Source organism: Bradyrhizobium sp. 160, assembly GCF_023073735.1.
Classification (GTDB): Bacteria; Pseudomonadota; Alphaproteobacteria; order Rhizobiales; family Xanthobacteraceae; genus Bradyrhizobium.
In genome coordinates, this window is record NZ_JADPKD010000057.1 from 110245 (window position 1) to 224287 (window position 114043).

99 protein-coding genes, 1 other RNA gene and 2 pseudogenes (2 of these 102 running past the window's edge) are annotated in these 114043 nt (G+C 64.8%); 38 read left to right on the forward strand and 64 right to left on the reverse strand.

Annotated features, from left to right (window positions below; translation table 11 throughout):
• The 4 genes from IVA98_RS23355 to IVA98_RS23370 form a co-directional block, all read right to left on the reverse strand.
• Positions 1 to 41, reverse strand: partial view of an ABC transporter ATP-binding protein gene (locus IVA98_RS23355; protein WP_247306471.1) — the beginning only. The gene continues 730 nt to the left of window position 1, outside the view; the window shows 41 of its 771 coding nt (coding positions 1–41); it begins with the start codon at positions 39 to 41; the stop codon falls past the left edge of the window.
• A gap of 15 nt (positions 42 to 56) precedes the next feature.
• Complete coding sequence (locus IVA98_RS23360; protein WP_247355618.1) at positions 57 to 1379, reverse strand: ABC transporter substrate-binding protein; 1323 nt, start codon at positions 1377 to 1379, stop codon at positions 57 to 59.
• Positions 1380 to 1474: 95 nt separating this feature from the next.
• Positions 1475 to 2179, reverse strand: coding sequence for an NUDIX hydrolase (locus IVA98_RS23365; protein ID WP_247306477.1), 705 nt, complete (start codon positions 2177 to 2179; stop codon positions 1475 to 1477).
• A 29-nt stretch (positions 2180 to 2208) separates the two neighbouring features.
• Complete coding sequence (locus IVA98_RS23370) at positions 2209 to 3234, reverse strand: ABC transporter substrate-binding protein (RefSeq protein ID WP_247355619.1); 1026 nt, start codon at positions 3232 to 3234, stop codon at positions 2209 to 2211.
• A gap of 138 nt (positions 3235 to 3372) precedes the next feature.
• Between IVA98_RS23370 and IVA98_RS23375 the strand changes: the two genes are divergently transcribed.
• Entirely contained in the window at positions 3373 to 3822 is a 450-nt protein-coding gene (locus IVA98_RS23375; protein WP_247306482.1) for a cupin domain-containing protein, read from the forward strand.
• A gap of 44 nt (positions 3823 to 3866) precedes the next feature.
• Here IVA98_RS23375 and IVA98_RS23380 read toward each other — a convergent pair whose 3' ends face one another.
• Positions 3867 to 4655: an ABC transporter permease gene (locus IVA98_RS23380; RefSeq protein ID WP_247306485.1), complete on the reverse strand. Its 789-nt coding sequence runs from the start codon at positions 4653 to 4655 to the stop codon at positions 3867 to 3869.
• Positions 4655 to 5473, reverse strand: a complete 819-nt coding sequence (locus tag IVA98_RS23385) for an ABC transporter ATP-binding protein (RefSeq protein ID WP_247306488.1) — start codon at positions 5471 to 5473, stop codon at positions 4655 to 4657. Before IVA98_RS23385 ends, IVA98_RS23380 begins: the two co-directional genes overlap by 1 nt.
• 137 nt (positions 5474 to 5610) lie before the next feature.
• Here IVA98_RS23385 and IVA98_RS23390 point away from each other — a divergent pair, with 137 nt between their 5' ends.
• Positions 5611 to 6393, forward strand: coding sequence for an ATP-binding cassette domain-containing protein (locus IVA98_RS23390; RefSeq protein ID WP_247306491.1), 783 nt, complete (start codon positions 5611 to 5613; stop codon positions 6391 to 6393).
• Entirely contained in the window at positions 6390 to 7949 is a 1560-nt protein-coding gene (locus tag IVA98_RS23395; protein WP_247306494.1) for a glycine betaine ABC transporter substrate-binding protein, read from the forward strand. Before IVA98_RS23390 ends, IVA98_RS23395 begins: the two co-directional genes overlap by 4 nt.
• Before the next feature lie 116 nt (positions 7950 to 8065).
• Here the strand turns inward: IVA98_RS23395 and IVA98_RS23400 are convergent, their stop codons facing one another.
• The gene (locus IVA98_RS23400) at positions 8066 to 9778 is read right to left on the reverse strand and encodes an LTA synthase family protein (RefSeq protein ID WP_247355620.1); all 1713 of its coding nucleotides are present in this window, start codon (positions 9776 to 9778) and stop codon (positions 8066 to 8068) included.
• Between the two features lie 210 nt (positions 9779 to 9988).
• Positions 9989 to 10750, reverse strand: coding sequence for a TetR/AcrR family transcriptional regulator (locus IVA98_RS23405; RefSeq protein WP_524536405.1), 762 nt, complete (start codon positions 10748 to 10750; stop codon positions 9989 to 9991).
• Here IVA98_RS23405 and IVA98_RS23410 point away from each other — a divergent pair.
• Complete coding sequence (locus IVA98_RS23410) at positions 10744 to 11364, forward strand: hypothetical protein (protein WP_247306498.1); 621 nt, start codon at positions 10744 to 10746, stop codon at positions 11362 to 11364. The two genes, IVA98_RS23405 and IVA98_RS23410, sit on opposite strands and share 7 nt — an antisense overlap.
• An 11-nt stretch (positions 11365 to 11375) precedes the next feature.
• Here the strand turns inward: IVA98_RS23410 and IVA98_RS23415 are convergent, their stop codons facing one another.
• The 8 genes from IVA98_RS23415 to miaA form a co-directional block, all read right to left on the reverse strand.
• Positions 11376 to 12224: an SDR family oxidoreductase gene (locus IVA98_RS23415; RefSeq protein WP_247306500.1), complete on the reverse strand. Its 849-nt coding sequence runs from the start codon at positions 12222 to 12224 to the stop codon at positions 11376 to 11378.
• 538 nt (positions 12225 to 12762) lie between these two features.
• On the reverse strand, positions 12763 to 13782 hold the full coding sequence (ilvC, locus tag IVA98_RS23420) for a ketol-acid reductoisomerase (RefSeq protein ID WP_035700280.1): 1020 nt from the start codon (positions 13780 to 13782) through the stop codon (positions 12763 to 12765).
• Between the two features lie 134 nt (positions 13783 to 13916).
• Entirely contained in the window at positions 13917 to 14519 is a 603-nt protein-coding gene (locus tag IVA98_RS23425; RefSeq protein ID WP_247306503.1) for a LysE family translocator, read from the reverse strand.
• A gap of 7 nt (positions 14520 to 14526) precedes the next feature.
• Positions 14527 to 15417, reverse strand: coding sequence for an EamA family transporter (locus IVA98_RS23430; protein ID WP_247306505.1), 891 nt, complete (start codon positions 15415 to 15417; stop codon positions 14527 to 14529).
• A 48-nt stretch (positions 15418 to 15465) separates the two neighbouring features.
• Complete coding sequence (locus IVA98_RS23435; RefSeq protein ID WP_247355621.1) at positions 15466 to 16161, reverse strand: class I SAM-dependent methyltransferase; 696 nt, start codon at positions 16159 to 16161, stop codon at positions 15466 to 15468.
• Between the two features lie 3 nt (positions 16162 to 16164).
• On the reverse strand, positions 16165 to 16707 hold the full coding sequence (gene ilvN / locus IVA98_RS23440) for an acetolactate synthase small subunit (RefSeq protein ID WP_247278538.1): 543 nt from the start codon (positions 16705 to 16707) through the stop codon (positions 16165 to 16167).
• Between the two features lie 145 nt (positions 16708 to 16852).
• Complete coding sequence (locus IVA98_RS23445; RefSeq protein WP_247306509.1) at positions 16853 to 18628, reverse strand: acetolactate synthase 3 large subunit; 1776 nt, start codon at positions 18626 to 18628, stop codon at positions 16853 to 16855.
• Between the two features lie 328 nt (positions 18629 to 18956).
• Positions 18957 to 19913 carry a tRNA (adenosine(37)-N6)-dimethylallyltransferase MiaA gene (miaA, locus tag IVA98_RS23450; protein ID WP_247306512.1) on the reverse strand — a complete coding sequence of 319 codons (957 nt, stop codon included), beginning with the start codon at positions 19911 to 19913 and terminating at the stop codon, positions 18957 to 18959.
• 11 nt (positions 19914 to 19924) lie between these two features.
• Here miaA and serB point away from each other — a divergent pair, with 11 nt between their 5' ends.
• Positions 19925 to 20830, forward strand: coding sequence for a phosphoserine phosphatase SerB (gene serB, locus IVA98_RS23455; RefSeq protein ID WP_247355622.1), 906 nt, complete (start codon positions 19925 to 19927; stop codon positions 20828 to 20830).
• Between the two features lie 75 nt (positions 20831 to 20905).
• Here serB and IVA98_RS23460 read toward each other — a convergent pair whose 3' ends face one another.
• From IVA98_RS23460 to IVA98_RS23505, 10 genes are all read right to left on the reverse strand, one after another.
• On the reverse strand, positions 20906 to 22411 hold the full coding sequence (locus IVA98_RS23460; protein ID WP_247306553.1) for a Do family serine endopeptidase: 1506 nt from the start codon (positions 22409 to 22411) through the stop codon (positions 20906 to 20908).
• 143 nt (positions 22412 to 22554) lie between these two features.
• Entirely contained in the window at positions 22555 to 22761 is a 207-nt protein-coding gene (locus IVA98_RS23465; protein ID WP_027560516.1) for a DUF2065 domain-containing protein, read from the reverse strand.
• 70 nt (positions 22762 to 22831) lie between these two features.
• Positions 22832 to 23728, reverse strand: a complete 897-nt coding sequence (gene hflC, locus IVA98_RS23470; RefSeq protein ID WP_247278533.1) for a protease modulator HflC — start codon at positions 23726 to 23728, stop codon at positions 22832 to 22834.
• Positions 23725 to 24867, reverse strand: coding sequence for an FtsH protease activity modulator HflK (hflK, locus tag IVA98_RS23475; RefSeq protein ID WP_247306557.1), 1143 nt, complete (start codon positions 24865 to 24867; stop codon positions 23725 to 23727). Before hflK ends, hflC begins: the two co-directional genes overlap by 4 nt.
• Before the next feature lie 154 nt (positions 24868 to 25021).
• Positions 25022 to 25531 carry a dihydrofolate reductase gene (locus IVA98_RS23480; RefSeq protein WP_247306560.1) on the reverse strand — a complete coding sequence of 170 codons (510 nt, stop codon included), beginning with the start codon at positions 25529 to 25531 and terminating at the stop codon, positions 25022 to 25024.
• The gene (locus tag IVA98_RS23485) at positions 25531 to 26016 is read right to left on the reverse strand and encodes a GNAT family N-acetyltransferase (protein ID WP_247306562.1); all 486 of its coding nucleotides are present in this window, start codon (positions 26014 to 26016) and stop codon (positions 25531 to 25533) included. The genes IVA98_RS23480 and IVA98_RS23485 overlap by 1 nt, the downstream gene beginning before the upstream one ends.
• A 5-nt stretch (positions 26017 to 26021) precedes the next feature.
• Positions 26022 to 26816 (reverse strand): thymidylate synthase, encoded by a 795-nt coding sequence (locus IVA98_RS23490; RefSeq protein WP_247278529.1) that lies wholly within the window; start codon positions 26814 to 26816, stop codon positions 26022 to 26024.
• Positions 26817 to 26987: 171 nt separating this feature from the next.
• On the reverse strand, positions 26988 to 27968 hold the full coding sequence (locus IVA98_RS23495; protein WP_247306565.1) for a tripartite tricarboxylate transporter substrate binding protein BugD: 981 nt from the start codon (positions 27966 to 27968) through the stop codon (positions 26988 to 26990).
• Positions 27969 to 28108: 140 nt separating this feature from the next.
• Positions 28109 to 29626, reverse strand: a complete 1518-nt coding sequence (locus IVA98_RS23500) for a tripartite tricarboxylate transporter permease (RefSeq protein WP_247278527.1) — start codon at positions 29624 to 29626, stop codon at positions 28109 to 28111.
• 4 nt (positions 29627 to 29630) lie between these two features.
• Positions 29631 to 30392 carry a tripartite tricarboxylate transporter TctB family protein gene (locus tag IVA98_RS23505; protein ID WP_247306568.1) on the reverse strand — a complete coding sequence of 254 codons (762 nt, stop codon included), beginning with the start codon at positions 30390 to 30392 and terminating at the stop codon, positions 29631 to 29633.
• A 293-nt stretch (positions 30393 to 30685) separates the two neighbouring features.
• Here IVA98_RS23505 and ssrA point away from each other — a divergent pair.
• From ssrA to IVA98_RS23555, 10 genes are all read left to right on the forward strand, one after another.
• Positions 30686 to 31053: a transfer-messenger RNA gene (gene ssrA, locus IVA98_RS23510) on the forward strand.
• Positions 31054 to 31169: 116 nt separating this feature from the next.
• The gene (locus tag IVA98_RS23515) at positions 31170 to 31688 is read left to right on the forward strand and encodes an SspB family protein (RefSeq protein WP_247306571.1); all 519 of its coding nucleotides are present in this window, start codon (positions 31170 to 31172) and stop codon (positions 31686 to 31688) included.
• 102 nt (positions 31689 to 31790) lie between these two features.
• Positions 31791 to 33254 carry a class II fumarate hydratase gene (gene fumC, locus IVA98_RS23520; protein WP_247306574.1) on the forward strand — a complete coding sequence of 488 codons (1464 nt, stop codon included), beginning with the start codon at positions 31791 to 31793 and terminating at the stop codon, positions 33252 to 33254.
• Between the two features lie 275 nt (positions 33255 to 33529).
• Entirely contained in the window at positions 33530 to 33718 is a 189-nt protein-coding gene (locus IVA98_RS23525; protein WP_247306577.1) for a DUF4169 family protein, read from the forward strand.
• Entirely contained in the window at positions 33715 to 33966 is a 252-nt protein-coding gene (locus tag IVA98_RS23530) for a ribbon-helix-helix domain-containing protein (RefSeq protein ID WP_247306579.1), read from the forward strand. The genes IVA98_RS23525 and IVA98_RS23530 overlap by 4 nt, the downstream gene beginning before the upstream one ends.
• A gap of 113 nt (positions 33967 to 34079) precedes the next feature.
• Positions 34080 to 34355, forward strand: a complete 276-nt coding sequence (locus IVA98_RS23535) for a FeoA family protein (RefSeq protein WP_247278520.1) — start codon at positions 34080 to 34082, stop codon at positions 34353 to 34355.
• Positions 34356 to 34378: 23 nt separating this feature from the next.
• Positions 34379 to 36250, forward strand: a complete 1872-nt coding sequence (gene feoB / locus IVA98_RS23540; protein ID WP_247355623.1) for a ferrous iron transporter B — start codon at positions 34379 to 34381, stop codon at positions 36248 to 36250.
• 222 nt (positions 36251 to 36472) lie between these two features.
• Positions 36473 to 36970, forward strand: a complete 498-nt coding sequence (locus tag IVA98_RS23545) for a GNAT family N-acetyltransferase (protein WP_247306828.1) — start codon at positions 36473 to 36475, stop codon at positions 36968 to 36970.
• A 137-nt stretch (positions 36971 to 37107) separates the two neighbouring features.
• Positions 37108 to 38622, forward strand: a complete 1515-nt coding sequence (locus tag IVA98_RS23550; RefSeq protein WP_247355624.1) for an ATPase domain-containing protein — start codon at positions 37108 to 37110, stop codon at positions 38620 to 38622.
• Positions 38619 to 40325, forward strand: a complete 1707-nt coding sequence (locus IVA98_RS23555) for a response regulator (protein WP_247306600.1) — start codon at positions 38619 to 38621, stop codon at positions 40323 to 40325. Before IVA98_RS23550 ends, IVA98_RS23555 begins: the two co-directional genes overlap by 4 nt.
• A 27-nt stretch (positions 40326 to 40352) precedes the next feature.
• Here IVA98_RS23555 and IVA98_RS23560 read toward each other — a convergent pair whose 3' ends face one another.
• The 6 genes from IVA98_RS23560 to IVA98_RS23585 all read right to left on the reverse strand — a co-directional run bounded on the left by IVA98_RS23560 (position 40353) and on the right by IVA98_RS23585 (position 48491).
• The gene (locus IVA98_RS23560; protein ID WP_247306603.1) at positions 40353 to 41081 is read right to left on the reverse strand and encodes a Crp/Fnr family transcriptional regulator; all 729 of its coding nucleotides are present in this window, start codon (positions 41079 to 41081) and stop codon (positions 40353 to 40355) included.
• Positions 41082 to 41237: 156 nt separating this feature from the next.
• On the reverse strand, positions 41238 to 41486 hold the full coding sequence (locus IVA98_RS23565) for a DUF6894 family protein (protein WP_247306606.1): 249 nt from the start codon (positions 41484 to 41486) through the stop codon (positions 41238 to 41240).
• Positions 41487 to 41541: 55 nt separating this feature from the next.
• Positions 41542 to 41781, reverse strand: a complete 240-nt coding sequence (locus tag IVA98_RS23570) for a hypothetical protein (RefSeq protein WP_247306609.1) — start codon at positions 41779 to 41781, stop codon at positions 41542 to 41544.
• Between the two features lie 31 nt (positions 41782 to 41812).
• On the reverse strand, positions 41813 to 42931 hold the full coding sequence (locus IVA98_RS23575) for a DUF2336 domain-containing protein (protein WP_247355625.1): 1119 nt from the start codon (positions 42929 to 42931) through the stop codon (positions 41813 to 41815).
• 400 nt (positions 42932 to 43331) lie between these two features.
• A complete protein-coding gene (locus tag IVA98_RS23580) occupies positions 43332 to 46967 on the reverse strand; it encodes an AsmA family protein (protein ID WP_247306614.1) in 3636 nt (1211 codons plus the stop codon).
• 279 nt (positions 46968 to 47246) lie between these two features.
• On the reverse strand, positions 47247 to 48491 hold the full coding sequence (locus IVA98_RS23585) for a cytochrome P450 (RefSeq protein ID WP_247306617.1): 1245 nt from the start codon (positions 48489 to 48491) through the stop codon (positions 47247 to 47249).
• 131 nt (positions 48492 to 48622) lie between these two features.
• Here IVA98_RS23585 and IVA98_RS23590 point away from each other — a divergent pair, with 131 nt between their 5' ends.
• Entirely contained in the window at positions 48623 to 49234 is a 612-nt protein-coding gene (locus IVA98_RS23590) for a TetR/AcrR family transcriptional regulator (protein ID WP_247306619.1), read from the forward strand.
• A gap of 98 nt (positions 49235 to 49332) precedes the next feature.
• Here IVA98_RS23590 and IVA98_RS23595 read toward each other — a convergent pair whose 3' ends face one another.
• The 4 genes from IVA98_RS23595 to IVA98_RS23610 all read right to left on the reverse strand — a co-directional run bounded on the left by IVA98_RS23595 (position 49333) and on the right by IVA98_RS23610 (position 54685).
• The gene (locus tag IVA98_RS23595) at positions 49333 to 50631 is read right to left on the reverse strand and encodes an MFS transporter (RefSeq protein WP_247306621.1); all 1299 of its coding nucleotides are present in this window, start codon (positions 50629 to 50631) and stop codon (positions 49333 to 49335) included.
• Between the two features lie 156 nt (positions 50632 to 50787).
• On the reverse strand, positions 50788 to 51765 hold the full coding sequence (locus tag IVA98_RS23600; RefSeq protein ID WP_247306623.1) for an NAD(P)-dependent oxidoreductase: 978 nt from the start codon (positions 51763 to 51765) through the stop codon (positions 50788 to 50790).
• A gap of 12 nt (positions 51766 to 51777) precedes the next feature.
• Positions 51778 to 53631, reverse strand: coding sequence for a TRAP transporter large permease (locus IVA98_RS23605; protein ID WP_247306830.1), 1854 nt, complete (start codon positions 53629 to 53631; stop codon positions 51778 to 51780).
• A 22-nt stretch (positions 53632 to 53653) separates the two neighbouring features.
• Entirely contained in the window at positions 53654 to 54685 is a 1032-nt protein-coding gene (locus tag IVA98_RS23610; protein ID WP_247306625.1) for a TRAP transporter substrate-binding protein, read from the reverse strand.
• A 418-nt stretch (positions 54686 to 55103) separates the two neighbouring features.
• Here IVA98_RS23610 and IVA98_RS23615 point away from each other — a divergent pair, with 418 nt between their 5' ends.
• Positions 55104 to 56573 carry a caspase family protein gene (locus tag IVA98_RS23615; protein ID WP_247355626.1) on the forward strand — a complete coding sequence of 490 codons (1470 nt, stop codon included), beginning with the start codon at positions 55104 to 55106 and terminating at the stop codon, positions 56571 to 56573.
• Positions 56574 to 56672: 99 nt separating this feature from the next.
• On the opposite strand, the gene IVA98_RS23620 is transcribed toward IVA98_RS23615, so the two are convergent.
• Both IVA98_RS23620 and IVA98_RS23625 read right to left on the reverse strand, forming a co-directional pair.
• On the reverse strand, positions 56673 to 57980 hold the full coding sequence (locus IVA98_RS23620; protein ID WP_247306629.1) for a Spy/CpxP family protein refolding chaperone: 1308 nt from the start codon (positions 57978 to 57980) through the stop codon (positions 56673 to 56675).
• A 98-nt stretch (positions 57981 to 58078) separates the two neighbouring features.
• Positions 58079 to 59503, reverse strand: coding sequence for an FAD-binding oxidoreductase (locus tag IVA98_RS23625; RefSeq protein WP_247306631.1), 1425 nt, complete (start codon positions 59501 to 59503; stop codon positions 58079 to 58081).
• 85 nt (positions 59504 to 59588) lie between these two features.
• Between IVA98_RS23625 and IVA98_RS23630 the strand changes: the two genes are divergently transcribed.
• Positions 59589 to 60095: a thioesterase family protein gene (locus tag IVA98_RS23630; RefSeq protein ID WP_247306633.1), complete on the forward strand. Its 507-nt coding sequence runs from the start codon at positions 59589 to 59591 to the stop codon at positions 60093 to 60095.
• A 3-nt stretch (positions 60096 to 60098) separates the two neighbouring features.
• Here IVA98_RS23630 and IVA98_RS23635 read toward each other — a convergent pair whose 3' ends face one another.
• Entirely contained in the window at positions 60099 to 60272 is a 174-nt protein-coding gene (locus tag IVA98_RS23635; protein WP_008556598.1) for a DUF1328 domain-containing protein, read from the reverse strand.
• A 238-nt stretch (positions 60273 to 60510) separates the two neighbouring features.
• Between IVA98_RS23635 and IVA98_RS23640 the strand changes: the two genes are divergently transcribed.
• The 8 genes from IVA98_RS23640 to IVA98_RS23675 all read left to right on the forward strand — a co-directional run bounded on the left by IVA98_RS23640 (position 60511) and on the right by IVA98_RS23675 (position 68487).
• Positions 60511 to 63078 carry an ATP-dependent helicase gene (locus tag IVA98_RS23640; protein WP_247306636.1) on the forward strand — a complete coding sequence of 856 codons (2568 nt, stop codon included), beginning with the start codon at positions 60511 to 60513 and terminating at the stop codon, positions 63076 to 63078.
• A 92-nt stretch (positions 63079 to 63170) separates the two neighbouring features.
• Positions 63171 to 63587, forward strand: coding sequence for a hypothetical protein (locus IVA98_RS23645; protein WP_247306656.1), 417 nt, complete (start codon positions 63171 to 63173; stop codon positions 63585 to 63587).
• Entirely contained in the window at positions 63587 to 64255 is a 669-nt protein-coding gene (locus tag IVA98_RS23650) for an OmpA family protein (protein ID WP_247306658.1), read from the forward strand. Before IVA98_RS23645 ends, IVA98_RS23650 begins: the two co-directional genes overlap by 1 nt.
• Before the next feature lie 173 nt (positions 64256 to 64428).
• The gene (locus tag IVA98_RS23655) at positions 64429 to 64947 is read left to right on the forward strand and encodes an Mpo1 family 2-hydroxy fatty acid dioxygenase (protein WP_247306659.1); all 519 of its coding nucleotides are present in this window, start codon (positions 64429 to 64431) and stop codon (positions 64945 to 64947) included.
• 30 nt (positions 64948 to 64977) lie between these two features.
• Entirely contained in the window at positions 64978 to 66009 is a 1032-nt protein-coding gene (locus tag IVA98_RS23660) for an NAD-dependent epimerase/dehydratase family protein (RefSeq protein ID WP_247306662.1), read from the forward strand.
• A 27-nt stretch (positions 66010 to 66036) separates the two neighbouring features.
• The gene (locus IVA98_RS23665; protein WP_247306663.1) at positions 66037 to 66663 is read left to right on the forward strand and encodes a methyltransferase family protein; all 627 of its coding nucleotides are present in this window, start codon (positions 66037 to 66039) and stop codon (positions 66661 to 66663) included.
• Between the two features lie 170 nt (positions 66664 to 66833).
• Positions 66834 to 67043, forward strand: a complete 210-nt coding sequence (locus IVA98_RS23670) for a hypothetical protein (protein ID WP_247306666.1) — start codon at positions 66834 to 66836, stop codon at positions 67041 to 67043.
• 142 nt (positions 67044 to 67185) lie between these two features.
• Complete coding sequence (locus IVA98_RS23675; RefSeq protein ID WP_247355627.1) at positions 67186 to 68487, forward strand: PQQ-dependent sugar dehydrogenase; 1302 nt, start codon at positions 67186 to 67188, stop codon at positions 68485 to 68487.
• Positions 68488 to 68491: 4 nt separating this feature from the next.
• Here IVA98_RS23675 and IVA98_RS23680 read toward each other — a convergent pair whose 3' ends face one another.
• On the reverse strand, positions 68492 to 69316 hold the full coding sequence (locus tag IVA98_RS23680) for an aspartate dehydrogenase (protein WP_247306687.1): 825 nt from the start codon (positions 69314 to 69316) through the stop codon (positions 68492 to 68494).
• A gap of 136 nt (positions 69317 to 69452) precedes the next feature.
• Here IVA98_RS23680 and IVA98_RS23685 point away from each other — a divergent pair, with 136 nt between their 5' ends.
• Positions 69453 to 70526, forward strand: a complete 1074-nt coding sequence (locus IVA98_RS23685) for a tartrate dehydrogenase (RefSeq protein WP_247306689.1) — start codon at positions 69453 to 69455, stop codon at positions 70524 to 70526.
• 154 nt (positions 70527 to 70680) lie between these two features.
• Here the strand turns inward: IVA98_RS23685 and IVA98_RS23690 are convergent, their stop codons facing one another.
• Entirely contained in the window at positions 70681 to 71622 is a 942-nt protein-coding gene (locus tag IVA98_RS23690; protein WP_247306693.1) for a LysM peptidoglycan-binding domain-containing protein, read from the reverse strand.
• 246 nt (positions 71623 to 71868) lie between these two features.
• On the opposite strand from IVA98_RS23690, the gene IVA98_RS37000 reads away from it, so the two are divergent.
• Positions 71869 to 72165 carry a cytochrome P450 gene (locus IVA98_RS37000; RefSeq protein WP_247306696.1) on the forward strand — a complete coding sequence of 99 codons (297 nt, stop codon included), beginning with the start codon at positions 71869 to 71871 and terminating at the stop codon, positions 72163 to 72165.
• Here IVA98_RS37000 and IVA98_RS23700 read toward each other — a convergent pair.
• Positions 72162 to 72881 carry a hypothetical protein gene (locus IVA98_RS23700; RefSeq protein ID WP_247306699.1) on the reverse strand — a complete coding sequence of 240 codons (720 nt, stop codon included), beginning with the start codon at positions 72879 to 72881 and terminating at the stop codon, positions 72162 to 72164. The two genes, IVA98_RS37000 and IVA98_RS23700, sit on opposite strands and share 4 nt — an antisense overlap.
• Before the next feature lie 288 nt (positions 72882 to 73169).
• Here IVA98_RS23700 and IVA98_RS23705 point away from each other — a divergent pair, with 288 nt between their 5' ends.
• The 4 genes and pseudogenes from IVA98_RS23705 to IVA98_RS23720 all read left to right on the forward strand — a co-directional run bounded on the left by IVA98_RS23705 (position 73170) and on the right by IVA98_RS23720 (position 76988).
• Positions 73170 to 74093 (forward strand): ABC transporter ATP-binding protein, encoded by a 924-nt coding sequence (locus IVA98_RS23705; RefSeq protein ID WP_247306702.1) that lies wholly within the window; start codon positions 73170 to 73172, stop codon positions 74091 to 74093.
• The gene (locus tag IVA98_RS23710; RefSeq protein WP_247278486.1) at positions 74090 to 74851 is read left to right on the forward strand and encodes an ABC transporter permease; all 762 of its coding nucleotides are present in this window, start codon (positions 74090 to 74092) and stop codon (positions 74849 to 74851) included. Before IVA98_RS23705 ends, IVA98_RS23710 begins: the two co-directional genes overlap by 4 nt.
• Before the next feature lie 338 nt (positions 74852 to 75189).
• Complete coding sequence (locus IVA98_RS23715; protein ID WP_247306704.1) at positions 75190 to 75972, forward strand: L,D-transpeptidase; 783 nt, start codon at positions 75190 to 75192, stop codon at positions 75970 to 75972.
• Positions 75973 to 76004: 32 nt separating this feature from the next.
• A pseudogene (locus tag IVA98_RS23720) lies at positions 76005 to 76988 on the forward strand (glycerophosphodiester phosphodiesterase).
• 134 nt (positions 76989 to 77122) lie between these two features.
• Here the strand turns inward: IVA98_RS23720 and IVA98_RS23725 are convergent.
• On the reverse strand, positions 77123 to 79402 hold the full coding sequence (locus IVA98_RS23725) for a fused MFS/spermidine synthase (RefSeq protein ID WP_247355628.1): 2280 nt from the start codon (positions 79400 to 79402) through the stop codon (positions 77123 to 77125).
• Positions 79403 to 79669: 267 nt separating this feature from the next.
• On the opposite strand from IVA98_RS23725, the gene IVA98_RS23730 reads away from it, so the two are divergent.
• On the forward strand, positions 79670 to 81280 hold the full coding sequence (locus IVA98_RS23730) for a phytoene desaturase family protein (RefSeq protein ID WP_247306708.1): 1611 nt from the start codon (positions 79670 to 79672) through the stop codon (positions 81278 to 81280).
• Between the two features lie 291 nt (positions 81281 to 81571).
• On the opposite strand, the gene IVA98_RS23735 is transcribed toward IVA98_RS23730, so the two are convergent.
• Entirely contained in the window at positions 81572 to 81727 is a 156-nt protein-coding gene (locus IVA98_RS23735) for a Flp family type IVb pilin (RefSeq protein WP_524536407.1), read from the reverse strand.
• Between the two features lie 164 nt (positions 81728 to 81891).
• Between IVA98_RS23735 and IVA98_RS23740 the strand changes: the two genes are divergently transcribed.
• Positions 81892 to 82779: a 50S ribosomal protein L11 methyltransferase gene (locus IVA98_RS23740; RefSeq protein WP_247355629.1), complete on the forward strand. Its 888-nt coding sequence runs from the start codon at positions 81892 to 81894 to the stop codon at positions 82777 to 82779.
• A 66-nt stretch (positions 82780 to 82845) separates the two neighbouring features.
• Here IVA98_RS23740 and IVA98_RS23745 read toward each other — a convergent pair whose 3' ends face one another.
• Positions 82846 to 83025, reverse strand: coding sequence for a hypothetical protein (locus IVA98_RS23745; RefSeq protein ID WP_247306711.1), 180 nt, complete (start codon positions 83023 to 83025; stop codon positions 82846 to 82848).
• A 187-nt stretch (positions 83026 to 83212) separates the two neighbouring features.
• On the opposite strand from IVA98_RS23745, the gene IVA98_RS23750 reads away from it, so the two are divergent.
• Together IVA98_RS23750 and IVA98_RS23755 are read left to right on the forward strand one after the other, a co-directional pair.
• On the forward strand, positions 83213 to 85042 hold the full coding sequence (locus IVA98_RS23750) for an aminopeptidase P family protein (protein ID WP_247306713.1): 1830 nt from the start codon (positions 83213 to 83215) through the stop codon (positions 85040 to 85042).
• Between the two features lie 302 nt (positions 85043 to 85344).
• The gene (locus tag IVA98_RS23755) at positions 85345 to 86619 is read left to right on the forward strand and encodes a multidrug effflux MFS transporter (RefSeq protein ID WP_247306714.1); all 1275 of its coding nucleotides are present in this window, start codon (positions 85345 to 85347) and stop codon (positions 86617 to 86619) included.
• A 36-nt stretch (positions 86620 to 86655) separates the two neighbouring features.
• On the opposite strand, the gene ligA is transcribed toward IVA98_RS23755, so the two are convergent.
• Positions 86656 to 88806: an NAD-dependent DNA ligase LigA gene (gene ligA, locus IVA98_RS23760; RefSeq protein ID WP_247306716.1), complete on the reverse strand. Its 2151-nt coding sequence runs from the start codon at positions 88804 to 88806 to the stop codon at positions 86656 to 86658.
• 111 nt (positions 88807 to 88917) lie between these two features.
• Here ligA and IVA98_RS23765 point away from each other — a divergent pair.
• Positions 88918 to 89203: pseudogene (locus IVA98_RS23765) on the forward strand (GIY-YIG nuclease family protein).
• Between the two features lie 89 nt (positions 89204 to 89292).
• Here IVA98_RS23765 and recN read toward each other — a convergent pair.
• From recN to rsmH, 18 genes are all read right to left on the reverse strand, one after another.
• Positions 89293 to 90966, reverse strand: a complete 1674-nt coding sequence (gene recN, locus IVA98_RS23770) for a DNA repair protein RecN (RefSeq protein ID WP_247355631.1) — start codon at positions 90964 to 90966, stop codon at positions 89293 to 89295.
• Between the two features lie 13 nt (positions 90967 to 90979).
• Positions 90980 to 91870 carry an outer membrane protein assembly factor BamD gene (bamD, locus tag IVA98_RS23775; protein ID WP_247306721.1) on the reverse strand — a complete coding sequence of 297 codons (891 nt, stop codon included), beginning with the start codon at positions 91868 to 91870 and terminating at the stop codon, positions 90980 to 90982.
• 241 nt (positions 91871 to 92111) lie between these two features.
• A complete protein-coding gene (gene lpxC, locus IVA98_RS23780; RefSeq protein WP_247306725.1) occupies positions 92112 to 93074 on the reverse strand; it encodes a UDP-3-O-acyl-N-acetylglucosamine deacetylase in 963 nt (320 codons plus the stop codon).
• A gap of 364 nt (positions 93075 to 93438) precedes the next feature.
• The gene (ftsZ, locus tag IVA98_RS23785; protein ID WP_247306727.1) at positions 93439 to 95229 is read right to left on the reverse strand and encodes a cell division protein FtsZ; all 1791 of its coding nucleotides are present in this window, start codon (positions 95227 to 95229) and stop codon (positions 93439 to 93441) included.
• Between the two features lie 90 nt (positions 95230 to 95319).
• Positions 95320 to 96639, reverse strand: a complete 1320-nt coding sequence (ftsA, locus tag IVA98_RS23790; protein WP_247355632.1) for a cell division protein FtsA — start codon at positions 96637 to 96639, stop codon at positions 95320 to 95322.
• A complete protein-coding gene (locus IVA98_RS23795) occupies positions 96636 to 97664 on the reverse strand; it encodes a cell division protein FtsQ/DivIB (protein WP_247306732.1) in 1029 nt (342 codons plus the stop codon). Before IVA98_RS23795 ends, ftsA begins: the two co-directional genes overlap by 4 nt.
• Positions 97665 to 98009: 345 nt before the next feature.
• Positions 98010 to 98996: a D-alanine--D-alanine ligase family protein gene (locus tag IVA98_RS23800; RefSeq protein ID WP_247306734.1), complete on the reverse strand. Its 987-nt coding sequence runs from the start codon at positions 98994 to 98996 to the stop codon at positions 98010 to 98012.
• Positions 98997 to 99100: 104 nt separating this feature from the next.
• Positions 99101 to 100021: a UDP-N-acetylmuramate dehydrogenase gene (gene murB / locus IVA98_RS23805; RefSeq protein WP_247355633.1), complete on the reverse strand. Its 921-nt coding sequence runs from the start codon at positions 100019 to 100021 to the stop codon at positions 99101 to 99103.
• A gap of 4 nt (positions 100022 to 100025) precedes the next feature.
• Positions 100026 to 101429 (reverse strand): UDP-N-acetylmuramate--L-alanine ligase, encoded by a 1404-nt coding sequence (gene murC / locus IVA98_RS23810; RefSeq protein ID WP_247306738.1) that lies wholly within the window; start codon positions 101427 to 101429, stop codon positions 100026 to 100028.
• A gap of 123 nt (positions 101430 to 101552) precedes the next feature.
• Complete coding sequence (murG, locus tag IVA98_RS23815) at positions 101553 to 102653, reverse strand: undecaprenyldiphospho-muramoylpentapeptide beta-N-acetylglucosaminyltransferase (RefSeq protein WP_247306740.1); 1101 nt, start codon at positions 102651 to 102653, stop codon at positions 101553 to 101555.
• Positions 102654 to 102816: 163 nt separating this feature from the next.
• Positions 102817 to 103968 carry a putative lipid II flippase FtsW gene (ftsW, locus tag IVA98_RS23820; protein WP_247355634.1) on the reverse strand — a complete coding sequence of 384 codons (1152 nt, stop codon included), beginning with the start codon at positions 103966 to 103968 and terminating at the stop codon, positions 102817 to 102819.
• Between the two features lie 196 nt (positions 103969 to 104164).
• Positions 104165 to 105565, reverse strand: a complete 1401-nt coding sequence (gene murD / locus IVA98_RS23825) for a UDP-N-acetylmuramoyl-L-alanine--D-glutamate ligase (RefSeq protein WP_247306742.1) — start codon at positions 105563 to 105565, stop codon at positions 104165 to 104167.
• 7 nt (positions 105566 to 105572) lie between these two features.
• A complete protein-coding gene (gene mraY / locus IVA98_RS23830; RefSeq protein ID WP_247306744.1) occupies positions 105573 to 106676 on the reverse strand; it encodes a phospho-N-acetylmuramoyl-pentapeptide-transferase in 1104 nt (367 codons plus the stop codon).
• A 170-nt stretch (positions 106677 to 106846) separates the two neighbouring features.
• Positions 106847 to 108226, reverse strand: coding sequence for a UDP-N-acetylmuramoyl-tripeptide--D-alanyl-D-alanine ligase (locus IVA98_RS23835; RefSeq protein ID WP_247355635.1), 1380 nt, complete (start codon positions 108224 to 108226; stop codon positions 106847 to 106849).
• Positions 108223 to 109680 (reverse strand): UDP-N-acetylmuramoyl-L-alanyl-D-glutamate--2,6-diaminopimelate ligase, encoded by a 1458-nt coding sequence (locus IVA98_RS23840; protein WP_247306747.1) that lies wholly within the window; start codon positions 109678 to 109680, stop codon positions 108223 to 108225. Before IVA98_RS23840 ends, IVA98_RS23835 begins: the two co-directional genes overlap by 4 nt.
• Before the next feature lie 82 nt (positions 109681 to 109762).
• Entirely contained in the window at positions 109763 to 111517 is a 1755-nt protein-coding gene (locus tag IVA98_RS23845; RefSeq protein ID WP_247306749.1) for a peptidoglycan D,D-transpeptidase FtsI family protein, read from the reverse strand.
• Positions 111514 to 111906 carry a cell division protein FtsL gene (gene ftsL, locus IVA98_RS23850; RefSeq protein ID WP_247278459.1) on the reverse strand — a complete coding sequence of 131 codons (393 nt, stop codon included), beginning with the start codon at positions 111904 to 111906 and terminating at the stop codon, positions 111514 to 111516. Before ftsL ends, IVA98_RS23845 begins: the two co-directional genes overlap by 4 nt.
• 3 nt (positions 111907 to 111909) lie before the next feature.
• Positions 111910 to 112899 carry a 16S rRNA (cytosine(1402)-N(4))-methyltransferase RsmH gene (rsmH, locus tag IVA98_RS23855; protein ID WP_247306753.1) on the reverse strand — a complete coding sequence of 330 codons (990 nt, stop codon included), beginning with the start codon at positions 112897 to 112899 and terminating at the stop codon, positions 111910 to 111912.
• A 444-nt stretch (positions 112900 to 113343) separates the two neighbouring features.
• Here rsmH and IVA98_RS23860 point away from each other — a divergent pair, with 444 nt between their 5' ends.
• Positions 113344 to 114043, forward strand: partial view of an N-acetylmuramoyl-L-alanine amidase gene (locus IVA98_RS23860; RefSeq protein ID WP_247355671.1) — the 5' portion only. Its footprint extends 164 nt past the window's final position; 700 of the gene's 864 nt are visible here — the first part of the coding sequence; it begins with the start codon at positions 113344 to 113346; its stop codon lies beyond the right edge, outside the window.

Here is a 114043-nt window from a genome sequence, read left to right on the forward strand (position 1 = left end):
AAGCCCCCAAACCGCTTCACCAGCCCGCTGACTTCCAACACCGAAGCACTCCGCCGCTACTGGTTGCTGTAGGTGGTGCCTTTCGGCAGCGGCAGCACCGCCTCGCGCTGCGCCTGGCTCTTGGGCCACACCACGGAGGACTTGTCGTCGATGTACTGGATCACCACGGGAAACGAGCGTTCGTTCTGCCCGGCCATCGGCGTGCCCTCACCGTAAAACTTCACGCCGAAGCCGAGCATGGTGCCGCCCTCGGGAATGTCGGTGTCGAGCGCCGCCTTGCGCAGCGCGTCGGGATCGACACCGCCATACTTCTTGATCGCTCGCGGCAGCACGTCGCTCATGAATACATACGTGTTGGACGCGCCGATGCCGACATGGGCCGAGCGGATGGCGACGCCCGGCCTGATCTTGTCGAATTCGTCGCCGACCATCTTGATCACGGGCGGGAGCTTCGGATCCAAGGTCTTCTGGTTGGCGAGCCAGATCGATATCGGGTCGGTGTTGAAGATGTACGCGGCGTCCGCGCCCATGCCTTCCTTCAGCTTCTCGTAGACGCCATAACCGGCGCCATGCCCCATCAACGCGCCGAACTTCAGGCCCGGCTCGCGGGCCTGGCGCAGCAGCAGCGTAATGTCGGGGTTGTAGCCCGTGTGGAAGATCACGTCGGGCTTGGCGCGCTTGAGCTTGGTCACCAGCGCGGAGAGGTCCGGCGCGGTCGCCGAATAGCCCTCCTTCAGCACGACGTTGAAGCCGGCCTTCTTCGCACCGGCCTCGTTGCCCTTGGAGACATCGACCCCATAGGCCCCGTCCTCGTGAATGATGGCGACGCGCAGGTCCTTCGGCTCCTTGCCGAACTTCTCCTTGGCGTTCTGCGCGATGAAATCCATCGTCATCATGCCGAACTGGTCGCCGCTCGCCTGCGGGCGGAACACGTATTTGTAGCCCTTGTCGTTGAACACGGCCGACGAGATGCAGGTCGTGATCCACATAAACTTCTTGAGCTGCTCGACGCGGGCGGCGACCGGTACGCATTGCGCCGAGGAGAAGAAGCCGAGCACCATGTCGACCTTCTCCTGCTCGAGCAGGCGGACGGATTCGTTGATGGCGATGTCAGGCTTGCTTTGCGCGTCGGCGTAGACCGCCTCGACCTTGTAACCTTCGACGCCGGTCTTGGCGAAATGGTCGAGGATGATCTTTGCGCCGATATAGCCGAGCTCGGAGCCGCCGCCGGCGAGAGGTCCGGTCAAATCGAAGACGACGCCGATCTTGATCTTCTTCTCTTTGCCTTGGTCTTGGGCCTGGGCGGACACCGCCAAGGCCGCCGCGGCAATCGCGACCAACAGCCCACGTACCAAACGGGTAGCCATGCGCAGGCGCATCAGAACCTCCCTGGACGATTGTGCATCGCATTCTTATTGCTTTTGCTTTTTCGCCCATCACATGGGCTGAGAGAAGCGATGTCAAGCCTCGCGCGTCAGCGAGAGGCGAGCCGCTGTGCAATAAAGGCCGTGACAAATCGCGGCATGGACGGCGTGAGATCGCTCATCCCGCGCACGAGATGAATGGCCGACAGTTCGGGCTCGGCCTCGCGCGCGAGATTGGCTTCGATCCGGGCGCGGGCCACCTCGCCCGGCATGTCCAGGTTGAGGACTTGAATCATCGCAATCACACGGCCGGAGACCACGCAGTGCCAGTCCGCCTCCGCCGCGTAGTCATCGGCGGTCAGCCCCGTCTCCTCCGCGACCTCGCGGACGACGCTGCCGGGAATGTCGAGAGCCCCGTCCTTGATGTCGTCGAGGTCGGGCGTGCCCGAAGGGAAATAGATGCGGCCCGAATTGGCCGTGTGCTGCGCCATCTCGCCCAGTACGAAGGCGCCGTCGGAGGTGCGCAGCGCGCCCATGCCAAAACCGTTGAACACGGCCGGATCAGGAAAGCCCCAGTCGCGCCAGGCGAGGAAGCTGGCGAAATCGGTCTCGAAATAGGTCGCGGCGAAATGGCCGTCCGTGAACACGGCGTCGCGTCCGAGCAGCACGCGACCGTTCCAGATCTTCGGCCGCTCGCGCTGCTTCTCGGCAAAATGCGCCGCGATCTCGGCGCGACGCTCCTCGGCGAACGGCCACACGACCGGCCGCACCGCAAGATCAAGCGCCGAGACGCAATGAATGACCGGTGACGTCATGACGCCTGACCACTACGCCTTCGCGTCACTTATTTGGCATTCCCCGTCGTCTTCTTGGCCTGATCGACAAATTTGTTGGTGAAGGTCTTGCTGACGTCGATCTTGGCGTTCGCCACCTCGGGCGAACCGACGCTGAACACCGCAAGCACGGCCTCCGCGCCTTTCGGGTCCATCTTGCCGGTTTCGGAAAACATCGGAATCGTGTTCTTCAGCGCAGCGAGATAGAGATCCTTGTTCTTGCCGACCGTCTCCTCCGGCATCTTCGCCATGATCTCCTCGGGCGAATGCGAATGGATCCAGGCTAGCGTTGCCAGGATCGCATTGGTAAGCGCCTGTGTCTCCTTCTCATGACCGTTGACCCAGGCTGCCGTCGAGTACAACGCGCCGCCCGGATATTCGCCGCCGAACGTCTCGAGCGTGTCCTTCTGGGTGCGGGTGTCGGAAAGAACGCGTAAATCCTTGTGGTTGCCCTGAAGCACGGTGACGGAAGGATCGAGCATCACGGCCGCGTCGATCTGGCCTTGCTCCATGGCTGCGACTGCGGTGGCGCCAAGGCCGACGCCGATCACGGCGGTGCCGGCGGGATCGAGGCCGTTCTTCTTGAGCATGAATTTCAGGAAGAAGTCGGTGGAGGAGCCAGGGGCGCTCACGCCGACCTTTTTGCTGGCGAGATCCTTGACCGACTTGATGTCGTTGGTCCGAGAGGGTGCGACCACCAGCACGAGGCCGGGATAGCGATCATAGACCACGAAGGCCTGAAGCTCCTGCTTCTTGGCGGCGAGATTGACGCAATGGTCGAAATAGCCGGAGACGACGTCGGCGCTGCCGCCGAGCACGGCTTTGAGTGCGTCCGACCCGCCCTTCAGGTCGACCAGTTCGACACTGACGCCGGCCTTCTCGTATTCGCCGAGCTGCTTGGCCAGCACGGTGGGCAGGTAGCACAGGCAAGAGCCGCCGCCGACCGCGATGGTCACCTTGCTTTGCGCCGCGGCAAGACCGATGGTGAGCGTCAGCGCGAGCAGCGCGCCGGCGAGCCTGGCAATCGTGTTCTTCATTGGCTTCCTCCGTTCGGCCGGCGGCACCATAGAGCAGCGGGGCGGGCTTGAGAAGCACCGCCTAAGTGGGCTGGCCATCGGCCTTTCGGCGCAATAGCATGTCCAAACAAGAACAAATCTTGATGGGGAGGATCATCCATGAATCGCCTTGCTGCCGGGCTGTCGATCGCCGCCGCCTTTGCCGCCGGATGCGGCGCCACCCACCTGCTCCGGCCGGCGCTCGCCGCCGAAAACATCACCGCGCAGATCGTCCATACCGGCGAGATGGAAGGCGATGCGCTGGGGCCCGCAAACGCTGTCGGCTACCGCTCCAAGATGTTCGCGAGCGCGGACGGTGCCACCGTCTCGATCCAGGTCGGCAACGTGCCCAAGCACATGCATCCCAACACCAACGAGATCCAGTACATCCTGGACGGCACCGGGACGATCTGGCTCGGCGACAAGGAGGTGACGGTGAAGCCCGGCGATCTCGTGATCATCCCGAAGGGCACGCCGCATGGCGGCACCAAGCCGATCAGCGGCCAGGTCAAGGCGATCGCGATCAAGACGCCGCCGCAGGCACCCGACGACACCAAGCTGCTGGATTGAACGTTCGCGATCGGGGCTCGCGCCGACGCGCGGCCCCTTGCGCCCTAGCCGCGACCGTCCGACGCCGTCGGCCGCCAAACCAGTAGCCGCCGCTCCACCAGCGTGACGCCAAAGTCGATCAGGATCACGAAGGCCGACAGCACGAACATGCCGGCGAACACGCCGGCGACGTCGAAGATGCCTTCGGCCTGCTGAATGAGATAGCCGAGCCCGGCCGCCGATCCGAGATATTCGCCGACGACCGCGCCGACCACGGCGAAGCCGACCGACGTATGCAGCGAGGAGAACATCCAGGACAGCGCCGACGGCCAATAGACGTGCTGCATTAATTGGCGCTCGCTCATGCCGAGCATGCGGCCATTGTCCAGCACGGTGCGGCTGACTTCCTTCACGCCCTGATAGACGTTGAAGAAGACGATGAAGAAGACCAGCGTCACACCGAGCGCGACCTTGGACCAGATGCCGAGGCCGAGCCACAGCGCGAAGATCGGCGCCAGCACGACGCGCGGCAGCGCGTTGACCATCTTGACGTAAGGGTCGAACACGGCTGCGACCAGTGGCTGGCGCGCAAACCAGAAGCCGACCAGCACGCCGCCGACCGAGCCGATCACGAAAGCCAGGATCGATTCCGCAAGCGTGATTCCGAGATGTTTCCAGATCACGCCGGACGCGAACCACTTCACGATCTGGCTGAATACGTCGAACGGATTGGAGAAGAAGAACGGCGGCAGCAGGATCTTGCCGAAGACGGGGACGGTCGAGAGCACTTGCCACGTCACGATGCAGACGACCGCGACCAGGACTTGCAGCGCAAGCAGCATCGGGCGCGACATCAGACCGCCTCCGCCGCCTGCGTGGACTGAACGTAACCCTTCATCACCTCGTCCTTGAGCACGCCCCAGATCTCGCGATGCAGTGAATGAAACTCCTTATCGAGCCGGACCTCAAAAATGTCGCGCGGGCGCGGCAAGCGCACGCGCCAGTCACCGATGATGCGCGAGGACGGCCCCGCCGACATGATCAGGACGCGATCGGCGAGTGCGATCGCCTCTTCGAGATCGTGGGTGACGAACAGCACGGCCTTGCGGTCGGCGTTCCAGAGATCGAGCAGCAGATTGCCCATGACTTGGCGCGTCTGTGCATCGAGCGGCCCGAACGGCTCGTCCATCAGCAGGATTTTTGGATCGCGGATCAGCACCTGCGCCAGCGCCACGCGCTTGCGCTGGCCGCCCGAGAGCATGTGTGGATAGCGGCCTGCGAACGCACCGAGGCCGACGGAGGTCAGCCATTGCTGCGCCCGCGGCAGCGCTTCGGAGCGCGGCGTGCCCTTGATCTCGAGCCCGATCGCGACATTGTCGAGCGCGGTCTTCCACGGGAACAGTGCATCGGATTGGAACAGGTAGCCGGCATCCCGGTTCAGCCCCGCGAGCGGCTGGTCGAATATCCTGACGCTGCCCGCTGCCGGCTTGAGCAGCCCGGCGGCGACGTTGAGCAGCGTGGATTTCCCGCAGCCGGTCGGGCCGACAATGGCGACGAACTCGCCCTGCGCCACCGTGAGATGGGCTTTCTCCACCGCCGTATAGACCCGCCCGTCCCGCAGGTGGAACGCGACCTTGGCATCTTCCAGCGCCACTGCCGTGGGCGTCGTCATGTGCTTCCTCCAAACCTGGACCGATGCCTTAGCCGCTCGCGCGACCAAGTTCAATCAAGGCGCCAAGCGTGCTACGCATGCAGCTCTTACCCCTTCACCCTCCCCTGCAGGGGAAGGTAAGAGCGAGCTTACCCGCGATGCCCTCCAAGCTGGCGATCAGCTATGCACGTGTCACCAAGAGCTTCGGGCCGCTCAAAGCCGTCGACGACGTGTCGCTCGATATCGCCGAGGGCGAGTTTCTGGCCATCGTGGGTGGCTCGGGCTCCGGCAAGACCACCCTGCTGCGGCTCGCCAACCGATTGATCGAGGCGGACAGCGGCACGATCACGGTGGAGAGCGAGGACGTGCAGAATGTCGATCCGGTCGCGCTGCGGCGGCGGATCGGCTACGTGTTCCAGGCCGGTGGGCTGTTTCCGCATTTGAGCGTTGCCGACAATATCGGTGTCACGCCAAAGCTGCTGGGCGTCTCGGCTGCCGATATTGCCGCGCGCGTCGACGAGCTGCTGGAACTCGTGCAGCTCGACCGTGCCGCGCATCGCGACCGGCTGCCGGAGGCGCTCTCCGGCGGCCAGCGCCAGCGCGTCGGCGTGGCGCGGGCGCTCGCGGCAAAACCTCGGATCGTGCTGATGGACGAGCCGTTCGGCGCGCTCGATCCCCTCACCCGCGATGCGCTGGGCGAGGATTTTCGCGACCTGCACCGCAAGCTCGGTCTGACCTCTGTCATGATTACGCATGACATGACGGAGGCCATCCTGCTCGCCGACCGCATTGCGGTGATGCGCGCTGGAAAGCTGCTCGCGCAGGGTACGCCGGCAGAGCTGTCGAAAAGCGGCGACGCCTACGTGCTGGAATTGTTGCGCACGCCGCGGCGCCAGGTCGAGCGATTGAATGCGCGGCTGCCAACGAGCGGTGCGGCATGAGCCTCTTCACCGATCCGCGCTGGGGCGAGGCGCTGTCGCACTTGCCCGACTATCTCGGCAACCATGTGCGGGTGAGTCTCGCCGCGCTTGCGCTAGGCCTGATTGCGAGCCTGCCGTTGGCACTCCTCACACGCAACCACCCGGCGCCCCGCGGCATCCTGCTTGCGCTTGCCAGCATCGTGCAGACAGTCCCTGGACTTGCGCTTCTTGCGCTGTTCTATCCGCTCCTGCTGCTGCTGGCCTCCGTCACGCTTGCCTGGTTCGGCTTTTCCTTTTCCGCTTTCGGCTTCCTGCCGGCCGTGCTGGCGCTCGCGCTCTATTCGATGCTGCCGGTGCTGCGCAACGGCATCACCGGCCTCAACGGCATCGATCCCGCGTTGATCGAAGCCGCCAAAGGTGTCGGCATGACCGCGCGACAATCGCTCGTGATGGTCGAGCTGCCGCTGGCGCTGCCGGTGATGATGGCGGGGATCCGCACCGCCGCGGTGTGGGTGATCGGCACCGCGACGCTGTCGACACCGATCGGCCAGACCAGCCTCGGCAATTACATCTTCGCGGGGCTTCAAACCCAGAACTGGGTGTTCGTGCTGTTCGGCTGCCTGGCCTCGGCCCTGCTCGCGCTTGCCGTCGACCAACTGCTCGGCCTGCTCGAGAGCGGCCTGCGCCAGCGCAGCCGCATGCGCACCGGGCTCGGCGCGATCGGGATCGCGGCACTGGTCGCCGCAACGCTGGTGCCGACGATGGGGCGCTCGTCCCAGAGCTACGTCGTCGGCGCCAAGACTTTCGCCGAGCAATATGTGTTGTCTGCCCTGCTCAAGGACCGCCTCCAGGCGGCTGACCTCTCAGCGACGGCGCGATCGGGCCTCGGCTCCAGCGTGATCTTCGAGGCACTGAAGACCGGCGACATTGATCTCTATGTCGATTATTCCGGTACACTCTGGGCCAATCAGTTGCATCGCACCGACGTTAAGCCGCGCGCGGAACTGCTCGCAGAGCTGAAGACAACCCTCGCGAAAGAGAACATCACCTTGCTCGGCGAGCTCGGCTTCGAGAATGCGTATGCACTGGTGATGCCGCGGAAGCGCGCCGAGGCGCTGGGCATCCGCAGCATCGCCGATCTCGCCGCGCACACATCGACCATGTCGATCGCCGGCGACTACGAGTTCTTCTCGCGCCCCGAATGGGCCGCGCTGCAAAAGGCCTATGGGCTTTCGTTCCGCACCCAACGCCAGATGCAGCCGGACTTCATGTACGCGGCGGTCGCGAGCGGCGAGGTCGACGTGATCGCCGGCTACACCAGCGACGGCCTGATCGCGAAATACGATCTCGTCGCGCTCGATGATCCCCGGCACGCCATCCCGCCTTACGATGCTATCCTGCTGCTCGCGCCCATGCGAGCCGGTGACGAGCGGTTGCAGGCTGCGCTGAGGCCGCTGCTCGGCAGGATCGACATCGCGACGGTGCGCGAAGCCAATCTGCGCGCGAGCGGCAACGATGCGAATTCATCGCCCGATGCAGTGGCGAAGTGGCTGTGGGAGAAGGTGAGCAACAGGTAGGCTGGCGCGACTGGTTCAGCGTCGTCATGGCTTTCGCCTATGGGCCTTCGCCAGGACGACGTTGGAGGGGCCTGGGTGCTCCAACGGCGCTCTCATCGCAAAGAGCGTGAGAGACATCACAGCCCCCGGATCATCCCCGCGTTGATCAGCAGCCGGTTCAGCCGCCGCGCCTCGGCGCCATCCTTGCAGCCATAGAAGATGCCCTTGCAGCGGAGCATGATCTCCTTCTGCTCGGCGAAGGACGGATCGAGCGGGATGCCGGCAGCTTCCTGGATCACTAGCGGCAGATAGGGACCGTCGATCGTGTCCATCACGGCATCGCTCTTCACCGGCTCGAAATTGATGGCGTCGATCACATAATACGTTGCGTACAGCCGCGGATCGTAAGCGTCGAGCTTCTTGCCGAGGGCGCCCTCGTCGAGGCCGGGCTCAAGCAGGTTCGGCGCGAATTCCGGTTGGTGATCGCCGTAGCGCACGATCAGGAAAGGCTCGCCGGGAAAGTTCTTCTTCAGACCGGCGACGAAAGCTTTGTACTGCTCGGCGCTCATCACCTGGCGGCGCAGATATTCGTCGATGGACGGCAAGTTGCCCGGCGCGCGCCACTTCGGCAGCAGATCAGGGCGGAAGCGCGTTTCCCAGGGGAAATGATTGGCGCCGAGATAGATGAAGGTGAACAGCGGCTTGTTCGGCGGCTGTTGCCCTATCAGCTGAAGCGCCTTGTCGTAGAAGAAGGAGTCCGGCTCGACGTCCTTGGCGCCCAGATCCTCCGAATCGAGGAAACGTTCGATGCCGGTCGTCATCTGGAAGCTGCGCGCGCCCATGAAGCCGCCATGGGCGGGGTAAAGCGACAGGGTGTCGTAGCCGCAACGGCGCAGTGCCAATGGCAGGCCGCGTTCGACGCGGTTCGAGGCGATGCGCGTCACGAAATAGGCGAAGCGGCCGAACGAGCGCGACGAGAGCCCCGCAAGCACGTTGTACTCGGTGAACCAGCTCGGCCCGCCATTGCTCTCGGCCAGGAACGTGCGCTGCTTGCCGTCCCAGGACCTGAAATGGTCGCCGTAACGCGGCGGCACCTTGATGCCCTGGGCGGCGCGGATGTCGAAGCTCGATTCATCATGGATCATGATGATATTGGGGCGGCGGCCCGCAGGATGGCAGGCGTCCACCAGCGGCACGTTGAGCCGCTCGTTGGTGGAGGCTGCGGATTCCATGAAACCGTACTGCACGAAGTCGGCGACCGCTGTGACGCCGGAGCGGAAGAATTTCGAGAGATAGCCGTCGTCGTAATAGCCGCGCCAGGCCTGGTCAGGATGATAAAGCGAATAGCCGACCAGTGCGGCAACACAGGCGAGCTTGCAGGCGAGCGCCGGCAGCCGGCGGATGCGGAACGGATCAAGCCACCACAGCGCATACATCAGCGGCAGCGTGACGAGGCCGGCCAGGATCACCGACCAGCGCAGATTCGGGAAGATCGTGAACAGGAACGCGACGCTGTCGCGGTCGATCATCATCAAATCGATGAAGTTGACCGTCATCTGCACGACTTCGTGCTTCAGCCGCGACAGCAGCACCAGCACGACGACCATGGTCAGCGACAGTGCGCCCGACAGCGCCGGGCGCCGCAGCAGCGTGATCCAGAAGAAGTTGAGGATGCCCCAGGCCAGGGCGAAGGAGAGGCGCGAGCCGAAATCGGTCTCGGTCTCGTACATCAGCGCCAGCGCTGCGAAATGTGGCGCCGTGACCGCGAGCAGCCGCCAGATGCCGAGCGCGGCGACGCTCGCAAGCACGGCGGTGGTGGCAGAAGGACCTGGATTGGGCGCGGACGCCATCGACGACACGCAACTTCTGGTCCGGCGCGGTGATGCCAAGCCGCTTGGCCGGCATCGAGACGGCTGGCGGCGCCCGGCGCAGCCGGAAGCCTGCGCCGTGTCATAAAACTGTAACGGAACGGTCAAGGTCAGGCAACGCGTTCGGCGATCCGACATCGCTTATTGTTAGCGAAAGACGGTGGGCCGCAGCGGGCAGGCAGCTGCTCAATGTCAGGGCTGGGCGATCCCAGCGATGAACAGGTCGATCACCCCCTCCGCCATCCGCTCGATCTCGTCGTCCTCGATTCCCCAGCGCGGAAAGTGGCCATCGAGATTCATCCGGGCAAAACCGTAGACCAACGCGCGAGCGGCGATCTGGATGCGCTTCAGATCCGCCGACCTCAGCAGGCCCTGCTCGGCCGCATCAGTCAGCATCCGTTCCGACAGCGCGATCAGCTCGGCATTGTCGCGGGTCAGCTCCGCCGAGCTGCCATGGGCGAAGTAGCGTCCGGTGGAGATGATCTCGAAATGGGCCGGATTGCGCATGGCCCAGCGCAGGTAAGCGAGGCCAAAGGCGCGAAAACGCTCCAGTGGACCCTTGAGCGGCTCCTCGCCCAGCGCCGCCTCGATCTCGGCGCGGAAGCGCCGCTGCGCCTCCTCGGCCACCGCCGCCATCAAGGCATCGCGGTTCGGAAAGTGCCGGAACGGCGCGCCCGGCGACACCGCGGCCCGGCGCGCCGCCTCGCGGACGGAGACCTCGGCACCTTCCGCCGCCAATTGCAGCGCAGCGTCAATCAGCACACGGCGAAGGTCGCCGTGGTGATACGGCCGGGCTTCGGGTGTTCGACGGGCACGCGGCTTGGACGTCTGACGGGCGGGCATGGCGTCTTCTAGCATCACCCGAACGTGAATGTAAGCAGCGATTACACCATTGACGATCTTGCTGCTGTATATGTAATCACTGATTACATCCAAGGAGATTCGCCATGTCACAACGTCAAAGCTGGCTCGAAGGCTGGCGGCTGCTTGCCGTCCTAACGCTCAGCCTGATCGCCCTGAGCCTGTGGATCGCCTCGATGCGGCTGTTCGAGGTTGAGGGCGTTCGCATGGTGATCCGCTTCACGGCGCGAAGTTCGCTGCTGCTGTTCTGCCTCGCCTTCAGTGCCGCGGCGCTGGCGCGGCTCTCGCCCAATGCCTGGACGCGCTGGCAGCACCGTAACCGCCGCTATCTAGGCTTGAGCTTCGCGGCCTCCCACGCCATCCACGCGGCGGCGATCGTCGCGTTCGCCAGGATGGATCCGGCCGGCTTTGCCCAGGCGACCTCCGCGGCCTCCTACATCTTCGGCGGCATCGGCTATGGCTTCATCATCGCGATGAGTGCGACCTCGTTCGACCGCACCGCCGCGCTGCTCGGACCGCGCACCTGGCGCATACTGCACGTCGCGGGCGGCTACTATCTCTGTTTCCAGTTCATGGTGTCGTTCGGCAAGCGCGTGCCGGCCATGCCGCTCTACGCCGCATTCCTCATTCCGCTGCTGATCGTGCTGACGTTGCGCATGATAGCGATGGCCCGCCACCCGCGCGGGCAAACCGTCGCCGCGGGCTGAAACGCCCAAGCTCACTGCGGCAGCAATCCGAGCCGCTTGGCGATGATGCGGTCGAGCGTCCGTCTCGGTAGCACGGCCGCAATCAGGTGGCGGAGCGGGTCCGGCGTGATCTGGTAGCGCACCTTCGGGCTTGGCGCCGTCAGCGCCTCGAACACGATCTCGGCGATGCGCTCGGCGGGCAGGCCCTTGGCGCCGATGTCCATCATGAACGCCATCACCTTGTTCAGCGCCGGCAGATAGGGCGAGTTCTGGTAGACGGAAAGGTCGATCTCTTCGGCCTTGCTCCAGATCGGCGTCTTCACCGCGCCGGGGGCGACGATGATGACGTCGATGCCGAACAGCATCAGCTCGCGGCGCAGGCTCTCCGACAGGCCCTCGATGGCGTGCTTGGAGGTGCTGTAAGGCGCCGACAGCGGATTGCCGCTCTTGCCAGCGACCGAGCTGATCATCACGATCCGGCCCTTCGGCCCCTTCAGCAAGGGGTCTGCGCCGAGCAGCGGCCCGAACGCCTGCGTCGCGATGACAGGGCCAATGACGTTGACGTCCATCTGGCGGCGGAAATCATCGGCCGACAATTCGAGCACGGGACCGGCAACCGCGATGCCGGCATTGTTGACGAGACCGGCCAGCGTCTCGCCGCCCAACGCCGCGCGAACTTTTCGCCCGGCAGCGAGGACTGCTGCCTCGTCGGTGACGTCGAACAGCAGCGGAGTGAAGTTCGCACCGAACTCGCCTTGCAGCCGGTCGGCGTCGGCCTGCTTGCGGACACTGCCGAACACGCGATAGCCGCGCCCGATCAGGAATTTTGCAACGGCCCAGCCGATGCCCGTAGACGCCCCGGTAACGACGACAGATCGCATGGTCTTTCCACCTCGGGTTGCCGTGATCATGCAGGAGGAAGGTGCCTGTGTGCAAATGGCGCCCAGCGCGCAAGTCCGCGCGGCAGGTGTCGGTTCTCAAGATGAAGCGGCGCGCGAACGTTGCGACATGAGGTCGAAGGCACCTTGAACAGGCGGATGAAGAGTCGAATCTTTCACTCTGACGACGCAGCCCTTTTCACGATCAGGGAGTTCTAGAAATTTTTGAAAAGGGACGCGAGATCAAGAATGTGGTTTAAGCGTCAGTTCTTGGCGTTCAAGCAGCGCGTCAACTCGCGAAGAATTTGAATGAAGCAACAATGCTTCGCGCGAGAAGGAGGAGAAAGATCGCGTTTGCGATCTCGCTCGAACATAGTCGCGAAGGCTTAAGATTTGTTTGGCGAGCGAAGCTTTCGCTCGCGTGTCCCGGACAAGGCGCAGCGCATAAGCGATGCGTCGTGGGGCCGGGATCCAGAGGCCGCTTGGCCCCGGATCAGCAGGGCATCACCAAAATGCTGCGCTGCGTCCGGGGCACAACGGCTTAGTTTTTGCTTTTGTCGACCAGCGCGCCCTTCTTGATCCAGGGCATCATGTCGCGCAGTTTCGCGCCGACTTCTTCGATCGGGTGGGCAGCGAGCTTGGCGCGGGTCGCCTTGAAGGAGGTCTGGTTGACCTTGTTCTCGAGCATCCAGTCGCGCGCGAACTTGCCGCCCTGGATGTCGGCGAGAACCTTCCGCATCTCCTTCTTGGTCTCGTCGGTAATGATGCGCGGACCGGTGACATACTCCCCGTACTCGGCGGTGTTGGAGATCGAGTAGTTCATGTTGGCGATGCCGCCTTCATAGATCAGGTCGACGATCAGCTTCACTTCGTGCAGGCACTCGAAATAGGCCATCTCCGGGGCGTAGCCGGCTTCGACCAGAGTCTCGTAGCCGCCCTTGATCAACTCGACCAGGCCGCCGCAAAGCACCACCTGCTCGCCGAACAGGTCGGTCTCGCACTCTTCCTTGAAGGTGGTCTCGATGATGCCGGCGCGGCCGCCGCCGATCGCGGAGGCATAGGACAGGCCGAGGTCATGGGCGTTGCCCGAGACGTCCTTGGCGATCGCAATCAGGCAGGGCACGCCGCCGCCGCGCTGGTACTCCGAGCGCACGGTGTGGCCGGGGCCCTTCGGCGCGATCATCAGCACGTCCAGGTCGGCGCGCGGATCGAGCAAATTGAAGTGGACGTTGAGGCCGTGCGCGAACACAAGGGCGGCGCCCTTCTTCATGTTGTCGTGCAGGTGCTCGCGATAGATGTCGCCCTGGAGTTCGTCCGGGGTCAGCATCATGACGAGGTCGGCCCATTTGGCGGCTTCGGCGACTTCCATCACCTTGAAGCCGGCGTTCTCCGCCTTCTTGGCCGAGGCCGACCCCTTGCGCAGCGCAATCGCCACCTCCTTGACGCCGGAGTCCTTCAGGTTCAGCGCATGGGCGTGGCCCTGGCTGCCATAGCCGACGATGGCGACCTTCTTGCCCTTGATCAGGTTCAGGTCGGCGTCGCGATCGTAATAAACACGCATAGTTCGTTTTCCTCGTTCGGGGCCGGAATCGGCCGATGGTCAGATCTTTCGAAGGTGAATTGACGGATTTCGGGGGCTGTCTAGAGCATTTTAGGGCCGCTGGGAAACCCGTTTCTGCATGGAAATCTGCGGCATCATGCATCCATGAAGACGGGGTAGAGGGAAGCGAGCAGCAGGACTGCCATCAGCACATTGAAGGCACGGACCAGCCGCTCTGAGGTCAGGACCGGCCGCAATGCGGAGCCGAACAGAGCCCAGACCACGGTCGAGACCGTGCCTACGAGCAGGCTGATCAGGGTCTGGATTGCGATGTTGAGCGGGAATTGGGCGATCGCCGCGTAGGCGGTAATGGTGCCGATCACGATCACCCAGCCTTTGGCGTTGATCCATTGAAATATCGCCGCGCCCCAGAAGGTCATCGGGCCGCGGGCGGCGCCGTCGCCCGGCTTGGTCGGCCCGGACATGGCGATCGCGGCGGCGAGATAGATCAGGTAGACCGCACCGGCATATTTCAAGATGGTCTGGAGGACAGGATAGGCCAGAAACACGGAGCCGAGCCCGAGGCCGACCGCGGCGACCATGAAGGCGAAGCCGATGACGATACCGACGATGTGGGGAATGGTGCGCCGGAAGCCGTAGGTCAGGCCCGAGGACAGCAGCATGATGTTGTTCGGCCCAGGCGTGAAGTACATCACGACCATGAAGGTGAGGAAGGCATAGAACAGCGACTGGGACATGTTCGCCTCACGCGACTTTCGGCAGCGGCTCTTTGGGCAACGCCTTGGGCCGCTGCGCCAGCACCATCACCGCGATACCGCCGATCACGGTCAGCATGCCGGCGAGGCGCAGGGGTCCGAACCGCTCGCCGAACACGATGCTGGAGGCGGCCGATCCCACGAACGGCACCAGCAGCGCGAACGGCACCACCTGCGCCGCCGGATAATCGCGCAGCAATCGGCCCCATAGCCAGTAGGCGATGCTGGTGGAGATGGCGCCGATCACCAGCAGGCAGATCAGGCCTGTCAGAGACATGTGCATCAGCGACTGCCAGGTCGGCGTTGGCCCGTTGACGACCAGCGCGAGCGCGAACAACGGCACCGCGGCAGTAAGGCACAGCCAGGCGAACAGGTCGAACATCGGCGCACCACGGGCGCCCCGCAGCAGGAGATTGCCGACGGCAAAGCAGACCGGCGCGATCATCAGCACCGCGAAGGCGCCGACGCTGAAATCATAGCCGACGGTCCCGCAGATCATCAAAAGGCCGGCTGCTGCGATGACGATGCCGAGCGTCTGCATCGGCGTCGGACGTTCGCCGAATGCGACAGCGGCGAAGCCGATCGTGAACAGCGCCTGGCTCTGCACGACCACGCTGGCCAGGCCGACCGGCACGCCGTGGGCAATGCCATAGGCCTGGCTCAGGAACTGGCCGAGGAACAGCGTGACGCTGATCGCGATCAGGAGGGGCCAGGCGACCTTCGGCTTGGGAATGAAAAGGCACGGTACTGCGGCAATGGTGAAGCGCATCGCCGTCATCAGCTCCGGCGAGAACTCGTCGAGCGCGATCCGGCTCGCCACGAAGGCAAGCCCCCAGATGATCGCCACCAGGATGGCGATGAGGATGTCGGCCGGCTTCATTGTTGTTCTCGGTCCTGCCCTGTCGTGCAGTCCTGTTATTGTTCTGGTCTAGCCTTGCTCGCCGGCTTTCGGTTTCCGCAGCAGATAGGTGCCGTGCATCGGGGCGTGGTAGTCGGCCGAGACCAGCCTGAAGCCGATGTCGGTCAGCATCCGTTCCATCACCCAGCTGAAGGTGGAATATTCGTCGCGCATGTGCGCGACGACACCTTCACGCGAAAAGTCGTGGTTCTTGATCTGGAAGTCGGCCCATTGCTCGACGTCGCGCTCAATGGCGTCCGGCATTGAAGTGTAGACGATGTCGCGCAGGTAGAAGCTCGCGCCCGGCTTCAGCGCCCGATAGATCCGCGACATCGCCACCGCCTTCCAGAAGTCCGGCAGATGGTGCAGCGTGAACTCGCTGACGATCAAATCGTAGGATTCCGGACGGTAGGAGAAGCTCAGCAGGCCGGCCGATTGGGTGCGGACCGGCGCCTTGCGGTCACGTGCATAGATCTCGGCGAGCGCCAGCATCGCGGGGGAGATGTCGATAGCATCGACCTCGGCGCCCATCAGCGCCGCTTCGGTGGCCAGCACGCCGTTACCGCAGCCGATATCGGCGATGCGCCAGCCGCGCTGGACTCCTAGCATTTTCAGCGCGGCGCGCGCCCGCAGGTCGGCATCGTCATGGCTGTCATAGATCGACGCCACTGCGGGCTCGATCCCCATCCGGTTCCGCTCGTTATAGTACCAGTCGCGCGCCAGCATGGTTCACATCCCTTCAGGCCCGCGACCGATCGCGGCAACGCCGGTGCGCGACACTTCGACGAGGCCGAGCGGGCGCATCAGGTCGATATACTGATTGATCTTGTCCGTATTGCCTGTGATCTCGAACACGAAGCTCTCGGTCGTCGCATCGATCACGCGGGCGCGGAACGCATCCGCAAGCCTCAGCGCCTCGACGCGGTGCTCGCCCTGCCCGCGCACCTTCACCATCGCGAGCTCCCGCTCGATCGAGCGCTTGGTCTGCGTCATGTCGACGACGCGATAGACCGGAATCATGCGATCGAGCTGGTGCTTGATCTGCTCGATCACCATTGGCGTGCCCGTCGTGACGATGGTGATGCGCGAGAGGTGCTTCTGGCTCTCGGTCTCCGAGACCGTGAGGCTCTCGATGTTGTAGCCACGGCCCGAGAACAAGCCGATGACGCGCGCAAGCACGCCGGGCTCGTTCTGCACGAGCACGGCGAGCGTGTGCGTCTCGTTGGGATCGTGACGGTCCTCGATGAAATAGGCGGATGCCGGCTGGTTCATTGTCGTTCCCCTCAAATCTTCTTCGTCATGCCCGCGAAGGCGGGCCGCCAGTAATTGCCACGGCGTGAGATCCCTACACAGGGAGCGGCGTACTGGATCGGCCGGTCGAGCCGGGCGATGGCAGCGGAGCTTGTGACCATTGCGCTCACACCAGCGCCTTGCCGCCGGCGAACGCCTTCGCGGTGGCTGCGTCGTTGGCCTGCTCCGGCAACAGCATCTCGTTGTGCGCCTTGCCGGAGGGGATCATCGGGAAGCAGTTTTCAAGCGCAGCGACGCGGCAGTCGAACAGCACCGGGCGCTTGACCGCGATCATCTCCTTGATGGCACCCTCAAGATCGCCAGGCTTGTGCACCTGGAGGCCAACGCCGCCATAGGCTTCGGCGAGCTTGACGAAATCCGGCAGCGCCTCCGAGTAGGAATGCGACAGGCGGTTGCCATGCAGCAGCTGCTGCCACTGCCGCACCATGCCCATGTACTGGTTGTTCAGGATGAAGATCTTGATCGGCAGCTCGTACTGCACGGCCGTCGACATCTCCTGCATCGTCATCTGCACCGAGGCATCGCCCGCGATGTCGATGACGAGGCTGTCGGGGTGGGCAACCTGCACGCCGATCGCGGCCGGCAGGCCGTAGCCCATGGTGCCGAGGCCGCCCGACGTCATCCAGCGATGCGGCTCCTCGAAGCCGTAGAACTGGGCCGCCCACATCTGGTGCTGGCCGACCTCGGTCGTGATGTAGGTATCCTTGCCGCGCGTCGCTTCGAACAGGCTCTGGATCGCATGCTGCGGCAGGATGACGTCGTTGCTCTTCTTGTAATACAGCGAATTACGGGCACGCCACTGCGCGATCTGCTGCCACCACGACTTGATCTCGGGCTTCTTCGCCTCTGCCTTGAACACCTGGAGGATGTCGCCGAGGATGTTGCCGCAATCGCCGATGATCGGCACGTCAACCCGGATGTTCTTGTTGATCGAGGATGGGTCGATGTCGATATGGATCTTCTTCGAACCCGGCGAGAACGCATCGACGCGACCGGTGATGCGGTCGTCGAAGCGCGCGCCGACGCACAGCATGACGTCGCAATCATGCATGGTCATGTTAGCTTCATAGGTGCCGTGCATGCCGAGCATGCCGAGCCAGTTCTTGCCCGAAGCCGGATAGGCGCCGAGGCCCATCAGCGTGGAGGTGATCGGAAAACCGGTGACCTCGACCAGCTCGCGCAAGAGCTTGGTCGCCTCGGGACCGGAATTGATGACGCCACCGCCGCTGTAGATCACCGGACGCTTGGCGTTGGCGAGCAGCGCCACCGCCTTGCGGATCTGCGTGGCATCGCCCTTCACGCGCGGCGCATAGGAGCGGTGCACGTCGGACTTGCGCGGCGGATGATAGGTACCGGTCGCGAACTGCACGTCCTTGGGAACGTCGACCAGCACCGGCCCCGGACGGCCGGAGGTCGCGACATAGAAAGCCTCGTGCAGCACCTTGGCGAGATCGTTGACGTCGCGCACCAGCCAGTTGTGCTTGGTGCAGGGGCGCGTGATGCCGACGGTGTCGCATTCCTGGAAGGCGTCGTTGCCAATCAGATGCGTCGGCACCTGGCCGGAGATGCACACCAGCGGGATCGAGTCCATCAGCGCGTCGGTCAACGGCGTCACCATGTTAGTCGCGCCGGGACCGGAGGTCACCAGCGCGACGCCCGGCTTGCCGGTCGAGCGCGCATAGCCCTCGGCGGCATGGCCGGCGCCCTGCTCGTGGCGGACCAGGATGTGCTGGACCTCGCTCTCGTGGAAGATCTCGTCATAGATCGGAAGCACCGCGCCGCCGGGATAGCCGAAAATGTCGGTCACGCCATGATCGATGAGCGCGCGGACGATCATCGCGGCGCCGGTCATCTGGTTCGGATCGTGGCTCTTCTCGCTCATTGGCTTGCTCCGGATGCGCTGTTGTCAGCGGCTTCGTTCGTGTCGGGTTCGGGAAATAAAAAAGGCCCCGAAGAGGGCCCAAGCACACCGCCTGTCTTGTGGATGGCAGCTAGCCACCCCCGGCGGTGTGCCTGGGTACGACGGCGATAAGGAGTTTGGTAATAATGTTACGCATGGCAGGCGCTCGGCTTCCCAAAGGTTGCGCGAAACATAGCGGCCAAAGCCCGGATGTCAAGGCAATGTGGCCGTTCCCGCGCGATTTTGGCAGTGTAGCGGTGTTCCCCGGGTTCGGCGAGCGGTAAATTCAGGAACCGGACACAAAAGCTCGTCAGTTCGTATCCGGTGTCGCGTGCACGATCGCGGCGAGCCATCCCCTCGCCTCCTCCGGCTTCATCCATTCGAACTCAGGCAATTGATGCCGGAACCAGGTGAACTGGCGCTTGGCGTAGTGGCGGGTGTCGGCGCGGCCGATTGTGGCAGCTTCTTCCAGGCTGAGTTCACCGCGCAGATGCCGGATCAGCGCCGGCACGCCGTGGGCCTTCATGGCCGGCAACAGCGGATCGAGCTGTCTGGCGGCAAGCCGCTCGACCTCCCTGAGCGCGCCGGCGCTCAACATGGCATCGAAGCGCGCATCGATGCGGGCATAGAGTTCGTCGCGCGCGGGGGCGAGAAACACCGCGCGAAAATTGTCCTTCGGCAGCAACGGCGGCTGGCCCTCGCCGTGCCAGTCGAGCAGCGAACGGCCGGTCGCTTCGACCACTTCCAGCGCGCGCGCGATCCGGGTGCGGTCGCGCAGATTCAATCGTTCGGCCGCACGCGGATCGCGGTGCGCGAGTTCCGCGTGTAGCGCTTCGACGCCGTTCTGCTGCAGCCGCGCGCGCACGTCCTCGCGCACCTCGGCAGGAATTGGCGGCACTACGGAGAGGCCCGCCGTCAGTGCCTTGAAATAGAGCCCGGTGCCGCCGACGAAGATCGGCAGGCGGCGTTCGGCCGTCGCCGCTTCGAGCGCCTTCGCCGCGTCGCCCACCCAGGCACCGGCCGAGAAATTCACGGCCGCATCGACATGGCCATAGAGACGATGCGGCACGAGCGCCTCATCAGCCGCTGTCGGCCGTGCCGTGATGATGCGCAGATCGCGGTAAACCTGCATGGAATCGGCGTTGATGATGATGCCGCCGGTGGCGAGCGCAAGCTCGAGCGCCAGCGCCGACTTGCCGCTGGCGGTCGGGCCTGCGATAAGCACGGCCTTGCCAACATGCCTTCCGCTGACTTGCCCCTCGCTCACGAAAACCTCAAATGTCCCTCGTCGCCACGCTGATCTGCAATCCCGACAATCCTGCGCTCGACTCTACCATCGTCGACGGCGCCCGCGCGGTGCTGCCACATGCAGCTCCCGCGCACTGGCTGTTCGAAGGGGTTGCGGTCGACATTCCCTTCGGCGCCGAAAGTAACCTCGAAGGCGACCGCCACGCCATAGAACAGCGGCTCCGCGAGCTTCGCGGCGACCTGCCCATCGACATCGTCGTGCAGCCAGTCGGCTTCCGGCGCAAGAAGCTTTTTCTCGCCGACATGGATTCCACCATGATCGGCCAGGAATGCATCGACGAGCTCGCCGACTTGGTCGGGGTGAAGGCGCATGTGGCCGCCATCACCGAACGCGCGATGCGCGGCGAGATCGAGTTCGAGCCGGCGCTGCGCGAGCGCGTTGCGCTGCTCAAGGATCTACCCGCCCGCGCGGTCGATGAGGTACTGGCCAAGCGCATCACGCTGACCCCCGGCGGCCGTGAGCTGGTCGCGACCATGCGCGCGCACGGCGCCTACACCTGCCTCGTCTCGGGCGGCTTCACGCTGTTCACGAGCGCGGTCGCCGCCAAGATCGGCTTCCAGGAAAACCGCGCCAACGAACTCGTCGTGCGCGACGGCAAGTTCACCGGCGAGGTGAAGGAACCGATCTTGGGCCGCGCCGCGAAACTCGCGACACTGTTGGATCTGATGGAATCGTTCGATCTCGACGACCTCGAGTCGATCGTAGTCGGTGACGGCGCCAATGACCTTGGGATGATCCAGGCGGCGGGGCTCGGGGTGGCGTATCACGCCAAGCCGGCGGTGGCCGCGGCCGCGGCAGCGCAGATCGATCACGGCGATCTCACCGCGCTGCTGTATGCGCAAGGGTATCGGCGCGAGGAGTTCGTGGAGGGATAACGTTGTCTCCGTCATTCCGGGTGATGCGAAGCATCCAACCCGGAATGGCAATGAATATAGGACGACCAGCCCTTCCTACTGCACGCTCAACGCCACGAAGCGCAGCTCGCCCTCAGCATTGGAGACGAGCAGCAGCACCGACTTCTTGCCGTCCTTCTTGAGCTGATCGACCCGCTTCTGGATGTCGGCGCCGCTCGACACCGCCTCCTGCGCCACCTCGACGATGACGTCACCGGCGGAGAGCCGCTTCTCGGCGGCGTCGGAATTGGCATCGACATTGGTGACGACCACGCCCTTGACGGTGTCCTTGATCTTGTAGCGCGCGCGTAGATCCTTGCTCAGCGTTGCCAGATCGAGACCGAGCGCCTTCTGCGTCACCGGCTTCTCGGGTGCGGGCTCGTCGGTTTTCACCGCGGCCTGCACCTTTTCGGGATCCTGGAGCCGGCCGAGCGTGACCTTCTTGGCCTGCTCCTGGCCTTTGCGGATAATGATCACGTCGACCTCCTTGCCGACCGCCGTGTCGGCGACGACGCGGGACAGGTCCTTCGGATCCTTGACGTCCTTGCCATCGAATTTGACGACGACATCACCAGGCTCGATGCCGGCGGGCTTCGCCGGACCCTTGTCGTCCACGCCGGCGACCAGCGCGCCGCGCGCCGGCTTGATGTTGAGGCTCTCGGCAATCTCGTCGGTGACGCTCTGGATGCGCACCCCTAACCAGCCGCGGCGCAGCTCGCCAAACTGCCGGAGCTGGTCGACGACGCCAACGACCGTCTTCGACGGCACGGCGAAGCCGATACCGATGGAGCCGCCGGAGGGCGAGATGATCAGCGTGTTGACGCCGATGACGTCGCCGTCGAGGTTGAACAGCGGGCCGCCGGAATTGCCGCGGTTGATGGAGGCGTCGGTCTGGATATAGCTGTCATATGGCCCTGAGGAGATGTCGCGGTTCTTGGCCGAAACGATACCGGCCGTGACCGTGCCACCGAGACTGAAGGGGTTGCCGATCGCAACCACCCAGTCGCCGAGCCGGAGCTTGTCGGAGTCGCCGAACTTCACCGCGACCAGCGGCTTCGGCGGCTTGATCTTGAGCACGGCGAGGTCGGTCTTCTTGTCGACGCCGACCAGCTCGGCCTTGATCTTGGTGCCGTCGTTGAGGATGACATGGATCTCGTCGGCATCGGCAATGACGTGGTTGTTGGTAACGACCACGCCTGCTGCGTCGATGATGAAGCCGGAGCCGAGCGAATTGGTCTTGCGCGGCGGGTTGTTGTCGCCGCCCTTACTGCCACCGCCGGGACCCCTGCGGTTCTTGAAGAAGTCGTCGAAGAACTCCTCGAACGGCGAACCTGGCGGCAGTTGCGGCATGGTGTTGCTGCCGCCGCCCTTGGCCTCGACGGTCTGCGACGTAGAGATGTTGACGACCGCGTCGATCACCTTCTCGGCGACGTCGGCGATGCCGTCCGGTCCACGCGCATGAGCCGGCGTGCCGAATGCGCCGAAAGCACCGATGGCGAGCGCGGCCAGCCCAGTTCGCACCCAGTGGCGCAAGCGGGACGGGGCAATGGTGGCAGCGGTCATTGTGATCTCCAGAGAATAAGGGTTCGGCGCCAGCCTGCGCTCGAACGGGGGGACGGCGCAAGCGCAGAGCTTAACGGGTCTCAACACCCCGATAATACGGCGAAAACCGGTCGATTGCCTTCACTTTGGCGTTGGCATGACGTCTAAACCGGGCGCCGCATCACCCAGATCAGGATCAGGCCGGCCACGGCCGAACCGATCCCGACAGCCCGCAGGATGTTGTCGGGCGTGGCGATAGCACTCTTCATAGCCTTGCGCATCCAGTTGGGACTGGCCGCGAACATCAAGCCTTCCAGCACGAACAGGATGCCCAGGCCGATGAGGAAGTCGGCAAACGCAATGGACCTCATCGGAATGGAACCTCCCGTTATGCTGTTCTTGTCTGGGCAGGGGCGGCCAAGCCGGCCGCCCTTGTCTAGCTTAGGGCTTCGCCGGCGTCTCGGTTGCCATCTTTCCGGACGGGTTACTGAAGTACCGGAAGAAATCCGAGTCCGGCCGCAGCAGGAAACGGGTATCGTTCGAACGTAGCCCGTTCTCATAGGCCGTCATCGACCGGTAGAAGGCGAAGAAATCGGCGTCCTTGCTGTAGGCTTCCGCAAACAGGCGGTTGCGCTCGGCATCGCCTGCACCGCGGGTCTGCTCAGCCTGCGAATTGGCCTCCGCGACGATGATGGTCGCCTCGCGATCGGCCTTGGACTTGATCTCCTGAGCCTTCTGGCCACCCTGCGCGCGGAACTCAGCGGCCTCTCGCTCACGCTCAGTCTTCATGCGCTGGTAGACCGCCTGGCTGTTCTGCTCCGGCAGGTCGGCACGGCGGATCCGGACGTCGACGACCTGAATGCCATAGCCATCGGCCTCGCGGTCGAGCTGATCGCGGATACGCTGCATCAGCTTCTCGCGATCGTCGCGAACCACGTTGATGAAGGTGACCTCGCCGAGCACGCGGCGCAGCGCCGCGTTGAGAAGCGTGGTCAGCTGAATGTTGGCGGCCTGGATCGAGCCGACGCTCTGATAGAAGCGCAACGCATCCTTGATGCGGTAACGCGCGAAGGCGTCGACCACCAGCCGCTTCTGGTCGGAGGCGATCGCTTCCTGCGACGGGTTCTCCAGGTCGAGAATCCGCTTGTCAATGTTGATCACCGAATTCCACGGCGCCTTGAAATGCAGGCCGGGTGCGGTGACGACGTCGACCGGCTTGCCGAACTGGAGCACGATGGTCTGCTCGGTCTGCTGCACCGTGAACAGCGACATGTAGCCGACGATCACGACCAGCAGGAGTCCGAGCAGCGAGACGAAACCTGTAACCGGAGACCTCATCGGTTGCCCCCGCTCGACTGCGGACCGGTCGTAGGCTGCCGCTTGGGCGTCAACTCGGGAAGCGGCAGATAGGGCACGACACCCTGACCCGCAGGGCCGCCGTCATAGACCAGCTTCTCGGCGCCGCCGAGCACGCGCTCCATCGTCTCCAGATAAATCCGCTCACGCGTCACGTCGGGCGCCTTCTTGTATTCGTCGTACACTTTCAGGAAGCGCGCGCTCTGGCCCTTGGCCTCGGCGACCGCCTGCTCCTTGTAGCCTTCGGCGGCCTGCAGGATCTGCGCTGCACGTCCGCGCGCCTGCGGCACCACCTGATTGGCGTAGGTCTGCGCTTCGTTTTGCAGTTGCTCCAGATTGGCTCGCGCCGCCTGCACGTCACGGAAGGCGTCGATCACCTGCGCTGGCGGATCGACCTTCTGCATCTGCACCTGGGTGATGAGAATGCCCGCGCCATAGCTGTCGAGGGTCTTCTGGATCAGCTCCTGCACACCCTGCTCGATCGTATTGCGGGCACCGGTCAGGATCGGCTGGATCTGCGAACGGCCAATCATCTCACGCATCGCGCTCTCGGCGACCGCTTTCACGGTGCCTTCGGGGTTCTGGATGTTGAACAGAAAATCGCCGACGCCGCCGGCGTCGGGCTTGATGCGCCAGAGCACGGTGAAGTCGACGTCGACGATGTTCTCGTCACCGGTCAGCATCAGGCTCTCTTCCGGCACGTCGCGAATGGAGCGGCCGCGCCGCGCCGGTTCCTCGATCACCGTCATGCCGATGGAGGTCGTGGAGACGCGCAGCGCCTTCGGCAGCAGCACGGTCTCGATCGGATATGGCAGGTGATAATTCAGGCCCGGATCGACGGTGCGGACATGCTTGCCGAAGCGCAGCACGACGCCGCGCTCTTCGGACTGCACGCGGAAGAAGCCCGACAGCAGCCAGAACGCGACGATGAGCAGGATGATCAGCGTGATGCCGACGCCGGAAAAATAGCCGCCCGGCATGATCTGCTGGAGGCGGTCCTGGCCGCGCCGCAGGAGGTCTTCCAGATCCGGCGGCCTCGGCCCGACCGGTTGCGGGCCTGAGCCCCACGGTCCCTTTGGACCCGAGCCCCATGGGCCACCGCCCTGATTCTTCCACGGCATTCGACGCTCTCCTCGGCAGGGTGGCATTGCCCCCCGCCCGCTTTGTCCGGTCCGGCTTTATAGGGGACAGGCAGGTCCCTTACAACGCAGCCCTGACCGTCTTCCGAGCTATGCTCGGGCACGAAAAAGTCAATGTAAACATTGGCGAATGCGGTTAATGGCGCGCCCGCCGACGATATGTCACATAGGAGAAGTCGGCGCTGTCGTCGGGGCCGGCAGGATGACGGATGCGCGCCACCTCGTCCCACTCGGCCTTGTCGATGTCGAAATACGTGTCGCCTTGGGGCCGCGCATGCACTTCGGTGATTTCGAGCCGATCGGCGCGATCGAGCCATTGCCGAAAGATCTCGGCGCCGCCGATCACCGCGATCTCAGTGACCGAACGCCGTAGGGCGTCGCCCCGCGCAATCGCGTCCGCATCCGATGCCGACGTCGTGACGATGGCGCCGTTGGCGCGATAGTCCGCATCCCGCGTGATCACGATGTTGGTGCGGTTCGGCAGCGGCCGGGGCAGGGATTCGAACGTCTTGCGGCCCATGATCACGGGCTTGCCGATCGTGAGCGCCTTGAAGCGCGCCATGTCGGATTTCATTCGCCACGGCATGGCGTTGCCGGCGCCGATGATCCCGTTCTCGGCGATCGCGACGACGAAGACGATCTCCATCAGGTCGCGCTCCCGGCAAGCCGTGTCAACGCTGGCCCGGTGACGCGACACAGCGTCCAGTCGTCCATCATGACGGCACCGAGGGATTTGTAGAACGCGATCGACGGCGCGTTCCAGTCGAGCACCGCCCATTGCAGGCGCGACCAGCCGTTGTCGACGCATTCCTTCGCGAGATAGACCAGCAGCGCCTTACCGAGGCCCCTGCCCCGATGCGACGGCCGCACATAGAGGTCTTCCAGATAAATGCCATGGCGGCCGCTGAAAGTGGAGAAATTCGCAAACCACACCGCAAAACCGACCGCCTCGTCGTTCCACTCGGCGATCGCGCAATGGAGCTGCGGCCGCTCACCGAACAGCGCGTCCGCAATCATCGCCTCTGTTGCCTCGATCTCGTGCGAGAGCTTTTCGTATTCGGCGAGCTCGCGGATGAAAGCAAGAACGAGCCCGGCTTCGCCCGGGCGCACGCGGCGGATGTTGAGCGACATAGGCGCTAAACCGCGACTTCCGCCTTGATGTGCGGATGCGGATCGTAGCCGACGAGCTCGAAATCCTCGAAGCGGAACGAGAAGATGTCTTTCACGTCGGGGTTGATCCGCATCACCGGCAGCGCGCGCGGCGCGCGGGTGAGTTGGAGCTTCGCTTGCTCCAGATGGTTGGAATAAAGGTGGGTATCACCGAATGAATGCACGAAGTCGCCGGGCTTGAGGCCGGTGACCTGCGCGACCATCATCGTCAGTAGCGAATAGGAGGCAATGTTGAAGGGCACGCCGAGGAACACGTCGGCAGAGCGCTGATAGAGCTGGCAAGACAATTTGCCGTTGGCAACGTAGAACTGGAACAGGCAGTGGCACGGCGGCAGCGCCATCTTGTCGACCTCGGCCGGATTCCAGGCCGAGACGATCAGGCGGCGCGAGTCCGGATTGCGCTTGATCATGTCGACCACATTCGCGATCTGGTCGATGCTGCGGCCATCAGGCGCGGGCCAGGAGCGCCACTGATGCCCGTAAACCGGGCCGAGATCGCCGTTGGCATCGGCCCATTCGTCCCAGATGGTGACGCCGTTGTCGCGCAAATATTTGATGTTGGTATCGCCCTTCAGGAACCAGAGCAGCTCATGCACGATCGCCTTCAGCGGCAACCGCTTGGTGGTCAGCATCGGGAAACCGGCGGACAGATTGAAGCGCATCTGGTGGCCGAACACCGACAGCGTACCGGTACCGGTCCGGTCGGTCTTCTCGGCGCCGTCTGAAAGAATCCGCTCGAGCAGGTCCTGATACTGGTGCATGTGTCGTGAGCCTTTGGGGAGGCTGGAAAACTTAGCGGCCGCCTCCGCGCTGCGACAGCGGCGATTCGCTGTTCGCGCCGATTATACCCGAAAAAGTGAGCGTTCCCGGCGCAAACGACAAGGGGCGGAACCCAGCGTCCCACCCCTCGCCTATTAGCTTGATCCTGCTGGCTAAGTTGCCGGCTTCAGCACCGGGCTCCATTTCGCGATCTCGTTCTTGACGAGGCTCGCCAGCGCCTCTGGTGTACGGTCCTTGGGGCCGGGAATGACGCTGCCGAGCTCGAGCAGGCGCTTCCGCACGGTCTCGTCGTCGAGCGCCTTGATGGCCGCGGCGTTCAGGCTCGCAACGATTGCCGGTGAGGTTCCCTTCGGTGCGAACATCGCATTCCAGGCCTGGGCCTGGAATGCCGGCAGGCCGGCTTCCGCCGTGGTCGGCACGTTCGGCAGCGACGGATTGCGCTCCGCCGTCGCGATCGCATAGGCCTTGATGGTGCCGGCATTGATTTGCGGCACGGCGTTGACGATCTGGTCACACATGTAGTCGACCTGGCCGGCTACCAGCGCGTTCATCGCAGGGCCCGTGCCATTGAAGGGCACACCGACCGGCTTGATGTCGAGGATGGAGTGCAGAAGCTCGCACGAGACGTGCGAGACCGAGCCGACGCCGGCATGCGCGGCATTCACTTTCTCGGCGTTGGCCTTCACGTAGGCGACGAACTCCTTGAGGTCCTTCGGCGGAAAATCCTTGCGCGCCAGGATCAGGATCGGCGTGCCCGCGAGCAGCGCGACCGGCTCGAAGTCCTTTTCGGGATGATAGGCGAGTTTCGGATAGAGCGGCACGGAGGCGGCATGCGTGCCCATATGCCCGGTGATGAGCGTATAACCGTCGTTGGCCGCACGCGCCGCGCGCGTTGTGGCGGTGGTGCCGCCGGCGCCAACCACGTTTTCGATGATGATGCTCTGCCCCAGCGTCTGCGCCATGTGCGCGGTGACGATGCGCGCGACGACGTCGGTCGGTCCGCCGGCCGCGAACGGCACGATCATGGTGATGCTGCGCGTCGGATAGGTCTGTGCCTCAGCCGGTGCGGCAAGGACGCACAATGATGCGAACGCCGCGGCACATGCGCCCGCAAGCGCGCGAATGACAGTCATCTCGATCTCCCGGGAGACAAACAAAAATGCCGGCCACGAAGGCCGGCATTTTCATTCCACGAAGCCGTCATACAAGTCGATTCGACTTCCGAATGCGGCGCGCGGACGCAGGGCGCGGCGCCGACGCAGGGCGCACCCCCTCAGTTCTCAGACTCGGTGAACACCTCGTCGCGCTTGGCGCGCAACACCGGCAGCACCGTAAGAACCAGGAGGCCCGCCGCGACGGCCAGCAGCACCGCCGATAATGGACGCGTCAGGAACACGCTCCAGTCGCCGCGCGAGATCAGCAGCGCACGGCGCAGGTTCTCCTCCATCAGCGGCCCCAGCACCATGCCGAGCAGCAACGGCGCGGGCTCGAAATCGTGCTTGATTAGCCAGTAACCGACGAGGCCGAACACGCCTGCGAGGATGACGTCGACCGGTGCGTTGTTCACCGAATAGATGCCGATCGCACAGAAGATCACGATCGAGGGGAACATCAGCCGGTACGGCACGCGCAGCAGCCGCACCCAGATTCCGACCAGCGGGAGGTTGATGATGATCAGCATCAGATTGCCGATCCACATCGAGGCGATCATGCCCCAGACGAGATCCGGCTGCTTCTGCATCACCTGCGGGCCCGGCACGATGCCGTGGATGGTCATCGCGCCCACCATCAGCGCCATCACCGCGTTGGGCGGGATGCCGAGCGTCAGCAGCGGGATGAACGAGGTCTGCGCGGCGGCATTGTTGGCGCTCTCCGGCCCCGCCACGCCCTCGATCGCACCGCGGCCAAACCGCGACGGATTCTTCGCAAGCTTCTTCTCGAGCGTATAGGCGCCAAACGATGCGATCGTCGCACCACCGCCGGGCAGGATACCGAGGATCGAGCCGAGCACGGTGCCGCGCAGGATGGCAGGCGTCGAGTCGATCAGATCCTTTCTGGTCGGCATCAGGCCGGTGATCTTCTGCTGCACGAGATCGCGGCTCATCTCGGCGCCGGCGTCGAGATTGCGGATGATCTCGGCAAAGCCGAATACGCCCATCGCCACCGTCGCAAAGCCGAGGCCGTCGGCGAGTTCCGGAATGTTGAAGGCCATGCGCGAGGCGCCGGTCTCGATGTCCGAGCCGACCATCGAGAGCAACAGGCCGAACACGATCATTGCGATCGCCTTCAGCACCGAGCCCTTGGCCAGGACCACCGCGAAGATCAGGCCGAGCACCATCAGCGAGAAATATTCGGCCGGGCCGAACGCCAGCGCGAGCTTCGTAAGCGGCGCGCCGAGGACGGCAATCAAGACCGTCGCGACGCAGCCGGCGAAGAACGAGCCGATCGCGGCGATCGCCAGCGCGGGACCAGCGCGGCCCTGCTTCGCCATCTGATGGCCATCGATGGCGGTAACGACCGATGTCGCCTCACCGGGTATGTTGACCAGGATCGACGTGGTCGAGCCGCCGTACTGGGCGCCGTAATAGATGCCGGCGAGCATGATCAGCGCGCCGACCGGCGGCAGTCCGAAGGTGATCGGCAGCAGCATCGCGACGGTCGCGATGGTGCCGATGCCCGGGAGCACGCCCACCAGCGTCCCGACCAGAGCGCCGATCAGGCACATCAGAAGGTTGATCGGAGAGAGCGCGACGGCGAAGCCGTGAGCGAGGTTGGCAAAGATATCCATCACGCCCTCACTGGATCAGGAAACGCGGAAACATCGGCATCGGCAGCCCGAGCACGTACGGAAACAGGATTGCGCAACCGAACGTCAGGCAGGCGCCGACGATCGCAGCTTCCAGCCAGCGCGTCTCGTGCGAGCCCGTCGCCGCAATCATGAAGCTGACGAAGGCTGTGACCACGAGGCCAAGAGGCCGGATCGCCAGTGCGAAAAAGACGATCGCCGCCACCACGAACAGCGGCCCGCGCCAGGCGTAATGGGCGAGCGGGGCTCCCTCCGTCAGGAGCCCCGTCAGGGCGATACCGGCGGACAAGGCGACCAGCAGGCCCCCGAACATGCGCGGCGCGGTGCCTGCGCCGAAGGAGAAGCCCCGCATGCCCTGCAAATCACTCGATGCCCACAACGCGAACAGCGCCAGCGCCATCAGGACGACGCCGCCGACATAGTCCTGCGCCGATCGGATCGTCATGAACAGCGTGAGAATCGCCACCACGAACAGCGGATAGGAATAGATGAGCGCCAGCAGTACCTCGGACGATGCCTTCTTGGCACCGCCACCGAACGATCCGAGAATGGCGCTGGGCGCGCCGGCGAGCAGCGCCGTCGCGTGGTTAGTGATCACCGTCGCCGGGCCGCGCCCGGCGCCCCAGCCGAAGATCGTCCCGATCGACCAGATCAATTCGAAAATCTGCGGCGCAAGCGCCAGCAGACAAAAACCGAGCGCCACCTTTGTGTTTCGGGTGGCGGTCGCTGAGTGGCCCATCGTGTCGGCCATGCCTGTCTCCTCCGCGACCCGTAAGTCACGAGCACTGTTGTTCTAAATCGGCTGGAACTGGATCCCCCGCCCGGATCACTGCCTAGCGATTTTCATCACACAATGCCAGCAAAACCCAACAGGCTCCGGCGAGCACGAGCCAGAGTGGATTGATGCGCGAACGAAGGTGATCATCGCAACCGTCGCGCTCTTGGTGCGGCAGCGGGATCCATCAATGGCGATGAAACGTGCCAGATTCCAACCGGCGACTGTCCGGAACCTGCGCATGGAAACCGCTGGATCGCCGCTTGAAACCCCTGTTTTTCGAATCGTTTGCCGCCTATATTGGGGATGCCGGTTCGCCGGCTATGGAAATAAACGGTCGTCGCAATAAACCATTCGGACCCGGGGGCGGTACCCGGCGCCTCCACCAAAGCCCACCGATGGGCTGGCCCAAGAAGCGGGCTTTGGCGGGGGCGAAATAGGATCGACGAGGGCGTAAAGGGCGTACTTTTTCCCGGTATTGTTCCGCCGTTATCGGGCTACTGCAATAGTTGCCAACGACAACTTTGCTCCGGTTGCTCAGGCTGCGTAACGCAGTTTGAAAGACCACTCTAAAGTCCTAGCGGGTTAAGCTCCGCTAGGCGGGGTTCGGAGGCACCTGGCAACAGAAGCCTCCACTTTACTCTTTGATTTCTTCCCCGGCGGGGACTCCTGCTGGCCCGTCAGGCGCGGTACTATTGCGGCCTGGCGAGTCGGGCCGGCAGGGCCCGGCTTCGGGGATGCAACAGGACCACCATGGCGACCGATCATATCCGATACGATGTGCTGGCCCGCGACGCGCTGCGCGGCGTGCTGCGCAAGGTGCTGACCGATGCGGCGACCCATGGATTGCCGGGCGAGCACCATTTCTTCATCACCTTCGTGTCGAAGGCCGAGGGCGTGAAGCTGTCGCCGCGGTTGCTCGCGCAATATCCGGAAGAGATGACGATCATCCTCCAGCACCAGTTCTGGGACCTGACCGTGCTTGAGGACCGTTTCGAGGTTGGCCTCTCCTTCGGCGGCATTCCGGAGCGACTGGTGGTGCCGTTCAGCGCCATCAAGAGCTTCCTCGATCCGTCCGTGAAATTCGGCCTCCAGTTCGACACCTCCGACATCGCCGAGGTGGTGCCCGAGAGTTTGCCGGCAGCACCCGCACCGTCGGCCGTCGCGGTACCCGCGCCCGCCGCTGAGCCGGGGGAAAGCACGGAAGCGCCGGCGGCCCCGAACCAGGGCGGCGCCGAAGTCGTACGGCTCGATCGTTTCCGCAAGAAATGATCTAGGCTGCCGCCCCCGTCGCGCGCGGCCGGACTTCCTATATATCCGACGCCCTATATAGAAGAGCATATCAAGGGGCCGCGCGGCATTCCGCACGGCGAAATGGATGTGCTCATGGACAAGACTGCCCGCTCAGAGACTGCCCGCTCAGAGACTGCTCGCTCGAAGACCGACCGCCCCGCCACCCGCACCGAGACCGATAGTTTTGGCCCCATCGAGGTCGCCGCCGACCGCTATTGGGGGGCGCAGACCGAACGCTCGCGCCAGAATTTTCGCATCGGCACGGATCGCATGCCGATCTCGCTGGTGCATGCGCTCGGCATCGTCAAGCTCGCCGCGGCACAGTCCAACCGCGAACTCGGTCTGCTCGACCAGCGCCGCGCCAACGCCATCATCCGCGCTGCGCGCGAGGTGATCGAGGGCAAGCTGGACGATCATTTCCCGCTGGTGGTGTGGCAGACCGGCTCGGGCACGCAGACCAATATGAACCTCAACGAGGTCATCGCCAACCGTGCCAACGAGCTGCTCGGCGGCGAGCTCGGTGCCAAGAAGCCGGTGCATCCCAACGACCACGTCAACATGAGCCAGTCGTCGAACGATTCTTTTCCCACGGCGATGCACATTGCCGCCGCAAGCCGCATCAATGCCGATCTCGTCCCTGCGCTCAATGAGTTGCTCCGCGCGCTGCGCAAGAAGGAGAAGGAGTTTTCCAAGATCGTGAAGATCGGCCGAACCCACACCCAGGATGCGACGCCGCTGACGCTCGGCCAGGAGTTTTCGGGCTATGCCGCGCAGGTCGAGAGCGGCATCGCCCGGCTCAAGGCCGCGGTGAAGGAGCTCTATCCGCTGGCGCAGGGCGGCACCGCCGTCGGCACCGGCCTCAACTCCAAGCCGCGCTTTGCAAAGCTGTTCGCAAAGCACGTTGCCGGGATCACGAAGCTGCCCTTCACCAGCGCCGCCAACAAATTCGAGGCGCTGGCCTCGAACGATGCCTATGTGCTGGCGCACGGCGCCATCAATTCGGTGGCGACGGGCCTGTTCAAGATCGCCAACGACATCCGCCTGCTCGGATCCGGCCCGCGCTCGGGCCTCGGTGAGCTGATCCTGCCGGAGAACGAGCCGGGCTCCTCGATCATGCCGGGCAAGGTCAATCCGACGCAGTGCGAGGCGATGACCATGGTGTGCTGCCAGGTGTTCGGCAATCACACCGCGATCACGATCGCCGGCAGCCAGGGCCATTTCGAGCTCAACGTCTACAAGCCCGTGTTGGCCTACAACATGCTGCACTCGATCCGCTTGCTGGCGGACGCCGCGCGCTCCTTTACCGAACATTGCGTCAGCGGCATCCGCGCCGACGAGACGCGCATCAGGGAGCTGATGCAGCGCTCGCTGATGCTGGTGACGGCGCTCGCGCCGAAAATCGGCTACGACAATGCGGCCAAGGTGGCCAAGACCGCGCATGCCAACGGCACCACGCTGAAGGAAGAGGCGCTGCGGCTCGGCTTCGTTTCGGCCGATGAATTCGACCGCCTGGTCCGCCCCGAGAAGATGACCAGCCCGGGATAATTCCGAATTCCGATAGCCATCCGTAGTGATACGGACGCCAGACCCGCAGAAATATGCGGCTTTGGGGACGGGATTTGATTACCGTCAATGGCGCTGCTTGGCGGCGTGCTGCGCAGCCCTTCTGCCCTCGACAGGGCGAAATTCATCGTTTGATGGCCGAGTGGCCGATTGACGAGGACGAGCGAATGGCAATCAAGTCTTTTGGGGCGCAATGCAGCGCCCGGTTTCTGAACGTTTCAACCTGCCTGAAGAGGATCGGGTGATGGAGACGCGGCATGGGGAACGTCATCAACCTGAATCGTTTCAGGAAGCGCGCCGAGCGGGAAGCCTCGGCGAAGCAGGCGGACGTCAACCGGGCGAAGTTCGGTCGCACGAAAGCGGAGCGGTCGGCGGAGGAGAAGCGGGCGGACCGGGCGAAGGAGCATCTGGATCAGCACCAGATCGATCGCGAGGAGCAGCCATGAAGTCGCCCGTCGTGAAACGGTCGATCGTCGTCGCCGGCCACAAGACCAGCGTCAGCCTGGAAGAGGCGTTCTGGAACGGCATGAAGGAGATCTCGGGTCTGCGCAACATGACGCTGTCCGAGTTGGTCGGCGAGATCGACAGTAACCGCCAGCAGGGTAATCTGTCGTCGGCGATCCGGCTGTTCGTCCTGGACTACTTCAAGAGCCGCGCCATGGCCGTCCAGCCGGAAAAGGTCTCCGCCCAGTAGCCGCCGGGACTTTCCCCTGAGGCGACCTGCTCTGCACTTTAAAATCACTCTAAGGTGCAGCTTCGGCGAGCAAGCGCGCTTGACCTCAATGCCCTGGGTTGAAAATACAGGGCATGACCGACACCAACGATACGCGTTCGCAGATGCCGCTGGGCCTGGCGCAGCGCGGCTATACCGGCGTCATCCAGCATCTGTCTGCCCGCGAGGCGGGCTCGGCGCTGTCGGACATCGAGCTCGAGAGCCGGCTGATCGAACTCGGCTTCGTCGAGGGCGCCCGGGTCGAGGTCCTGCATGAGGGGCTGGTCGGACGCGACCCGATCGCCGTGCGGGTCGACAACATCACCATCGCGGTCCGTCGTCGCGAGGCCATGGCCATCATCGTCGCTTAGATAGCGGCCGGATATTTGCTCCCATGGAATTACCCCTGCTGCATCTCGCCCTGGTCGGCACACCAAACAGCGGCAAGACCTCGCTGTTCAATGCCCTGACCGGCAGCCGGCAAAAGGTGGCGAACTACCCGGGCGTCACGGTCGAGCGCAAGGAAGGCTTTTTCGTCACGCCGCTGGGCCGCCAGGTCTCCGTGGTCGACCTGCCCGGCACCTATTCGCTGCGCGGCCGCAGCCCGGACGAGGAGATCACCCGCGACTTCGTGCTCGGCAAGGCCTCCGGCGAGACGATGCCCGATCTCGTGCTGTGCGTGGCCGACGCGACCAATCTGCGCCTGACCATCCGCCTGCTGCTCGAGCTCAAGCGCACGGGACGGCCGATGATCCTCGTGCTCAACATGTTCGACATCGCCACGCGCCGCGGCATCAATGTCGACGTGGAACGGCTCGCCAAGGAGCTCGACGTGCCCGTGGTCACCTCGATCGCGGTGCGCAAGGGCGGCACGGCCGATCTGTTGCAGCTGACCGACGAGATCTCGGCCAAGCTCGCTGCCGAGCTGCGCGAGAACAACTGGCGCGCGCTCAGCGTCTCCGAGCTGCGCGCCACCCAGCGCGAGGCCGACCGCATAATCGCCGATTGCGTCAGCCTGCCTGCTCGACCCGACACCTGGACCGCCCGGATCGACGCGATCGTGCTGCATCCCGTCGGCGGCCTGATCGTGCTGACGCTGATCCTGTTTATCATGTTCCAGGCGGTGTTCGCCTGGGCACAACCGGCAATGGAGCTGCTCAAGTCCGGCTTCGATGCGCTCGGCGAGGTCGTTCAGGCCACCCTGCCCGCCGGCCTGCTGCAGAGCTTCCTGCAGAACGGCGTGATCTCAGGCGTCGGCAGCGTCATCGTGTTCCTGCCGCAGATCATCCTCATCTTCCTGTTCATCCTGCTCCTGGAAGATTTCGGCTACATGGCGCGCGCCGCGTTCCTGATGGACCGCATCATGGGCGGCGCCGGCCTGCACGGCCGCGCCTTCATTCCGCTGTTGTCGAGCTTTGCCTGCGCCATTCCCGGCATCATGGCAACGCGCGTCATCGACAACAAGCGCGACCGGCTGACCACGATCCTGATCGCGCCGCTGATGACCTGCTCGGCGCGCATTCCGGTCTACACGCTGATCATCTCCGCCTTCATTCCGGCCAGGGACCTCTGGGGCTTCATCAACTTGCAAGGCCTCGTGATGTTCGGCCTCTATGCCACCGGCATCGCCAGCGCGCTGCTGGTCTCGTTCGTGATCAAGTTCTTCATGCTGCGCGACTATGCCCCGGCGCCGTTCATGCTGGAGCTGCCGGACTACAAAGCGCCGCGGCTGAAATCGATCGCAATCGGCATCTACACCCGCGCGAAGATGTTCTTGCAGCGCGCCGGCACCACGATCTTCTCGATGATGGTGCTGATCTGGTTCCTGGCTTCGTTCCCGCAGCCGCCTGCGGGCGCCACGGAGCCGGCGATCGATTTCAGCCTGGCTGCGATGATCGGCAGGGCGCTCGAGCCGCTGCTCGCGCCGGTCGGCTTCAACTGGCAGATCGCCGTCGCCCTGATCCCCGGCATGGCGGCGCGCGAGGTCGCGGTCGCAGCCCTCGGCACCGTCTATGCGATCGAGGGCGGCAAGGAGGCGGCCGAGCAGATCGGTCAGGTGCTGGCGACGAAATGGTCGCTCGCGACCGCGCTGTCGATGCTGGCCTGGTACATCTTCGCCCCGCAATGCGCCTCCACGCTGGCGGTGATCCGGCGCGAGACCGGAAGCTGGGCCTGGATGGCCGTGACCTTCACCTACATGCTGCTGCTGGCCTATGCGGCGAGCCTCGTCACCTACAATGTCGCGGTCGCGCTAGGGGCGGGCTAAAGCCCCTCCCAACAAAAGCTGCGAAAACAACCCCATGCACAGTGGACGGGGGTCATGAAATCAATGGCTTACGCGTGTGCGAAAGTCATCCGACCATAGCTGGGGTAACCGGGCGAAATTCGGAAAATCAGTTGACCCGTCGGGCAAAACACCGGCATGATGGCATCGTCGACCTTCAACGCCATCAAGATCGCGGCCAGTCCGAAAATCGCCATCGGCTTCATGGATCACTTCAGCACCGACAGACTGACCGCCGAGAGGTTGCACGAAGACCATCTCGCCGACCTCGTCGCACTCCATCTCGATCCCGATGTCTCGCGCTATATCGGCGGCGTACGCTCGGCCGAAACGACGACGAAATATCTCGCCACCAACATGGCGCATTGGGACGAGCATGGCTTCGGGCTGTGGACGCTGCGATCGAAAGACGGCGCATTCGCCGGGCGGGCGGGAATCCGGCACATCCTCGTCGACGACGTCACGGAGATCGAGATTGCCTACGCGTTCAAGCGCGATCTCTGGGGCCAGGGACTTGCGAGCGAGATCGCGAGCGCGCTCACGGACATTGGGCTGTCGCAGCTCGCGCTGCCATCCCTCATCGGCATCGTCTATGTCGCGAATGGCGCATCGCGCCGCGTGCTGGAGAAGTCGCACTATCTGCTTGAGCGGCGCACGAACCGTCACGGCGAGGACGTCGCGATCTACCGCAAACGGCGGTGAGAGACTGATCCGGGCCTGGCCGGTGGAACCCGGCGGCGGCCCGAGAGTTCCTTACCGACCTTACAGTGCAATGCGGCTGCTCGCCTCGGGGCGGGGCAAGCAGCGGCCGTCCGGTAAACAAGTGCAACGGGGGTTCAATGACCGGTACGTCCAGGTCTGTGTCCGACAGTCATCTTAAGGATTTGCCGAGAGTTTCGACGGGCAGCGACGGCCTGGATGACATTCTGGGCGGCGGCTTGGACGCCAATCGGATGTATCTTTATGAGGGACGGCCCGGCACCGGCAAAACCACCATCGCGCTCCAATTCCTTCTCAGGGGCGTGCGCGATGGCGAACGCGTGCTCTATATCTCGCTATCTGAAACGAGACGGGAGCTGGAGCTTGTCGCGCATCGGCACGGCTGGTCTTTGCAAGGCGTGGATATCTTTGAACTAGTCCCGCCGGAGACAACGCTCGATCCCGAACGCGAGCTCACGGTGTTCCATCCCGCAGAGATGGAGCTGAGCGAAACCACCAATTTGATTTTCAAGGAGGTCGAACGCGTTGACCCCACGCGCGTGGTGCTCGACAGCCTGTCCGAACTGCGCCTGCTGGCTCAAAACCCGCTGCGATACAGACGCCAGGTTCTGGCTCTGAAGCATTATTTCACCAATCGCAATTGCACGGTGGTCCTGCTCGACGATCTCTCATCGTCCCAAGACGACCTGCAGCTTCATTCCATCGCACACGGCGTCGTCATGCTCGAACAGCTGGCAATCGAGTACGGGGCTGAGCGGCGACGGCTTCGCGTGATCAAGATGCGCGGCATAAGGTTTCGCGGCGGCTACCACGATTTCACGATCTCGGAAGGCGGCTTGCGGATATTCCCCAGGCTGGTCGCGGCCGAACATCACAAGCCCTTTTCCGGCGATTTCACGCCCAGCGGCAGCGCCGAGCTCGACCAATTGCTGGGAGGCGGCCTCGAGCGCGGCACCAACGCACTTCTCATTGGCGCTGCCGGCGTCGGCAAATCATCGCTAGCGCTGACCTATGCGATAGCGGCGGCGGAACGTGGCGAGCACGCCGTGTTCTTCGCCTTCGATGAAGGCCGCGGTACCGTGGAGGCGCGAGCCCGCACGCTCGGCTTGCCTCTCCAGGCTCACATTGACTCGGGGCGAATTCGGTTTCAGCAGATCGATCCCGCCGAATTGTCTCCCGGCGAGTTCACGGCGAACCTGCGCCGGAGCGTCGAGGTCGACAACGCGCGCGTGGTGATCATCGACAGTCTGAACGGTTACTTGAATGCGATGCCGGATGAGCGGTTTCTCATCCTGCAGATGCATGAACTCCTGAGCTACCTGGCACAGCAGGGCGTGCTGACCATCCTTATCCTCGCTCAGCATGGACTGGTCGGCCCGATGGATACGCCGCTCGACATCAGCTATCTGAGCGATTCGGTCTTGATGCTGCGCTATTTCGAGTTCGGCGGACGAGTGCGGCGCGCCTTGTCTGTCGTCAAGAAGCGCAGCGGCAATCACGAGCACAGTATCCGCGAGTTTCGGCTCGGCAGCACCGGGATCAAACTGGGCCCACCTCTCAACGAATTCAGCGGCATCTTTTCCGGCAATCCGCATTATACCGGCTCGGAACTCCCGGAAGGGCTGGCCGAATGAGCGCCCGCCGGGACAACCGTGTTCTCGTATACGCGCCGATCGGCCGGGACGGACCGGCATCGGCCGAGCTTTTCCGCGGCGGGAATCTGGACGCGGTCAACTGCCGAAGCCTGCTCGAACTCGTCAACGAGATGACCGCTGGCGTGGGCACCGTGTTTCTGGCCGAGGAGGGATTGTTCGGGAAAGATACGGCGCCGCTGGCACAATGGATCGCGAACCAACCGCCATGGTCCGACCTCCCATTTGTCGTTCTCACCAGCCATCGAGAGCAGCCGGCAGTCGTCGCCTGGCGCCGCAGCATCGTCGAGCTTCTGCGTAACGTTTCGCTGCTCGAGCGGCCGGTGCAGCCGATTACGCTGACCAGCGCGGTGCAATCCGCGATGCGGGCACGGCGGCGTCAATATGAGATCCGGGCTCTGCTTGAGGCCCGCGAGCAGACGGCGCAGGAGCTCGAGAAGCTGGTGATCGAGCGGACGCGAGAGCTGAAGGAGGCCAACGAGCAGCTTCGCCTCGAAATGAACGAGCGCGCTCGCGTGGAGGAAACGTTACGCCAGGCTCAGAAAATCGAAGCCATCGGCCAGCTCACCGGCGGCGTGGCTCACGATTTCAACAATCTGCTGATGGTGATTTCCGGCGGGCTCGACATGCTCGACCGCCAGACAGATCCAAACCGGCGCCGGCGTCTGATGGACGGGATGATCCAGGCGGCGCAGCGCGGCGCCAGCCTGACCAAGCAGCTTCTGGCGTTTTCCCGCCGGCAGAAGCTTCGGCCGGAGCCCGTCGACGTCGCCGCGCAGATCGGCGGCATGCGCGAACTGCTCGATCGCAGCCTGAGGGGCGATGTTCATGTCGAGTTCGATTTTCCGGAGCAGCTGTGGCCGGTAGAGGTCGATCCCGGTGAGCTCGAGCTGGTCATTCTCAATCTGGCCGTCAACGCACGCGACGCCATGCCCAATGGCGGCACGATCGTCGTGCGCGGGGAGAATCTACCCGACCTGAAGGACCAAGAGATCTCCGGCGATTATGTGCGTCTCTCCGTTATCGACACCGGTGTTGGGATGGCTCCGGGCGTCTTGTCCCGCGTCTTCGAGCCGTTCTTCACGACCAAGGACGTCGGAAAAGGCTCCGGCCTTGGGCTGGCGCAGGTCCATGGATTTGCGACGCAGTCGCGCGGCACGGTGCGCATCCAATCGGAGGTCGGCCGCGGCACCAGCATCGAGCTGTACCTGCCGCGGTCGTTCGACGTTCCTTCCAGAGAGCGACACCTCATCGACCTCACCAGGGTGCGGCCGAAGAAGAAGAACCACGGTCGAATCCTGCTGGTCGAAGACGATGACGAGGTGGCTGCCTTGGTCAGCGAGATGCTCGGCCAACTCGGCTATGAGGTCACGCACGCCTCCAGCGCCGCGGCGGCGCTTGGTGCCCTGGCCGACGGGCGCTCCATCGATCTGATCTTTTCCGACATCATGATGCCGGGCGGTATGAACGGGGTCGAGCTCGCGCGAGAGATCAAGAAAAGACGCAGTGACGTACCCGTCTTGCTGACCAGTGGATACGCCGAAGCGGCCGTCCATGAAGCGGAGGCCGAGGACGTTCAGATCCTGGCAAAGCCCTATCATATCGACGAACTGGCCGCCGCCCTTCACGCGGTCAAGTCAAAGCTTCGGCTCGACACGGACTCAAGGCGCTCGAATTGCCGCTGAGCTGGGCGGACGCACGAGAAAGCGAAATCAGACCGATGGCCGCTGATGCAGGTAGATCTTTTCGAACTGCCCGACCTCCTCCACCTTGGCCTTGTCGAGCAAGTGGAAGGTTCTGCGCTCGGTTGCGACGAGACCATCGTGACGAAGCTGCTGCAGGATCCGGTTGACGTGGACGACCGATAATCCAAGGCAGTCCGCCAGTTCGATTTGCGTAATCGGGAGCTCGAAGGACCCCTTTGTCGTGCGCCCGATCAGTTCAAGCCGCTCGTAAAGCTCAGCCAACAGGTGCGCCATTCGAACACGCGCCGGCCTGCGTCCGACATTGACGATCCATTCCCTGAAGATTGCGGAATCGATCAACGTTTCGCGCCAGAGCGCAGCCGCTACGTTCGGTCGCCTTTGATTTAGCTCACGCAAGGCGTCGTGCTTGATGAAACCGAGGGTACATTCCGTGAGCGTCGTCAGGTCATGATCCATGACGTGCAAGTGCAGGCTCTGGAGGTCCGGGATCTCTCCTGGCATATGGAGCGAGAGAATTTGCCTCTGTCCGTCCGGCGTAAGCTTGGAGCGGAATGCAAAACCATCAACGATCAGGCAGGATTCCGAGGGGCGGTCACCGTCACGCACGAAGCGCTGCTGGGCCGGGACGCGCTTGCTATGGATAGAAAGTTCTTGAAGTGCCAGGACATCGTCCTGGTCGAGCCGATTGACTTTACTGAGTTTTTGAACGAGTGCAGCCGTTAACGTTGCGGGCATCGCACACCTCTCCGCGCTTGAGGAAGTTTGAGCCGGAAAGGAACTCGCCGCTCCGGCCGATAGGCGGGAGCACAAAACTCTCAGCCACCAGCGCCCAAGAGTCGCGGCCGGTGATCAGGGACAATCATAGGTTAAGGGGAAGGTTCCGCTCAGCGCCTAAGTTAATTTCTGGTCTGATACCCGCTCGATCTCGAAGCGCAACGAAACCAGCAAAACCGGGCCGAAATCATCGCGAACTTCGATTGCCAGCGTCCGGAACGCCGAACCGGGCAGCACGTCCCTGGCGAACTCGGCCATCGCCGTGGAGACCATAGTCCTCACCTCCTCCAAGGAGGCGATATCGACGCCGATCTCGTCGGCGATGAAGGTCTCATTGTCCCGCGTGTCGAAGTAATAGCGTGGCATGCACGCAAACTGACGGCCAACGCGTCCGTTCCTCGCTCCCAAGCCGTTTGTGCGCTTACCGGAAATACCCCAGCACCAGATCGATGTCCGAGCTGCCGGCCAGCGTGCCGTTCAGCTCGGCGTCGATGACGCGGCGGCAGGCTTCGATCGCGGCGTGGTCGCCGAGGTCGTTGGCGGCTTCCAGCACGAGCCAGGCGGCGTCGACCGACGCCTTGTCCGGCGCACCGCCGCCGAGATCGGCGGCCGGTGCCTTGTTGATCTTCTTGCGAACGGCGGTGCCGAATTGAGGCAACATTGCAGATACTCCCCTGTCCTCAATGTACTTCTCAGTGTACCTGGAGCTCGGGCTGGCGGCCCGCATCGGCACCCGCGCTGTTCTTGCGCGACTGGTAGAACTTCAAGATGCTGCGCGAGGTCTCGATCTTGAGCCGGCCGTACTCGCGCTCATTGTCCTGCAGCTCGCGGGCCGTGATCAGATGATCCTTGGCGCCGAGGAACAGCAGCGACATGGTCGTGTCCCAGGAGAAGTCGAGTGCCTTGCACAGCACCAGGATCATCTCGCGATTACGGTCCATCAGCGCACGCTCGATCACGTCGACCGGCAGCGCCGACAGCAGCGACAAGCCGATCTGCACTTCGTCGAAGCGGTGCTGGCGCGCATAGTTCGAGATCGAGTCCTGGTTGAGATTGCCCTGGCGGTACTGCGTCGTTACCACGCGCTTGGCGACGAAATAGCTGCGCGAGGACGGGCCGAACTTGGACTGAAGATCGCCGGTGACCTCGGTCACCGAGCTCTGGATCTGCGTCATCATTTCGGGTCGTTCAGTCTCGAGCCGGCGGCGGACGTCTTCCGCGGCCTTGGAGATCAGCTGCTGGAAGATGTGACGCGGCACGTCCTTGCGCAGGCCAAGCTGTTCGGCAAGGATCGAATCTCCCTCGGCGCGGCGCACCATGTGCAGCAGGCCTGAGCCGGAGAAGCGTGCGCCCTCGTTCTTCGCAACGGACGTCACCACCTCCTGGTTGCCGCGCTTGACCAGCACGTCGGTCACAGCCTCGCCGATCGACTTGCGCTGGGCGATCGCCAGCAGATGCGACTGGCTCTTGGTCATGGCGCTCTCGACCAGCATCTTCTCGTCGATACGATTGGACTCGCGCAGCACGGGACCTGCGACCTCGATCTCGTCGTCGAGCGCGAGCTTTTCGATGACATTGAAGGGGGCATGGTCGCACGCCGACATCACCTCCGAGAGCTGCACCCGCGCCGCGACCTCGATCTCGTCGGCAAGCCGCCCGATGACCTCGCCGAACATGCTGATCTCGTCGTCGCTGTAGCGGCCGGTGATTAGGATGTCGGTCGCATGCCACAACGCCTTCACACGGCTTTCGTCGGTGCCGCGTGCGATCGCGTCGTCCAGATCCTGCAGAAGCGTTTTCGCGCCGTTCATCTCGATAACCCCCAGTTCTTGGCGAGCCGTTCTCGCCGAGCAGCTCTTGACGAGCAGCTTGGCAAGCCGTCCCGCCGCTCGTGGCAGGACACCGGATTCCTCAGGAACCGACGCTAGAGATCAAACGCGAGAATTCAGTAAAACCGGCGAATCAGTTTTGCCGATCAAAATTCATTCAAATGCGTGGGAATGGAAGGCGCGGGCAAGGTGCTGCTTCACCTCTCCCGTAGGGAGAGGTCGGATCGCATCGAAAGATGCGATCCGGGTGAGGGTTACGGTTTCAGCGGATGCCGCCGCCCCTCACCCGGATTGCTCCGGACGATGCTCTGCATCGCCGAGCGCAATCCGACCTCTCCCCGCTGGGGAGAGGTGAAGACCGAGCCCGGCCGCGAGCACCGCCTCACGGATTCTGTGGCGTCAGCACCAGCGGCGGCTTCGGCTTGGGCTTGGCGGGCGGCGGGCCCGGAGCGGGTTTCACGTCGATCGGCGGCGGCAAAGGGGCAAGTTGCTGGCTTGCCAGCGGTGGGCTCGGCGCGGCGGGGGCCGCGTGCGGAGCTTTCGGCGTCGGCGCAACTTTCGCCTTGGCCGGTGCGCGCCGCGGATCCTGGCCCGGCAGGGGCACATTCGCCGGTGCCTGCTCCGGCGCGCCATCGGGAGAGACCAGTGTCGGCAGCGCGGCGGTGGCGGGCGGCGGCTCGCCGCGCTCGATCGCATCGAGCCGGCGCGTCTCGCGGTCGATGGTGCGCACGGCGAGCCAGGAAGACAGCGGCGCGAGATCGACGGTGCGATTGAGCTTGTCCGGAGGGCCTGCCGCGAACAGCTGGATCTCCGGCGGGGCGCCGGACAGTCCGGTCATGATCGGCGTCAGGCTGGCGCGGATGTCGGCCTGGTCGGCGGGAATGTCGTAGCCGCCGGAGACGATGGCGCGGGCGTTTTTCGCTTCCAGCGGTGTCGCGCCGACGCGCAGGCGCCCATCGCGGATCGTGAACGGGATCTGCGCCGAGGCGACCGCGATCGGGCCTGCCGACAGCGCGGGCTCGACCAGTTGCCGCAGCCGGTTGTCGTCACTGACCTGGCCGCCGTCGCTGGCACGGATGGCGATCTCGAAGGCGCGCGGATTGAGGCCGGCAATCTCGGCGGAATCGAGCGTCACCGTACCGTTGCCGGCGAGCGCGCCGGTGAGGGCCGCGACGCTACGGCCCTGGCTGGTCAGCGCCATCTGCACCGAGGCGCGTCCCTTGGGCAGCGCGAGATTGCGGTAGCGCAGCGCCGCCGCATCGACATTGCCGAGTTCGATACGCGCGTTCAGGGCCAAGCCATTTGCGCTATTGCGCGCATCGAGACTTGCCGACATCTCGCCGCCGCCGATGCCGCCCTTGAGCGCATCGAGCGCGAGCGACTGGCCATCGCCGCGGATCGTGCCGGCGAAGGGGCGCAGCTCGATGCCACCGGGCAATGTGCCGCGCAATGCCTGGAAGGCGATGCGGCCGCGCCACCCACCGATGAGCCCCGCACTCAACGGTTCGCCGGACTCGTGGCCGGCGGCGCCGATCGCCATCGCGAGCGCCGGCGCAAGATCGAGCGTATCGAGGCCCACCTCGCCATCGACACTCTTGTCCTGGTCCAGCGTCACCGTTAGATGGCCGCGCAGATGCGAGCCGGCCGCGGTGCTGTCGAGATCATCGAAGGTCAGGCGATTGCCGGACAGGCTGACGCGCGAGGACAGGCTGACTTTCTGCGCCGGCTTGTCGGCCGCGCTGGTCCCGAACAGTGGCGCCAGATTGGCATTGCGCACGCGCAGGCTCGCGCTGCCCTTGGAAGCCGGCCAGTCAAAATTGCCTTGCGCATCCGCATCCAGCCCGCCCGAGAGCTTGGCGTTCACTTGCAGCGGCCGGCCCCAGGCGCCGGTCACCTTGCCCTCGAACTGCGAAGCGCCCTCGCCTGCGGCCACCACGCGATCGAGGCCGAGCAGCGCCAGCAGCGCCCCGGCCTGCGGCGCCGATAGTTTCGTATCGAGTGTGAAGTCACTGTTGCGCAGGCGGTCGATGTCGAAGCCGCTGACGGCGGCCACCGGCGTCTGCGCGGCCAGCGTCGCGGTCGCCTTGAGCTGCGGCGCGTCGAGATCGAACACGGCGCGGGCGTCGCTGCGATCGGCATGCTCGGCATTCTTGTCGAGGCTGAGGTCGAGCTTCAGGCGCGTCGCGCCGGGCAATGCCGGCATGGCATCGAAGCGCCCGCGCACCGCGGGCGCAAACGGCTCGATCAGCGCCGTGAGCTCGTGCAGCGAATTGCCGGAGGATTTCAGCGCGAGCCTGCCGGTGAGCTGGGTGCGATCGAAGCTGCCGCTCGCCTCGGTGGTCACGCCGCTGGCTTGTCCGAACCGCAATTGCTCCAGCGATAGCGCCGCCGGGCCATAGCCGAGCTTTGCCGCAAACGGCCGCAGCTCCTGTCCTGCGGAGATGGCGCGGCCGATATCGAGCGAGAGCTTTGCCTCCTCCGGCCATTCGCCCTGCGGCCCGGCAAGCGCGCGCACAAAACTCGCCGCGGCATCGAGGTCGAGACGATCGGCCTTGAGCTCGGCATCGATCCGGGAGCCCTTGCTGGCGCCGGTCTGGACGAAGGCGATGCGGCCCTCCACCGCACCGCCCTCGATCTCGGCCTTCAGCCTGTCGATGGCGAGATGGTTGGCGGCAATCGTCACGTCGCCAGCAAGGCGCAGCGGCCGCGTGCTGCGCCGGTTGATCTCGCTGCGGCCCTGCAGCCAAGCCAGCAGCGTATCGGGATCGGACGATTCGACGCTGAGGCGGCCGCTGAAGCTGTCGGCGCCGGGAGTGGCGCCATTGAGCGAGAGCTGCGTCATGCCCGGAGCGCGCAGCTCGAGCCGCTGGAAGGTCCAGGATCGTCCGTCGGTCTGCAGCTCGGCGGTGATGTTCTGGAGCGGACGGCCACCGAGCATGATCTGGTCGGAGTTGAACTCGATCTGCGCCGGGATCGGCGCCTGCGGGATCGCGGCCAGCCCTGCGCGCAGCGCCGGCAGGACGCGCTGCGGATCGGCATCGTCCTTGGCAGCATCCTTGGCAGCATCCTTGGCCGCCAGCTTGTCGGCATCGACCTGCCGCGCCGAGAGCACCGCGCGCAGCAGCGGCGAGGCGCCGAACTTGAGGTCGCCGACGCCGCCGAGCTTCAGCGCGGCGTCGTCAGTACCGAAGTTGACGTCGATCTGGTCGAACTTTGCGCCGGCCGGATCGGCCTTCAGCTTCGTCGTGAGCTTCCAGGGCGTCGGCCCTACCTCGCCCGCCTTCTTTGTCGCGGGCACGGCCAGCGTCAGTGCGCCATCGAATTTCGGCAGGCGGTTGTCGAAGGCGAGCACGCCTTCGAGATCGGCGAGGACGGCGCGCTCGCCCGGGTCGATGTTGAGGTGGAGGCGGGTGGCGTTGCCATCGGCGCTCGGGCCGGAGGAGATGCGAAACGGATAGCGCACGCCGTTGGCGGTGAAACGGCCGTCGCCGCGCACCGAGCCGGCGAGCGAGCGCACGTCACCGGAAAAGGCGATGTCGCTCAGCTCCAGCGTCGAGCGGCTGGCGGCATCGTGCAGGGCGATGCGGCCGGTGAGATTGAGCCGCTCGATAGCGAGCGAGGCGAGATTGAAGGCACCGCTCGCGGTAGACGGCAAATCGACCCGCCCGCGCGCGTCCAGGCCGAGGTCGGCCGCCATGCCGCCGACCGAAAGCTCGGTGGCGCGCCATTCGCCGCGCATGAGAGAGCCAAGACTGAACTCGACGTCGAGCTTGTCGGCGCGCAGGCGGCCGAGATCGTTGTTGCCGCCGAAGGTGACCGCGCGCAGACGCAGCGTCGGCGCCGGCAACAGCCGCGCGTCGAGCTCGCCCGCCACCCGCACCGGCACGCCGATGATTCGGCTCGCCTCCGCCTCGAACTGGGGCCGAAACTGGTTCCAGTCGACGAAGTAAGGCCCGATCAACGCGGCCAGCAGCGCAATGATGAAGGCAATCGCCAATCCGAGCAGCGTCGTCTGCACGGGTCTCCCCTCGGCCAAAACGGCGCCCGGACCAGACCTTGCCCTCGGAAGGCTTCAGGCGGGCCGGAACAGCCCCTTATATAGGGGGAAGTATGGCGAAGTCACAGCGACCGTTGCGCGCGGAGGTTAACGGCGGCGCGAGGCCCTCATGGTGAGGAGGCGCAAAGCGCCGTCCCGAACCATAGAGGCCCCGCTCCGCCGGCGGCCATCCTTCGAGATGCCCGCTTCGCGGGCGTCTCAGGATGAGGATCTGCGCTCGCAGAACCAGCGCTGACGCCTTTACCAGCTTGCCGGCAACCGCTTCAGGCCGCGCAGCACGAAGGTCGGCCGCCATTCCGGGGTTTCGACATCGTCGATGCGCAAATCGGGCAGCCGCCGCAGCAGCGTCGCGATGGCGATCTCGGCCTCGATGCGCGCCAATTGGGCCCCCAGGCAGAAATGGATGCCCCCGCCGAATGACAGCGGCTTCACGTTTTGGCGGGTGACGTCCAACCGGTCGGGCCGGTCGGGATAGACCGCCGGATCGCGGTTGGCCGAGCCGAGCAGGCAAAGCACGGTCTCGCCCTTGGGGATCTTCACCCCGCCGAGATCGTCGATGTCCTCCAGCGCGACGCGCCCGGTCATCTGCACCGAGGAATCGTAGCGCAAAAATTCCTCGATCGCGCCCACCATCAGCTCGGGCCGTGCCTTCAAGAGCGCGAGCTGGTCCGGATTGCGGTGGAGCGCCAGCAGGCCGTTGCCGATCAGATTGACGGTGGTCTCGTGACCGGCGCCGAACAAGAGGATGATGTTGGCGGTCAATTCCTCGTTGGTGAGCTTGTTGCCGTCCTCCTCGGCCTGCACGAGCTGGGTGATGAGATCGTCGCCGGGACTGCGGCGGCGCAGCTCGAACAGCTGCTGGAAGTACATCTGGGCCATCAGGTTGCCGGCGTTGCCCTGCTTGATCTCTTCCGGCGACAGCGGCACCGGGTCGAGCAGCCGCCCGCCGTCGCGCGAGCTCTTGTAGAAGACCTCGCGGTGCTCCTCGGGGATGCCGAGCATGTCGCAGATGATGGTGACGGGCAGGCGGAAGGCAAAATCCTCGATCAGGTCCATGTGGCCGCCGTCGATCACCGCATCGATGGTCTGGTCGACGATCTCCTGGATGCGCGGGCGCATGTCCTCGACGCGGCGGGCGGTGAAAGCCTTCACGACCAGGCCGCGCAGGCGGGTGTGGTCGGGCGGATCGGCTTGCAGCATCCAGTGGCTCATGCTGCGGAACACCGGCTCGTCCATGATCTTTTCGCTATAGCGGCGCTTGGTGCGCTCGACGAAATCCTTGCCGAAGCGCTTGTCGCGCAGCACCAGACTGACATCGGCGTGTCGGCTGGTGACGAATTGGCCGAACGGCGTCACATGGATCGGATCGATCGTGCGCAGCCGATCATAATGCGGATAGGGATCGCGGATGAAGTCCGGCGACAGCGGGTTGAACAGCGGATCGCTGTTCGGGCCTGGATTCGCGCCTTGCACTTGCTCGTTCATGGTGACCTCAGATCGGTTGCCGCATGACACGCATACGCAAGGCTGCCCCACAGCCCGGCGTAACCATCCCCTTAGAATTATCAACTCAATACATTGTTGTATCGAGTTGCATTCTGCCCTAAGCTGCCGGGATGTCAAGGGTGAGAACCAGGCCCACCAGGGACGATACGCGCGACAGATTGTTCGAGGCGGCCGCGCGCGTGTTCGAGCAAGACGGCATTGGCGGCGCCAGCATCGAGGCGATCGCGGCCGCGGCGGGTTTTACCCGCGGCGCGTTCTATTCCAACTTCAAGAGCAAGGACGAGCTGATCATCGCCATGCTCGAGGACCATGTCGAGCAGTCGATCCGGCGCAACATGGACATCCTCGCGCAGCACGACAATCTCGACGATTTCATCGCGGCGCTGAAGACGATGGACCGCAGCAAGCAGGATCCACTCGGCCGCTCGCCGCTGCTGCACATGGAGATGATCCTGTTCGTCGCGCGCGCCGAGAAGCGCCGGCCGGACCTAGCAAAACGCCTGCGCGCGCGGCGCAAGCTGGTCGCCGACATCGTCGAGGCGACGTTGAACAGCAACGGGCGGAATGACAGTCTGAACCCGCCCTGGATGGCCGCCGTCGTGCTCGCACTGGAAGACGGCTTCCGCCTGCACCGGCTGATCGACCCCGAGACGACGCCGGCCGACAGCTTTCTGCGCGCGATCACGGATCTGCGGCGGAGGACCGGGTTGGCGTCGGAATAGGATGTGGCTTCGCAGGATCGTCGCGTTTCCACGTCCCGCCGAGACCCGGCGCTTAATGTGCCGCCAGGGCGAGAGCGACAATGCGGTGCATGCGGAACCTATTGTGCAGCTTCGCTCTGCAGCGCGTGCAGCCGGCCGGCCACCACCCGCACCTTGCGCGGCGCGGCCCGCCAGATCGACAGCGCCGACAATGCGCTCACGATCACGGCAATGCCGAAGGCGAGCGTGTAATCGCCGGCGCGATCATAGAGAAAGCCGGTCACCCAGGGACCGGCGGCACCGCCCGCCAGCGCGGCCAGCATGATCGTGCCAAAAATGCTGCCCTGGTGCCGGCCCTGGAAGATCTCGAACACCACGGCGCCCATGATCGAGGTGAGGCCGTAGCCGAGCGCGCCTTGCGTGAACACCATGAGATAGACCAGCCACAATGACGGCTGGAACTTCAGCGCCATCAGCGCCGCGAAGCAGATGGCAAAACCCGCGCAGCTGATCGCCCACACCCATTCCCTCCCGATCCGGTCGGAGACATGGCCGAGCAGGATCTGGCCGGGAATGCCGAGCAGGCTGACGATGCCGAGCGCCCACACCGCGACGCCAGGGCTGAAGCCGATATCGAGCAGGAATTTGGTCTGGTGCACCTGCACCGCGTACCAGATGTACAGGCCGCAGAAATAACCGAGCGCGATCCACCAGAATCGTGCAGTTGCAACGGCACGCTTCAGCGTCCATTCGGTGCCGGCCCAGACCGGATCGACGACATTGGAGACGGGCTTTGCCGCTCCCGCGAGCGGGGTGGCATCGCCGTCCGGCTCAAGGCCGATGTCCTCGGGGCGCTTGCGCAGCAGCAGATTGATCGGCGCCAGAACGATCAGGACCAGCAGCCCCATCGCGGTGCAGGCGGTGCGCCAGCCGGTCTGTTCGATCATGTGCTGCACCCATGGCAGCAGCGTCACGGAGCCGATGCCGACGCCGGCGAACGCAATGCCGATGGCGAATCCGCGCTTGCGGATGAACCAGTTCGGCAGGAACAGCGACTGGCCGGAATAGCCGAGACAGACCGAGCCGGCGCCGACCATGACGCCGATGGTGACGTAGAGGTGCCAGGGCGCGCTGGTGAGCGGCGCGAGCAGCAGGCCGCCGCCCATCAGCACGACGCCGAGCTCCATCACGGCGCGCGGGCCGGCGCGGTCCATGAGGCGGCCGATCAGCGGGCTGACCACGCCCGACACCACGAAGCCGAAGGAGAACGCCCCCGCAGTGATGCCACGCTCCCAGCCGAACTCGGAGATGATGGGAGGAAAGAACAATGAAAAGGCGGTGCGCGCGTTGACGCCAATGGCCATGGTGACGAAGGTCACGGCGACTACGACCCAGCCGTAGAAGAACGGAAACCGCATGTTTGTGTTTCATCCCTGGACGATCCTTCCGACCATCCAGAGATGCCCGGGTCAAGCGCTTTTCGTGCATGCCTCTTGAGCGGCAGCGCAATTTGCGCGCACCGCCGAGATCATCTCGAACGCCGAAGGAGCGACGTTCAAGCCGATGGATCTTCTTTAAGGCCGCCGCGTCCAGTGGTCGGCGTTGACGGCGCCTTGCGGGATCTCTCCCTTCACGATCGCTTCGACCTGACGCACCGTTTCCAGCGACTGATATTCGATTGCCTGCGGGGTCAGGCCACCGACATGCGGCGTGGCGATCACGTTCGGCAGTTTCGCCAGCTCGGGTGTCGGCATCTGGTCGGGCGCGCGGCCGACATCCATGGCCGCGCCGGCGATGCGATGCTCGATCAATGCCCGCGCCAGCGCCGCCTCGTCGACGAGATTGCCGCGTGAGAGATTGATGAACACGGCATGCTTCTGCATGCGCGCCAGTGCCGCTTCCCCAATCAGGTTCTCGGTCTGCTCGTTGGCAATCGCGAGGCAGACGACGTAGTCCGACACGGCGAGCAGCTCATCAAGACCGACCTGCCGGATCGCAGCGTCGCTGACGGTCGCGAAGGGATCGGCGACCAGCACCTCCATGCGCAGCACTTTTGCCACCTCGGCGAGATAACGCCCGATGCTGCCATAGCCGATGATGCCGATCCGGCTGCCCGCGAGCTGGCGGCCCATCCGTGCTTCCGCCTTGCGGCCGGCCTGGTAGTCGGCGGTGGTTCGCGAGACGCCGCGGGAGAGATCGACCATGAAGCCGAGCGCGAGCTCGGCCACCGCCTGCACGAAGCCCGGGCCGGCACGGGTCACGAGCACGCCCGCCCTTGATGCCGCGTCGACATTGACGTTGCGGACGTCGACGGCGCAGCGGACGAATGCACACAGGCGCGGCAGCTGCGCAAAGATCTCGCCGCGCCCCTCCGTCATGCGATCGGCAACGATGATGTCAACGTCCTTGGCCGCACGCACGAGCCCGGCAGCGTCGAGCGGCTCGTCGCCATCGTGCAGCATCACTTCGGCGGTCGCGCGCAGGCCATTCAGGCTGCGATCGCCGTAGTAGTTCCGCCGCATCTCCGGCGTGTGGGCGAGCAGGACTTTCACGACGACACTCCTTCAATAGCCGAACGCGCGCGGCAGCGCCGTCGAGAGCCACGGCACGAAGGCGATGACGAGCAGGCAGAGGAACAAGAGGCCGAGATAGGCCATGATCGGCTTCACCGTCTGCTCGATCGGCACGTTACCGATCAGGCAGGCGCCGTAGAGCCCGAGCCCGAGCGGCGGCGCGAACAGGCCGATGCCCATCGCGATGACAAGCACGACGCCGAAATGCAGGGGATCTATTCCGAGCTGCACGGCGACCGGCAGCAGCAGCGGTCCGAAGATGATGAGGGCGGCCGCGCCTTCCAGCACCGAGCCCATCACGATCAGCACGGCAATCGCCAACAGGATGAACAACCAGACGCCTGAGGTCTTGGACAGTCCCAGCATGAAGTCGCCGACCGCATGCGGCACCTGCTGCAAGGTCAGCGTGAAGGCCAGCGATTGCGCGGCGGCGACGATGAACAGCACGAGACCCGCGCGCGTCGCCGCCTGCACGAAGCTGTGCGCGGCGGACTTGAAGCCAAGCTCGCGGAACACCACGCTGCCGACGACCAGCGCATAGGCGACGGCAAAGGCCGAGATCTCCGTCGCGGTGGCAAAGCCGGTCTTGAAACCGAAGAAGATCATGAAGACCAGGCCGAACGAGGCGATCGCGCCGCTCCACAGGCCCGACACCGGCATCTGCGGCTCGACCTCCTCTATCTTGTCCGGCCGCTTGCCGAAGATGATGGACACCGCGATCAGCACCAGCGCCATCAGCGCCGACGGCAGGAGGCCTGCGACGAACAGGCCGCCGATCGACAGGTTCGCGACGAAGCCGAGGATGATCAAATTGATGCAGGGCGGAATGGTCTCCGCCATCACCGCGGACGCTGCAAGCAGCGCCACCGCGCCGCCCGGATTCTGCTTCGAGCGGCGCGCCGCCGGGATCAAGACGGAGCCGACCGCGGCGACGTCCGCCATCTTCGAGCCGGAGATGCCGGAGAACAGCACCATCGAGGCCACCATCACGACGTTCAATCCGCCGCGCATCCGCCCCACCGCGCGCTGCAACAGCTCGATCAGGCGCACCGACATGCCGTTGGCTTCCACGAGATAGCCGACGAGGATGAAGAAGGGGATCGCGAGCAACACGAAATTGTCGATGCCTCGCGCCATCTGCTGGGCGAAGATGACGCCGGGCAGCGCGCCCTCGACCCAGATGAAGATCAGCGCGGCGAGTGCCAGCGCAAAGCCGATTGGCAAGCCGCCGAACAGGGTGGCGAAGAAGCCGATCAGCATCAAGATGCCCGCCGACGGCGCCGATGACGGCGAGAGATAATCCCAGGCAAGATAAAGGCCGGTGATGACCAGGATGGCAATGAGGCCCCTGACGATATCAGGGAGCGGGCGTGTGCAGAGATGGTCGATCGCGAACACCGTCATGAACAGCGCGCCGACACCCATCGGATAGAAGGTCAGCTCCAGTGGCAGGCCGGATCCGGTGGTCTGTCCCGCCGTCAGCGAACCCAGCTTGATGGCGTTGTAGGCGACATAGCCGGAGATCAGCACGACCAGGAGCGCGCTGGCGGCATCGACAAGCGCCTGCAATCGCTGTGACAGCAGATCCCGGAAGAACGACACGCCGACATTCTCGCCGCGCGCGAGCGCGCTCGCCGCGCCGAAGAAGGCCGAGCCAACCATCAGTCCGCGCGCGACGTCGTCGGACCATTCGACCGGCGCGTTGAAGAAGAAGCGCAGCAGCACGGAGGCGCAGACCACCACGAGATCGGCGGTCAAGAGAATGGCTGCGATCGCGTCGCTGAGGCGAAGCAGCATGGTGATGCTCCCGTGGCGGCCGCCCGAGAGAGGCACGGCGGCTGTCATCGCCAGCTCAGATTTGGCCATCTCAGGCTTGCGTCGCGCGGATGATATCGATAACGGCCTTGGATTCCGGCCGCGCCTTGATGAAGTTCTCGGTCTGCGGCGCCACGCGTTTCCTGAACGCTTCACGGTCGCATTCGGCGACCGTCACGCCCTTCTCCGTCAACGCCGCTAACGCCTCCTTCTCAACCGCAAGCCCATGGGTGCGCGTGTCGGCCGCGGCCTTCTTCGCGGCATCGAGGAAGCCCTCGCGCAGCTTCGGATCCATGCGGTTGTAGGTCATGTCGCTGAAATAGATCGCGAGCGGCGAGAAATTGTGCTGCGTCAGTGCATAGAACTTCGCCGTTTCGAAGAATTTGCTGGCCAGGATGGTCGGCGGATCATGCTCCAGCCCGTCCAGCACGCCGGCCTGCAATGCCGTGTAGATCTCGCCGAATGCCAGCGGCGTTGCGGCGGCACCCATCAGGCGCAGGCATTCGGTGATGACCGGATTGGGCAGCGTCCTGATCTTCAGCCCCGCGAGATCTTCGGGCGTCTTGACCGGCTTCCTCGCCAGCACGCTGCGCGAGCCGAAATTATAGGCCCAGGCGATGATGCGGATGTTGCCACCCTTGAGCAGCGCATCCTCGATCGGCTTGGCGGCGCCGGCGTCGAACGCCTTGGTCTGCTGCGGAAAACTCGAGAAGAGAAAGCCGAGGTCGAAGGTGCCGACCAGCGGCACGAGATTGGCCGAGATCGACGAGCCCGACACCATGAGGTCGATGACGCCGAGCTTCACCGAATTGATGACGTCGATCTCCTGGCCGAGCTGGTTGTCTGGAAAGAAGGCGACCTCGATCTGCTCACCGAGGCCGTTCGCCTTCAGGCTCTTGACCAGATTGTCGTAGTAGACGCGGCCGTTGGCGTATTTGGGATCGTTCGGCAGCGAGGACGAGCATTTCAGTTTCAGCGTGGCAGCTTCGGCGCGGCCGATGATCGCGGGAGAGAGCACGAGGCCGGCGGTGACCGCCGCCGATGACTTGATGAACGCGCGACGGTTCACGGGCACGATGGTCATGGTGCGGCTTCTCCCCGATTATTCTTGTTCGCTGCGGTCGTTGCCGCAGCCTGTTGCGCAGACTGTATGGCCAAAGCGACGAAGCAGGCAAGGCTAGCGCCAGTCGCGGCAGGGCGGCGCGCGGTGACTGGCGGCAGCATGGGCCGATCGTGAAAACGTCGAGGTTATCCGGGATTATCGATGAGGATCGGCTTGCGCCCGATGTGTGAGGACGAGGGTTTCGTGCGGTGCCACGGATTGATCTAATTGGCGCATGGATCAATGCGCAATTGACATGGATAGCGAACGAACGATGCTCTCCTCCCGGCAGGTCCCCTGCCCCATTTTGCCGCGGCCCGCTGCGTGATCCAGCGCACAGACAGCATGATGGCGCAAACGTAGAAAAGGTGACATCGTCGCGCCGATGGAGGTGACGCCCATGCGCCGTCCAGTCTTTTCCAATTTGCTTCTAGCATCCGGTTTTTTTGCGCTCGCACAGTTGATGACGGCGAACGTCGCTGCCGCCGAGGCACGGCTCGCGCTGGTGATCGGCCAATCCGCCTATCGCACCGTCCCGGAACTGCCCAACGCCGCCAACGACGCCAAGGGCATGACGGCGCTGCTCGGTAATGCCGGCTTCACCGTCACCACGGCAGCCAATCTGGCGCAGAGCGAGATGCGTGCGACGATCTCGGATTTTGCCGGCAAGGTCAGCGCCAGCGGCGCCGACACCGTAGCTCTGGTGTTCTATGCCGGCCATGGCCTGCAAATCGACGGCGAGAACTATCTGGTGCCGGTCGATCTCGACCCCAAGCGCGAGGCCGACATTCCGCTCCAGGGCGTGCGGCTGAACGACCTGCTCAATACGCTCGGCGCGCTGCCGACGCGGGCGCGCATCTTCATGCTCGATGCCTGCCGCAACAATCCGTTCCCCGCGCTCAGCGGCGCCGGTCATGGGCTTGCGATCGTCGACACCAAGGCCGGCGCGCCCGGCTCCTTCATCTCCTATTCGACTTCGCCCGGCGCCGAAGCCGAGGACGGCAACGGCATCGACAGCCCCTATACCGCCGCCGCGCTGACCATCGCCAAGCAGCCCAATCTGCCGATCGAAGAGGTGTTCAAGCGCATCCGCGTCGCCGTGGCGCAATCGACCGACGGGCGGCAGATCCCCTGGGAAAGCTCGTCGTTGACCACTGATTTCAAGTTCTTCGGCGAGAGCAACGACCAGCCGCCTTCCCTTCCAGGCGCAAATTCGATGGCGCTCGCCAGCGCCACGCGCAGCGTCGAGGACTGGCGCAAGGATTTGCAGGGCAAGCCCGCCAAGGTCGCCTATGAGCTCGTGATCACCGAGGATACGGTGCCGGCCTATCAGGCCTATATCGAGCTGTACGCAGAGGACGCTCAGACGCCGCGCCTGCGCACGGTGCTGGAGCGGCGGCGGCAGATGCTGGCCTGGGAGCGCGCGGTCTCGATCAATACCCGCGCCTCGTTCGAAGCTTATCTTGCGAACTGGGACAACAGCGACTTAGCTGCGACCGCGCGCAGGCTGCTGCTTCGCGTCCAGAACCGCAATTATGGCCAGCCCGTTGCCGGCGCTGCGGCGCCAGCCCCGGTCGCCGTCGCAATGGCGCCGACCTGCCCATGCTCGACACCGTCGCCGCCAGCAACGCCGGTCAATCCGAGCGTCGCGCCCAGCATCAAGAAGCGCGTCGACGACACGCCGCCGAAGCGCAAGGTGGTCGAGACGCCGCCGAAGCGCCGGCCGCCGCCCGAAGAGGTCGTCTACGAGCGTGCGCCGCCCCCGGGACCGGCGCCCGGCGCGGTGATGCAAGGCATCGGTATCGGAATCGGCATGGGAATGGGCGGCCGCGGTGGAGATCATTATCGCGGCGATTACCGCAGATACTGAGCCGGCCCGGCACAAACAGAGATCCGGCTCGCGCCCATGTGGCGCAAGCCGGATCTACTGCAACAGCACCGGACGATGCGGCGCACGGCGTCGTCGCGTTCAGGACATGCGGCGCGGGCCGATGGCCTCGAACTGCGCCTTCTGCTCGTCATTGAGCGTGGCGTAGAAATCATCGAGCGCCGCGCGCACCGACTTGATCCCATCCAGCATCACGCCGAGGCGCTGGCGGATTGCGGACATGCGTGCCGGCGGTGTCATCACGTCATTGGGCTCGCAGGCTGCCTTGAGCGATGCACTGACCTTGGCGCTGGTATCCTGGAGCACCTGGAGGGCCGCGCGCTGGGTATCGTTCGGACGAATCCTCTCCTCGATCGTGGCGCCGGGCCAATCGAACGCGGAGGACGCGCTGCAATTCTGCACCGGCGATCCACTCGCATCGTTCGATGCGGTCGCGCGCCGCTGGTCGCCGGCCAGCGCATTGAAGCGCGCCTTCTGCTCGTCAGTCAGCGAACCATAGAACTTGTCGAGCGCAGGCTGGACCAGATCGACGGCCTTCTGCATGGCTTCGACACGCTGCTGCATTGCAGCGAGCCGGCCGGGCGCCGTCGCTGCGGCCTGCGTCGGACAGGATGTGCGGATCAGCGCTGCAGCGTCCATCGAGGCATTGCCGAGCGCATCGAGATCGGCGCCTTGCGCATCGCTCGGCTGCACCGCCGCTGCAATCTGATCGATCGGCAGACCGACGATGGCACGGCGGTCGCTGCCGCAGAGCTGATCGAGCGGCGCGCTGCGCGCCCGCCGTCGTCCCTGCGGCTGCTGCGGCAGATAGGCCGACAACCGATCATAACCGTAGGGGCCAAAAATGCCGGCATAAATGTCCGGATAACCGTAGCCCCAGAAGCCGAGACCGTCGCCCCAGATCGTGTAGTCGTAGACATCATTGTAGGCGAAGGGCCAGAACAGCGGTCCGACCCAGCCATAGCCGCCACCCGCATGCTGCCACCATCCGCTGCTTGCGCCGCTCCAGCCGGCCAGTGCGGCCGCGGTCGCGATCTGCGCACGCGCCACTGGATTGCTGATCAGCCGGCCGTTCCGAAATGTGCTTGAGTTGAGCGCATTGCGGAAGTTCGCGGGCCGTATCGCCGCGTTGCGGATGTGACCGAAATTGGGGCTGCCGCGCCGGGTGCCTGTTGCGAACCGCATCCCGCGGTGATGCCCGCCGCCGTGCGCGTGCCCGCCGTGGCCGCGGAAATGGCCGCCACCATGATGACCACCGCCGTGCCCGCCGCCGTGCCCGCCTCCGTGCCCGCCACCATGGCCACCGCCATGTCCGCCCTTCGCCAGCGCCGCGCCTGCCAGCATGCAGGCAAACGCCACCGCGGCAATTCCAACGACCGATCGCATCATCACGCCCTCCCGCGCAAAGCCCTGCCATTGAGGCACCGGAACTTGGCGGGAATGGAACCGGCAACGTTGCCGAAAGTTCCCGGTTCTGGCTGCGCGCCCTAGGCCTCCGGCACGATCTTGCCGGGATTGAAAATATCGAGCGGATCGAGCGCCTTTTTCAGCGCCCGCATCGCATCCAGCGCTTCGGGACCGAGCTCGGCCTTGAGATATTTCTGCTTGCCTTGGCCGATGCCGTGCTCGCCGGTGCAGGTGCCGTCCATCGCCTGCGCGCGCTCGACCAGGCGATGCATGAACTCCTCGCCGCGCGCCATCTCGTCGGGATCGTTGACGTCGCAGACCAGCGAGCAATGGAAATTGCCGTCGCCGACATGACCGACGATCGGCGACAGCAGGTTGAGCCGCTTGAGATCCTCCTCGGTTTCGCTGACGCAGTCGGCGAGGCGCGAGATCGGCACGCAGACGTCGGTCGCAACGACGCCGATGCTGTCGCCGGGCCGCAGCGCCTTCACCGACCAATAGGCATCATGCCGCGCCTGCCACAATTTGGTGCGGTCCTCTGGCTTTGTGGTCCAGGAGAACTCGCCGCCGCCGCACTCCTTCGCAATCTCGCCGAAGGCCTTGGACTGCTCGGCGACCTCGATTTCGCTGCCGTGGAATTCCATCAGCAAAAGCGGCGTCTCCGGCAGCGTCAGCTTCGAATAGGCATTGCAGGCCTTGACCTGCGCGGCATTGAGCAGCTCGATGCGCGCCACGGGAATGCCGGTCTGGATCGCCAGGATCACGGCTTGACAGGCGCCGTGCACGGTTTCGAATGACACCGCACCCGCCGCGATCGTCTCGGGGATACCGCGCAGGCGAATGGTCAATTCCGAGATGATGCCGAGCGTGCCTTCGGCGCCGACGAACAGATGGGTGAGGTCGTAGCCGGCGGATGATTTCTTGGCGCGCGTGCCTGTGGTGATGATCTCGCCGTCGCCGCGCACCACCTTCAAGGCCAGCACGCTGTCGCGCATGGTGCCGTAGCGCACCGCATTGGTGCCTGAAGCGCGCGTCGAGGCCATGCCGCCGAGCGAAGCATCCGCGCCGGGGTCGATCGGGAAGAACAGGCCCTGGTCGCGCAGATGCTCGTTGAGCGCCTTGCGGGTGACGCCGGGCTGGATCACGCAGTCGAGGTCCTCGGCATGCACCGCGAGCACCTTGTTCATGTCGCGCAGGTCGATCGAGATGCCGCCGGCGGGCGCGTTGACCTGGCCCTCGAGCGAGGTGCCGGTACCAAAGGGAATGACAGGGACGCGATTTTTGGCGCAGATCCGCACCACGTCCTGGATGTCGGCGGTCTCCTGCGCCATCACCACGCCGTCAGGCGGCTGGTTCGGAATCCACGTCGTGGTATGGCCGTGCTGTTCGCGAACGGCCTGCGAGGTGATGAGGCGGTTGCCGAAGCGTGCGGCAAGCTGTTCCAGCGCGCTTGTGAGGGCTTTCGGCTCCGGCCGCGGCGGATTATTGGTGATGGTCGTGCCCACGGAATTCCTCCCGACAGAAGGACCGTGGCAAAGGACATAAAATCGGTCAAGTCAAGGGACCGGACGCATGACTAGGGAAGGACATATGCCGGAGACTGCCGCCTCAGCGCCACAAGCCGAGCCATTCCGCGCCGCGATCATGCAGATCGAGCCGCAATGGATCGACTACAACGGCCATCTCAACATGGCCTATTACAACGTGATGTTCGACCGCGCGATCGACCAACTCTGGCTCGAGCTCGGGATCGGGCCGGCTTACATGAAGGAGCGAGGCGGTTCGACTTTCACCGCCGAATGCCATGTGCGGTATCTGCGCGAGATCCACCTCGGCGATCCCGTACAGATCTTCGTGTGGCTGCTGGAGGCCGACGACAAGCGGCTGCACACCTTTGAGGAGATGCGTCATGCAAGCGAAGGCTGGCTGTCGGCAACTTCCGAGAACATGTCGCTGCACATGGACATGAAGGCGCGGCGCGTTGCGCCATTTCCGCCCGATATCCGGGCGCGCATCGCCGCGGTCACAAAGGCGCACAGCACCCTGCCCCGCCCCGTGGGCATCGGCCGTAGCGTGGCGATGCCCGCGAAGCGGTAGCCGCTATATCCTGTTGCGGCCGCGCGCCAAGCCGACCACGGCCGAGACCAGGAACAGGACGACCGCGATGAAGAAGATGATCTTGGCGATCTCGATCGAGGCGCCGGCGATGCCGCCGAAGCCCAGGATACCCGCGATCAGTGCGATAACCAGAAACGTCACAACCCAGCCAAGCATGGTCAAACCCTCGTCTTGATGTCCGTCTTGCGTCTGGCGCGGCTGGCCGCGCCGCCTGCCCAGACAATCTCGACGCGAGAACGATGGTTCCGGCCCACGCAGGAGCGAAATTCGCTGCCTTCGCGGGAACAAATCGGCCCGCCGCGCACGTGGAAAACCCTGTCCATCGCCCCATATAGGGACTAATCCCTGTTAAGAAGGCTCCCTTCCGCCACCCCGCGGTGCGATCGTGGGGCCAATGATTCGCATGACCGAGCCGAGCAAGATCACCAACGTTCCCGACCACCAGCCCGCAGCCGGCGGCATTGCCGCGCGTGCGCGGGCCTCCGTGGGCCCGAAATATCTGTCCGGGCTCAATCCGGAGCAGCGCGAGGCGGTCGAGACACTGGACGGCCCGGTTCTGGTGCTGGCCGGCGCCGGCACAGGCAAGACGCGCGTCCTGACCACGCGCATCGCCCACATCCTGAGCCAGGGCCGCGCCCGCCCCGCCGAGATCCTGTCGGTGACCTTCACCAACAAGGCCGCGCGCGAGATGAAGCACCGGCTCGGCCAGATGCTGGGCCACGCGGTCGAGGGCATGCCGTGGCTCGGCACCTTCCACTCGATCGGCGGCCGCATCCTGCGCGTCCATGCCGAGCTGGCGCAGCTCAAGTCGAACTTCACCGTGCTCGACGTCGACGACCAGGTCCGGCTGCTCAAGCAGCTCCTGCAAGCCGAGAACATCGACGACAAGCGCTGGCCGGCGCGCATGCTCGCCGGGCTGATCGACGGCTGGAAGAACCGTGGCCTGATGCCGTCGCAGGTGCCCTCGGGCGAGGCCGCTGTCTTTGCCAACGGCAAAGGCGGCAAGCTCTATGCAAGCTACCAGGAGCGGCTGAAGATATTGAACGCCGCCGATTTCGGCGACCTGCTGTTGGAAAACATCCGCATCTTCCGCGAGCATCCGGACATCCTGCGGCAGTACCAGCAGCGCTTCAAATTCATCCTGGTCGACGAGTACCAAGACACCAACGTCGCGCAATATCTGTGGCTGCGGCTGCTGTCGCAGGCGCCGGCATCAACCAAAGCCGTCATTCCGGAGCGCGTCGAAGACGCGAACCCGGAATCTGGAGATGAATCCTCAGCTCGAGATTCCGGGTCTGCTCCTTCGGCGCATCCCGGAATGACGCTGGCGGCTGCAGGCCCCACCAAAAACATCTGCTGCGTCGGCGACGACGACCAGTCGATCTATGGCTGGCGCGGCGCCGAGGTCGACAACATCCTGCGCTTCGAGCACGATTTTCCGGGCGCCAAGGTCATCCGCCTCGAGCGCAACTACCGCTCGACCGGCCACATCCTCGCCGCCGCCTCGCATTTGATCGCGCATAACGAAGGCCGACTCGGCAAAACGCTGCGCACTGAGGACCAGGACGGCGAAAAAGTCACGGTGACGGGCTCGTGGGATTCCGAAGAGGAAGCGCGCGGCATCGGCGAGGAGATCGAGCAGCTGCAGCGCCAGGGCGAGAAGCTGAACGAGATCGCAATCCTGGTGCGCGCCTCATACCAGATGCGCGAGTTTGAAGACCGCTTCGTCACGCTCGGCCTGCCCTATCGCGTCATCGGCGGGCCGCGCTTCTACGAGCGCGCCGAAATCCGCGACGCGCTGGCTTACTTGCGTGTCATCAATTCGCCGGCCGACGACCTCGCCTTCGAGCGCATCGTCAATACGCCCAAGCGCGGCCTTGGCGACGCCACCGTGCAGATGCTGCACGATCACGCCCGCAAGCGCCGCATCCCGCTGTTCGAAGCGGCCCGCGCGGTGGTCGAGACCGACGAGCTGAAGCCGAAGGCGCGCGGCTCGCTTCGCGATCTCATCACGCAGTTCGACCGCTGGCGCGCCCAGCGCGAGGTCACCGCGCATACGGACCTCGCCCAGATCGTGCTCGACGAGAGCGGCTACACCGAGATGTGGCAGAAGGACCGTTCGGCCGATGCCGCGGGCCGGCTGGAGAACCTGAAAGAACTCGTGCGCTCGATGGAGGAGTTCGAGAACCTGCAAGGATTCCTCGAGCATATCTCGCTGGTGATGGACCGCGACGGCGGCGCCGAGGACGACGCCGTGTCGCTGATGACGCTGCATTCGGCCAAAGGGCTCGAATTTGATAACGTCTTCCTGCCCGGCTGGGAGGAAGGCCTGTTTCCGAGCCAGCGCACGCTGGACGAGCAGGGCCGCGCCGGCCTCGAGGAAGAGCGCCGGCTCGGCCATGTCGGCCTGACCCGCGCCCGCCGCCGTGCCATGATCTATTTTGCGACCAACCGGCGCATCCATGGCACCTGGTCGACCACGATCCCGTCGCGCTTTCTCGACGAATTGCCGGCGGCCAATGTCGAGATCACGGAATCCAAGGGCGGCTCGGCCTGGGGCGGCACCGGCGGCTATGGCGCCTCGCGCTTTGACGACATGGAGGCGTTCGGCTCCAGCTATTCGACGCCGGGCTGGCAGCGAGCGCAGGCCAACCGCAATCGCGGCGGCGGCCGCACCGGCGGCGGCAGCGGCGGTTTCGAGGAAGAGGCCGCCTCGTTCTCGTCTTCGTCCTCGCCCGATTTCGGCAGCTTCTCCTCGCGCCGCCGCGGGCCCCTGACCATCGAGGGCGAGCTGGTCGCCAAATCCACCGGCACGACGTCCGAATTCTCGCTGGAAGACCGCGTCTTCCACCAGAAATTCGGCTACGGCCGCGTCACCAAGATCGACGGCAACAAGCTCACCATCGCCTTCGACAAGGCCGGCGAGAAGAAGGTCGTGGACAGCTTTGTGCAGCGGGCGTGAGCGCCCGTCCCCTGTTGCAGCGGTGTTACGCCGCCGCCTTTCTTCCGCTCGCCCCTTGACCATCACGAACTTCCCCGTATCAGATGAAGCCCATGGTCCGGGGCTCCATCACATTGATCGTGCTTGCATTGGGATTGCCGTCGCTCGCAGCGGCGGAGACCATGAGCTTTGGCGATGCGATCGGCAAGCTGGCGGCGAGCTGCGGCGCGGAAATCGTCGCCAATTGCCGCGGCGTCAATCCGGACTCGACCCGCCTGAAGGAGTGCCTGTCGCGCAACCGCGACGTGCTGTCGCCGCAGTGCCAGAGCGACTATCTCGGCGTCTTCGACGCCATCCAGAAACGCGTTGCCGCGCGCGTCACGGTGGCGAACGCCTGCCAGCGCGAGATCGTCAAGGTCTGCGGCGGCTCGACCAGGGAGACCAGCAAGTCGATCCCCTGCCTGGCCTCGACCCCCAAGGGCATCAGCAACAATTGTCTGAAGGCCATCGACGACGCGGGGTATCGCTGATGCGCGCGAAGGGGCTCGCCACCGCCGGACTAGGCATCGCGCTGGGCTTCGTCCTGCTCGCGAGCGCGGCCGGCGCGCAGACGGCAGCACCGACCCGCGACGACATCGTCGGCAAGCTCAACCATTTCGAGGAAGCCGCCGAGGTCGATCTTCCCGCGCTGAAGCAGCAGGTGATGGAGCGCGCCAAGGCCAGGATCAAGAATGATCCCGGTCCGGTGAACCGGCCGTTGATCGCGCCCGACCTTGCCAAGCTGCCCGCCTTCAACGCACAGATTCAGTTCGACGCCGACACGCCGATCATCCAGCCGGCGTCTTACCAGACGGTGGGCCGCATCGCAGACGCGTTGGTGCATTCCTCGCTGCTCCCCTACACTTTCCTGATCGTCGGCCATGTCGAGTCCAATTCGAAGACGCGCGAGGCGAACGCGATCCTGAGCCAGCGCCGGGCAGATGCGATCCGCGACGTGCTGGTGAACACGTTCAAGATCTCGACCAAACGGCTGCATCCGATCGGCCTCGGTGAAGAGCAACTTCTCGACCGGGCCAAGCCGACATCCGCCGTCAACGGCCAGTTGCAGATCCTGACCTATGCCAGGTTGCCGGAAGAGCCTGCGCACCCTGCTGCGGCACCTGCGCCTGCGGCGAAAAAGCCCGCCAAGAAACGCTGAGCGCGTGCATCCCAGCGTCCAACGGAACCCTTTGAAGTTTTGACCATTTTGTGATCTGTCTCACAGCGCAACAGCACGGTTTCGCGCGACAATAGGGCCGGTTTGTGCACCGCCCGGTCAGGTGCTATAGGCTTTTTTCGTCCTTCCCCGAGCCTGTGCTGAACGAGAGCGAGATGGCTGGCTATTTTCAACGCCAACTGGCCGACTACGTCGAATATCATCGCGATCCCTGGAACTGCGCGATGCACGTGGTCGGCATCCTGCTGCTGTTCACCGGCGCCGTGCTGCCGCTGACCCTCGTGCATGTCTCCGTCTTCGGGATCGAGGTCAGCCTGGCGGTAATCATGGCGCTGCCCGTGCTGGTCTACTGGCTGATGCTGGACGCCGGGATCGGGTTCGCCATCCTGGTCGCGATGATCGTGCTGCTTTCGGTCGCAACCGCAATCGGCAATCAGGTCTCGCTCGCCATGATGTGGTCGATTTTTGCCGTGCTGATCGGCATTGGCGTCGCAGCGCAAATCGTCGGTCACAAGGTTTTCGAGGAACGGCAGCCGTCGATGGTCGACCACCCCACGCATTTACTGCTTGGACCGATGTTTGTCATGGCGAAATTATTCATTGCATTAGGCTTCCGTCGCGACCTTGCCGCGATTCTGGCGCCTCTTCCGGCCAATTCCCTTTCGACCCGATAACTTCCAGAAGCGAAACAGCAAACCGTCTTCATGGCTCTCGTACTGGTTACCGGTGGCAGCGGCTTCATCGGACATCATCTCGTAGAAGCGCTCCGCGCCCGCGGGCAGCGGGTGCGTGTCCTCGATGTCCGTCCGCCGGCCGCGGCGCACGCGGACGTTGAATATGCCCATGGCTCGGTGCTGGACCGCGATGCGGTCGATGCCGCGCTGGCAGGCGCCGATCAGGTCTATCACCTCGCCGGCCTCCCCGGCATGTGGGTCGCCAACAAGCAGGACTTTCACGAGGTCAATTGCCGCGGCACAGAAATCGTGCTCGCGGCCGCAATCAAGCGCGGCGTGTCGCGCTTCCTGCACTGCTCGACCGAATCGATCCTGTTCCCCTATTCCGACCTCAACGGTGTTCCCGCCGAAGAGGCGCTGCAGCCTGCCGATGCGATGCCCGGCGCCTATACGCGCTCGAAGTCGCTCGCCGAGCATTGTGCCGCGAAGGCCGCAGCAAGTGGCTTTCCGCTCGTGATCGGCACGCCGACCATGCCGATCGGTGCCGCCGACCACAATCTGACGCCGCCGACGGCGATGCTGTGGTACTTCCTCCAAAAGAAGGTGCAGCCGCATCTCAACTTCCTGGTCAACCTCGTCGACGTCCGCGACGTCGCGATGGGCCTCGTGCTAAGCATGGAACGCGGCCGGGTTGGCCAGCGCTACATTCTGGGCGGCGACTGCGTTCCGCTCGGCAACATCCTGCGGATGATGTCGGCGATGAGCGGCCGGCGGCAGTTTCCAATCGTCGTGCCCGGCAGGATCGCCGAGCTCTCCGCGGTCATGCTCGAATACATCGCCGATCGCATCACGCGCCGGCCGCCCAACGGCACTGCCGAGGGTGTGCGCATTGCGCTGGCCGCGAGCGACCTCTCGATCGGCAAGGCGCGCACCGAGCTCGGCTATTCGCCGCGTCCGATCGAGCCTGTGCTGCGCGAAACCATCACCCATCTTCTCGCCCGCAACGGTCAGTCGGCCTCCGGCGCGCTCGAGCATCACGCGCTCTCCTCGCGCGCGAGCTGAGCTTTCCGCCCAACGCAAAGAACCTTCATGTCCTTCGATTTCAGCAAGCTTCTCTCTGTCGCCTGGGGTGGTTGGACCACGACCTGGCCGACGCAACTGCTCGCCCTGATCTGGCTCGCCTGGCTCGTAAGCTGGGTCGGGGCCTCGTTCTGGCAAGGCCGCACCCAGAAGCAGGTGATGACGCTGGAATCCGGCCGCTATCGAATCCCGATCCTGGTCGGCGGCATCCTGTTCACGCCGTGGACGGCCGAAGTGCTGAACGAGAAGCCGCTCTGGGTCTTCAGCAACATCGGCGTCTACATCACGGCCCTGATCGTGCTCGCCGGCATCTCCTTCACCTGGTGGGGGCGGCTGCATCTCGGCAAGTTCTGGTCCAACACCATCACCCATAAGGAAGATCATCGCGTCGTCGACACGGGCCCCTACGGCATCGTGCGCCACCCGATCTATACCGGCCTGATCGCGGGCATGCTGGCGACCGGCATCGCGGTCGGCACCGTCACCGCAATCGTCGGCGCCATCCTGATCTCGCTCGGCATGTGGCAGAAGGGCCGGATGGAAGAGGTGTTCCTGTCGAAGGAACTGGGCGAAGACGCCTACGGCGCCTATTGCCGCCGCGTGCCGATGATCATTCCGTTCCTGTCGCCGCGGTGACGTAACCAGCCGCATATCGTCCGACGTCGTCCTGACGAAAGCTTGGCTATCTCCAGGACGACGCTGGGGAAGCAGTGCGTGGGACCGCATCAACCCTGCCTGTTATGAGGAACCACCGCTCCCTGCCCCGGTTACCCCACGACGCCTGCAACTAGCCGCAGAGCATCGCCATGTCGGATGCCTACGATTATTTTCGCGAGCACGCGATTGCCGCCGTCCGTAAGGCGCGGGCGTTGCCGCCCGGCCGGCCGAAGCGGAAGCAGCGCACGGTGGCGCGGGTCTATCACCTCCTGTCCAAGGAGGCCGCGCTTGCGCCGAACATCCATCATCTCGATGATTTTCGCGCGGCACGGCGGCTCGAGCGGCAGATCGGCCGCTGATCTTGGCGCATAGCCCGTCGGCGCTCGTCCCATGCAAATTCGATCGGCTGCCATTCCAATGGAATAGACCCTGACGACGCCCCGCACAGGTTGACGTCCGACCCGCCAGCCAGTTGGATGCGCGCGCAAACAGGGGCTTCTCATGACGTTTTCAGGCATCTTTGCGCAGTTCGTTGCGCTCCTCGGCGGCATCGCGCTGCAATGGCGGAAGCTATCGGGCACCGAGCCCGCACCCGCCTGGGGAGAGAAGCCTGCGATCCCCGAGGCCAAGCCGCAAGGCACGATCCCGACGCTCAAGATGCCGACCGCACGCGGCTGGAGCGCGGGCCAGAAGCCGTCCGTCGCGCCCGGGCTCCAGGTCAATGCGTTCGCGACCGGCCTCGATCATCCGCGCTGGATCGAGGTGCTGCCCAACGGCGATGTGCTGATCGCGGAAGCGACGCAGATCGCCAGCCCTCCGCGCACCGTGTTTCACTACGCGATGCAAGCGACGATGCGGCGCGCCGCCGCGCTCGGCGTTTCCGCCAACCGCATCACGCTGCTGCGCGACAGGGACGGTGACGGCGTTGCGGAGATTCGCGGCGCCTTCATGGAAAACCTCAGCCAGCCGTTCGGCATGGCGCTGGTCGGCGACACCTTCTATGTCGGCAACACCGACGGCGTGATGGCGTTTCCCTATGTCGCGGGCGCCGATCGCATCACTGCGCCGGGCAAAAGGCTCACCAATTTCAAGCCGGGCGGCCACTGGACCCGTAGCCTGCTTGCGAGCCCCGACGGCAAGAAGCTCTATGCCGGCGTCGGCTCGCTCAGCAACATCGCCGAGATGGGGATGGAGGTCGAACAAGGCCGCGCCGCGATCTATGAGCTCGACCTCGCCGCCGGCACGCATCGCATTTTTGCTGCCGGCCTGCGCAATCCGGTTGGCCTGGCTTGGGAGCCCACGACGGGCGTGCTCTGGACTGTCGTCAACGAGCGCGATGGGCTCGGCGACGAGACACCGCCGGACTATCTGACCTCGGTGCGCGACGGCGGTTTCTATGGCTGGCCCTATTGCTACTGGGGCAAGACGGTGGACGACCGCGTGCCGCAGGACCCGGCGATGGTCGCAAAGGCGCTGCAACCGGACTATGCGCTCGGCGGCCACACCGCTTCGCTCGGCCTGTGCTGGATGCCCGCGGGCACCCTGCCCGGCTTCCCCGACGGCATGGTGATCGGTCAGCACGGCTCGTGGAATCGCAGCAAGCTGTCCGGCTACAAGGTGGTGTTCATCCCGTTCGAGAACGGTCGTCCCTCCGGCCCCGCGCGCGACATCCTCTCGGGCTTCCTCGCGCCCGATGAGAAGGAATCCTACGGCCGCCCGGTCGGCGTCGCGATCGGCCCCGACAAGTCGCTATTGATGGCCGACGACGTCGGCAACGTGATCTGGCGCGTGACGGGCGCTTAGAGGATCACGTCCCAACGCAGAGCGTAGCGCGCTGCTTGCGCAGCAGCGCGATCACCGACAGCGCCGTGATCAACCCGGTCTTGGGATTTTCGGACGGGATGTTCTCGATTCCCATCGAGAAGCGTGCGGAATCTGCCTCGACCTCGATGCGGTGAACGTTGCGCGTCACGGTCGGGTCGGCCCAGATCTGCACTTGGGTGCGATCCGGCCCGACGCCGGCAAGCGACAGCGCGACCGCGACGTTGAGATTGGCCGGGAAACCCTTTGCGGCCTCGCGCGCGGTGCCTTCGAACAGCTTGAGCGGCTCGCGCAGCTTGTCGATATGGATGTTGTTTTCGAGGATGAACGGCGCGCCCTTCAAGCCGTCGATCGGCTTGCGCGTCACCATCTTCACCGAATGAATGGTGCCGATTGCGGCCGCGTTGACGGCGTCGAGCCCGATCAGCGCGCCGGTCGGCACGATGATGCGGCCGCCATTGGCGCGGGCGACATCGACGAGATCGAAATTGTCGAGCAGCCCGCCGACGCTGACCACGAGCGCGGCCTTGCCGCGCCTGACCGCGGGCTCGACGATCTCGCGCAGATGCCGGCTCGGTGCACATTCCACCACGATGTCGGCGGCATCGCCGAGCTGATCCATCGACAGCACGGATGGTGCGCGCCGCAGGCCATTGAGAAACGCTCGATGCTTGACGGGATCTCGCACCGCGACCGCCGACAGTGTCAGTCCCTCGATACCTTGATCCAATGCAGATGCGATCTTGGTGCCGATCGAGCCCAATCCCGCGATGGCAATCCGCAAATCGCTCGAAGCCTTGTGTTCGGTCATCGCATCCCACTTTCTGGCTGGATTGATGTCATAGCGTATCGTTTTCTGTATAAGCCAGTGCGAATTGAGCTCGCCTTGCCAGTCCCCGGCCTGGACTGTGATCCGCCGCCGCAATCCCACCGATACGGAGCATCTCATGCGCACCCATTCGATCGCAGCCATCCCCGCGGACGGGATCGGTCCCGAAGTCATCTCCGCCGGAATCCGCGTGCTGGAGGCTCTGGCAAAACGCAGCGGCGACCTCGGCTTCAACGTCAAAACGTTCGACTGGGGCTCGGACTATTACAAGAAGCACGGCGTGATGATGCCGGCCGATGGGCTTACCGAGCTGAAAAAATTCGATGCGATCTATTTCGGCGCGGTCGGTGCGCCCGACGTGCCTGATCACATCACGCTGTGGGGGCTGCGCCTGCCGATCTGCCAGGGCTTTGACCAATACGCCAACGTGCGGCCGACAAAAATCCTGCCGGGCGTCGCCTCGCCGCTGCGCAATGTCGGCGTCGGCGATCTCGACTGGGTGATCGTGCGCGAGAATTCGGAAGGCGAATATGCCGGCATGGGGGGCCGCGCCCACAGGGGCCTGCCGGAAGAGGTCGGCACCGAAGTCGCGGTCTTCACCCGCGTCGGCGTCACCCGGATCATGCGCTATGCATTTGAGCTCGCGCGATCGCGCCCGCGCAAGCTGCTCACGGTCGTGACCAAGTCGAACGCGCAGCGCCATGGCATGGTGATGTGGGACGAGATCGCGGCCGAGGTCGCCGCTGATTTTCCCGACGTCAGCTGGGACAAGATGCTGGTCGATGCCATGACGGTGCGCATGACGCTGCATCCGAAGAGCCTCGACACGATCGTGGCGACCAATCTGCATGCCGACATCCTCTCGGATCTCGCCGGCGCACTGGCGGGCAGTCTCGGCGTGGCGCCGACCGGCAACATCGATCCGCAGCGCCGCTTCCCCTCGATGTTCGAGCCGATCCACGGTTCCGCCTTCGACATCACCGGCAAGGGCATCGCCAATCCGGTCGCAACGTTTTGGACCGGCGCGCAGATGCTCGAGCATCTCGGCGAGAAGGATGCGGCGAGCCGGCTGATGGCCGCCGTCGAGCGCGTCTGCGCAGCCGGCGTGCTGACGCCCGATGTCGGCGGCAAGGCGACGACGAAGGAAGTGACGGATGCCGTGATCGATGCGATCCACGGGTCGAACGTCTGATCGCCACTCTCCGTGATGGCCGAGCTTGTCCTCGGCCATCCACGACCTTTCGTGCGGCACCAAGAACGTGGATGCCCGGGACGAGCCCGGGCGTGACGAATTTGCGGAACAGCCGGACGCTCAATGAATGCTGCTTTCGCAGCGATGATGCGCTCTACCTCCGCCCCGCGGGAGCCGCCGGCGGCGTCGCCATCGCGGCGGCCGGCGCCGGAGGGGTGAGGTGGCGCGGAACGATGATGGTCTGGCCCGGGACGAGCTGCGCGTTCTCCGGCAATGAATTGCTCTGCGCGAGCGACCACAGCGGCACGCGGTTGGCAGCGGCGATGCTCTCCATGGTGTCGCCGCGACGAATCGGCAGCCGAACTCCGCTATCCCACAACTCGACCAGTGCATCGCCGGGCACGAGATAGCGCAGCGGCACGGCGTCAGCCTGGGCCTGCGGTGGGATGCGCGGCAACTGCGTCACCATCTCGACGATCTGGCGATGGATGTCGTCGGACTTCTCGATGTTGATGTGCGAGACGCGCGCGTTTTCCTTCAGATCATAGCTCGCGTAATGGCCGCGAAAACCGGGCACCGCCACGACGTCGCCGCCGCCCAGCACGCTGTCGGACAGGAAGATGTTGATGAAGCGTTCGACATTGAGCGGGACGTCGCCGGTCGCATGCGCGGGATCGATGGCGATGACAAGGCTGATCGGGACGTTCTCCTTCGCCGCCATCTCGGAGATGACGATCGAGCACAGCCCGCCCATGGAATGGCCGACCAGCACGATCGGTGCCGCCTTCTCCTTGTAGCTGGCGATGACACGGTTGCCGATCAGCCGGCACAGGGTGAATTCATAGACATCGGCCGAGAAGCCGGCCTGGGTCAGTTTCTCGCCGAGCCGGTCCATGCCGGTCGAGAAGATCGGGCCCATGGCGCCGCGGAACAGGTAGACCCTCGGCGGCGGCAATGGCTCGAACGGGGGCGGCGGCGGCGCGGCGGGGACGGCCGCGGTGGCCTTGGACTTGGCCGGTGAGGCCGCGGCCATGCCGCTGCTCATGGCGAGCAGCGCAACCGCGGCCAGCGCGACTAGTCGCCTCAAATGAATCATCAGTCCACCAGTCCCACCACGGAAGGCAACAGCCTCCCTGCCGGGCTTAGTGACCACCGATTGGGTGGATTTTGGGGCACGGGAACCGGCTGCCCCCCTCGCAAATTCTATCGAGCTGCCGCGTATCCGCGGGAGATGACAGGCTTTGCGACGATCGGCCTCAGGCCGGCGTCGCGAGACGCTAAAGCGGCAGAATCCGGTTCAAGAGGTCGAGCAGCATGCGCTGCTCCGCCTTGCGGCGGCGGCGTGATCCCGGCGCATCGCAAGGTGCTGCTGTTCATGGCTTCCACCAACCGCGATCCCGCACGCTGGGACAGAGCCGACCGCTTCGACGTCGAGCGGGTTGCGACGGGCCATGTCGCCTTCGGCGCCGGCATCCACGCCTGCGTCGGCCAGATGATCGCGCGTCTGGAAGGCGAATTGATCTTAAGCGAGCTCGCAAGGCGCGTGAAGACCATCGAGCTCACGGCAGAGCCGAGGCGCAGGCTCAACAATTCGCTGCGCGGCCTTGCGAGCATGCCGGTGCGGGTGATGGCGGCCTAGTTCCTGGCCGGAGCCGTTGCCGCCGCCGAGCGCGCTGACCGCGGCACACCGGGCTCCGCAACCGGCACAGCCGGGGCGCGCGAGCGCATGATCGCGGCGTTGATTTCCGCGATGACGCGGCGCTGGATCGCCTCGTTCTTGTCGATCGAGATGTGGCCAACACCGGTGCCGCGAACATCGACATTGTCGAGCTTGCCCCGCAGGCCAGCCGCGGCCCGCACCGGCTCGCCGGGACCATCGCCGATATAGATGTTGATGTAGCGCTCGGCGCCGGTCGAGAGCTTGGTCTTGAACACGGAGTCGAGGCCTATCGCGAGCTTCACGGGAACGCCGAGCTGGTTCAGCTTGGCGATCATGTCCGGCAGCGCGGTCGCGCCCGAGGAATGGCCGACCAGGATGATGGTCTTGAGGCGGCCGGCCTTGTAGGCGATCGCCGCTTCATCGGCGAGCGAGGACCACGAGACGAAGTTGGCGACGGTCACCGGGATGCCCTGCGCCTGGAGCCGGGCGCCAATCGTGTCGAGCCCGAGCGAGAAGATGTTGAGCACGCCACGAAGCAGGTAGACATGCGTGGTCGCTGCCGCTGCCTGGCTCGGCGCGGCCTTGGCGCCGGTCGGGCTTATGGCAACAGCTGACAGCAGAAGCAGGCCCATCGCCCATATGCGGAGGGCGGACAACTGGCTGGCGCCGGCGGTGTGACGGCCGTTCGGTCTCATCGATGTTTTCCCTGGGGACGATACGCTTCGCGATTGGTCGGAATCGTAGCCACGGCCTGCTCGCAGACGCAACAAAGAGCCGCGTGAGCGACAATCTTAGCCGCGCTCCGTGACCATCGCGCAACACTCGCCTGAAACCTGCCACCGAAGGGCCTGTTTTGAGACCATTTTTCTCTGAGCAATTGCGACCCGGCAACGGCGTTCCTATCTCATGGCTCCGCTGGCCCGCCCTCCCGGGACGGGTTCCAGCCTCCCTCCCCAGCCTTTGCCCTCAGCCTTGCGGCCATCATGTCCCCTATCATTTCCGTCGCCAATCTGTCGAAAACCTATGGGTCCGGCTTCAAGGCGCTCAAGAACGTCAATCTCGACATCAAGCGCGGCGAGATCTTTGCGCTGCTCGGCCCCAACGGCGCCGGCAAGACCACGCTAATCTCGATCATTTGCGGCATCGCCAACCCGAGCGAGGGCAACGTTCTCGTCGGCGGCGAGAACATCCAGACCTCCTACCGCAAGGCGCGCTCGCTGATCGGCCTCGTGCCGCAGGAATTGCACACCGACGCGTTCGAGAGCGTGTGGGCGACCGTGAGCTTCTCCCGCGGCCTGTTCGGCAAGCCGAAGAATCCTGGTCACATCGAGAAGGTCCTCAAGGATCTCTCGCTATGGGACAAGAAGGACAACAAGATCATCACGCTCTCCGGCGGCATGAAGCGCCGCGTGATGATCGCCAAAGCACTGTCGCACGAGCCGCAGATCCTGTTCCTGGACGAGCCCACCGCCGGCGTCGACGTCGAGCTGCGCAAGGGCATGTGGGAGGTCGTGCGCGGCCTTCAGCAGTCCGGCGTCACCATCATCCTCACCACGCACTACATCGAGGAAGCCGAGGAGATGGCCGACCGCATCGGCGTCATCAACAAGGGCGAGATCGTGCTGGTCGAGGACAAAACGACCTTGATGCAGAAGCTCGGCAAGAAGCGGCTGACGCTGCATTTGCAGGGCAAGCTCGACGCGCTGCCGCAGAGCCTCAGCCATTATAAGCTCGACCTGTGCGATTCCGGCGCGACGCTGGTCTACGACTACGACACCAAGGGTGATCGCACCGGCATCACCAGCCTGCTCAGCGACCTCCGCACCGCGGGCATCCGCTTCAACGATCTCGACACGACGCAATCGTCGCTCGAGGACATCTTCGTCGATCTCGTGAGGACGTCATGAATCACCGCGCCATCCGCGCCATCTACCTGTTCGAAATGGCGCGCACCTGGCGCACGCTGCTGCAAAGCATCGTCTCGCCGGTGGTCTCGACCTCGCTCTATTTCGTGGTGTTCGGCGCCGCGATCGGCTCGCGCATCAGTCAGGTCGAGGGCGTCAGCTATGGCACCTTCATCGTGCCGGGCCTGATCATGCTCTCGGTGCTGACGCAGAGCATCGCGAATGCCTCATTCGGCATCTACTTCCCGAAATTTACCGGAACGATCTATGAAATCCTGTCGGCGCCAATCTCCTATTTCGAGATCGTGCTCGGCTATGTCGGCGCCGCCGCGACCAAGTCGATTATCCTCGGCCTGATCATCCTCGCCACCGCCGGGCTGTTCGTTCCATTGCATATTCACCATCCGGTCTGGATGCTGGCCTTCCTGGTGCTGACGGCGGTGACGTTCAGCCTGTTCGGTTTCATCATCGGCATCTGGGCCGACGGCTTCGAGAAGCTGCAGATGATCCCGATGCTGGTGGTGACGCCGCTGACCTTCCTCGGCGGCAGCTTCTACTCCATCGACATGCTGCCGGCCGGCTGGCGCACGGTGGCGCTGCTCAACCCGGTCGTCTATCTGATCTCGGGCTTCCGCTGGAGCTTCTACGAGATCGCGGATGTCAGCGTGTCCGTCAGCGTCGGCATGACGCTGGCATTCCTGGTGGCCTGCCTGATCGTGATCTGGTGGATTTTCCGCACGGGGTATCGGCTGAAGAATTGAGCCTGCCGTCATTCCGGGCGTGCGAAGCACGAGCCGGAATCCATCGTGCAGCAGAGTTGGTCGATGAATAGATACCGGGTTCGCCACTGCGTGGCGCTCCGGAATGACGAGGTGAGTTACCAATCGCCCCTTTGCCGGCGTTGTGAATGCACGTCCGGCTCGCGAAAATGTCAGCGCTGCCGGCCCCGTGCGGCACAAAGTGGCCTTGCTTACATCAGGCATGACGTTAACGATGGGCAGGCAGGCCACTGGAACCAACGCCGAATGACAGGCATAATGCACGCCGGGGACGGAGAGCCGCGGCGCCTAGCGTGAACAGGCCGGAGGCCGGAAGTCAGATGCGTACATTTTTGATTGCTTTCACATCCCTGATGCTTTTGAGCGCGGGCGCCGCGCACGCCAAGGTCGAGATCACCATCGACAAGGACAATCAGCAGATGACCGTCGCCGTCGACGGCGTCGCGCGCTATCACTGGCCGGTGTCGACCGGCATCCCCTCGCGCGAGACGCCGAACGGCGCGTTCCGCGCCTTCCGCATGGAAGAGGATCACTATTCCAAGGAATTCGACGACGCGCCGATGCCGCACGCGATCTTCTTCACCAAGGTGGGGCACGCCATCCACGGCACCGACTCGGTCGGCCGGCTCGGCTCGCCGGCTTCGCATGGCTGCGTGCGGCTGTCGCGTCAGAATGCCTCGACGCTCTACGCCTTGGTGCAGCAACAGGGCGTGCTCAACACCACGGTGACGTTGACCGGCTCGGCACAGGTGGCACTGGCGCGCAATCCGCGCGGCCGCAATCCCACCGCGGTCGCGCGCGCTCCGCAGCAGCCACCCGAAGAGCAATACAGCGCGGCCGGCGATCCCGTAAATCTCACACCGCCGGCGCAAGCCTCGCGCCGCTACATGCCGCAGGACGACAATTACATCTATCCCGCCGACGGCAGCGATACCGGCGCGCGCTACCCGGCACCGCGCCCGATCACGCGCCCCTATGGCACGCAGGCTTATCAGCAACTGCCGCAGCCAACCTACGACCAGGGCTATGGCCAGCAGGGCTACTATTATCAGCAGCAGCCCCGGCAGGTTTATCAGCCGCGCGGCTATTACTATCAGAACTGACGCTATCGCGTTCCCTCCCCGACCGAGGCACCATGCCGTCACGTGCCACGACCATTCTGCCTGTGCTCTGGGCTTTGCTAGCGGGACCGGCCATGGGATTCGACCTCGAGGCGCATCGCGGCGGGCGGGCGCTGCTGCCGGAAAACACCCTGCCGGCCTTCGCCAACGCGCTGTCGATGGGCGTAGACACGCTCGAACTCGATGTCGGCGTGACTGCCGACGGCGAAGTCGTCGTCTCGCATGAGCGCGGGCTCAATCCGGATCTCACGCGCGGCCCCGACGGGGCCTAGATCACTCCGCCCGGCATCCCGTTCGTGAAACTCCGGCTTGACGAGGTCAGGACCTACGACGTCGGCCGGATCCGGCCGGACAGTGCGTACGCGAAGCAATTTCCCGATCAGCGGGCCATACCGGGGACACGCATTCCCACCTTGAGCGAGCTGTTCGCGCTGGTGCGCAAGTCCGGCAACATGCGCGTGCGCTTCAACATCGAAACCAAGATCGATCCGAACCATCCGGACGAAACGCTCGACCCGCAGGGTTTCGTCACCAGGCTGCTCAGTCTGATCGAGGCCGAACAGTTTTCCGAGCGTGTCATGATCCAGTCGTTCGACTGGAGAACGTTACAGCTCGTGCAGCAGCAAGCACCGAAAATACCAACCGTGTACCTCACGCTCCAGCGCGGGTCAGGCCAGACGGTGGCGCTCGACAAAGCCACCAACTGGACGGCGGGCTTCAGTCCTGCGGATCACGGCGGCTCGCTGCCGCGGACGATCAAGGCCGCGGGTGGCGCGGTCTGGTCGCCTTATTTGGGCGATGTGACCGGGGCGCTCATCTCGGAGGCCCGGGGACTTGGATTGCGCGTCGTGGTGTGGACGGTCAACAAGCCCGACGACATGGCGCGGATGATCGAGCTCGGCGTCGATGGCATCATCTCCGACAGGCCGGACTTGTTGCGGCAGATCGCCGGCGAGAAAGGAATTGCGTTGCCGGCGGGGACGCCGGTGGCGCCGTAAGGTTTATCTGTCTTCATGCCCGGGCTTGTCCCGGCCATTCACGCGTTCCGTCGTCGTCCGAAGAACGCGGATGCCCGGGACAAGCCCGGGCATGACGACCTCTTGTGGATCTGCGCGCCATACCTTCGGCCGCCCTACTCCCCGTCCCGCAAGCGCCGATACAGTGCACCCAGAATATTGGAATAGTCGTCGGTCCAGACCCGCATCCTGTCGTCAGCTTCGGTCTGCTCCCATGACTTCGAGGAAGCCAGCCTGCCGATGTCCGCCTCCTCCCGCGCGGAGATGACGACGTCGGTCGAGAAGATGTAATCGGAATCGCGCCCGGAATCCTCGTTGAAGACCCAGCTCGTGAGATCGTTGGCATCGGCAATGCCGACCACGACGGTCTCGAGATCGAGATGCCGGTTGGAGACGTGCATCACCACGGCGCCATGCGGGGCGAGCTTGTCCTTGTAGATCTTCATCGCCTCCTTGGTCGCAAGGTGAATCGGGATCGCATCGGACGAATAGGCATCGACGATGATGAGGTCGTAGGCGCCGTCGGGCTCCTTTGCGAAGGTGAGCCGCGCATCGCCGATCACAGGCTTCAGATCCGGCAGACAGCTCGAGATGTAGCGGAAATTCCTGGGGTCGCGCGCTGCGTCGACCATGGATTGGTCGATCTCGAAGAACTTCCAACTCTCGCCGGGTTCAGCAGCACAGGCAAGCGTGCCGGAGCCGACACCGATCGCAGCAACCTTCAGTGGCGCGCCCTTGCGCTCGCGGATCGCGCTGACGGCCTGACCGATGCCGCCGTCCTTGTGATAGTAGGTGATCGGCTCGGGCCGGCCGACGACCGGCGTGCCATCATTGTTGCGGAAGCGCTCCGCGCCGTGGATCGTGGTGCCGTGCATCAGCACGTGGAAGTAACCGCCGGGCGTCACCACGATCTTGTGCACGCCGAAGAAGCTGCGCACGGTCGTGACGCGTCCCTCGTCTGCGGGATAGACCCGGATCAACGCCAACGCGAGGGCGACGGTCGCAAAGATCTTCCAGCGGCCGGCATTGAGCGTCAGCGCCAGAAGAGCTGCCAGCACGCCGACGGCGCCGGCGATCCAGACGCGATGATCCTCGAACCAGGTCGAGAGGTCGCCCGTCGTAGTGGACGGCGCGACGAGCGCCACCGCGAGCGCGGCGAGCGCCAGCCAGTACCATTTGACGATGCCCGCCAGCCGCTCGTTCGCCGGCGGCCGGCACAGCGCGGCGAGCGCAATCAGGATCGGGTATTCGGCGACCCACGAGAAGGTGAACGGCGCGACGAGCCCTGCGAACAGGCCGCCGACCATGCCGCCGAACGACAGCGCGACATAGAAGCCGGTGAGATATTTGGCTGCCGGCCGCGTCCGCGCCAGTTCGCCGTGGCAGGCCATGGCGATGAGGAAGAAGCACAATTGATGACCGCCGAGCGTGAGCAGCAGATTCTGCTCCCCGCCGAAAGCCAGCAGGACAACCACGCCTGCGATCGCCACCGGCTGGAGCATCAGCATCCATTTGTGCGGCAGCAGCGGACGCGACTGGAACACGACGACCCAGGTGAGCAGATACAGGGACAGCGGCAGCACCCACAGAAGCGGTGCCGCCGCGACATCGGTGGAGATGTGCGCGGTCACCGCGATGAGCAGACCCGACGGTACCGCGGCCAGGAAGATCCAGCGCAGCCGCGTCACCAGAGAAGGCGCCGACGCATTGCCCTCCTCCGCTCGCGCATCGACCACCGTCAGCTGCGGCGAGCGCAACAGCAGCACGCCGCAGGCAGCGATCAGCAGGATCAGAAGGCCATAGCCGGCGGTCCACAACCGGTTCTGCGTGTGCAGCGTGAACATCGGCTCCAGCAGGAACGGATAGGACAAAAGCGCGAGGAAGCTGCCGATGTTGGAGGAGGCATAGAGGAAATAGGGATCGTGCCCGGCGGGATGGCCGGTGCGGACGAACCAGGCTTGCAACAGCGGATTGTTGGCGGCGAGCGCGAAGAACGGCAGGCCGATCGAGACCACGAACAGGCCGAGCAGCCAGACCGCATAGCCCGAAGCGGGCGGCTCGCCATAGGCGGAGGCGATGCCGAGCGGCAGGGTCGCCAAGGCCGCGATCAGCAGCACCAGATGCACTGCGACCGGAACGATGCGGCTTTTGACCTGCATCAACAGATGCGCATAGGCGTAACCCGCCAGCAGCAGCGACTGGAAGAACACCATCGCGACCGACCACACCGCCGGCGAGCCGCCGAGCCGCGGCAGCACCATCTTGGTGAACAGCGGCTGCACCGAGAACAGCAAGAGCGCGCTGACGAAGATCGCGGCGGTGTAGACCGTCAGCAACAGCCGGTTGCGCGATGAGGACGACTGCTCCGTGGCGGCGGGTTGCACGATCGAATCCATGGAAGCTCCGGCAAGCGTTTTCCAGCGAAGTGGGCACCCGTTCGCGCGAGAGCACGCGTCGGACGATGCCCCCGGCGGGCGCCGGATGGGCGCAATGGAGCACAAGGCGCCTGAACGGGCAATAAAGGCGCTCCCGATGTTGCAGCGGGGAATGCTTGATATACAGATGTCGTCCCGGGGCGATGCGAAGCATCGAACCTGGAACCTGGAGATTCCGGGCCGCGCTCCGCGCGCCCGGGATGACGGCGGATTGGACTTGAACCCTTCATGACAGAGACCGACGTCATCATCATCGGCGCTGGCCATAACGGCCTCACCTGCGCAGCCTACCTCGCGGCGGCAGGTCTGCGCGTGCGCGTGGTCGAGCGCCGCAAGGTGATCGGCGGAGCGGCGGTGACAGAGGAATTTCACCCCGGATTCCGAAATTCGGTCGCCGCCTACACCGTGAGCCTGCTCAATCCGCAGGTGATCCGCGACTTGAATCTTGCGGAACAAGGCCTGCGCATCGTCGAACGGCGCGCGCAGAATTTTCTGCCCGCGCCCGACGGCAGCTATCTCCTCACCGGCGAGGGGCGGACGAAGGATTCCGTCGCGCGGCTGAACGCGCATGACGCCGATGCGCTCGACGGTTTCACGCGTGAGCTGGAAGAGATTGCCGACGTGCTCAGGCAGTTCGTGCTGCGCGCGCCGCCGAACCTGCTTGACGGCTTTGGCACGAGCGCGATCCGCGAGGCCGTGAATGCGTTAAAGACGGCCAACATTCTGCGCGGGCTGACGCTGGAGCAGAGCCGCAGCCTGCTCGACCTCTTCACCCGCTCCGCCGGCGAGATGCTGGACGAGCGTTTCGAGCATGATCTTGTCAAGGCGCTGTTCGGCTTCGATGCTATCGTCGGCAATTATGCCAGTCCCTACGCGGCGGGTTCGGCCTATGTGATGCTGCATCACGCCTTCGGCGAGGTGAACGGCAAGAAGGGCGTCTGGGGCCACGCCATCGGCGGCATGGGCGCGATCACGCAGGCGATGGCGCGCACTGCGCGCGATCGGGGCGTCGCGATCGATACCGACGCGGGCGTGCGCGAGATCATCGTCGAGCGCGACCGCGCGGTCGGCGTGGTGCTGGAGAACGGCGCCGCCATCCGCGCCAAATATGTCGCAGCCAACGTCAACCCCAAACTGCTCTATACGCGGCTGGTTGCGGCCGACGCCCTGCCCCAAGACTTCCTGGCCCGCATCCGGCACTGGAAGAACGGCTCCGGCACCTTCCGCATGAACGTGGCGCTGGACCGCCTGCCCTCGTTCACGGCGCTCCCCGGTCAGGGCGATCATCTCACCTCGGGCATCATCCTGGCACCGAGCCTCGGCTACATGGACCGCGCGTATCACGATGCGCGCGCGCAGGGCTGGAGCCGTGAACCTGTCGTCGAGATGCTGATCCCCTCGACGCTGGACGACACGCTGGCGCCCGAAGGCAAACATGTCGCGAGCTTATTCTGCCAGCATGTCGCGCCGGAGCTTCCTGCTGGAAAGTCCTGGGACGACCATCGTGACGAGGTCGCCGATCTCATGATCGCGACGGTGGACAAATATGCCCCGGGCTTTGCGGCGAGCGTGCTCGGCCGCCAGATCCTCTCGCCGCTCGATCTTGAGCGGCAATTCGGCCTGTTGGGTGGAGACATCTTCCACGGCGCGCTGACGCTGAACCAGCTGTTCTCGGCGCGGCCGATGCTGGGCCATGCCGACTATCGCGGCCCGCTGAAAGGCCTCTACCATTGCGGCTCCGGCGCCCATCCTGGCGGCGGTGTCACCGGCGCTCCCGGCCACAACGCCGCACAGGTGATCTTGAGGGATCACCGCTCGCTGTTCGGAAGCCGTGGATAGGTCTGTGGACGAGCTGTGGATCGCCTGTCGAGGTCTGTGGTTCAGGAAGAGGATGCCTGGGGACGGGCGGGCGGGACAGGCCTGGGGAAAGACAGTGGAGAACTAAGGGGCCATTGCGGGAAAAAGTTCGTGGATAGGCGTCGTATAAGGTGCGGATAACCTGTGGAGACCGCTCGATAGCACATGTCGCAAAACGACCTCGCCCGCCAGGGGGCAATCCCCCTCGCGGGCGCTGGGTCAAAAACAGCCTATGAAGAAAAGTAGCCCCCGCCGGGAAATGGGAAGCGGAAATTACTTCAAAGAGGTGCTAATCGAACCGAACTTCTCGTTCAGGCTGGTGCCCAGGCTGTTCACCACGGTGATGATCGCGAGGGCAATACCGGCTGCGATCAAGCCGTATTCGATCGCAGTTGCACCGGACTCGTCCGACCAGAACTTCTGAACCATGCGCTTCAAGATTTGCCTCCGTTTCCATTTCAAGCTGTGTTGGCGCCGCCAAACATCCGGAAATTTACGGCATACGACCTACGGCCCGGTTAATCTGAGAGCTGCAACTTGTGCTGAAAATTGGGACTAAAAACTGCAAAAATTGAACCCGACGGAACCTTAGGATGCAGCCCTCCCCTACCCATCGCGCCAGCTTCTCGATCGGCAGCGAGGCCGCCGCCAGGCGCGTCGTCGACCTGCTCACCGAGGTGTTTTTCGAGGCGGATGCGGCGGTCGCTGCTTTCGAGCGGCCCGACGGCCAATGGGACGTCACCCTGCATTTTGCCGCCGCGCCGGACCAAGCATGGCTGCGCGAACTCGTTGCAACTTCAGCAGGAAATGAGATCGCACAGACGCTCGCCTTCGATATCGTCGAAGCCAAGGACTGGGTCAAAGCGAGCCTGGAAGACCTCGTCCCCGTCCCGGCCGGCCGTTTCATCGTGCACGGCAGCCATGACCGCGACCGCGTGGCGGCGAACAAGCTCGCCATCGAGATCGAGGCGGCGCTCGCCTTCGGCACCGGCCACCACGGCACGACCCGCGGCTGTTTACTGCTGCTTGACCATGTCCTGAAGAGTTCCCGGCCGCGCAACTTGCTCGACCTCGGTACCGGGACCGGCGTGCTGGCGATCGCAGCCGCGAAGGCGTTGCACCGCGCCGTGCTTGCCTCCGACATCGATCCGCCCGCGGTGCGGGTGGCGGCCGAGAACGCGGCGCTAAATGAAGTTGGCAACCATGTGCGGGTGATCCGCGCCACCGGCTTCGCCGCGGCGGAGTTCGGCAAATGGGGTCCGTTCGACCTGGTGCTGGCCAACATCCTTGCCAATCCATTGCGGCAATTGGCGGGTCCGATGGCGCGGCATCTCGCAGCCGGCGCCTGCGTCATCCTTTCCGGCCTGTTGACGCATCAGGCCACCGCCGTGATCGCCGCCTACCGCGCGCGCGGCCTCGTGCCGCTGCGGCACCTGCGGATCGAGGGATGGAGCAGTCTATTGCTGCGGAAGATGGGGTGACTGGTCGAAGCTGCCCTAGGTTGGGCCAAACGCAGCGTGTCCACCAACCTCATTCGCGAACGCCCACTACTCCCCCGGCTTCTCGTCCTGGCGCGTCGCGCGCTCGTCCTGCAACGCCCGCCTCGCGCGGCGTTCGGCGAAACGATCGATCATCTGGCTGATGAGGCCGCGCGGCTTCTTCGGTGTCGCCGCAGCCGGCGCGCGGCGCACCGGCGGCGAAATCTTCTCAAACGTGAATGATGGCATCGTGTGTCCCCTCGCCGTTGAGATGAACCACCTGCTCGAATTTCCCTGTTATCCGGACGAAGCGCAACTGCCGCACCCTTTACTCCACTCAATTCGAATGGAACCATTTCAAGCACAGTCCATGCCAGATGCGACGCAAATGCGTCTAGATTGCGGACTGATCCCCATCATCCTAAAGTGATCCACCATGTTCGAAGCGCACTTCCAAACATTCGAGGAGCCCGAGGCCGGCGTCGCATTGGCGGCGCGCCTCGCTGCGCTCCGCGAAGAACTCGCCCGCCGCAAGCTGACAGGGTTCGTCATCCCACGCGCCGACCAGCAGCAGAATGAATATGTGCCGCCGTCGGAAGAGCGGCTCGCCTGGCTGACCGGCTTCACTGGATCGGCTGGATTGGCGGTGGTGCTGACCCAGGAGGCCGCGATTTTCGTCGACGGCCGCTATACGCTCCAGGCCGCCAAGCAGGTCGACGCCAGGGCTTGGGCGGTGGAATCGCTGATCGATCCGCCGCCGGAGAGCTGGGTGTCGGCGCACTTGAAGCCCGGCGAGCGCCTCGGATTTGATCCATGGCTGCACACTTCTTCAGCAGCCGAGCGCCTGTCCGCTGCCTGCGCCAAGGCCGGCGCCGAGCTGGTTGCGGTCGACAGCAATCCCGTTGACGCGATCTGGCAGGACCGACCGCAGCCTCCCCTCACGCCGGTGACCGTGCACGGAATGCAACATGCCGGCCTCACTGAAGCCGACAAGCTGACCCAGATCAGAAGCGAGATCGACAAGCTCGGCGTCGACGCGCTGGTGGTGTCGGACAGCCATGCCGTGGCCTGGACCTTCAACATCCGTGGTGCCGACGTTGCGCATACGCCGCTGCCGCTGTCCTACGCGCTGGTGCCGAAGGACGGACGGCCGACGATCTTCATCGACCAGCGCAAGCTCTCCAACAGCACGCGCGACCATCTCGAACAGTCCGCCGACGTCCGTGAGCCCGATGCGATGGCGCCGACGCTGATGGCGCTGGCCAAGAGCGGCGCCGCAATCGCGCTCGACAATGCCACCGCAGCCGACGCGCTCAGCCGGCTGATTGCAGGCGCCGGCGGCAAGCCGGTGCGCGGCAGCGACCCGATCGCGCTGCTCAAGGCGGTGAAGAACGCAACCGAGATCAAGGGCACGAAGACGGCACATGTGCGCGACGCCGTGGCGCTGGCGCGCTTCCTCGCGTGGATCGATCGCGAGGCACCGAGCGGCAAGCTCACCGAGATCGACGCGGTCGAGGCGCTGGAGACATTCCGCCGCGACACCGGTGCGCTGAAGGACGTCTCGTTCCCGACCATCTCGGGCACTGGCCCGAACGGCGCCATCGTGCACTACCGCGTCACCCGCAAGAGCAACCGCCGGATCACCCCCGGCGACCTGCTGCTGATCGATTCCGGCGCGCAGTATGAAGACGGCACCACCGACGTCACCCGCACGATGGCCGTGGGCGAACCGACGGCGGAGATGCGCGACCGCTTCACCCGCGTCCTGCGCGGCCATATCGCGATTGCGCGCGCGGTCTTTCCCGACGGCACCACGGGCGCGCAGCTCGATACGCTCGCGCGGCAATATCTCTGGGCCGCCGGCGTCGATTTCGAGCATGGCACCGGCCACGGCGTCGGCAGCTATCTCTCGGTGCACGAGGGGCCGGCGCGGATCTCGAAGCTCGGCACCACGCCGCTGAAGCGCGGCATGATCCTGTCCAACGAGCCGGGCTACTACAAGACCGGCGGTTTCGGCATCCGCATCGAGAACCTCGAACTGGTGGTCGCCGCCGACATCAAGGGTGCCGAGAAGCCGATGAATGCATTCGAGACGCTGACGCTGGCGCCGATCGATCGCCGGCTGATCGATGTGGCGATGCTGGCCAAAGACGAACTCGACTGGCTCAATGCCTACCACGGCCGCGTCCGGGCCGAGGTGCGGCCGGCCCTGGACGAGGCGAGCAAGGCCTGGCTCGATCAGGCGACGGCGGAGTTGATGGCGTAATGCGCATGGCGCCGCACGCGCTACGCAACTCTCCTCGCCCCACCGAGCTGTCATGCCCCGCGAAGGCGGGGCATCCAGTACGCCGCGGCTTCTCCGCATAGCACGACTGCCTCTGGAATACTGGATTCCCCGCCTTCGCGGGGAATGACAACTAGAGTGGCGCACGGGCAACGCGCCCAGTCGATCGCGATCACCCTCACCATAACCATCCCGGAATCCGTATAGCCGCATTCCGAAACGCCGATATCCGCCTTGCCCGAGCAAGCTACAGTCCGACTCGCATTTTGAAGAGACGGATACGCATGCATGGCATGATCAGCAAGCCGCCGGGAGCGGCGACCAACCTCGCGACGTCGCGCTTGGTGCTGCTGCTCTTGGTGGTCATGACCGGGATCGCGCCGATCTCGCTCTACATGCTCGTTCCGGCACTGCCGGTGCTGGCGACCAATTTCGGCAGCGACATCTCGATCGCGCAGATGACAGTGTCGCTCTACATGGTCGGCATCGCGCTGTCGCAGCTCATCATGGGGCCGCTGTCGGACAGGTTCGGCCGGCGTCCGGTGCTGCTCGGCGGGCTGGCGCTGATGATCGCGGCCAGCATCGCCTGCATCTTCGCGCAAGACCTGCCGCAGCTGATCGCCGCCCGTTTCTTCCAGGCGCTCGGCGGCGCCTCCGGCATGGTGATCAGCCGCGCCATCATCCGCGACATCTATGAGCGCGACCGCGTCGCCTCGATGATCAGTCTCGTGGTCGCGGCTCTGATGATCGGACAGATGGTTTCCCCGCTCACCGGCGGCTTAATCGAGACCGCGTTCGGCTGGCGCGCGATCTTCTACGCCATCACGATCGCCGCGACCATCGTCGCCGTCGGCATCGCGGTCGCACTGCCCGAGACGCGCCGCAACCGTGCCGCCGGCAGCGGCTTTCGCGGCGACGTCGGCATCCTGTTCCGCAACCGCGCCTTCGTAGGCTATGTGATGTGCCAGGTGCTGGCCTCGCAGATCATCTTCACCTTCGCCGGCGGCGGCCCCTATATCGTGGTGACGCAGATGGGCCGCAGCAGCGCCGAATACGGCGGATGGTTTGCGACCACGGGTTTCGCGTATCTCATCGGCAATCTCCTTTGCGTGCGCTTTGCGCCGCGGCACTCGCTGGGGAAGCTGATCTGGTTCGGGCTTGCCCTCCAGCTCTGCGGCAGCCTGCTGAACCTGATATGGAGCTTCGCCGGCTGGAACGAAGCGCCCGGCTGGCTGTTCGGCACCCAGATGATCGTGATGGTCGGCAATGCCTTCGTGATGGCGAATTCGGCCGCCGGCGCCATCAGCATCCGTCCCGAAGCCGCCGGCACCGCCTCGGGCGCGATGGGCTTCCTCCAACAGGGTATCGGCGCACTGATGTCGCAATTCGGCGCCTATCTTGGCGGTCACTCCGCCACCACGCTGCCGCTGACCTCCGCGGTCCTCGCGATCTCGCTGCTCTGCGCCTGCATGATGATGTTCGTCGTGCCCCGCCGGGAGATGGTGGTGAGCGAGACCCTGATCGGGCAAGCGGAAGAGGAAGAGAGCGGGATGATGTGAGGGACGGCTCGTCGGCTCGCAACGACGAAGAAAACCTCACTCCCCGATCAGCTTCAGCCACTCGTCCTCGGTCAGTACCTTGACACCGTGCTTATTGGCTTCGGCGAGCTTCGAGCCTGCGCCCGGACCGGCGACCACGAGATCGGTCTTCTTCGACACCGATCCCGACACCTTTGCACCCAACCGCTCCGCGGTTGCCTTGGCCTCGTCACGCGTCATCTTTTCCAGCGATCCGGTGAACACCACGGTCTTGCCGGCGACGGCCGAATTGCTCTTTGGCTTCTCGGCGTCGACGATCTCGACCTCCTTGGTCAGCCGCTCGACGATGCCGCGATTGTGGCTCTCGCCGAAATAGTCGGCGATGCTCTTGATCACGGTGTCGCCGATCTGGTCGAGCGCGTCCATGTCCGCCATCGCCTCCTCGTCGCCCTTGGCGACCTTGAGACAGGCCTCGTGAAAGGCGTCCCACGAGCCGTAGCCGCGTGCGAGGGCCAGCGCCGTGGTCTCACCGACATGGCGCATGCCGAGCGCATAGACGAAGCGCTCCAGCGCGATCTTCCGGCGGCTCTCGATGGCGCCGAACAGATTTCGCACCGACGTCGCGCCGTAACCCTCGATCTCTTCAAGCTTGAGCTTTGAGTTGCGCTTCTCCAGCGTGAAGATGTCGGCAGGCTCCTTCACCCATCCCTGGTCGAAGAAATACTGGAGCTGCTTCTCGCCGAGACCGTCAATGTCGAAGGCGCGGCGGGAGACGAACAGCTTGAGATGCTCGATCTTCTGATAGGGGCAAGCGAACTCGCCGGTGCAGCGGGCGCGCGAGCCCTCCTCGCCGGTCGCTGTCTCCTCACGCACCACGTCGGTGTGCAGCGGACACGGGCACTTCTTCGGGAAGTGGAATTCCTTGGCGGTTTTCGGCCGCTTGTCGAGGACGACGTCGACCACCTGCGGGATGACGTCGCCGGCGCGTTGAATCACGACCGTATCGCCGAGACGGATGTCGCGGCCCTCGCGCAGCACCTCGCCCTTGTTCCCGATGCCCTTGATGTAATCCTCATTGTGCAGCGAGACGTTCTGCACGATCACGCCCCCGACACCGACCGGTTCGAGCTTGCCGACCGGCGTAAACGAGCCGGTGCGGCCGACCTGGATCTCGATGTCGCGCAGCACGGTCATGGCACGTTCGGCTGGAAATTTGTGCGCGATGCCCCAGCGCGGCGTGCGCGAGACGAAGCCGAGCCGTTCCTGCCAATCGATACGGTCGACCTTATAGACGACGCCGTCGATGTCGTAGTCGAGTTTTGCGCGCTGCTCCTCGATCGAGTGATGGAACGCCAGCAGCTCCTCGACGGAATGACACAGCTTGGTCAGCGGATTGGTCTTGAAGCCGCAACGCTCGAACCAGGCGATCATGCCGCTCTGCGTGCCCTCGGGCATCGCGCTCATCTGGCCCCACGCATAAGCGAAGAAACCGAGCGGACGCGAGGCGGTGATGGTGGGATCCTTCTGCCGCAAGGAGCCTGCGGCCGAGTTGCGCGGATTGGCGAAGATGGTGCCGCCCTCCGCCTTCTGCCGCTCGTTGAGCGCCAGGAACGCCTTTTTGGTCATATAGACCTCGCCGCGCACCTCACAGATATCGGGGACGTTGCGGCCCTTCAGCTTCTGCGGCACGTCTTCGAGCGTGCGGATGTTGGCGGTGACGTCCTCGCCCACCGCACCGTCGCCGCGGGTTGCGGCGGTGACGAGCTCGCCGCCCTCATAACGTAGTGACATCGAGAGGCCGTCGATCTTCGGCTCGGCGGAGAAATTGACCTGATCGTCGTCGAGCTTCAGAAAGCGCACGATGCGGCCGACGAAGTCGCGCACGTCCTCTTCGGCAAAGGCGTTGTCGAGCGACAACATCGGGACGGCGTGCCGGACCTTCCTGAAGCGGCCCGACGGCGCCGCGCCGATCTTCTGTGACGGCGATTCCGCGCTGACGAACTCCGGAAAGCGCTTTTCGATGGCGTTGAGGCGCTGGCGCAGCGCGTCATATTCGGCGTCGCTGACGGTGGGCGCGTCCTCTTGATAATAGCGCCTGTCGTGCTCTCCGAGTTCAAGCGCGAGCCGCATATGCTCGACCTTGGCCTGCGCCTGGGTGAGCTCGGCGACGTCGCGAAGCGGCGGTTTGGATCTTGCTGCTCTTGCCATGGTGCTTAAGGTTCTAGCTCGTCGTTCCGGGATGGTCCGAAGGACCAGACCCGGAACCTCGAGATTCCGGGTTCGCACGTCGTGCGCCCGGAATGACAGTGGGAGGGGCTCGTGGCTTATTACGTCTATATTCTAGCAAGCCGACGGGATGGGGCAATCTACGTCGGCATCACCAATGACCTTGTGCGTCGCGTCTATGAGCATCGAGTCAAGGCCGTGCCGGGCTTCACGACCAAGTACAACATCACACGGCTGGTCTGGTTTGAGACTTATGATGATCCAATAGCTGCAATTTCACGCGAGAAAGAACTCAAGAAGTGGAAGCGGGTCTGGAAAACTCAGCTGATCGAAGGAGAATCCAAACTGGAATGATCTCTACGAGTCGATCTGCAAATGAGGCGTCATTCCGGGATGGTCCGCAGGACCAGACCCGGAATCTCGAGATTCCGGGTTCGGCTCTTCGAGCCGCCCCGGAATGACGGATAACTAAGCCGTCGCCGACTTGAGCAGCCGTTCCGCGGCCGCCCTGGCTTCGGCCGTGATTTCCGCACCCGCCAGCATCCGCGCGATCTCCTCGCGGCGGTGATCGGCGGCCAGTGCGTTGACGCGGGTGGCGACGCGCTTGCCCTTGTCAAGCGCGTCCTTCGATATCAAGAGGTGCTGGTCGGCGCGGGCGGCGACCTGTGGGGCATGGGTCACGGCCATCACCTGGACCTTCCCGGCAAGCCGCGCCAGACGGCCGCCGATGGCGTCGGCGACCGCACCGCCAACGCCGGTGTCGATTTCGTCGAACACCAGGGTCGGCGCCGAGCCGCGGTCTGACAGCACGACCTTGAGCGCCAGGAGGAAGCGCGAGAGCTCGCCGCCGGAGGCGACCTTCATCAGCGGACCCGGCTTGGTACCCGGATTGGTCTGCACCCAGAACTCGACGCGGTCGAAACCCTGCGGTCCCGGCGCGGCCTCGTCGGTCTCGACCTGAGTCATGAATTTTGCGCGTTCGAGCTTGAGCGGCGCGAGCTCGGCATTGACGGCCTTGTTGAGCTTCTCCGCCGATTTCTGCCGCGCCAGTGACAATTTCTTGGCGGCGGCCGCATAGCGCGCATCGGCCTCGATCGCGGCCTGCTCCAGCTTCTTCAGCCGCGAGGCACCGGCATCGATCAGCGCGACGTCGGCGGCATATTTGGCGGCAAGCGCGGCGAGCCCGTCGACCGGCGTCGAATATTTGCGCGACGCCGCACGCAAAGCAAAGAGCCGCTCCTCGATGCGCTCGAGCTCGGCGGGATCGAAATCGGTTGCCGCCAAGGCGGCGTGAAGGTGCTGGTCGGCTTCCTCCAGCGCGTTGATCGCGGCGTCGATCGCTTTCACCGCGGGCTCGACCAGCGCCGGCGAGTTGACGCCGCGGCGCTCCAGCCGTCGCACCGCGGCGGACAGCGCCGCGACCGGCGAATGATTGCCGCCGACCGCCTCCTGCGCCTCGCGCAAATCGGAGGCGATCTTCTCGCCCTGCATCATGATGGTGCGGCGCGAAGCCAGCGAGGTCTCTTCGCCGTCCTTGGGCGCGAGCTGCTTCAGCTCGTCGGAGGCATGGCGCAGATAATCTGCCTCGCGGGCGGCGCGCTCCATGCCGGCGCGGTGCTCCTCAAGCTCGGTGTTGGCGGTGCGGCGCGCGTCCCATAGCATCTCGACCGCGGCGACGTCCTTTTCGAGGCCGGCGAAAGCGTCGAGCAGGCGACGATGGGTCGCGGCATCGACCAGCGCACGCTCATCGTGCTGGCCGTGGATCTCGACCAGGGCGGCGCCCACCGCCTTCAATGTCTGCACGCTGATCGACTGGTCGTTGATGAAGGCGCGGGTGCGGCCATCGGCGAGCTGCACGCGGCGGAGAATCATCTCGCCGGTGTCATCCAAGCCGTTTTCGGCCAGGATCTTCGTCGCGGGGTGATTTTTGGGGACATCGAACACGGCGGTGACCTGCCCCTGCTCCGCACCATGGCGCACGAGGCCGGCGTCGCCGCGGCCGCCGAGCGCCAGCGCAAAGGCATCGAGCAGGATTGATTTGCCCGCACCGGTCTCGCCGGTCAAAACCGCAAGGCCGGTGGCGAATTCGATATCGAGCCGTTCGATCAGGACGATGTCACGGATCGACAGACGCGCCAGCATGGAACCAAATTTCCTAGCCGAGACCCATCTTCTTGAAGGTCCGGCTGATCCAAGACCCCTGATTCTCGCTCGGTTCGAGACCGCCGGATTTTACAAGATTATAGGCGTCCTTGTACCAGCGGCTATCAGGAAAATTGTGCCCGAGCACGGCCGCCGCGGTCTGCGCCTCGCCGACGATGCCGATCGCCATATAGGCCTCGGTGAGCCGGAACAACGCCTCCTCGACGTGGCGGGTGGTCTGGTACTGTGTGACGACGGTCTTGTAGCGGTTGATCGCGGCCGTGTAGTCGCGCTTCTGCGCGTAATAGCGGCCGACATTCATTTCCTTGCCGGCGAGCTGGTCGCGCGCGCCCTCGATCTTGGCCTTGGCCGAGGTGGCGTATTCCGAGTTCGGATATTTGCGCACCACCTCTTCGAGCGCGGCAATGGCCTTCTCGGTGCGGGCCTGGTCGCGGCTGATGTCCGGGATCTGGTCGTAATGCGAGGCGGCGATCAGGTATTGTGCATAGGCCGCGTCCGGGCTGCCGGGATGCAGCGTGACATAGCGGGTGGCGGCGCCGATGCAGCCGTCATAGTCGCCGCCCTGGTAGGACGCGTAGGCCGACATCAGCAGCGATTTGCGGGCCCACTCGGAATAAGGATGCTGGCGGTCGACCTCTTCGAACTTCTTGGTCGCCGCCTTCATGTCCTTCTTCTCGTTCATGAGGTACAGGCCCTCATTGTAGATCTTGTCGGCGGGCTCCTCGACGAAGGTGTCGTCCTTGGCGGTGAACTTGTCCCAGAGTGCGCCGGTGCCGCAGCCGGCCAGCGGCAGCGCGAGCAGGATGAAGGTGACGGCGTGAAGCAGGCCGTTGGCTCGAGACGAGACCGGGAGATATCCGCGCGTCATACGCTGTGCCGACATGAGTTTTGCCTTGACGCCCTGTGATGCGGTGCCCGCCAGCCCATGACCCCGTCATGGGCGCGAAATGTGACCGTGGTGCCTGCCATACGACCACGCCGATCTATCCGAAAAACGATCGTTACCAACCGGATAGGCAGGCATTTCGCCCGGATTAAGGCGAACGTGCCGCAATGCTAGTCGATCATGGTTACCAGGAATTTCCCGGGGTCGGTCCCAAGCCGTGGCTGCAACAACAGGTCTGTCAGGACACGTCCGGCCCGTAGGCCGCGGCGATCCGGCCGCCGACGATACCGCGACCAACTTCGCCCTGCGGACGCGTGGTGCGGCGGGCCGCTTCGCCTTCGACCACCCGCCAGGCGGTACGGTCGGCCAGCAGCGCGGTCAGGACGGCATGGTTGAGCTTGTGGCCGCCACGCACCGAGCGGTAGGCGCCAAGCAGCGGCAGCCCCGCCAGCGCGAGGTCGCCAATCACATCCAGCACCTTGTGGCGGGCACATTCGTCGGCATAGCGCAGGCCCTCAGTATTGAGCAGCCGCTCGTCGTCGAACACGACGGTATTGTCGAAGGAGGCGCCGAGGGCATAACCCGCGCTCCAGAGCCGCGCGACATCGCCCATCAGCCCGAAAGTCCGGGCCCGGCCGACTTCGCGGCGGAAACGTTCGGGGCTGAGGTCGAAGGCGTAGTTCTGCTGGCCGATGACGGGGTTGGTGAAGTCGATCTCGACCTCGGCGCGGAACCCGTTGGCGTGGGGCCTGATCTCGCCGAAGGAGTCGCCGATCTTGACCGAGATCGGCTTCAAAACCTGAATGAAGCGGCGCTGGGCCGATTGGGTGACGATGCTGGCCTGGTCGATCGCGGCAATGAAGGCGGCGGCGCTGCCGTCCATGATCGGCACTTCGGGCCCGTCGATCTCGATCATGGCATTGTCGACGCCCATGCCGCGCAGTGCAGCAAGCACATGCTCGGCGGTGGAGACCAGCGGGCCGTCGCGATCACCGAGGACGGTAGCGAAGTCGGTCGCGATCACCTGCTCGGCGGTCGCTTGAACTTCGCGGTCACTTCCCTCGAGCCCGGTGCGGACAAAAACAAAGCCCGCGTCGACAGGCGCAGGCCCAAGCGTGAGAGTGACGGGAAGACCGGAATGAACGCCCACGCCTGCCACCGAGGCTTGCGCACGAAGCGTTGTTTGCCGGCTAAATTTCATCAGGAACCCGCCCCACTACGACCACCGCGACTTATACGAGACCCGCCCGGCCGGCCAGTGCCGACGTCCCGCGAATCCGTATCCCCAAGTCACGGGCAAACCATAGTCACTGCCCCAAACAGCGCCAACTCACGCTTTTTTACCGATTGTTACCCCAAACCCGCCGTATTCGCGCCAAGGCTTAACCAAATTGCAGCGAGGTCCGGGGGCCGTCATCGGCAGTTTCACTGAACCACCAACTGCGTAATTAATGATTTGAAATCAGTTGCTTAGCCGCGCAATCCGGGCATGGACGGGACAAAAGAAAAGGTCCCGGCAAGCGTGTTGCCGGGACCTTTTTTCGTCTCGCTTAGTGTAACAATCCTCAGGTCGCCTGCCGCCGCAGGAAGGCCGGGATATCAAGATGGTCGTCTCCCTGTGGCGCCGGCGCAACAGGCGCGGGACGACCGTGCATGTCCAAGCCCTGCGGCGCCGGACGGCGGGCATACTCAGATACCGGCTCGCTCGCCGCGATCTGCTGCGCGACGGTCTTCTGCGGTCGGCGCTCGGGCAGCGGTGGCATCGCGGGACCAGCGGTGCGGGCGGCGATCGGCGCCTCGCTCTCCTCGTCGCGACGGCCGAGGCCGACATTGGCGAGACGCTGGAGCAGCGACAGACGGGTCTTCTGGGGGGTCTCTTCCTCGACCTCGCCGCGGGCCTGGCGAATCTCGGCCTGAGCCGGCATCGGCAGTTCCTCAAGGCGCGGCATCCGCGGCGCACGAACCGGCGGGCGCTCGGCCTGTGGCGGGATGAAGTTTTCGGGCGTCATCGGCTCCTGCATCGCGATCGGGGCCTGCTCCGGCTCCGGGAACAGGGTCGGCTTCTGCGCGATCGGGCGCACGGTGACATCACCGTAGGTCTGCACCGGCGCGGGCGCCTGCGGGACGTCCGCGACGGCGGCGGCGATGGCGGCGAGCGCAGCGCGCTCGACGTTCTGACGGGGCGCGGCACCGGCCGGAGCAGCCGCCGGGGCCTGCGCGTCGAGCTTCTGGGCGCGTTCGGCCAGACGCTGATTGTCGGCACGGAGCCGCGCGGTCAAGTCGGCAAGACGGCTCTCGGCAGCGACGGCCGGAGCAGCGGCGGCCTGCTGTGCCTGCGGAGCCGGGTTCGCGACAGGAGCGGAGGTCGCCTGGCTGTTGCGGGCGATCGCGGCCTGCTCGATGCCGGTGGCAACGACCGAGACGCGGATCAGACCATCGAGCGCTTCGTCGAAGGTCGCGCCGACGATGATGTTGGCGTCCTGGTCGACCTCCTCGCGGATGCGGGTCGCGGCCTCGTCGACCTCGAACAGAGTGAGATCCTTGCCGCCGGTGATGGAGATGAGGAGGCCCTTGGCGCCCTTCATCGAGCTATCGTCGATCAGCGGATTGGCGATCGCAGCTTCTGCGGCGGTCAGCGCGCGCTTGTCGCCCGACGCCTCGCCGGTGCCCATCATCGCCTTGCCCATCTCGCGCATGACGGCGCGGACGTCGGCGAAGTCGAGATTGATCAGGCCTTCCTTGACCATCAGGTCGGTGATGCAGGCAACGCCGGAATAGAGCACCTGATCGGCCATCGCGAAGGCGTCGGCGAAGGTGGTCTTCTCGTTGGCGACCCGGAACAGGTTCTGGTTCGGGATGATCAGGAGCGTGTCCACGACCTTGTGCAGCTCGTTAATGCCCGCCTCGGCGGTGCGCATGCGGCGGCCGCCCTCGAAGTGGAACGGCTTGGTCACGACGCCGACGGTGAGAATGCCCATGTCGCGCGCGGTCTTGGCGATCACGGGTGCAGCGCCGGTGCCGGTGCCGCCGCCCATGCCGGCAGTGACGAACACCATGTTGGCGCCCGAGAGATGGTCGCGCAGTTCGTCGATCACCTCTTCCGCCGCCGCGGCGCCGACGTTTGGCTGCGAGCCGGCGCCGAGGCCTTGGGTGACCGCCGTGCCCATCTGCACGATGCGCTGCGCTTTCGACATCGTCAGCGCCTGCGCGTCGGTGTTGGCGACCACGAAGTCGACGCCCTGGAGGCCCGCCGTGATCATGTTGTTGACGGCATTGCCGCCGGCGCCGCCGACGCCGAACACGGTGATCCGGGGCTTCAGTTCGTGAATATCAGGAACATTGATGCTGATGGTCATGGTTGCTGCCTCTCGATCACGCGCGCGTGGGTTCGCCCCGGCCGGCGGCCGCGGGAGTTGGTGAAAATCGACAATTGCGGAAAGCAGTCATCAGAAGCCCTCGCGTAGCCATCGTCCGACCTTTCCGAAGTATCCGCCGGTCCCTGTCTTGACCTGCTGCCGCGTATGCCGCGGTTCGACATGTTCGAGGTGAACATATTGCGGGTAGACGAGAAGTCCGGCCGGCACCGCGAACGCAGCGTTCTTCGCCTCGTTGGGCAGCCGGCCGAAGCCGAGCGGACGTCCGACCCGCACGGGCCGGCCGAGAATTTGGGTGCCGAGCTCGACGAGGCCGGTCAGTTGCGAGGCGCCGCCGGAGAGCACGACGCGGCCGTTGGGCTCTGAGGCGAAAGGCGAATCCTTCAGCTTGTCCCGAACCATTTCGAAGACTTCCTCGGCCCGGTGCTTGACGATGTTGGCGATCGTGGCGCGGGAGACGATCTGCGGCAGATCCTGCTCGTCACCGGCTGTCGGCACAGACATCAGCTCACGGGAGTCCGATCCGCCGGTGATAACGGTCCCGTATAACGTCTTGATTCGCTCGGCATCGGCAATGGTCGCGGAGAGTCCGCGCGCGAGATCCATCGTGATGTGTTGCCCGCCGACCGCAAAACCGGCCGCATGCACGAAACGGCCGCCGGAATAGACCGCGATCGTGGTGGTGCCCGCGCCCATCTCGACCACGGCAGCGCCGAGATCGGCCTCGTCATCGGTCAGCACCGACAGGCCGGCCACATAGGGGCTTGCCGCCATGGCTTCGACATTGATGTGGCAGCGCTCCACCGCCAGCATCAGGTTCCGCGCCACGGTGGCGTCGCAGGTGACGACATTCATGTCGACGCCGAACTGGTGCGCGACCATGCCACGGGGATCGCGGATGCCCTTGACGCCGTCGAGGGTGTAGCCGACCGGGAGCGCGTGCAGCACGGTGCGACCTTCGCCGGTGGCATGGCGCATGCCGGTCGAGGTGACGCGGCTGACATCGGCCGGGGTCACGGCGCCGCCTCGGATGTCGGCGGCAGCCTCGACCAATTGGCCGGAGAGCCGGCCGCCGGAGACCGACAGCAGCACAGACTCGACCCGCACCTTGGCCATCGTCTCGGCGAGCCCGACGGCCTGGCGCACCGCCTGCTCGCATTCGTTAAGGTCGATCACCGCGCCGGCCTTCATGCCGCGCGACTGGATCTGGCTGTAGCCGATCAATTCCACGGCATGGGTGCGGCCGCGCAACGCCTCGCTCGGCGACGGCTTCAGCCGCGCGATCATGCAGGCGATCTTGCTGGTGCCGATATCGAGGCAGGCGACGATGCCGCCGCGTTTGTGCGGCATCGGGCGTGTCTTCGGCGTCTGGGTGCGATCGAGACCGGTCATGCGGAATCCCCGGCCTTCTTTTTCTTCTTGTCCTTGAACTGCTCCTCGCGCGCCTTGGCGGCGTCGTCGGACAGCTGCACCACCAGACGATCGGGCAGGCGCATGTCGACCGCGACGATGTCGCGGGAGAACAGCCTGTCCTCCTTGTCGAGCTTGGACAGCATCGCGAGCGCGTTGCCGACGTCCTGCTCGGGCAGGCGGATGTCGAGACCGTCCTTGAGCCTCAGATTCCAGCGCCGCTCGCCGACATAGATCGCGGCTTTCGTCACCGAATTGACCTGCGGATAACGCGCCAGCAGGGCGAGGAAATCGCGAGCCTGCGCCTCGGCGCCCTTGCCGACCACGAGCGGCAGCGACAGGAAGCGGCGGGAGACATAGGGTTCGAGCACCGCACCGTCATCGGCGATTACGGAGAGCCGGCCGGCCTCCTGCCACAGTGCGAACGGCTTACGTTCGGTGAGCTCGATCATGAGCTGGCCCGGATAGAGCTTCAGCACGGTTGCGTCCGCAATCCAGGGATTGGCCTTGAGCTTGTCGCGCACCGCCTCGGCGTCGAGGAACAGCAGCGAGGAGCGACCACTGACGCCGCCAATCGCGAGGATCTCGTCCTGGGTCAGCTGCTTGCGGCCGTTGATCACGACGGAGGTGATGCGGAAACCGGCGGAATTGGCCAGCGCGTTGCGGGCATCGTTCACCGCGGTGATGAAATCCTGGAGATGGCCGCCCTTGACGATGCCGAAGCCGCAGCTTCCGATCAGGAGCAGCACGGTCATGCTGATCCCGACCCGGCGCGGCAGATAGCGCTCGACGAGCGCGACCACGCGCGGCGGCGGCTCACGCTCGACGACGGCCTTCACCCTCGCCTTGGTCTTGATCTTGTCCTTGGCGGCGGCGCGCGCCTCGGCGTGCTTGTCCTGCACCCACTCGCGCAGAAGCACGACCGCTCCGACAGCGGCCGCCTTCAGGTCAGCTTGGGGCCTCAGCGATCTCAGAAGCGACCGGGTGAGGCTTCCTGCACCATCCATTGCACGAGCTCAACAGTTTGCCCGCGACATCGCGCGGATCCTGGCGAACATGACGTCTCGGGCCTGCCGGGCCGGGGGGCTGGTCTTCAGAAGAAAACCTCTCCCCTTCAAAGCGTTCGCTGGAGGTGACATCACCCGCAACAGCTCACGCGCCGGCAGCCAAAGCGCCATATGCGCCGCCAGCGTTAACCTTCGGACGTCCTGGTAAACAAAAGGTAAAATTCGTTAACGCGGGATGCTTTTTGCCTCGCGATGTGAGGCATTTATGCCGCGATGTCCGGCATTTTGCCGGCTTTCGGCCCCAAATCGGGTCGTTTCGGCGGTTCGGCCGTTAACCAGTCCTAATTATTTCCGGGCCCGCCGGTCGGCGAGCTCGATCAGGCCGCGCAGGAAGTCGACGAACGCGATGCCCTCGGCCTTCAACGCCTTGGGGTAGAGCGAAGAGTTGGTCAGCCCGGGGAGCGTGTTGGTTTCGAGGTAGACGAGGCCCTTGTCCGAGACGATGAAGTCCGAGCGGGAATAGCCATCACAGGACATCGCCCGATGCGCCAGCATCGCCTGCTCCCTTAGCGCGGCGGTGATCTCGGGTGCAAAACGGCCCGGGCAGATCTCCTGGGTCGACTTCAAAAGATATTTCGCGGCGTAGTCGAAATTGCCCTCGCCCGGAATGATCTCGATCGGCGGCAGCGCGATGATCGAGCCATCGGTGCGCTCCAGCACGCCGCAGGTCGCCTCGACGCCGGCGACGTAGGGCTCGATCACGTACTCTTCGTGCTTCGCCGCGTTGCGGACGGCGACGAGATCCTGCTTGGCATTGACGAAGATCAGGCCGTAGCTCGATCCGTCGCGCGCCGGCTTTGCGATCAGCCGGCCGTATTCGGCGAAAGCCTCGTCGATGTTGTCGAGCGCAACGTTGGCCGGCGGCGTCACGCCGCCGAGCGCGGCAAACCGCTTGGCGGCGATCTTGTCGAAAGCGAGATGCGAGGAGGCCGAACCCGATCCGGTGAAGGCCACGCCGCGCGCCTCGCACATCAGCTGCAATTCGCCGTTCTCGGCACGCCCGCCATGCAGGCCGAGCACCAGCACCCGGCCTTCCGCCTTGGCCTGGTCGAGCGCCTGCGCCAGCGGAATGCCGCGCGTACCGGGCTTGAACTCGTCCTCGAACGGACGGGCATGTTCGAGCAGTTGCTTCGACTGCACGACATGCACCTTGTCCTCGACGTCCCACCACCAGAGATCGGCCTCGGGCAGCGCCTGGTGCAGCGCCTGGGCCGAGGCGACCGAAACCAGACGTTCGCGGTTGGAGCCGCCGAAGAGGATGGTGATGCGCATGGTGTCTCGTCGCCTCTGATTTTTGTCATTCCGGGGCGCGCAAAGCGCGAACCCGGAATCTCGAGGTTCCGGGTTCGGCGCTGCGCACCGTCCCGGAACGACAATTATACGGAAATCCCGATCCGCTTGATTTCCCAGTGTAGCTCAATTCCGGAATTCGCCTTCACGCGTTCGCGCACGGTCTCGCCCAGAGTCTCGATATCGTGCGCGGTGGCCTCGCCGGTGTTGATCAGGAAATTGCAGTGCATCTCCGAGACCTGCGCGCCGCCGACGCGCAAGCCCCGGCACCCGGCCGCGTCGATCAGCTTCCAGGCGGAATGGCCGGGCGGATTCTGGAAGGTCGAGCCGCCGGTCTTCTCGCGGATCGGCTGCGCGGTCTCGCGGTGGCTCTGCACCTCCGCCATGCGGGCGCGGATCGCATCGGTATCCCTGATCTCGCCGCCAAATCGCGCGGAGGTGAAGATGATGGACGGATCGACGCCGCTATTGCGGTAGGCGAATTTCATCTCGGCATTGGAGAAGACATGCTTCGTGCCGTCGCGGCCGACGCCTCGCGCCTCGATCAGCACGTCCTTGGTCTCTCCGCCATTGGCTCCCGCATTCATGCGCAGCGCGCCGCCGATGGTGCCGGGAATGCCGAAATAGAATTCGAGGCCGCCGATATTGGCGGCGGCCGCAACTTCCGCCACGCGCTTGTCGAGTGCCGCCGCACCCGCGGTGACGACATCGCCGCTCGCGCTCGTCTCGCCGAAGGCCCGCGGTGCAAGACGAATCACTACGCCCGCAATACCGCCATCGCGCACAATAAGATTGGAGCCGACGCCGACGACATAGACCGGGATGTCGGTAGCGAGATGCGCAAGAAAGTAAGCGAGGTCGTCTTCATCCGCCGGCGTGAACAGCACCTGCGCAGGACCGCCGACGCGAAACCAGGTGAGTTCGGCCAGCGACTGGTTGGCGAGCAGCCGACCGCGCAGTTGCGGCATCGTGGCTTTGAGTGAGGGCGTGATGTCGGGAAATTCCACCGCCCTACCCCAGCGCCTTCAACTCATCCGGCAAGGAATATGCCCATTGTGTGATGTTGCCGGCGCCAAGGCACACGACGAGATCGCCTGACTTCGCCAATGCCTTGACGATGCCCGCGAGTTCCGACGCCGCCGGCAGCGGAATCGCCTCGCGGTGACCGTGGGCGCGCAGGCCCTCGACGAAATGGTCGCGATCGATGCCTTCGATCGGCGCTTCGCCGGCGGCATAGACGTCGGCGACGATCACCGCATCCGCATCGTTGAAGCAGGTGCAGAATTCCTCGAACAACGATTGCAGGCGGGTGTAGCGATGCGGCTGCACCACGGCGATCACCTTGCCGGTGTAGGAATCGCGCGCCGCTTTCAGCACGGCGGCGATCTCGACCGGGTGATGGCCGTAATCGTCGATGACGGTGACGCCGTTCCACTCGCCGGTCTTGGTGAAGCGCCGCTTAACGCCGCCAAAGCCTGCGATGGCGCTGCGGATCTTGTCGTCGGGAACACCGAGCGTGTGCGCGACCGCAATTGCCGCCGTCGCATTCGAGGCGTTGTGCCGGCCCGGCATCGGCAGCGCGAGGTCGGCGGTCTCGTGCACAGCCCCGCTCTTGCGGTCGCGGATCACGACCTTGAATTTCGAGCCGCCGCCGCCCGCCGTGAGGTCGACCAGCCGCACGTCGGCTTGCGGATTCTCGCCGTAAGTGATGATGCGACGATCCTCGATCCTGCCGACGAGGCTCTGCACCACGGGATGATCGATGCACATCACGGCAAAGCCATAAAACGGCAGGTTCTCGACGAAATGACGGAACGCATCCTGCACGGCATCAAAGGTCTTGAAGTGATCGAGATGCTCGGGGTCGACATTGGTGACGATGGCGACATCGGTCGGCAGCTTCAGGAACGTGCCGTCGCTCTCGTCGGCTTCGACCACCATCCAGTCGCCGGCACCAAGACGTGCGTTGGATCCGTAAGCATTGATGATGCCGCCGTTGATCACGGTCGGATCGAGCCCGCCGGCATCGAGCAGCGCTGCCACCATCGTGGTCGTCGTGGTCTTGCCGTGGGTGCCGGCAATCGCGACGCAGCTCTTCAGCCGCATCAGCTCGGCCAGCATCTCGGCGCGACGCACCACGGGAATGCGCCGCCCGCGCGCAGCCATCAGCTCCGGATTGTCGCGCTTGATCGCGGTGGAGACCACAACGACCTCTGCGCCGTCGACGTTCTCGGCCTTGTGGCCGACCGAGACTTTCGCGCCCTTCTTGCGCAGACGGTCGAGGTTGTAATTGTCGGCGGCGTCGGAGCCCTGCACGGCATAGCCGAGATTGATCAGCACCTCGGCGATGCCGCTCATGCCGATCCCGCCGATCCCGACGAAGTGGATGGGTCCGATCTCGCGCGGCAGTCTCATGCTCTGTTCCCTGACCTCGCCGCCCGCGAAGGCGGCATCTGGCGAAGGTCACGGCCAAATCAGCCGCGCGCCTTTCCTACTGGATGCCCCGCTTTAGAAGGCGATGACAAGGGCTTTTTCGCGTCAGATTCCCGCGACTTTGACCACCAGATCGGCGAGCCGCTCAGCCGCATCGAGCCGGCCCGCGCTGCGGGCCGCTTCAGCCATGGCAGCAAGACGCCGCGGCTCGGCCGCGAAGGCGGAGATTTCGGCGGCAAGGCGATCCGAGCTGAACTCGGTCTGCGGGATGCGGATGGCGCCATCGACCTTCACCAGCACGCCGGCATTGGCGAACTGGTCCTGGTCGATCGAGCCGGGGAGCGGCACCAGGATCGAGGGCCGCCCGATCGCGGCAAGCTCGGCGACCGTACCCGCGCCGGAACGCGACACCACCAGATGGTTGGAGGCGAGCCGTGCCGGCAGATCCGTAAAGAAGGGTGCGAGCTCGGCCTTGATCCTGAGCTTATCGTAAACCGCGCGCACGCGATTCATGTCCTCTTCGCGCACCTGCTGGGTGAGGACGAGGCGGCTCCACAGCGCAGGCTCGAGCCGCTCGATCGCGCCCGGCACGATGTCGGCCATGATGCGCGCGCCCTGGCTGCCGCCGACGACGAGCAGGCGCAGCGGGCCGCTCACTTCAGGCGCGACATATTTCACCGCGGCGGCCGCGAGGATCGCGGGCCGCATCGGCGTGCCGACCGTCGTGGTCTTGCCCGATAGCGCCGGATCGCGGTCGAGCACGCCGGGCAAGGACGTCGCGATGGCGCGGACGCGGCTCGACAGGAACCGGTTTGCGCGGCCGAGCACAGCGTTGGCGTCGTGGATGATGCCGGGCACGCCGGCGAATTTTGCCGCGACCAGCGGCGGCAGCGTCGGATAGCCGCCGAAGCCGACGATGGCGACGGGCTTCAATCGCTTGATCAGAGTGTAGGCGAAAAGCGTGCCGGCGGCGAGCGTGAGGCCGGCATAGGCAAGCTGGAACGGATTGCGGCCGCGCGCAGTCTCGCTGCTGACCACATCGATCATGTCCTTGCTGAAGAGGCCGCTATAGCGCAGTGCGCGCTCGTCAGTGACGAGGCGGACGCGAAAGCCGCGCCGGATCAATTCGACGCCGAGCGCCTCGGCCGGGAACAGATGGCCGCCGGTGCCGCCCGCGGCGAGAAGAATCAGGGGGGACGTGTCCATAAATGCCCTTTTACAAGTCCTCCGCTGTCATTGCGAGCGCAGTCGGCCGGACGACCAGCTCCTCATCCTGAGGAGCGCGGAACGCGCATCTCGAAGGATGAAGGCCCGACCAGTGGCCGCGCCCTTCGAGACGCTGCGCGAAGCGCGGCTCCTCGGGTGAGGATCACGCGTAGCTGCGCATGGCCTCGGCGTGGCCGCTTGCCTCAACCTCGGTGCGCGGACGCAGCCGCGTCAGCGCCAGCATCATGCCGACTCCATAGGCCAGCGACACGATCGAGGAGCCGCCATAGGAGATAAACGGCAGCGTCATGCCCTTGGCGGGGATGAGCTGCAGGTTCACGGACATGTTGATCGCCGCCTGCACGCCGAACAGGATGGCAAGGCCAGAGGCCGCAAAGCGCGAAAACATGTCCTCATTGGCATAGGCGCGCGACAGCGTGCGAATGACGACGAAGGCGAACAGCGCCAGCATGGCCAGGCACAGAATGATGCCGAACTCTTCGGCGGCGACCGCGAACACGAAATCGGTATGGCTGTCCGGCAGGCTGCGTTTCGCAATGCCCTCGCCCGGTCCGAGCCCGAACCAGCCACCATTGTAGAAGGCTTCCATGGCAGTATCGACCTGGAAGGTGTCGCCGGAGGCCGGGTTCATGAAGCGCCTGATGCGACCCGCTACATGGGGAACAAAAAGGTAGGCGCTGAACAGGCCGGCCGCGCCCAGGCCTGCAAGCCCGAACACCCAGACCATGCGCATGCCGGCGATGAAGAACAGCGAGCCCCACACCATCAGGATCAGCATGGTCTGGCCGAAATCCGGCTCCATCACCAGCAGCGCGACCAGCATCAAGAGCAGCAGCAGCGCCATCGAGGTCGCCGGCATCTCCGGCCGCCTGGTCGATTCCGCGAACAGCCAGGCGGCGATGACGACGAACGACGGCTTTGCGATCTCGGAGGCCTGGATGTTGACGCCGAGCAGCGTGATCCAGCGCCGCGAGCCCTTCACCTCCGGGCCGATAGCCAGCGTGAGCACGATCAGGATGATGCTAGCTGCGAAGATGATCAGGGCCGAGCGGCGGATCGCCCGCGGCGAGAGGAAGGAGACGCCGACCAGCACCAGGCAGGACGGCGCCAGGAACAACACATGGCGGCCGAAGAAATGGAAGGGATCGAGGCCGATGCGAGTCGCAACCGGCGGACTCGCCGCCAGCGACAGGATCACCCCGGTCAGCATCAGCGCCAGGATGGCGCCCATCAGCGGCTTGTCGACGGTCCACCACCACTCGGAAAAGGGGGTGCGTTCTTCACGGGAGAGCATGGGCGGCCGCTTTCGGACAGAGGTCCGTCCATTGGTCGCCGAGGTTGGTTACCGGGGGGTTAAGGAAACGGGGATGTTTGGAGATGATCCCCACTGCCGCCACACAACTCACTGTCATGTCCGGCTTGCCGTCTTCGAAGCGTTAGCGAAGACGGCAAGCCGGGCGACAACAACGGAGTTGCGGGAGGAGAACGCCCTACATCACCGGCCTCACGCCCGGCAGCGCCTGCACCAGCTCGCGGAACTTGGTGCCGCGGATCTCGAAATTGCGGTACTGGTCGAAGGAAGCGCAGGCGGGCGACAGCAGCACGACGGCGTCGGTGAGCCCTGAGGCTTCCGCATCGCGCGCGGCATGCTCGACCGCGACGTCCAGCGTCTGGCTGATCTCGTGCGCGACTTGCGTGCCGAGCGTTCCCGAAAACTCCTGCGCGGCCTCGCCGATCAGATAGGCCTTGCGAATACGCGGGAAGAAGGAGGTCAGGCCGGTGATGCCACCCGCCTTCGGCTTGCCGCCGGCGATCCAGAAGATGTCGGCGAAGGACGACAACGCATGCGCGGTGGCGTCGGCGTTGGTTCCTTTGGAGTCGTTGACGAACAGCACGTTACCGCGGCGGCCGACCTGCTCCATGCGATGCGCAAGGCCGGGAAAGCTGCGCAGGCCGTTCTGCAGCACATCAAGATTGATGCCCATCGCGAGCGCGGCGGCCGCGGCGCAGGCCGCGTTCTGCGCATTGTGCTGGCCACGCAGCGACCCGATACCGCCGAGCGCAGCGACTTCGCTGCGGGCGCCACCCGAGGTGCGCACGATATTCCCGTGCTCGACATGGATGCCGCTCGCCAGCGGGGTCTTGACGGAGATGCGCACCACGTTCTTGCCGGCGCGGTCGAGCCGGTCGGCGATGTCGCGGCAAAAACCATCGTCGACGCCGACGATCGCGGTGCCGCGCGCCTGGACACCGGCGACGAGACGCTCCTTCACCGCGGCGTAATGCGCAATCGTGCCGTGGCGGTCGATGTGGTCCTCGCTGACATTGAGCAGGATGCCGACGGAGGGATCGAGCGAGGGCGTGAGGTCGATCTGGTAGGACGACATCTCGACGACGTGGACGCGGCCCATGCGCGGCGGCTCCAGCGACAGGATCGCGGTGCCGATATTGCCGCCCATCTGGGTGTCGTAGCCGGCCACTTTCGTCAGGTGCGCGATCAGCGCCGTCGTGGTCGACTTGCCATTGGTGCCGGTGATGGCGACGAACGGGGCATCCGGCGCGTGGCGGCGCCGCTCGCGGCAGAACAGCTCGATGTCGCCGATCACCTCAATGCCGGCCTCGCGCGCCTTCAAGACGCTCCAATGCGGCACCGGATGGGTCAGCGGCACGCCGGGCGCGAGCACCAATGCGGCAAAACTCGCCCACGAGATGTTGCGCAAATCCGCGGTGACGAAACCGGCTTGCGCCGCCTTGGCGATGTTCTCGGCATTGTCGTCGGCGGCGATCACCTCGGCGCCACCGGCTTTCAACGCATGGCAGGAGGCGAGCCCCGAACCGCCGAGGCCGAACACAGCGACAGTCTTGCCGGCAAAGGACGTGACCGGAATCATTGACCGATCACCGCAGCTTCAGCGTCGACAGGCCGGCGAGCGCCAGCATCACCGAGATGATCCAGAAGCGGATCACGATCTGCGGCTCGGTCCAGCCGAGCTGCTCGAAATGGTGATGGATGGGCGCCATCCTGAAGATGCGTTTTCCCGTGAGCTTGAACGAGACCACCTGCACGATGACGGAGACCGCCTCCAGCACGAACAGGCCACCGATCACCGCGAGCACGATCTCGTGCTTCACCGCCACCGCGATGGCGCCGAGCATGCCGCCGAGCGCGAGCGAGCCGGTGTCGCCCATGAAGATCGAGGCCGGCGGTGCGTTGAACCAGAGGAAGCCGAGACCGGCGCCCAGCAACGCGCCGCAGAGCACCGCGAGCTCGCCGGTGCCGGCGACATATTTGATCTGGAGATATTCGGCGAACACGGCGTTGCCGGCGAGATAGGCGATCATCGCAAAGCTTGCGGTCGCGATCATCACCGGCACGATGGCGAGGCCGTCGAGACCGTCAGTGAGGTTCACGGCGTTGCCGGCACCGACAATGACGAAGGCGCCGAACACGACGAAGAACCAGCCGAAATGCAGCACGGTATCTTTCAGGAACGGAATCGTCAGCGCGGTCGAAGCCGGATCGCGATTCAGCCGCACCAGCGCGTAGCAGGCAACCAGCGCGATCACGGCCTCGATCAATAGGCGAAGCTTGCTGCCGAACCCGCTCGTGGTCTGCTTGGTCACCTTGAGGTAATCGTCATAGAAACCGACGAAGCCGAAGCCGAGCGTCACCGCCAGCACGATCCAGACGTAGGGATTGAGCGGATTGGCCCATAGTACCGTGCCGACCGTGAGGCCGGACAGGATCATCAGCCCGCCCATGGTCGGCGTGCCCTTCTTGGCGAGGTGCGATTGCGGACCGTCGCTGCGGATCGGCTGGCCCTTGCCCTGACGGATGCGCAAATGATCGATGATCCAGGGACCGAACAGGAACACGAACAGCGCGCCCGTGACGATGGCGCCGCCGGTGCGGAAGGTGATATAGCGGAAGACGTTCAGGAAGGTGCGAAACGCACCGAATCCCGGAAATGTGTTGGAGAGCTCTATCAGCCAGTAAAACATTCAGACGGTCCTATGACGCCTTTGCACACGCGGCCTTGGCTTTGTTGTTGGCCTCAACGTGCTCACGCGCATTCGCTGGTTTTCATCATCGGATCGGTCGCGACCTCAGGGAGACGGACAGTTTTTGCGCCGCAAAGGGCGGGATTCGGGAGCAGCGCCTTCCAAGCAGTTTACGCCTTTGCCTGCAAGGCGGCCACCAGGCCCGGCACAAACTTGTTGACCCAGAACATCTTCTTGCTGCCCTTGACAACCACGACGTCGCCTGCCTTCAGCAGGCTCGCAACCTCATCCGGCTTCAGCGTGGCGGGATCGTCGTGCCAGCCGAGGCCCTTGCCTGATGGCAGCACGTCGAAGAGGTAGCGCATCAAGGGGCCGACACAATAGACGCCATCGATATCTTCGAGATGCTTGGCAAGGCCGGTGTGGTAGGTTGGCGCGTCAGCGCCCAGCTCCAGCATGTCGCCGAGCACCGCAATGCGACGGCCGCCGGTCACGTTGCGCGCCTGCAAGCTTTGCAGCGCAGCTGCGACGCTGGCCGGATTGCCGTTGAAACTGTCGTCGATCACGGTGATACCGCCGACCGCCTGCTCGACGCCGCGGCCGGTCATGATGCCGACCCGATCGAGCTTGATCGCGAGCGTCGCCGCATCGAGGTTCGCTGCGCGGATCGCGGCGAGCGCGGCCAACGCATTCTGCACGCGGTGCGGCGCGCCCGGCGTCAGGCTGAAGGCGATCTCCTTCTTGCCGAGCCTGGCGACGACCTGCCAGCTCTCGCCGTGCGGGGCGTGCGCGACCTCATGCACCTCGGCATGCTCACCAAAGCGCACCACCTTGCCCTTCCATTCCGGCGCCTTGATCCCGGCGGGCAACACCAGCACGCCGTCCTCGGGCAGGCCACGTACGATCGACACCTTCTCGCGCCTGATGGCTTCGAGCGAGCCGAGCTTTTCCAGATGCACCGGCTGGACGTTGACGACGAGCGCGACCGTCGGCCGGGTCAACTCGCTGAGCCGCGCGATCTCGCCGGGCTGGTTCATGCCCATCTCGACGACCCAGACGCTGGCATCTCGCCTCGCATTGCACAGCGTCAGCGGCACGCCCCAGAAATTGTTGAAGCTCGAGGGGCTGGCATAGGCGTTGGGGTAAGCGGCCAGAAACTCCTTGGTGCTGGTCTTGCCGGCGCTGCCGGTCAGCCCGATCACCGCACCACGAAAGCGCGTGCGTGCGGCGCGCGCGAGGCCCCAGAGGCCGTCGATCAATGTGTCCTTCACGACAATCTGGGGAATGCGGATGCCCGCGATCTCGTGCGGCACGATCATCGCGACCGCTCCGGAAGCTTCCGCCTTGTCCGCGAACTCCCAGCCGTCACGCGCGCTGGCGAAGGCGGAGACGAAGCCGCCGCTCGGTGTTCCGCTCAGCGCGACGAACAGGCTGCCCGGCTTCACCAGGCGGCTGTCCTGGGCGACGAACTCGATCGGCGTATCCGGGAATGATCCGCCGACACCCAGCGCACGCGCCACCTCGGCAACCGTCCATATCGGCGCGCTCATGCAACCCTCGATGCTAGTGCGGCGGCGACCGCCTCGTGATCACTGAAGGGCAGCACCTCGCCGCCGACGATCTGTCCGGTCTCGTGGCCCTTGCCGGCGATGAGCAGCGCGTCGCCCTCCTGCAAGTCCTCGATCGCCGCGCGGATCGCAGCAGTGCGGTCGCCGATTTCGCGGGCGCCCTTCGCGGTGGCGAGGATCGCCGCGCGGATCGCTTCCGGCTTCTCGCTGCGCGGATTGTCATCGGTGATGATGATGCCGTCGGCGTTCTCGGCCGCGATTTCGCCCATGATCGGCCGCTTGCCGGCATCGCGGTCGCCACCGGCGCCGAACACGACAACCAGCTTGCGCCTGGCGTAGGGACGCAGCGCCTGCAAAGCTTTCGCCAGCGCATCGGGCTTGTGCGCATAGTCGACGAAAATCGGTGCGCCGTTGCGCTCGCCGACCCGTTCGAGACGGCCCTTGGCGCCTTCGAGATGTTCGAGGCTCGCGAACACATCGGCCGCATCGCTGCCTGTGCCGATGGCGAGGCCGGCCGACACCAGCGCGTTCTCGATCTGGAACTCGCCGACCAGCGGGAGACGGACCACGTAACGCTTGCCGCGATGCTCGATCGCGAGCACTTGCGAAAAGCCCTCGACCTCGGCACCCGCGAGACGAATGCCCTCGCTTGCCCCGTCCCCGTTGCGGCCGACCGCCATCACGCGCAGGCCGCGCGCCTTCGCTGCGTCGAGGACGTCCGCCGAGCAATCATGATCGGCCGAGATCACAGCCGCGCCGTCAGGGGCGACCAACTCGCGGAACAGCCTGAGCTTGGCCGCAAGGTAATGCGCGACGGTCGGATGGTAATCCATATGGTCGCGCGAGAGATTGGTGAAGCCGGCGGCCGAGACGCGCACGCCGTCGAGGCGGTACTGGTCGAGCCCGTGCGAGGACGCCTCGAAGGCGAGATGCGTGACGCCGTCGCGCGCGATATCGTCGATCTGCCGGTGCAGCGCGATCGGATCCGGCGTCGTCAGCGAGCCGTAGACGGTGTGCTTGGGCGAGACGAGACCGATGGTGCCGATGCTGGCGGAGGCATGCCCCAGCCGCTCCCAGATCTGGCGCGTGAACGCCGCAACCGAGGTCTTGCCGCTGGTACCGGTGACCGCGGCAATCGTCGAAGGCTGCGCAGGGAAGAATTTTGCTGCCGCCAGCGCCAGCGCACGACGGGGGTTGGCGACCGTCACGAACGGCACCTTGCGGCCATCAGGCGCATGGTCGCCGACGACGGCCACCGCGCCTGCCGCGACGGCAGCATCGACGAAGCGCGCACCGTCCGTCTTGCTGCCCGCAAGTGCGAAGAAGAGATCGCCCGGCCTGACCTGCCGGCTGTCGAGGGCAAGGCCGGTCACATCGAGCGCCGCGGCAGCGGGCTCGATTACGACATCATTGCCTAGCAATTCGCGCAGCTTCATGGTCTTCAGTCGACACGCCGAGCCGGAAGGCCGAATCGTCGGAAAAGCCCGACTCAGCAGCGGCAATGGCCTACCCGGTTGATTACTGGGTTGTCCTGGATGCTGCAAGAATAAGGCGGTCCGCAGGCGGCAGATCGAACCGCGGCTCGACGCCCAGAAGCGGCGCGATCCGCTCGATCACCTTGCCGCCGGTCGGCACCGCGTTCCAGCCCGAGGTGATGAAACCCTTCGATTCAGGAATGGCCTGCGGCTCGTCCAGCATGATCAGGACGTGATATTTCGGATCGTCGCAGGGCAGGATGGCGGTGAACGAGTTGAGCACACGCTTCTTGGCGTAGCGGCCGTTGATGACCTTCTCGGACGTGCCGGTCTTGCCGCCGACGTAATAGCCCTTGATGTCGGCGGTCTTGGCGGTACCGATCTCGGCGTTGAGCCGCATCAGATACCGCATCTTGTCGCTGGTGTCCTGCTTGATCACGCGCTTGGCCAGCGCCGCCGCTTCCGCTTCGCTGCGCTTCATGAAGGTCGGCGGAATGAGGTAACCGCCGTTCACCAATGCATTGATGCCCATCACCGCCTGGAGCGGTGCCACCGAGAGGCCCTGGCCGAACGCGGCCGTGACCGTGTTCAGCTCACTCCAGCGACGCGGGATCAGCGGCGCCGCGCTCTCCGGCAGCTCGGTACGCAGCCGCGTCAACTGGCCCATCTTGGCGAGAAACGCCTTATGCGCTTCGACGCCCTGGTTGAGTGCTATCCGTGCCGCGCCGATGTTCGACGAGTAGGTGAACACTTCCTTGGTGTTGATGAAGCGCCCGAGCGGGTGGCTGTCGTGGATGGTGAACTTGCCGTAGTGCAGGTTTCCGCGCGCATCCCACGACGAGTTCAGATTGATCTTGCCGGAATCGAGCGCCATCGCCAGCGTGAACGCCTTGAAGGTCGAGCCCATCTCGTAGACGCCGGTGGTCAGGCGATTGATGCGGTCGGGGTCGTGCGCTTCCTTCGGGTTGTTGGGATCGAAGTCCGGCAGGGAGACCATCGCCACGATCTCGCCGGTCTTGACGTTGGAGACGATGCCGGAGGCGGCCTTGGCGTGGAACTTGTCCTTGGCCTTCAACAGTTCGTCGCGGAGCGCATGCTCGACGCGCAGATCGACCGAGAGCTCGATCGGCTTTTGCAGCCGGTCGGTGGCAAAGCCGGCGCGGTGGAGATCGGCGAGTCCCTGGTTGTCGAGCCACTTCTCGAGACCAGCGATGCCCTGGTTATCGATATTGACGAGACCAATCAGGTGGGCGACCTCGTTGCCGGTCGGGTAGACGCGCTTGTTCTCGCGCAGGAAGCCGATGCCGGGAATGCCGAGCTTGTGGATGTCCTGCTGCTGCTTCGGCGTGACCTCGCGTTTAAGCCAAACGAAGCCCTTGCGCGTCTTCAGGCGCTCGCGCACCTCGGCCTCGTCAAGATCGGGGATGGTGGCGGTCAGAAGCTCGATCGCCTCGTCCTTGTCGATGATGCGGCGCGGCTCGCCGAACAGGCTCGCCGCCTTGACGTCGGTTGCCAGGATCGCGCCGTTGCGGTCGACGATGTCGGGCCGCGCGGTTGCGACCACCTCCTGCGCCGCGGCGCGGCGGGCACCGTGAGCGTCGGCCCCGATCGCGAACATCACGAGGCGGCCGCCGATCAGGGCGTAGACCGAGGCGAAGGCGAGCATCGCCAGGCCAACGCGCGCGCGCGCCTTCGCGGCGCGATCGACGTTGCGCCCGTAGAGCAGGCTGCGGATCAGCCGCTGCCGCCAGGGCTCGCTGGGCTTTTCTGTGGGTTTTGCCGGGATCGGAGCGCTCATTGATTGTCCTCCGGCTGAGGCACGGAGCCCGTCACAGTGTCGGGATCGCTCGCGGCTTCGATAGTATTGAGCATCGCTCCGATCGGGTCGGGCTCGCCCGGCCTGAACATCCGTGGCGGGCGCTCCGGCAGGTTCTTCAGCGAGTCATATTGCGTGCCGTTGACCGGCTTCAGCGATAGATGCCGGTCGGACAGTCCTTGCAGGCGCAGGGGCGCATCGAGCTTGGCCCATTCAGCGCGCAGCGATGCGATCGCATCGCGCTGCTCCCGGATCTCCGCATGCAGGCGCAGCACCTTCTCGGTACGCGCGGTGGAGTCCATCTTGATCCGGTAGACATGGGCTGCCGCGAAGATCAGCGCGCCGATGACGAGGAGGTGGATGAAGCGCATGCGCTAGCCGCCCCTCATGACGTCGGAGAGTCTTGGCCAGAACGATGGCTCGCCATCATGATGCGCGGGCGCCGAGGTACGCTCGGCGGCGCGCAGCTTTGCGGAGCGCGCACGTGGGTTGAGCGCAACTTCGTCCTCACCGGCGACGATCGGCCGCCGCGTCAGCAGCTGGAAGGTCGGCGCGGCTTGCGCCATCTCTGGCAGATGCCGCGAACCGCCGCCGCTCTTGGAACGTGAGGCGAGAAAATTCTTGACGATGCGGTCTTCCAGCGAATGAAACGAGACCACGACGAGGCGGCCGCCGGGCTTGAGCACGCGCTCGGCCGCAGCGAGCGCCGTCTGCAGTTCCTGTAGCTCTTCGTTGACGAAGATGCGCAGCGCCTGGAACGTCCGCGTCGCCGGGTGAATGTCCCCGGGCTTCGAGCGCACGATCCTGCCGACGAGATCAGCGAGGGCGCGCGTGGTCGTGAACGGCGTCTCCTGCCGGTCGGCCACGATGGCGCGGGCGATGCGCCGCGAATGCCGCTCCTCGCCGAAGAGATAGATGATGTCGGCGAGATCGCCTTCGGAAGCGCGGGCGACGACGTCTGCCGCGGTCGGCCCCGCCTGCCCCATCCGCATGTCGAGCGGTCCGTCGAGACGGAAGGAGAAGCCGCGGCCTGCCTGATCGAGCTGCATCGAGGACACGCCGACATCCATCACGACTCCGTCGATCGCCTCGACGCCCTGCCCCGCGCAGACTTCGGCGAGGTTGGAGAAGCGGTCTTCGACCAGCGTGAGCCGGCCCGCGGAGCGTTCGACGAGTTCGGCACCGCCAGCGATCGCAGTGCGGTCACGGTCAATGGCAATGAGCCGGGTTCCCGGCACGTCGAGAATGGCACGGCTATAGCCGCCGGCGCCGAAGGTGGCGTCGACGTAAATGCCGCCCGCGCGCGGGGCGAGATGGTCAACGGCCTCGCGGCCGAGAACGGGAATGTGCGGAGCCGAGCTCATGCGCCACGCCTGCCGAACACCCAGCCCGGCATCGATGCCAGATTGGGGACGAAGCAGCTCATGACGCCTCGAATGATTCTGCGTCGCGGCGGTTCCACGACAAAGCCCCCGTCTAGCATGGTTCCCAAGCCCGGTTGTCCCGGGCCGCAAACCCAGTGTTCCCAGTGGAATTTGTCGGGCAGCCATGGGATTTCGAGCCAAAATACGCTTTGGCCGCCTCCGGACGCGGGTCGGCTCTTCATCTCTCAGTAACGGCCCCTAGCGTTAAGAAAGCGTTGATCGGCTCGCGACAAGTCGAAAAGGCGACGCCGTGGTGATGCTTCATCCACACACACGCGCCAAAATGCATCCGTTAACCGCGTCGCGCGATTGCGCGCGGCCGAAGGGTAAAGGAATAGTAAAGAGAAGGGCTTGGCCCCCACTCTCGTCCAACTCGAGCTGTCCATGCCGTCCGGTTCGTCCACGCCGTCTGGAGCTGATTCGAAGCGTCAACGCGTTCTCCCGGTTCCCAAAGCCGCGGCGGGCATGCGGACGTTCGATCCGGATTCCTCAATCGTCTCCGACATCACCCCCTCGCCGAACCATGGCGAGCGCGCCAAGGGACGGCAGCCCGATATGATCGTGCTGCACTACACCGGCATGCCCGATGTCGAGGGTGCCCTCGCGCGGCTGTGCACGGCAGGGACCGACGTGTCGGCGCACTACGTCGTGTTGGAGGACGGCCGCATCGTGCAATGCGTGCCCGAGGCCAGGCGCGCCTGGCACGCCGGCGTCTCGTCCTGGGCTGGCGAGGACGACATCAACTCCTGCTCGATCGGCATCGAGATCATCAATCGCGGCCATGACTGGGGCTATCCGGAGTATCCGCTGCGCCAGATCGCCGCCGTGATCGCGCTGTGCCGCGGCATCATGCTCCGCCGCAAGGTGCCGCCGCACCGGGTGCTTGGCCATTCCGACGTCGCACCCGCGCGCAAGAAGGATCCCGGCGAAAAATTTCCGTGGCATTCGCTGGCCAATTCCGGCGTTGGCCATTGGGTGACGCCCGCCCCGGTCGTTCGCGGCGAGAGCCTGATGCTCGGCACCATCAGCGACGCCGTGCTGAGCATGCAGCAGGCGCTCGCCCGGTACGGCTATGGCGTGCCGC

What these genes read in the sequence shown, in the direction of transcription:
- IVA98_RS23360 (WP_247355618.1), bottom strand. Translation starts at nt 1,379, where the DNA reads ATGCGCCTGCGCATGGCTACCCGTTTGGTACGTGGGCTGTTGGTCGCG.
- IVA98_RS23365 (WP_247306477.1), bottom strand. Translation starts at nt 2,179, where the DNA reads ATGACGTCACCGGTCATTCATTGCGTCTCGGCGCTTGATCTTGCGGTG.
- IVA98_RS23370 (WP_247355619.1), bottom strand. Translation starts at nt 3,234, where the DNA reads ATGAAGAACACGATTGCCAGGCTCGCCGGCGCGCTGCTCGCGCTGACG.
- IVA98_RS23375 (WP_247306482.1), top strand. Translation starts at nt 3,373, where the DNA reads ATGAATCGCCTTGCTGCCGGGCTGTCGATCGCCGCCGCCTTTGCCGCC.
- IVA98_RS23380 (WP_247306485.1), bottom strand. Translation starts at nt 4,655, where the DNA reads ATGTCGCGCCCGATGCTGCTTGCGCTGCAAGTCCTGGTCGCGGTCGTC.
- IVA98_RS23385 (WP_247306488.1), bottom strand. Translation starts at nt 5,473, where the DNA reads ATGACGACGCCCACGGCAGTGGCGCTGGAAGATGCCAAGGTCGCGTTC.
- IVA98_RS23390 (WP_247306491.1), top strand. Translation starts at nt 5,611, where the DNA reads ATGCCCTCCAAGCTGGCGATCAGCTATGCACGTGTCACCAAGAGCTTC.
- IVA98_RS23395 (WP_247306494.1), top strand. Translation starts at nt 6,390, where the DNA reads ATGAGCCTCTTCACCGATCCGCGCTGGGGCGAGGCGCTGTCGCACTTG.
- IVA98_RS23400 (WP_247355620.1), bottom strand. Translation starts at nt 9,778, where the DNA reads ATGGCGTCCGCGCCCAATCCAGGTCCTTCTGCCACCACCGCCGTGCTT.
- IVA98_RS23410 (WP_247306498.1), top strand. Translation starts at nt 10,744, where the DNA reads ATGTCACAACGTCAAAGCTGGCTCGAAGGCTGGCGGCTGCTTGCCGTC.
- IVA98_RS23415 (WP_247306500.1), bottom strand. Translation starts at nt 12,224, where the DNA reads ATGCGATCTGTCGTCGTTACCGGGGCGTCTACGGGCATCGGCTGGGCC.
- ilvC (WP_035700280.1), bottom strand. Translation starts at nt 13,782, where the DNA reads ATGCGTGTTTATTACGATCGCGACGCCGACCTGAACCTGATCAAGGGC.
- IVA98_RS23425 (WP_247306503.1), bottom strand. Translation starts at nt 14,519, where the DNA reads ATGTCCCAGTCGCTGTTCTATGCCTTCCTCACCTTCATGGTCGTGATG.
- IVA98_RS23430 (WP_247306505.1), bottom strand. Translation starts at nt 15,417, where the DNA reads ATGAAGCCGGCCGACATCCTCATCGCCATCCTGGTGGCGATCATCTGG.
- IVA98_RS23435 (WP_247355621.1), bottom strand. Translation starts at nt 16,161, where the DNA reads ATGCTGGCGCGCGACTGGTACTATAACGAGCGGAACCGGATGGGGATC.
- ilvN (WP_247278538.1), bottom strand. Translation starts at nt 16,707, where the DNA reads ATGAACCAGCCGGCATCCGCCTATTTCATCGAGGACCGTCACGATCCC.
- IVA98_RS23445 (WP_247306509.1), bottom strand. Translation starts at nt 18,628, where the DNA reads ATGAGCGAGAAGAGCCACGATCCGAACCAGATGACCGGCGCCGCGATG.
- serB (WP_247355622.1), top strand. Translation starts at nt 19,925, where the DNA reads ATGTCCCTCGTCGCCACGCTGATCTGCAATCCCGACAATCCTGCGCTC.
- IVA98_RS23460 (WP_247306553.1), bottom strand. Translation starts at nt 22,411, where the DNA reads ATGACCGCTGCCACCATTGCCCCGTCCCGCTTGCGCCACTGGGTGCGA.
- IVA98_RS23465 (WP_027560516.1), bottom strand. Translation starts at nt 22,761, where the DNA reads ATGAGGTCCATTGCGTTTGCCGACTTCCTCATCGGCCTGGGCATCCTG.
- hflC (WP_247278533.1), bottom strand. Translation starts at nt 23,728, where the DNA reads ATGAGGTCTCCGGTTACAGGTTTCGTCTCGCTGCTCGGACTCCTGCTG.
- hflK (WP_247306557.1), bottom strand. Translation starts at nt 24,867, where the DNA reads ATGCCGTGGAAGAATCAGGGCGGTGGCCCATGGGGCTCGGGTCCAAAG.
- IVA98_RS23480 (WP_247306560.1), bottom strand. Translation starts at nt 25,531, where the DNA reads ATGGAGATCGTCTTCGTCGTCGCGATCGCCGAGAACGGGATCATCGGC.
- IVA98_RS23485 (WP_247306562.1), bottom strand. Translation starts at nt 26,016, where the DNA reads ATGTCGCTCAACATCCGCCGCGTGCGCCCGGGCGAAGCCGGGCTCGTT.
- IVA98_RS23490 (WP_247278529.1), bottom strand. Translation starts at nt 26,816, where the DNA reads ATGCACCAGTATCAGGACCTGCTCGAGCGGATTCTTTCAGACGGCGCC.
- IVA98_RS23495 (WP_247306565.1), bottom strand. Translation starts at nt 27,968, where the DNA reads ATGACTGTCATTCGCGCGCTTGCGGGCGCATGTGCCGCGGCGTTCGCA.
- IVA98_RS23505 (WP_247306568.1), bottom strand. Translation starts at nt 30,392, where the DNA reads ATGGCCGACACGATGGGCCACTCAGCGACCGCCACCCGAAACACAAAG.
- IVA98_RS23515 (WP_247306571.1), top strand. Translation starts at nt 31,170, where the DNA reads ATGGCGACCGATCATATCCGATACGATGTGCTGGCCCGCGACGCGCTG.
- fumC (WP_247306574.1), top strand. Translation starts at nt 31,791, where the DNA reads ATGGATGTGCTCATGGACAAGACTGCCCGCTCAGAGACTGCCCGCTCA.
- IVA98_RS23525 (WP_247306577.1), top strand. Translation starts at nt 33,530, where the DNA reads ATGGGGAACGTCATCAACCTGAATCGTTTCAGGAAGCGCGCCGAGCGG.
- IVA98_RS23530 (WP_247306579.1), top strand. Translation starts at nt 33,715, where the DNA reads ATGAAGTCGCCCGTCGTGAAACGGTCGATCGTCGTCGCCGGCCACAAG.
- IVA98_RS23535 (WP_247278520.1), top strand. Translation starts at nt 34,080, where the DNA reads ATGACCGACACCAACGATACGCGTTCGCAGATGCCGCTGGGCCTGGCG.
- feoB (WP_247355623.1), top strand. Translation starts at nt 34,379, where the DNA reads ATGGAATTACCCCTGCTGCATCTCGCCCTGGTCGGCACACCAAACAGC.
- IVA98_RS23545 (WP_247306828.1), top strand. Translation starts at nt 36,473, where the DNA reads ATGGATCACTTCAGCACCGACAGACTGACCGCCGAGAGGTTGCACGAA.
- IVA98_RS23550 (WP_247355624.1), top strand. Translation starts at nt 37,108, where the DNA reads ATGACCGGTACGTCCAGGTCTGTGTCCGACAGTCATCTTAAGGATTTG.
- IVA98_RS23555 (WP_247306600.1), top strand. Translation starts at nt 38,619, where the DNA reads ATGAGCGCCCGCCGGGACAACCGTGTTCTCGTATACGCGCCGATCGGC.
- IVA98_RS23560 (WP_247306603.1), bottom strand. Translation starts at nt 41,081, where the DNA reads ATGCCCGCAACGTTAACGGCTGCACTCGTTCAAAAACTCAGTAAAGTC.
- IVA98_RS23565 (WP_247306606.1), bottom strand. Translation starts at nt 41,486, where the DNA reads ATGCCACGCTATTACTTCGACACGCGGGACAATGAGACCTTCATCGCC.
- IVA98_RS23570 (WP_247306609.1), bottom strand. Translation starts at nt 41,781, where the DNA reads ATGTTGCCTCAATTCGGCACCGCCGTTCGCAAGAAGATCAACAAGGCA.
- IVA98_RS23575 (WP_247355625.1), bottom strand. Translation starts at nt 42,931, where the DNA reads ATGAACGGCGCGAAAACGCTTCTGCAGGATCTGGACGACGCGATCGCA.
- IVA98_RS23585 (WP_247306617.1), bottom strand. Translation starts at nt 48,491, where the DNA reads ATGAACGAGCAAGTGCAAGGCGCGAATCCAGGCCCGAACAGCGATCCG.
- IVA98_RS23590 (WP_247306619.1), top strand. Translation starts at nt 48,623, where the DNA reads ATGTCAAGGGTGAGAACCAGGCCCACCAGGGACGATACGCGCGACAGA.
- IVA98_RS23595 (WP_247306621.1), bottom strand. Translation starts at nt 50,631, where the DNA reads ATGCGGTTTCCGTTCTTCTACGGCTGGGTCGTAGTCGCCGTGACCTTC.
- IVA98_RS23605 (WP_247306830.1), bottom strand. Translation starts at nt 53,631, where the DNA reads ATGACAGCCGCCGTGCCTCTCTCGGGCGGCCGCCACGGGAGCATCACC.
- IVA98_RS23610 (WP_247306625.1), bottom strand. Translation starts at nt 54,685, where the DNA reads ATGACCATCGTGCCCGTGAACCGTCGCGCGTTCATCAAGTCATCGGCG.
- IVA98_RS23615 (WP_247355626.1), top strand. Translation starts at nt 55,104, where the DNA reads ATGCGCCGTCCAGTCTTTTCCAATTTGCTTCTAGCATCCGGTTTTTTT.
- IVA98_RS23620 (WP_247306629.1), bottom strand. Translation starts at nt 57,980, where the DNA reads ATGATGCGATCGGTCGTTGGAATTGCCGCGGTGGCGTTTGCCTGCATG.
- IVA98_RS23630 (WP_247306633.1), top strand. Translation starts at nt 59,589, where the DNA reads ATGCCGGAGACTGCCGCCTCAGCGCCACAAGCCGAGCCATTCCGCGCC.
- IVA98_RS23635 (WP_008556598.1), bottom strand. Translation starts at nt 60,272, where the DNA reads ATGCTTGGCTGGGTTGTGACGTTTCTGGTTATCGCACTGATCGCGGGT.
- IVA98_RS23640 (WP_247306636.1), top strand. Translation starts at nt 60,511, where the DNA reads ATGATTCGCATGACCGAGCCGAGCAAGATCACCAACGTTCCCGACCAC.
- IVA98_RS23645 (WP_247306656.1), top strand. Translation starts at nt 63,171, where the DNA reads ATGGTCCGGGGCTCCATCACATTGATCGTGCTTGCATTGGGATTGCCG.
- IVA98_RS23650 (WP_247306658.1), top strand. Translation starts at nt 63,587, where the DNA reads ATGCGCGCGAAGGGGCTCGCCACCGCCGGACTAGGCATCGCGCTGGGC.
- IVA98_RS23655 (WP_247306659.1), top strand. Translation starts at nt 64,429, where the DNA reads ATGGCTGGCTATTTTCAACGCCAACTGGCCGACTACGTCGAATATCAT.
- IVA98_RS23660 (WP_247306662.1), top strand. Translation starts at nt 64,978, where the DNA reads ATGGCTCTCGTACTGGTTACCGGTGGCAGCGGCTTCATCGGACATCAT.
- IVA98_RS23665 (WP_247306663.1), top strand. Translation starts at nt 66,037, where the DNA reads ATGTCCTTCGATTTCAGCAAGCTTCTCTCTGTCGCCTGGGGTGGTTGG.
- IVA98_RS23670 (WP_247306666.1), top strand. Translation starts at nt 66,834, where the DNA reads ATGTCGGATGCCTACGATTATTTTCGCGAGCACGCGATTGCCGCCGTC.
- IVA98_RS23675 (WP_247355627.1), top strand. Translation starts at nt 67,186, where the DNA reads ATGACGTTTTCAGGCATCTTTGCGCAGTTCGTTGCGCTCCTCGGCGGC.
- IVA98_RS23680 (WP_247306687.1), bottom strand. Translation starts at nt 69,316, where the DNA reads ATGACCGAACACAAGGCTTCGAGCGATTTGCGGATTGCCATCGCGGGA.
- IVA98_RS23685 (WP_247306689.1), top strand. Translation starts at nt 69,453, where the DNA reads ATGCGCACCCATTCGATCGCAGCCATCCCCGCGGACGGGATCGGTCCC.
- IVA98_RS23690 (WP_247306693.1), bottom strand. Translation starts at nt 71,622, where the DNA reads ATGATTCATTTGAGGCGACTAGTCGCGCTGGCCGCGGTTGCGCTGCTC.
- IVA98_RS23700 (WP_247306699.1), bottom strand. Translation starts at nt 72,881, where the DNA reads ATGAGACCGAACGGCCGTCACACCGCCGGCGCCAGCCAGTTGTCCGCC.
- IVA98_RS23705 (WP_247306702.1), top strand. Translation starts at nt 73,170, where the DNA reads ATGTCCCCTATCATTTCCGTCGCCAATCTGTCGAAAACCTATGGGTCC.
- IVA98_RS23710 (WP_247278486.1), top strand. Translation starts at nt 74,090, where the DNA reads ATGAATCACCGCGCCATCCGCGCCATCTACCTGTTCGAAATGGCGCGC.
- IVA98_RS23715 (WP_247306704.1), top strand. Translation starts at nt 75,190, where the DNA reads ATGCGTACATTTTTGATTGCTTTCACATCCCTGATGCTTTTGAGCGCG.
- IVA98_RS23725 (WP_247355628.1), bottom strand. Translation starts at nt 79,402, where the DNA reads ATGGATTCGATCGTGCAACCCGCCGCCACGGAGCAGTCGTCCTCATCG.
- IVA98_RS23730 (WP_247306708.1), top strand. Translation starts at nt 79,670, where the DNA reads ATGACAGAGACCGACGTCATCATCATCGGCGCTGGCCATAACGGCCTC.
- IVA98_RS23735 (WP_524536407.1), bottom strand. Translation starts at nt 81,727, where the DNA reads ATGGTTCAGAAGTTCTGGTCGGACGAGTCCGGTGCAACTGCGATCGAA.
- IVA98_RS23740 (WP_247355629.1), top strand. Translation starts at nt 81,892, where the DNA reads ATGCAGCCCTCCCCTACCCATCGCGCCAGCTTCTCGATCGGCAGCGAG.
- IVA98_RS23745 (WP_247306711.1), bottom strand. Translation starts at nt 83,025, where the DNA reads ATGCCATCATTCACGTTTGAGAAGATTTCGCCGCCGGTGCGCCGCGCG.
- IVA98_RS23750 (WP_247306713.1), top strand. Translation starts at nt 83,213, where the DNA reads ATGTTCGAAGCGCACTTCCAAACATTCGAGGAGCCCGAGGCCGGCGTC.
- IVA98_RS23755 (WP_247306714.1), top strand. Translation starts at nt 85,345, where the DNA reads ATGCATGGCATGATCAGCAAGCCGCCGGGAGCGGCGACCAACCTCGCG.
- ligA (WP_247306716.1), bottom strand. Translation starts at nt 88,806, where the DNA reads ATGGCAAGAGCAGCAAGATCCAAACCGCCGCTTCGCGACGTCGCCGAG.
- recN (WP_247355631.1), bottom strand. Translation starts at nt 90,966, where the DNA reads ATGCTGGCGCGTCTGTCGATCCGTGACATCGTCCTGATCGAACGGCTC.
- bamD (WP_247306721.1), bottom strand. Translation starts at nt 91,870, where the DNA reads ATGTCGGCACAGCGTATGACGCGCGGATATCTCCCGGTCTCGTCTCGA.
- lpxC (WP_247306725.1), bottom strand. Translation starts at nt 93,074, where the DNA reads ATGAAATTTAGCCGGCAAACAACGCTTCGTGCGCAAGCCTCGGTGGCA.
- ftsZ (WP_247306727.1), bottom strand. Translation starts at nt 95,229, where the DNA reads ATGACCATCAGCATCAATGTTCCTGATATTCACGAACTGAAGCCCCGG.
- ftsA (WP_247355632.1), bottom strand. Translation starts at nt 96,639, where the DNA reads ATGACCGGTCTCGATCGCACCCAGACGCCGAAGACACGCCCGATGCCG.
- IVA98_RS23795 (WP_247306732.1), bottom strand. Translation starts at nt 97,664, where the DNA reads ATGGATGGTGCAGGAAGCCTCACCCGGTCGCTTCTGAGATCGCTGAGG.
- IVA98_RS23800 (WP_247306734.1), bottom strand. Translation starts at nt 98,996, where the DNA reads ATGCGCATCACCATCCTCTTCGGCGGCTCCAACCGCGAACGTCTGGTT.
- murC (WP_247306738.1), bottom strand. Translation starts at nt 101,429, where the DNA reads ATGAGACTGCCGCGCGAGATCGGACCCATCCACTTCGTCGGGATCGGC.
- murG (WP_247306740.1), bottom strand. Translation starts at nt 102,653, where the DNA reads ATGGACACGTCCCCCCTGATTCTTCTCGCCGCGGGCGGCACCGGCGGC.
- ftsW (WP_247355634.1), bottom strand. Translation starts at nt 103,968, where the DNA reads ATGCTCTCCCGTGAAGAACGCACCCCCTTTTCCGAGTGGTGGTGGACC.
- murD (WP_247306742.1), bottom strand. Translation starts at nt 105,565, where the DNA reads ATGATTCCGGTCACGTCCTTTGCCGGCAAGACTGTCGCTGTGTTCGGC.
- mraY (WP_247306744.1), bottom strand. Translation starts at nt 106,676, where the DNA reads ATGTTTTACTGGCTGATAGAGCTCTCCAACACATTTCCGGGATTCGGT.
- IVA98_RS23835 (WP_247355635.1), bottom strand. Translation starts at nt 108,226, where the DNA reads ATGAGCGCGCCGATATGGACGGTTGCCGAGGTGGCGCGTGCGCTGGGT.
- IVA98_RS23840 (WP_247306747.1), bottom strand. Translation starts at nt 109,680, where the DNA reads ATGAAGCTGCGCGAATTGCTAGGCAATGATGTCGTAATCGAGCCCGCT.
- IVA98_RS23845 (WP_247306749.1), bottom strand. Translation starts at nt 111,517, where the DNA reads ATGAGCGCTCCGATCCCGGCAAAACCCACAGAAAAGCCCAGCGAGCCC.
- ftsL (WP_247278459.1), bottom strand. Translation starts at nt 111,906, where the DNA reads ATGCGCTTCATCCACCTCCTCGTCATCGGCGCGCTGATCTTCGCGGCA.
- rsmH (WP_247306753.1), bottom strand. Translation starts at nt 112,899, where the DNA reads ATGAGCTCGGCTCCGCACATTCCCGTTCTCGGCCGCGAGGCCGTTGAC.